Raw genomic sequence first — 111,952 nt, 5'->3', positions numbered from 1 at the left:
CCTTGCTACCGGCGCCCGCAGCGGGCCGCGAGCGGCTGACGACGTTGAGATAGGTGGCCTCATCAATGTCGAAGTACACGTGCAACGGGTCGATGGATACGATCGTGGTCAGCAGCGTGGCCGCGCCGGCGCCGCCACCGCTGACCAAGTTGCCCTCGGTCACGAGCACGCGGTCGACGCGCCCGGCGATGGGCGCAGTGACGCGGGCGTAGGACAGGTCCAGCTGAGCCGCAGCAACGGCGGCCTTAGCCGCCTGCACCTGAGCCTGGCGCGCGTTGCGTGCGGAGGCGGCATCGTCATAGGTCTTGCGCGCGACGGCGCCGGTCGCCACCAGGCGCTCGGCGCGGTCAAAGTCGGCCTGGGCCTGGCTGGCCAGCACCTCGGCCTGACGCAGTTGCGCCACGGCCGTGTCGAGCGCAACCTGGAACGGCCTCGGGTCGATCTGGAACAGCAGTTGGCCCTTGCGCACGAGGCTACCTTCGGGAACGCTCACCGCATCGACGGCGCCGCCGACCCGCGAGCGCAGCTCGACGGTCTTGGGCGCGGCCAGGAAGCCGGTGTACTCGGCCGATGGCGCGACCGTGCGGGTAATGACCTCGGCCACGGGCACCTGCGGCGCCATCGGCGCGCCCGCCGGGGGCGCCGCGGCCTTGCCCTCGTCCTTGGCGTCGCGGGCAGCGATCGCTATCCCCCCGACGGCTGCGATGACGCCTGCCACCACAATGATTCTGATTTTTTTACGCATGGAAGTGACCCTTTCTTGGATGCAGGACTCCGGCCCTTCCGAAGCGCTCTGCAGACATTTGTGTGGAGGCTAGGCGTTACAACGACGGCAAGGTCAAGCCCTCTTGTTGCCTCAGCGGGCAGACGGCACGGGCAAGGTGGTGGGACGCCCGGCGTCGTCGCCGTGGTTGGCCTCCGGCGCGCCCTTGAAGCGCAGCAGGCGCAGTGCGTTCAGCGTGACCAGGGCCGTGGCGCCGGTGTCGGCCAGCACGGCAACCCACAAGCCGGTGATACCCAACACGGTGGTGACCAGGAACAAGCCCTTGAGGCCAATGGCGAATACGACGTTTTGGTGGATGTTGGCCATCGTCGCCCGCGACAGGGCCACCAGGTGGGCCACGTCCGTGACGCGGCTCTTGAGCAGCGCGGCATCGGCGGTTTCCAGCGCCACGTCCGTGCCGCCGCCCATGGCGATACCCACGTCGGCGGTCGCCAAGGCCGGCGCGTCGTTGATGCCGTCGCCGACCATCGCCACCTTGGCATCACGCTTCATCTCGTTGACCAAGCGCAGCTTGTCCTGCGGCAGCAGCTCGGCCTCCCACTCGATGCCCAGCTTGCCGGCGATCGCCTGCGCGGTGCGGCGGTTGTCGCCGGTCAGCATGACCGAGCGCACGCCCATGGCGTTGAGCTGGGCCACGCCTTCGCGCGCGTCGCGGCGGGGCTCGTCGCGCAGGGCCAGCAGGCCCAGAACGTTCTTGCTGGCTTCGTCGAACAGGACCACCACGGTCTTGCCGCCATCCTCCAGCTTGTCGATTTCCCTGCGGTGCGCGGCTGTCAGCGTGGCCGTCTGTTCCGCATGGGCGGGCGATCCGACAGCGAGCGCACTGCCGTTCACGGTGGCGCGCACCGCCTTGCCGGCAATGGCCGATGCGCCCGTGGCCTGGGGAATCGCCACGTCCAGGCTCTTGGCATGGGCGACAATGGCCTTCGCCAAGGGATGGTTTGAGCCGGACTCGACAGCGGCGGCAAGCGCAAGGACCTGTTGATGCTTGAACAGCCCGAAGGGCAGGACCTCGGTGATGCGCGGCTTGCCCTCGGTCAGCGTGCCAGTCTTGTCGAAGGCAATTGCGCGCACGCGGCCGATGGTTTCCAACGCGTTGCCACCCTTGATCAGCAGGCCCCGTCGTGTGGCCACCGCAAGGCCCGAGGCGATGGCCGCCGGTGTGGAGAGCACCAGCGCACATGGGCAGGCAATCAACAGCAGTGCGAGGCCGCGGTACAGCCAGGTACCCCAGTCGCCACCCATGGCAAGTGGCGGAACCACCACGATCAACGCCGCGATGGCCATGACGGCAGGGGTGTAGTAGCGGCTGAACTTTTCGATGAAGCGAGCCGTGGGCGCCTTGGAGGACTGCGCCTGCTCCACCAGTTGGATGATGCGAGAAATGGTGTTGTCCGATGCCGTCTTCTCGACTTGTACTTCGAGCACGCCATCGACGTTGATGGAGCCGGCGAACACGTCGGCACCGATAGCCTTTTGACGCGGTACGGACTCGCCGGTGATAGGCGACTCGTCCAGGCTGCTTTCACCGCGGAGGATCTTGCCGTCCGCAGGCACCCGGTCACCAGGGCGCACCAGCACGCGGTCGCTCACGCGCAGGGAAGCGGCGGGCACTTCGCGCTGCCCGCCCGCGGCATCGAGCAGTACCGCCGTCTTAGGCACCAGGGAGGCCAGCGCCTTGATGCCGGCGCGCGCGCGGCCGGCGGCCACGCTTTCCAGCAGCTCGCCGATCGCGAACAGGAACACCACGGCAGCAGCTTCCTCGGCCTCGCCTATCACGAGCGCGCCCAGCGAGGCGACGACCATCAGCGTTTCGATAGAGAACGGCGAGCCTGACACAGCCAGCGCGAAGGCTTTGCGAGCGAACGGCAGCACGCCCGCGATCACCGCAGCGGCGAAGATCCATTCAGCGTAGCCAGGAACGAACTGCGCGATCGCGTAGGCCGAGCCCATCAGGCCGCCCAGGCCCAGCACGTGCCTGCCTTTCTTCGTCTGCCACCAGCGCTGATGGCGCGCCGTCGATGCTGCTGCTGGGGCCGCGGGTGCTGAGCCATCATGGCGGCGCACGTCGGAGACGCCGAAGCCCAGGCTCTTGATGGTCTTCTCGATGTGGCCGAGCTGCGTGGGGCCGCCAGACGCGAGCGTCAATTCCAGCGTTTCTGCGGTGAAGTTGATGCGGGCATCGGACACGCCATCCATGCGAGCGAGGGCCGTTTCGATCTTGCCGACGCAACTGGCGCAGTCCATGCCCTCGACGCGCATGGACACGTTGGGGGGCGTGCTGGGTGCTCCACGGGAGGCAGAGGCCGGCGCATGGTCATGCCCACTGCAGGCCCCGTGATCGTGACCGTGGTCATGGGCATGGCCGTGACCATGGGCATGCCCATGGTCATCACCGCACGCTTTGCCGTGCGAATGATCGTGCCCGTGGTCGTGGGCATGCCCATGGTCATGGTGGCCGCCGCAGCCGGCGTGGTCATGCGCGTGGGCCGCATGGCGCGGTGCAGGTGCTGCGGACATTTCGGACGCGGGCAGTGCCTGCACGTCGAAGCCCAGGGACCGGATTTTCTTGGCAATGTCGCGTGCAGTATTTCGGCTACTTGTGCTGCGCGTCAACGTCAGCGTCTCATTTGTAAAATTAACCTGTACATTTGATACGCCATCAATTCGACCAAGCGCTGTTTCAATCTTGCCGACGCAACTGGCGCAATCCATACCTTCGACCCGAAAGCCCAGTTGTTCGTCCTGCGCTCCTGTGCCGTCCTTTGTTTCCAAAGACATATCAATCTCCTGGTTCTCTGAGTAATCGCCGTGGCAGGACGCACAAATCAGCGATCGGAATGTTATACAAACAAATGAACACTTGTTTGTATGTTTATTCAAAAAAAAGAAAGAATCTCTTTCTGGCTGAACCATCCGACCGCTGCTTTATGCTGCTGCCATTAAGTCATTTTTTGTTGCGCAGCATCTGGTAGGTTTCAAATGCGGTGCGGTAGGCATCACTATAGGTATCAGGCGTCTGCTCACCAGCCCAGAATCCAGCCATTCCCGCAACCTGCCAATCTGCCAAATCACTCTTTACTTGAGCACGAGTCAATGCCACCGGAGCCTTGTAAGCCGCACCCAGCTTGAGCTGGAGGTAGCTCTCGTAGGCTTGTTGGTAGGCTTGGGTGTGCGAAGCGGTGGTGATTCCGCGCGAGGTGAGCGCGTGCATGCCGGAGATTTTCCACAGTTCCAAATCAGCCATCACTTCAGCACGAGTCTTTCCTGCTGAGGGCGCCTGATACATATCACCTTGGGTCAATTGCAAGTAGCGCTGAAAGGCAGCCTGGTATTGAGGGCTGGACGTATCCGGGCCGCTTTCGCCGCGAGACAACGCTTCCAGCCCAGATTGCCTCCAAGCAGTCAGATTTTCTTGGACCTGTTGCCGTGTCATATCTGCGGCGAACGGTTGAGCGTTTGCTCCAGCAGCAAAAAGTGCGGAAAGCAGAACAGCAAAGCGAATTTTCTTGGACATGGTCAATACTCCTTGACGTTAAAAATAATGGCGTGGTCCTTACGCCTTTCGGATACCCCGTAGACAAATAATAACACACATGAAGATATGTTCAAGTGTTTATTTTTAGAGTGCTTTTTGCTTGTGGGGTCTTCTAGGCATTCAGCAAGGCGCGCCGGTGTCTCTCTAGATTGATAGCCAAAAAAAGCCTACCCCTTGAAGGAGTAGGCCGGCGCGCACTCACATGTTCAGTCAATCGTCGTGTCTGTCCTCCGAAATGTGAACCGCCATGTCCTGGAGTACCTGGCTGACGTGCTGGTCGGCAATGCCGTAGAAGATGTGCTTGGCTTGGCGCTCGCCGCGCACGAGGCGCGCGCCGCGCAACAGGCGCAGGTGATGGCTGACCAAGGACTGCGACAGGTCTAGCGAGCCAGCAATGTCGCCCACTGCGACCGATCCGCGCATGCACAGCAACAGGATTTTCAATCGCGATTGGTCGCCCAGCAGGCGGAAGGTCTCTGCCAGAACAGCGACGTCACTTTGCGATAGTGCGAGGACATCAGTGGTCGTGCCGTGGTTAGAGGTCGAACATTGCACAATAGCGGCGCTGGTGGTTTTGCGGGATGTCATGGATTCAAACCCTCAAGTGAACTGCGAACCGTCTAGCACGGCCTCAATGCTTGTGACCGGGAGCGGAGTGGTCATGGTCATGGTCATGATTGTGCTCACTGTGGTCGTGGCCGCTGTGGTCCTGACGGCCTGTCGTGGGTTGCAGGCTGCAGATGTTCTCGTCAGCCTCCGAGTTCCAGTCGATTCCGACTGTGGCGTGTTCGATGCTGAACTGCTCTCGCAGCACCGCCTCGACGCGCTTGACCACAGCTCGCGCCTCCTCGTCCACGTTGGGTCGAACGTGTAGCGTGGCCATCGTGCGACCGGAAGTGAGTTGCCACACGTGAACATGGCTGACAGCCGCCAGGCCGGGCACAGTGCTCATCAGGCCTTGTTCCACCTTTTCCGGCGAAGCGTCCTCTGGCGCACCCTCCAACAGGATATGGATCGACTTGGCCAGGAGCTTCCAGGCGCTGCGCAGAATCAACGCCGCTACTAGAACCGACAGGATGGGGTCGATCGGAGTCCAGCCGGTGAAGTAGATGACGATCGCTGCAACGATGGCGCCGACAGAGCCGAGCAGGTCACCCATCACGTGGAGGATGGCACCTTTCACATTGACGTGATCGGTTTCGCCGCGGGTCATGATCCACAGCACGAGGACGTTGATCAGTAAGCCGAGCACGGCGACGATCATCATCGGGCCGGCGAGGATGACGGGCGGCGCCTGCAGCCGCTCCCACGCCTCGTAGGCGATCCATGCGACGATCGCGAACAGGGTCACGGCGTTCAGGAAGCCGGCGATGACCTCGAAGCGCAGGTAACCGAATGTGCGTTTGCTGTCGGCTGCGCGGCGACCGAATCGGAAGGCAGCGTAAGCCAGGGCAAGTGCCACGGCGTCGGTCAGCATGTGGCCAGCATCGGCAAGTAGGGCTAGCGAGCCCGACAGCACGCCGCCGACAGCTTCCACGAGCATGAAGCCGAAGATCAGGAAGAAGGAAACCAGAACCTTGCGCTCGTTGGCGCTGGTCACTGTGGGGGTGTGGTCGTGATCATGGTCGTGACCATGATCATGTGCATTGGATTGGGACATGGGCGCCTCTGCTGGTTGAGTGTTTGACTATGGTGAAATATAACACATGAATATGTGTTCATTTGATATATTTTGGCTCACCCTTCTCAGCCTCCGAAGCCATGCGTTGTGATGCCGCAACGAGAAAATGTGCCTATCCTTTCGGCCAGATACGGTGCAGGTCATCCAGAATCAGCTGGTGATGGTGCCTGCCTTGGTCTGCGTGTGTGCGTAAATGAGGGTGATCCGGCGGCAAGCTGGGGTGGTCATGCGCCACGTCAGAAGGGTCGCTGGCCGGCCACAGCCAGAGCGTCAGCGCCACGCCGGCCAAGCCGACCAGGGACATGACAATGAAGGTCGATGGCAAGCCCATGACCGCGCCGAAGCGGCCGGCAAGTGGGTAGCAGATGAGCCAACAGGCGTGCGACAGCGCGAAGTGTGCCGCGAAGATCGCAGGACGGTCCTCGGCATGGGCCGAGCGGCGCAGAAGACGGCCGGATGGCGTTTGCGCCACGCTGTAGCCAAAGCCGATGATCAACCACAGCGGCAGCAACAATGCATAGCTCGGCAGCAGTGCGCCGATCCCCGTGCCCACGACCAGTACGGTAGCGCCGGTGAGCATCGCGGTTCGGTCGGCCACCTTTTCCAGTAAGGATGGCAGAACGAAGGCTGCCACCATCGAACCGCCTCCGAATGCCGCCAGTGCCGACGCCACTTCGACCTCGCCTAGGCCAAAGCGCGCCTTCACGAGAACCACCGTGTTCACGATCACCATGGCGCCCGCCGCCGAGACGGCCAAGCTGATCGCCAGCAGGCCCCGCAGGCGTGGCGTAGCGAGATAGATGCGTGTGCCGCGGGTCGTGCGATCCCAAATGCCGCGGCGCGGTCCGGGAATAGTTGTGGGCAACCGCACGCTGACCACGAGCGCGGCTGAAACGAGGAAACCGAGCACTGTTCCCGCGAACAGGTTGTGAAAGCTGATGACGGTCAGCAGCGCAGCAGCCAGCATCGGGGAAATCAGGCTTTCCAGGTCATAGGCCAGCCGGGACAGCGACAGCGCCTTCGTGTAGTCCTCTTCATCGGGAAGGATGTCCGGGATAGTGGCTTGGAAAGTCGGCGTGAAGCCGGCGGATGCCGCTTGCAGGACAAAGATCAGCAGATAGATCTGCCAGACCTCGGTGACAAATGGCAAACAGATCGCGACAACCGCTCGTACCAGGTCCAGCGCTACGAGTAATGACCGTCGCGGGAACTGGTCGGCGAAGGCCTGTGCCGACGAGTGCGATCACCTGCGCGGTGAACAGGTGGCGGTAGGTGCGGTTCTTTAGGACGGAGAGCATCGAGAGACCTCAGAGCAGTTTGGTTAGTGCCTTCATTTCGGCCAGAACGGAGTCCTCATCATGAGACAGGCAGTGGTCGATGTGGTCATGGATCAGGACGCGCTTGGCCGCTGTGACGGCGCTCTCCACCGCAGCGAGCTGGCGAGCGATGTCCAGGCAGGTTTCTTCTCCTTCGATCATCCCGATGACGTGTCGCAGATGACCCTCGGCGCGCTTGAGCCGTTTCACGAGATCTGGGTGGCTGGTGTGCTTGTGCATCTCTTTCATGCAGCAATCATATCCCCCCCTGGGGGATATGCTCAAGGAGTCTGCATAGCTGTTTGCGCAGTGGATTAGCCCCACCTCGCCTCTCGATGTCTTGCGCCCGACGCCCTCTCTAAGGCGATTGGTGCTCAAAGGAGGTAAGGTTTTCTTTCCCATTCATATGAATAAATATACAATTGTTCATATCTAAGCCAGTAGACAGTGGCTTTTCAACGACAAGCACTTGCTCGGAAAGAGAACACCCAGCCGGGGGTAAGTACTGATGCAACACCGATGGAGAATTGAATGCTTCGCAAAGACATACGCAAGGGATGGATATGGGCGGTATCCACGCTTTGGGCCGGCACCGTGCTAGCCCAGCCAGTAGCCGCCCCTCACGTCCCATCCAGACCAGACAGCCACATGGTCGCCCAATTGTGGGAGTCAGCTTGGCAGCGGCAGCCAGAAGCCGCTGGAGAAGGCGCCTGGCAGCAGGCCGCCCAAGCACGCCAAGAGACGGCCGGTAGTTGGGTGGCAGGTCCGATGGCGCTGGAAGCCTCCACCAAAACTGATCGGTTCAACAACCGCAACGGAAAGCGCGAATATGAAGTCGGGGTGGCTATTCCCCTTTGGATGCCTGGTGAGCGCGCCTCGTCGGCACGCTGGGCGGACGCGGAAAGCCTCGCTCTATCCAGCCGGATGCTGGCCGCCAAGCTACGCACGGCCGGACAGGTTCGCCAGGCATGGTGGGCATGGCAGCGTGCCCAGGCCGAATTGATGGCGGCGCAGGATCGCACCCGCAGCGCGGACGAGTTGGCGCAAGATGTGGCTCGCCGGGTTCGCGCGGGCGACCTGGCGCAAGCCGACAGAAACCAGGCCGATGGCGCCTTGGCGTCGGCTCGTAGTGCCCTGGCCATTGCTCAGGCCGAAGAAGTCACGCAGCGCGAGGCGTTGTTGGCACTGACCGGCATCGAGAGTATCCCGTCGCAGGCCGATTCCGCGCAGCCGGAGCAGTCAGGTGTCCGAGTTCAACCGGCATCGGCACAGCCGTCCGGCGCGTTGTTGGGTAACCACCCTGCGCTGCTGGAACTGCAGCACAAGGCGCTGGCGGCCCGCCGCTCTGCGGAACTGGTGTCCCATCAGAAGTACGCCAACCCCGAACTGACCCTGGCGACCACGCGGGATCGGGGCGGCTACGGCGAACGCTACAACCAGACGATCACGGTGGGTGTGCGCATTCCCTTCGGTACGGGTAGCCGTCATACCGAGCAATTGTCCAGCGCCAATGCGCAGGCACTGGAGGCTGAGTCGGCACTCGCGGCCCAGCGCACCCGGCTACTCTCGGAAATTCGAACTGCCCAATCGCGCGAACTGGCAACCAGCACCCAGATGCAGGCCGCTTCGGAGCGCCAGCGACTAGCCCAACAAACGCGCACCTTCTACCAAAAGTCGTTCGCGATGGGCGAGACGGACATGCCGACACGCCTTCGCATCGAGCAGGAGGCCACCGAGGCCGAGCGCGCGGCGCTGCTCGCCAAGGTGGAGCATGCCGCGGCCATCTCGTCCCTGTTGCAGGCTCAAGGCACGCTGCCGCAGCCGACCGAGACTTTCACTGACATCTCCGGCACGCGCTGATCAGCGCGCGCTCAACCATCCTGGAACCTTAGAAATGTCGCAATCCTCTTTCTGGCGTGCTGCTGCCTTGTCCAGCCTCCTGCTTGGCACCAGCGCAACGTGGGCCGGCGACGGCCATGACCATGGCGAAGCCGCTCCTGCCCCCGCAGCGGCCGCGCTTCCGCGCTTTGCCGCAGTTTCCGATGACTTCGAACTGGTGGGTGTGCTGAACGGCCAGCGTCTCACACTCTACCTCGACCATGCTGCCGACAACCGGCCGGTGACCAATGGCGAGCTGACCCTCGAGCTGGGTGGTCGACAGGTAAAGGTCAGCCCACACGGGGTTGGAGAGTTCGAGGCCGATCTGACTGAGCCGCTATCCGATGGCGAGACCTCAATCATGGCCACTGTTACTGCGCAGAGCCAATCGGACCTGTTGACTGGCGTTCTCGATGTTCATAGCGAAGACGCCGAACACGAGCATGCCGTCGCATCCGGCCGTGTGCTCGTACTAGGTGGCGGTGCCGCAGTCCTCGGCGTCGGTGTCCTAGCGTGGGCGCTGCGCAGACGTACACGCACCAACGGTGCACTGCGAGGTGCAGCATGAAGCGCAACTTCCGTTTCCTAATGACGACGGCCATGGCGGCTGCATTGGCTCTGGCTGCTCCCGCGTTCGCTCACGACGGTCACGACCACGGCGACGAAGCGCCGGCTGCGTCTTCCAATGGCCCCCAGCGCCAGCCTGATGGCAGCGTGTTTCTTCCGAAACCGTCACAACGTCAGATCGGTGTACGCACCCAGCTGATCAAGCAGGAGCCCTTGGCCCGCAGCCATGAACTGGCTGGCAAAGTAATCATGGACCCGACGACAGGCGGCAAGGTCCAGGCAATGGTAATGGGCCGGCTGGTGCCCGGGCCGGATGGTCTGCCGCAGATCGGCCAATCCGTGCGCAAGGGCCAGGTGCTGGCTTACATCGAACCGGCCAGCGGTGTGCTGGAGCGCTCAGGCCAGATGGCCCAGGTTGCCGAGCTGCGTGCGGGCCAAGCGCTCGCGCAGAAGCGCCTGGCCCGGCTGCGCGAGCTGTCGGAGACCGTGCCCCGCAAGGAGATCGAAGCAGCCGAAAGCGAAGTAAACAGCCTGACCGAACGCGCCCGCGCCTTGAGCGGGGGCCTCGCCGGCAGGGACGTACTAAAGGCCCCAGTCAGCGGCGTCATCGCATCCAGCCCCGCAGTTGCCGGGCAGGTCGTGGATGCGCGCGAACTGGTGTTTGAGGTGGTCGATCCGACCCAACTGCGCATCGAGGCGCTTGCCTACGATCCGGCAATGGCACAGAACCTGGCCGGTGCTGCACTCGCAGTAGGCGGTCAGAAGGTGCCGCTGAGCTTCGTCGGGGCCGCCAGCAGCCTGCGCGAGCAGGCCCTGCCCATGCTGTTCAAGGGCACCAGCGAAAGCCTCTCGCGCTTGGCGGTCGGTATGCCGGTGGTGGTCTTCGTGCAAGAGGCGACGACGGTACCTGGCTACCGCGTGCCTTCCGGTGCGCTGATGAAGAACCCTGCCAACCAGAACATCGTCTGGGTCAAAGACCAGGCCGAGCGCTTCGAGCCACGTGTCGTGAACATCACTCCTTTGGATGGTGCATCCATCGCTGTCACTTCGGGCCTGGCGGACGGCGACCGCGTGGTTGTCGAGGGCGCGTCCCTGATCAATCAAGTTCGTTGAGGGGCACCATTCCATGTTCAAGTGGCTTCTCGAAAATAGCTTACGAAACCGGCTCCTGGTCATCATCGGGGCGCTGGTGCTGATGGCGTATGGCGCGTTCACCCTGACGCGCACGCCGGTAGATGTCTTTCCCGATCTCAACAAGCCGACCGTCACTCTCATGACGGAGGCTGGCGGCATGGCTGCCGAAGAAGTCGAGCAGCTCATCACGTTCCCGCTCGAAACGGCCATGAACGGCCTGCCCAGCGTCGAAAGCGTGCGCTCGGTCTCCAGCGCCGGGCTTTCCTTCATCTACGTGACATTTGACTGGAAGACAGACATCTTCCGGGCGCGCCAGATGGTCTCCGAACGCCTGACGTCCATGGAGGAAGGGCTAGCCCCGGGCGTGACGCCCACGATGGGGCCAATCAGCTCAGTGATGGGCGAGATCATGCAGATTGCAATCCCCATCGGTGCCAAGCCCTCAGGGCAGAAGAACGCAGCCCCGCCGCTGTCGGCCATGGACACGCGCGAGTACGCGGACTGGGTGTTACGCCCCCGGCTGATGGCCATACCTGGCGTTGCCCAAGTCATCCCGATCGGAGGCGAGGTCCGTCAGTTCCAGGTCCAGCCCAACACCACGCGAATGTCAGAGCTGGGCGTGACTGCGTCCGATCTGGATGCGGCTCTCAAGGGCTTCTCCGCGAACACTTCCGGCGGCTTCCTGGAGATCAATGGCCGCGAGTACCTGATCCGCAACCTGGGCCGCACGTCCCGACTCGACGACCTGCGTAACCTGCCTCTCGCGGTGCGTGCGGGCCAACCCATCCTGATCCACCAGGTCGCCGATGTTCAGTTTGCGCCAGCCATCAAGCGCGGCGATGCGGGCTTCGAGGGCCTGCCAGCCGTGATCCTGGGCATCCAAAAGCAGCCCACGGCCGATACGATTGCACTGACCCGCTCGATCGAGTCAGCGTTAGCGGACATGAAGGGCTCACTGCCGGCTGGCATGGCCGAGCCGCAAGTGACCTTCCGACAAGCCAACTTCATCGAGGCGTCCATCAGCACGCTGCAAGGCAAGCTCATCGGCGCATCGGTCTTCGTGGCGGTGATCCTGTTCTTCTTCCTGGGCACTTTGCGCCCCCTGGTGATCGCGTTGACCGCGATTCCTGCCTCGATCTTCGTGACCGGGCTGGTGTTCCACTATTTCGGCCTGTCAATCAACACCATGACGCTCGGTGGGCTGGCGATCGCCATCGGCGGTCTCGTGGACGATGCTGTGGTCGATGTGGAGAACATCATGCGGCGGCTCAAGGAGAACCGCGCCCGCCACCCTGAGAACCGGCTGACGCCCCTGGTCATCGTTGCCAGGGCCTCGATGGAGGTTCGCTCGGCGATTCTCTACGCCACGATGATCATTGTGCTGGTGTTCCTGCCCCTGTTCGCGCTGCCGGGGATGGAAGGGCGCTTGTTCGTGCCGCTGGGCATCGCTTTCATCGTCTCCACGCTAGCCTCGCTGCTGGTCTCTGTGACGGTCACTCCGGTGCTGTCGTACTACCTGCTGCCCAAGATGAGGACGCTGGACCATGGCGACACTCGGATTCTAGCCTGGCTTAAGGCGCGTTATCAGGGCGGCCTGCAGCGGGTCTTGCAGCGGCCGCGTGCCGCCCTTGGCATGGCCGCTGTGGCTGTCACACTGGCTGTCGCCGCGGTGCCATTCTTCCCGACCACGTTCCTGCCCCCGTTCAATGAAGGAACGTTGCTGGTGGGCCTGCGCCTGAATCCCGGTGTGACGCTGGCCGAATCTTCGGCGCTTGCCCAGCAAGCCGAGCTGCTGGTCGCGCAGGTGCCGGAGGTGCAGCACGTGGGCCGGCGCAGCGGACGGGCCGAGCTGGACGAGCATGCCGAAGGTGTGCATGTCAGTGAACTGGACGTGGGTCTGCTGCCTGCCTCAGAGCTAAAGCGCTCCATGGAGGAGATCACCGCCGACATCCGTTCGCGTCTGGCTCACTTGCCCGGCTCCATCGGCATTGGCCAGCCGATCTCGCACCGCATCGACCACATGTTGTCGGGGGTGCGCTCGCAGATCGCCATCAAGGTGTTCGGCGAGGACCTGGACGTCCTGCGCGGGCAGGCGGATCTGCTGCGCGCCAAGCTGGCCGGAATTCCGGGGCTTGCTGACCTGGAGATCGAAAAGCAGGTCCTTGCGCCGCAGATCAAAATCCGCGTGGATTATGCGGCGGCGGGACGCTACGGCGTGGCCGCACCGCAAATTCTGTCCACGCTACAAAGCCTGGTCGAAGGCGAAAAGATCACCGAGGTCATCGAGGGCAACCGCCGCTTCGCGCTGGTGGTTCGCCTGCCCGAGCAGGCGCGGTCGATTGAGGGCTTGAGCCGCATCCTCATCGACACGCCCATGGGTCGGGTCCCGTTGTCGCGCCTTGCCACCATCGAAGACAGCGACGGCCCCAACCAGGTCAGCCGCGACGATGGCCGTCGGCGCATAGTTTTGTCGGCCAACGCTCAGAGACGGCCGCTGTCCGAAGTAGTGGCCGACATACGCAGCGTCGTCCAAGAAGTGCGCTTGCCCGAAGGCTACTTCATCACGCTGGGCGGCCAGTTCCAGGCACAAGAGGAAGCCTCGCGACTGGTGGGCCTGCTGTCCATCGTCTCCCTGACGCTCATGTTCGTGGTGTTGTACACGCGCTACAAGTCGGTCGCCCTATCGGCGCTCATCATGGTGAACATTCCATTGGCCCTGGTCGGCGCCGTGCTGGGGCTGTGGCTGTCTGGCCAGCCGTTGTCCGTGGCCGCTCTGGTCGGCTTCATCACGCTCGCGGGTATTTCTGTGCGCAACGGCATCCTGAAGGTGAGCCACTACCTCAACCTCATGCGCATGGAGGGCGAGGACTTCGACCAGAAGATGATCGTGCGTGGCTCGCTCGAACGGCTTTCCCCGGTTCTGATGACCGCGCTGGTCACGGCCTTCGCACTGGCCCCGCTGTTGTTCGAGGCGTCACGACCCGGTACTGAGATCCTGCACCCCGTCGCGGTGGTGATCTTCTCGGGGCTGGTCAGCTCCACGCTGCTGGACACCTTCCTTACACCCGCCATGTTCTGGCTGTTCGGCCGCAAGCCTGCCGAACGCCTGCTGGACGACCGCGACGCGGGGGCATTCTGATGCAACGCCTTCTGTCACCCGATTTCAACCACCGTAACCCTATAGGAGCTTTCATGTCTGTTCGATTTCGTTCCCTCACGGCTGGCACCGCCCTCGCCCTGGCATCCGTCACCGCCTTCGCCGCAGGCGACCATGACCACGCGCATGACCACAAGCCGCTGCATGGTGGCGTCGTGACCGAAGTCCGGGACGTGGACTACGAGTTGGTCGTTCAGCCCGCAGCAGCGCAACTCTACCTGCGCGACCACGGCAAGCAGGTCAACGTAAGCAACACCAAAGCCAAGCTCACGCTGTTGACCGGCTCACAAAAGCAGGAGGTGCAACTCACGCCTGCCGCGGACGGAAGCCGCCTCGAAGGCAGCGGGACCTTCGCCGCAGCCAAGGGCACGAAGGCCGTTGTCCAAGTCGAACGTGGGGGCAATACCGCGAGCGCCCGGTTCGTTCTTCCGTAGTGTTCAACGTGATCGTCAGGGAACGAGCTGTAATCTGGCGACCACCTGACAAAAGGCGCGACATAGGCGCTCACTATTTCCTCAAAAACTTTGGAGATGTAAATCATGGACATGCATTTCGACGTCATTGTTATCGGTGCCGGCCCTGGCGGATACATCGCGGCCATTCGCGCTGCCCAATTAGGCATGAAGGTCGCTTGTGTAGATGCCTGGAAGAACAAGGACGGAAAGCCAGCACCTGGCGGTACCTGCAACAACATCGGTTGTATCCCTTCGAAAGCGCTACTGCAGTCGTCAGAGAACTTTGAACAAGCCAAGCACCACTTTGGCACGCACGGCATCTCCACGGGTGATCTGCGCATGGATGTGACCACGATGCTGGAACGTAAGAATCAGGTGGTGAAGTCCAGCAACGAAGGCATCCTTTATCTGTTCCGCAAAAACAAGGTCCAGTTCTTCAACGGCCTGGCGTCTTTCACCAGGACTGTCGATGGTGGCTTCGAGGTGAGCGTCGCCGCCGATGAGGCTGTTACCTTGGTGGGCAAGCAGATCATCGTTGCCACAGGCTCCAACGTGCGGCCGCTCCCCAACCTACCGTTCGATGAGCGGGTCGTGCTCTCCAACGACGGCGCGCTGAACATCGCGGCCGTGCCCAATCGGTTGACCGTCATCGGTGCCGGCGTGATCGGCCTGGAGCTGGGCTCCGTTTGGCGCCGCCTGGGGGCGGATGTCACGATCCTCGAAGGCTTGCCCAGCTTCCTGCCAATCGTCGACCAAGCCATCGCCAAGGAGGCGAAGAAGGCGTTCGACAAGCAAGCCCTGAAGATCGAACTAGGTGCGAAGGTTCGCGAAGTCAATGCAACCGAGGCCGGCGTGACTATTCACTACACCGACAGCCAGGGCCAGACGCAGTCCTTGCAGGCAGACAAAGTGATCGTGGCTATCGGCCGTGTGCCCAACACCGAAGGCCTGAATCCGGCCGCCGTGGGACTCCAACTGGATGAGCGCGGCGCCGTGGTGGTGGACGATGCATGCCGCACCAGTGTGCCCGGCATCTGGGCCATCGGTGACGTGGTGCGTGGCCCGATGTTGGCGCACAAGGCGGAAGAGGAAGGTGTCGCAGTGGCCGAGCGCATTGCCGGCCAGCACGGTCACGTCGATTTCAACACGATCCCCAACGTCATCTACACCAGCCCGGAGATTGCCTGGGTAGGCCGCACCGAGCAGCAGCTCAAAGAGCAGGGCACCGCCTATCGAATCGGTTCCTTCCCGTTCATGGCCAATGGCCGCGCGCGTGCACTGGGCGACACGACGGGCCTCGTCAAGGTGATCGCCGATTCTGCCACGGACGAGATACTCGGCGTGCATGTAGTCGGCCCGCAGGCCAGCGAACTGGTGGCCGAGGCCGTGATCGCCATGGCGTTCAAGGCCAGCAGCGAAGACATCGCCCGCATCTGCTTTGCCCATCCGACCCTCTCCGAGACGTTCAAAGAGGCCTCGCTGGCAGTGGACAAGCGCGCGCTCAACTTCTGATTGATCGGAAGCGGCATCCAAACCGCCTCACCGAACGCAGCTGCGGGCGGTGGGGCGCATATCGCCATGGAACGTAGGCCACGCTGCAACGGCATGCTATGCCCAACAGTTACTCGTCGTTGTGGTCTTCCGCGATGTGGGTGGCCATATCCAGCAGCACCTGGTTCACGTGCTTGTCCGCCACCTCATAGAAGATCTGTTTGGCCTGGCGCACGCCCTTGACCAGGCGAGCACCGCGCAGCAGCCGCAGGTGGTGGCTCACCAGCGACTGCGAGAGTTCGAGGGTTTCAGCGATATCCCCGACCGAGGATGAGCCCTTCATGCAGCACAGCATGATTCTCAGCCGGGACGGGTCACCCAGGAGGCGGAATGTCTCAGCCAAGATGGTCACGTCATTCTGTGACAGCGATTCCAAATTGGCGCTGGGATCCTTCGGTGGGGTACTGAATGGCTTACTTGTATTCATTTTTAAAATATTTCCTAACCTCGAATGGCTGTTTTCGCCCTTCAGAATTAACAAGGCAGCAGCCGCTTAGGCGCGCGCAGCAAAGAACCAGTGCGAGCCTGGCAGGCAAGGCCTCCGCTCCCCGTGCACCGGGTCATTTCTGAAACCTGACAGCATCCGAAAAAGCGCTTGACCTTCCCACGATGGTAAACCCTAAGCTCCCTCCATGTCGAATTTCAACTATGGGAAGCACACCATGAGCATGGCAACAACGAGTAGTGCTGGCGGCCAAGCAGCGGCAATCAGCCTGCCCATCGAGGGCATGACCTGCGCAAGCTGCGTCGGCCGAGTCGAGGCCGCCCTTGCCAAGGTCGAGGGCGTGGCAAGCGTGTCTGTCAATCTCGCCACCGAGCGAGCGGACATTCGCCTGAACCGTGCTGTCGATCGCATGGCGCTGATCCAGGCGATCGAGAAGGTAGGGTACGACGTGCCTCAGGGCACCATCGAGCTGGCGATCGGAGGCATGACCTGCGCTTCGTGCGTGGGCCGCGTCGAGAAGGCGCTCAAGGCGGTGCCGGGCGTCACTGAGGCTGTGGTCAATCTGGCGACCGAGCGTGCCACCGTGCGCGGCGTGGCCGCCGTGGCGGACCTGATCGCGGCCATCGAGAAGGTCGGCTACGAGGCCAACCCGGTGGATACCGGCGCGCAGGCCGACGAGGAAGCCGCCGAGAAGAAGGACGCCGAGCGCGCCGAACTCAAGCGCGACCTGACCCTGGCCGCCGTGCTGGCGCTGCCTGTGTTCGTGCTCGAAATGGGCTCGCACATGATTCCCGGCATGCATGAGTGGGTGGCTTCCACCATCGGCATCCAGCAGAGTTGGTATCTGCAGTTCGTGCTGACCCTGCTGGTGCTCGCCATTCCGGGCTGGCGCTTCTACGAGAAGGGCTTCCCGGCGCTGTTCCGCCTGGGTCCCGACATGAACTCGCTGGTCGCGGTCGGCACGGCCGCAGCCTTCGGCTATTCGATGGTCGCCACATTCGCGCCCAGTCTGCTGCCGGCCGGCACGGTGAACGTGTACTACGAGGCGGCCGCCGTCATCGTGGCGCTGATCCTGCTGGGCCGCTTTCTTGAGGCACGGGCCAAGGGCCGCACCTCCGAGGCCATCAAGCGCCTGGTCGGCCTGCAGGCCAAGGAGGCGCACGTGCTGCGCGACGGCCGCATCGTGGACATCCCGATCAACGACGTGGCGCAGGGCGACATCGTGGAAGTGCGCCCCGGCGAGCGCGTGCCGGTCGATGGTGAAGTGACCGAGGGCCGCAGCTTCGTGGACGAGTCGATGATCACCGGCGAGCCGATTCCCGTCGAAAAGGCGGAAGGCAGCACCGTGGTCGGCGGCACCGTCAACCAGAAGGGTGCGCTGACGCTGCGTGCCACCGCCGTGGGCGGTCAGACCATGCTGGCGCAGATCATCCGCATGGTCGAGCAGGCGCAAGGTTCCAAGCTGCCGATCCAGGCCGTGGTGGACAAGGTGACACTGTGGTTCGTGCCCGCCGTCATGCTGGCCGCCGTGCTGACCTTCCTGGTCTGGCTGGTGTTCGGCCCGTCGCCCGCGCTGTCCTTCGCGCTGGTCAATGCCGTGGCGGTGCTGATCATTGCCTGCCCGTGCGCCATGGGTCTGGCGACGCCGACCTCCATCATGGTCGGCACGGGCCGGGGCGCCGAGATGGGCGTACTGTTCCGCAAGGGTGAAGCCCTGCAACTGCTCAAGGACGCCAAGGTGGTGGCCGTGGACAAGACCGGCACGCTGACCGAGGGCCGCCCGGTCCTGACCGACCTGGAGATTGCCGACGGCTTTGACCGCAACCAGGTGCTGGCGAAGGTCGCCTCTGTCGAATCGCGCTCGGAGCATCCGATCGCACGCGCCATCGTCGAGTCGGCCGTGGAAGGTGGCATCGCGCTGCCGACGATGACAGACTTCGATTCGGTCACGGGCATGGGCGTGCGCGCCACCGTGGACGGCGCGCGTGTCGAGGTCGGTGCCGATCGCTTCATGCGTGAGCTGGGGTTGGACGTGAGCGGCTTCGCTCGCACGGCCGAGCGCCTAGGCAACGAGGGCAAGTCGCCGCTGTACGCCTCGATCGACGGCCGACTGGCCGCCATCATCGCGGTGGCCGATCCGATCAAGTCCAGCACGCCCGCGGCCATTGCCGCGCTGCACCAGCTCGGCCTGAAGGTGGCGATGATCACCGGCGACAACGCGCGTACCGCGCAGGCCATCGCCAAGCAACTGGGCATCGACGAGGTGGTGGCCGAAGTGCTGCCCGAGGGCAAGGTCGAAGCCGTGCGCCGGCTGAAAGCCAGCCACGGCCAGATCGCCTACGTGGGCGACGGCATCAACGACGCCCCGGCGCTGGCCGAGGCCGACGTGGGCCTGGCCATCGGCACCGGCACCGACGTGGCGGTGGAGTCGGCCGACGTAGTGCTGATGTCGGGCAACCTGCAGGGCGTGCCCAACGCCATCGCGCTGTCCAAGGCGACCATCGGCAACATCCGCCAGAACCTGTTCTGGGCGTTTGGCTACAACACGGCCCTGATCCCGGTGGCCGCTGGCGTCCTGTACCCCGCATACGGTGTGCTGTTGTCGCCGATCTTCGCGGCTGGCGCGATGGCGCTGTCCAGCGTGTTCGTGCTCGGAAACGCGCTGCGCCTGCGCCGCTTCCAGCCGCCGCTGGCGGCGGATACCGCTCATTGAGAAAGGAGGAACACCATGAACATCGGTGAAGCATCCAAGGCCTCGAAGGTCTCGGCCAAGATGATCCGCTACTACGAGCAGATCGGCTTGATTCCCCCGGCCGACCGGAACGATTCGGGCTACCGCGCCTATAGCCAGGACGACGTACACCGGCTGCACTTCATCCGGCGTGCGCGCGACCTCGGCTTCTCGGTGGCCGAGATCACGGACCTGCTGGGACTGTGGAACGACAAGTCGCGCCGGAGTGCCGACGTCAAGCGCCTGGCGCAGCAGCACATCTCCGAGCTGGACCGGCGCATCGCGAGCATGTTGGAGATGGCCGAGACGCTCAAGGCGCTGATCCGGTGCTGCGCCGGCGACGAATGGCCCGACTGCCCGATCCTGCACACGCTGGAGCAACTCGATACCAGCGACGACGAGCCCGAAGCGCGCACCGGCGCCGTGCCACGGCGTGCAAGTGGCAACGCAGCGGCAAAGAAGCCGCGTGCGCACTGAGCAGCCGGGAGAGACCATGCCCAAGATCACCGTCTTGCCCCATCCTGAACTGGCGCCCGAGGGCGCCGAGCTGAACGTGCCGGTCGGCACCTCGATCTGCGAGGCGCTGCTAGACAACGGCATCGAGATCGAACATGCCTGCGACATGAGCTGTGCCTGCACGACCTGCCACTGCATCGTGCGCAAGGGATTCGATTCCCTCAACGAGGTCGAGGAGTGCGAGGACGACCTGCTTGACCGGGCCTGGGGGCTAGAGGCGCAATCGCGCCTGAGCTGCCAGGCCATCGTGGCGAACGAGGACCTGACCGTCGAGATCCCGAAGTACACGATCAACCATGCCAAGGAGAACCACTAGGACCCAGCGTGCCGCCGCGGGCGCGCCGGCCTGCGGCGGGGTTGCTCTGGCAGACGGAGGACTGACGGCGTTGCAGCCTGACGACCGCCCCGGGAGCCAGATGCCTACACCCCCTTGCACCACCGCCGGTTAGGCTGGAAATGTCGTCAAAGTCCTTCAATCCGTGATAGTCGGCGCTGCGGCCGGCCCATGAAAAGTCCCACAGGAGAAGTCCAGCATGTCTGCGCCCAAACAAGCCACGCTCTACCGGATGGTCATGCCCGGCCATACCTGCCCCTACGGGCTGAAGTCGCTCGATCTGCTCAACCGCAAGGGCTACGAGGTCGAGGACAAACACTTGGCGAGCCGCGAGCAGACGGATGCGTTCAAGAAGGAGCATGGCGTCGAGACCACGCCCCAGGTCTTCATAAACGGGCGGCGCGTGGGCGGCTACGACGACCTGCGCAAATTCTTCGGCATGTCCGTGAAGGACAAGAACGCCGTGACCTACACCCCTGTGATCGCGCTGTTCGCCATGGCGGCCGCGATGGCGCTGGCGGCGAGCTGGGCGGCCTTCGGCCAGCTCTGGAGCATTCAGGCGGCAGAGTGGTTCGTGGCCTTTGCCATGTGTCTCCTGGCGCTGCAGAAGCTCAAGGACGTGGACGGCTTCGCGACGATGTTCCTCAACTACGACCTGCTGGCCAAGCGCTGGGTTCGGTATGCCTATTTCTACCCGTTCGCGGAGGCCATCGCAGGCGTCCTGATGGTCGCGGGCGTGGGGATGTGGGTGTCGATTCCGTTGGCGCTGTTCATCGGGACCGTCGGGGCCGTGTCGGTTTTCAAGGCGGTCTATGTCGATCGCCGGGAACTCAAGTGCGCCTGTGTGGGCGGGGACAGCAACGTGCCGCTGGGCTTCGTGTCCCTGACCGAGAACCTGATGATGGTGGCGATGGCCCTGTGGATGTGGGCCAAGGTCGCCTACCTTGGGATGCACTGAGCGCCGCGCCAGGTACGGCGCAGCGCACGTGCTCGCATCGGCCGTCCTGTGTGCAGGCCGGCCACGACGCGGTGTTACTGCGCGCGCGGCGGGAAGCCAGCTTCGCTCAGGGCCGCGGCGATCTGCTCTTGCGAGGCCGAGGTCTGGACCTCGACACGGCGGGTCGGCGGGTCCGTGACGATCTTGGCGTTGGGGTCGATCGTTTGGATCGTTTTCGTAACGGTGCGGGCGCAGCCGCCGCAGGTCATGTCTTCGAGATGGAATTGCATGGAAAACTCCTTTCGGGTTGGGGTGTTTGAAGTCTGGTCCTTGCCACGGTTGGAAGGTCAAGCGCTATTTGCATCCCCGCTACACCAATCGGCCGAATGCTCATAGGGCAAGGCCGTGGTGCTCTTTACCCGATCCAGCACGAAGCTTGTCTTGCAGTCCTGCACGCTGGGGTGCTTGAGCAGCGTGTCGAGCACGAAGCGAGAGTAGTGAGCCATGTTCCTGACGACCACCCGCAGCAGATAGTCCATGTCGCCGGTCAGCGCATGGCATTCCACGACCTCCGGCCATTTCTGGACCGACGCGCGGAACACGTCCATGGGATTGCGCTTGTGCGAGTCGGAGTGCTTTTCGAGACGCACGTTCAGGTAGGCCGTGAGCGTGAGGCCGATCTTCTCCGAGCCGCTGCTCGGCCCGGTGTTCTTCGAGTTCATCGAGCGCAAGGGCAACTACCGCGAGGGCTTCGGCGAAGGTAACTTCGGTGCCTTGTTCGAGTCGATGGAGCGCGACCAGATCAACCGCGGCGCGCTGGAAATCAACCCAGCCTGATTCGGGCTTTCCCCCTGAAGGCATAGCACCTTCCGCATCTCGCGAGCCCCGGTGGGGCTCGCACTATTTTGGCAAGCGGCCTCCACGATGCCCATTGGCCCTCGTGCAGCTTGCACCATTCATCTCCTCACAATCGAACATCACCACGGCACGGTGCAGGCTTCTTTGACTAATATATGAACACATGTATAATTGTTTATTCAATATTTGGCCTCAGCTCGACTGGTGCTACAGCAGGCGTGCATCTCGTCCCCCGAATCAACATGGATCATGGAAGGACAAGACTATGGAACTTCGTCACTTGCGCTGCTTCATTGCGGTTGCTGAGGAACTCCATTTCGCCCGCGCTGCCGAGCGGCTGCACATCGAGCAGTCTCCACTGTCACGGGCCATCAAGGAACTGGAAGAAGAACTGGGCGTGATGCTGTTTGCCCGCACCACGCGCAGCACTCGGCTGACCCGTGCGGGCGAGCTGTTTCTGGAGCACGTGCGCCGCGTGCTCTCCGCCTTGGAGCAGGCACGCGATAGCGTGAAAGCGGCAGCAAACGGTTTTCATGGCCAGTTGCGCGTGGCATTGTCCGACGGCATCACGCCGTCGCGCCTTTCTGCGTTGCTCGTACTTTGCCGCCAGGAAGAACCCGAGGTCGAAATCCGGTTCTTCGAGGTGCCCCTATCGCAACAGATCAAGGGGCTGCATAGCGATCTGTATGACGTAGGGTTTGCTCAATCCGACGAAGTGGGCGACGGTATCGTCGCCACGCCCGCATGGAGCGATGCGCTGATGGTGGCCGTGCCAGCTCGGCATCCGCTTCTGGCCCACAAGCGCATCCCCTTGGATGAGTTGCTTCGCTATCCACTGGTTCTGTGCGATCCACAGGCATGTGAGGGCCATGCCAAGCAAGTTGAACGGGTGTTGCGCCGTGCGGATGTGGAGCCACTGATTGCAGAGAGGGTTTCGTCCACCGACCTGATGATGGCCCTAGTCTCGGCCGGTTTTGCGCTCGGCCTAGCAGGCAGTGCACACATTGCCGCCAGCCGTGAGCCGGGTGTAGTGGCCCGGCCGCTAGCTTCGCGCGTGTCGCCCCTCACGACCTATCTGTTGCGGCTGGACGGAGATCCGTCCGACGAGTTGGCGCGGTTTATTGAGCGCGCACAGGCCATCGAACAGCCGGAAACCCCCAGGCCCATACGAGGCCGTAATCCCGATCACCCGGAGGAACTGACGCCATGAAGAAGATCATCCCATTCTTGCTGGTTGCCGTGTTGACTGCCTGCGGCCAGTCCGATGGGCCACAGAAGTCCGCCGGTTCCGCAGCCAACATCCCGACAGTGGAAGAGCTGGCGGCCAACCCCGAACGGCTCAAGGAACTGCGCCAGCAGTGCAAGACCGACCGCCCCAAGCTGGGCGACGTGTTGTGCAACCGGGTGGCCGAGGCCACGCGCAAGCGGTTCTATGGCGACGGGGAAACGCCCTACACACCGCCGAAGGAGCCGCCTAAGTTTTGATCGTGGCCGCTTCGCCACGAATATTGGATTTCCTGACCGACACGCCGCAACGCGCCTGCGCTTGCGACGTTTTTCGTTGGCTCGCCACCGCGCTAATTCTTTCTTTTTGCTCGATCTTTCTGCTTAAAACGGTCTTTGACCGGCACTGACGCGGCACCGATCCTGACGCCTCCGGCACGTCCTTGTGCCGCTTTTTCCATGAGGAATCGGCGCAGGAGAAATCGGAGGCCAGGTCATGCAAGGGACGAACGTGCTGTTCGGTCAGATCGCCGTGGTATTCGGCATCGTGATCGCCGGAGTGTGGGGTGCCACACAATGGACAGCAGCAGCCCTTGGCTATCAAGTACGCCTTGGCTCGCCCTGGTTCGATCTTCTTGGCACGCCGATCTATCACCCGTGGAAGCTGTTTGAGTGGTGGTTTTCTTACGGCGCCTATACCCCGGAAATCTTCGACACCGGCGGAGCCATCGCTGGCAGCAGTGGCATGGTCGCCGTGGCCGTCGCCATTGCCATGTCGGTCTGGCGCTCGCGGCAGGCACGCCTTGTCACGACCTACGGATCGGCCCGCTGGGCGAACGCGCATGACATTCGCAAGGCGGGCCTCACGCAGCCAGAGGGCGTGTTCCTCGGCCAGCACGACCGCCAGTACCTGCGCCATGAGGGGCCAGAGCATGTCCTGACGTTCGCACCCACGCGCTCGGGCAAGGGCGTCGGCCTGGTGGTGCCGACGCTGCTTTCTTGGCCCGCGTCCGCCGTCATCCACGACATCAAGGGCGAGAACTGGCAGATCACCGCAGGCTGGCGCTCGCGCTTCTCGCATTGCCTGCTGTTCAACCCCACGGATGCGAAGTCGGCGGCCTACAACCCGCTGCTGGAGGTGCGGCGCGGCGCGCATGAAGTGCGCGACGTGCAGAACATCGCGGACATTCTGGTCGATCCCGAAGGCGCGCTGGAGAAGCGCAACCATTGGGAAAAGACCAGCCACGCGCTGCTGGTCGGCGCGATCCTGCATGTGCTCTACGCGGGCGAAGACAAGACGCTGCGCGGCGTCGCCAACTTCCTCAGCGACCCGGCCAGCCCGTTCGAGCTGACCTTGCATCGAATGATGACCACGCCCCACTTGGGCGAGGGGCCGCATCCGGTAGTCGCGTCGGCGGCGCGTGAAGTGCTCAACAAGTCGGACAACGAGCGTTCCGGCGTGTTAAGCACCGCCATGTCGTTCCTCGGCCTGTACCGCGATCCCACGGTGGCCGAAGTCACCTCGCGCTGTGACTGGCGCATCGCCGACCTGATCGCGGCCGAGCATCCGGTGTCGCTGTACCTGGTGGTGCCGCCTTCGGACATATCGCGCACCAAACCGCTCATCCGCCTGATCCTCAACCAGATCGGGCGACGCCTCACCGAATCGCTGGACGGCAGCGACGGCATCGAACGCCGCCACAAGCTGCTGCTGATGCTCGACGAGTTCCCGGCCCTGGGGCGGCTCGACTTCTTCGAGACAGCCTTGGCCTTCATGGCGGGCTACGGCATCCGCAGCTTCCTCATCGCGCAGTCACTCAACCAGATCGACAAGGCGTATGGACAGAACCATTCCATTCTCGACAACTGCCACGTCAGGGTGACGTTCGCCACCAACGACGAACGCACCGCCAAGCGCATTTCCGAGACGCTGGGCACTGCGACCGAGCTGCGCGCGCAACGCAACTACGCGGGCCACCGGCTCGCGCCGTGGCTGGGCCACCTCATGGTGTCGCGCCAGGAGACGGCCCGCCCGCTGCTGACGCCGGGCGAGGTGATGCAGCTTCCGCCGGACGATGCCGTAGTGATGGTGTCCAGCATGGCGCCGATCAAGGCCCGGAAGCTGCGCTACTACGCCGACGCCAATTTCAAGCAGCGCGTGCTGCCGCCGCCCGAGCTGGCGGACGGCCGGTACGCCGACGCGCCGCCACTGCGCCCCGACGACTGGAGTGGCCTGGCGATTCCTGCCGTGCCTGCCGCGCCTGCGGCCGATGCCGCCGAAGGCTTCCGGGCGTCGGCCGACGACGGCGGCCCGCGCCGTCAGCCCGAGCTAACTGAGGCCGTCGCCTACGACCCCGAGCTGGCCGCGCCCGCGGCCGACCTCGGCCTGCTCGATGACGACGACGACCTGCCGCTTCCCCTTCCTCGCCAGCTTGATCCGGCCATGCAGCGCACGGCCCGGCTGGCGTCCCTCGACCCCAACGACGGAATCGAGCTATGAGCCACTATCGCCTGAACCTCTTTATCCAGCCCGAGCACGCCCAGCGGCTCGATGAACTGGCCGCCAAGAAAGGCGTGTCCAAGTCCAGCATCGTCGCCGCTGCCTTGGCGTCCTGGCTGTCGCCGGACGCGGCCGACCAGCGCGAGGCGGCCATCGCCAAGCGCCTTGATCGCCTCTCGCGCCAGGCCGAGCGAATGGAGCGCGACCAGAGCATCGCCATCGAGACGCTGGCGCTGTTCATCCGCTACTACCTGACCGTCAGCACGCCGGTTCCCGAGGCGCACCAAGAGGCGGCCCGCGCCTTGGGCAAGGCGCGTTTCGAGCAGTTCACCGAGCAGCTTGGCCGCCACCTGATGCGTGGGCGCAGCCTGGTGCGCGACGTGGTGGAGGAATTGCATCCCGATTCGGTGCGGATGGAGGACGCGGCGGCAGCCGCCGATGCGCAGGAGCGTGCGTCATGAGCGCCGTTTCCCAATCCATGAGTGCCACGTCGCTCGACCGGCGCATCCAGATGCTGCGCACGGCAATGGGGCCGCTGATCGCCACCGCGCTCGAAGACCCCGACGTGGTGGAAATCATGCTCAACCCTGACCGCACCCTTTGGGTGGATCGCCTGTCGTCGGGCCGCGCGCCTATGGGCGTGGAGCTGCCCGAAGCCGATGGCGAGCGAATCATCCGCCTGGTCGCGGCCCACGTCGGCGCGGAGGTGCATCGCGGCCAGCCGCTGCTGTCCGCCGAACTGCCCGAAACCGGTGAACGCTTCGAGGGCATCCTGCCGCCAGCCGCGCCGGGGCCGGCCTTCGCGCTGCGCAAGCGCGCCATCGGCGTGATCCCGCTGGAGCGGTACGTCGTGGACGGAATGATGACCGCCGCCCAGGCGGGCTTTTTGGTGCGCGCCGTGCGCGAGCGCCAGAACGTCCTGATCGCGGGGGCCACCAGCAGCGGCAAGACGACCTTGGCGAACGCGCTGCTGGCCGAGATAGCTGCCACGGGCGACCGCGTGCTGGTGCTCGAAGACACGGTGGAGCTGCAATGCGCGGCCCGCGACCACGTTCCGCTGCGCACGCGCTCCGGCGTGGTGTCCATGACCGAGCTGGTGCGCTCGTCCATGCGCCTGCGACCTGATCGCGTCGTCGTCGGCGAGGTACGCGGTGCCGAGGCGCTGGATCTCATCAAGGTGTGGGGCACCGGCCACCCCGGCGGCGTCGCCACGATCCACGCCGGCTCCGCGCTGGGCGCGTTGCTGCGCCTGGAGCAACTGATTCTCGAAGTGGCGGTGAATCCGCCGCGTGCGCTGATCGCCGAGGCGGTCAACGTGGTGATCCAGATCGCCGGGCGCGGACGCAAGCGCCGCATCGAGAACATCGCCCGCATCGTCGGCTTCGACGGCGTGGGCTACCAACTGGTGGACGCGCTGGAAACGCCGTTTCCCGAGCTGCCGCCGATCCCTGATGCCGCACCCGCTGCGGCGACTTCCTCGTCCCCTGACCAACCTGGAGAACTGCTATGACGCAGATGACCATTCCTGCTTTCCGTGTTTCCGTAAATCCGGCTTTGCGCCTTGCACGGCTGCGCTGCCTGGCCCGCCCTGCGGGGCGAGGGCTGCTGCTGGCCGCGCTGCTGCTGTTCCTGGCCGGCACCGCGCAGGCCGCTGGTTCCTCGATGCCCTGGGAAGGCCCGTTGCAGTCGATCTTGGAGTCGATTCAGGGGCCGGTGGCGCGCATCGTCGCGGTCATCATCATCATTGCCACGGGCCTCGCGCTCGCCTTCGGCGACACGTCGGGCGGCTTTCGCAAGCTGATCCAGATCGTGTTCGGCCTGTCCATCGCGTTCGCGGCTTCGAGCTTCTTCCTGTCGTTCTTTTCGTTCTCGGGCGGGGCTGTCGTATGAGCGGCCCGGATAGCTTCGCGGCCGGGTTCGAGGTGCCTTTGCATCGCTCGCTCACCGAGCCGATCTTGCTGGGCGGCGCACCGCGCACCGTGGCGATTGCCAACGGCACGCTGGCCGCCGCCGTCGGGCTGGGCCTGCAACTGTGGATTCCTGGCGTGGTGCTCTGGATCGTCGGCCATTCGCTGGCGGTATGGGGTGCGCGCGTCGATCCGCAGTTCATGGCCGTGTTCGCCCGGCACATCAAGCACCGCCCGCTGCTGGACGTGTGAGGGGACGCCGCCATGCTGAACCTCGCCGAATACCGCCAGCGCCCGGCCTTGCTCGCCGATTGGCTGCCGTGGGCCGGGCTCGTCGCGCCGGGTGTCGTCTTGAACAAGGACGGCAGTTTCCAGCGCACGGCCCGGTTTCGCGGGCCTGACCTCGACAGTGCCACGCAAGGCGAGCTGATCGCCACGTCGGCGCGCTTGAACAATGCGCTGCGCCGGCTGGGATCGGGCTGGGCGCTGTTCATCGAAGCCGAGCGCCGGCTTGCCGCCGACTATCCGCACTCGGAGTTCCCAGAAGCCTTGTCATGGCTGGTGGACGAGGAACGCCGCGCCACCTTTGAGGACTCGGGCAACCACTTCGAGAGCGGCTATCACCTGACGCTGGTGTACCTACCGCCCGAGGAGTCGCGCGCCCGAGCGGCGGGGATGCTGTACGAGAACCGGCCCACCGAAGGCGTGGATTGGCGCGGCCGGCTCGATGCCTTCGTGGCGGAGACCGATCGCGTCTTCGACCTGCTCGATGGCGTGATGCCGGAAATCGCCTGGCTCGATGACAGCCAGACGCTGACCTACCTGCACGCCACCATCTCGACGCGGCGCTATTCGCTGGCGGTGCCCGAAGTGCCGTTCCATATCGACGCGCTGCTGACCGACTGCGCGCTGGTCGGTGGACTGGCACCCATGCTGGGCGATCAGCACCTGCGCGTGGTGTCGGTGCGGGGCTTCCCGACTTCCACTTGGCCGGGGATTCTGGACGACCTCAACCGCCTCGGATTTGCGTATCGCTGGAGTACGCGCTTCCTCTGCATGGACAAATCCGAGACGGAAAAAGACCTCGCCCGCCTGCGCCGCCAGTGGTTCGCCAAGCGCAAGAACGTCATCGCGCTGCTGCGCGAAACGATCTTCCAACAGGAGTCGCCGCTGGTGGACACGGATGCCTCGAACAAGGCGACCGATGCCGATGCCGCGTTGCAGGAGCTGGGCAGTGATCAAGTCGCCTTCGGCTACCTCACCGCCACGGTGACGGTGCTCGATGCCGACCCGGCCGCAGCCGACGAGAAGCTGCGCATGGTGGAGCGCGTCATCCAGGGCCGGGGCTTCGTGACCATCTCCGAAACGCTCAATGCCGTGGATGCGTGGCTGTCCTCGCTCCCCGGCAACGCCTATGCCAACGTGCGCCAGCCGATCGTCTCGACGCTGAACCTGGCGCACATGATGCCGGTGTCGGCCGTGTGGGCCGGCCCCGAGCGCAACGCGCATCTGGACGGCCCGCCTCTCATCGTGACGCGCACCGATGGCGCCACACCGTTTCGCTTGGTCACGCACGATGGCGACGTGGGCCACATGCTGGTGGCCGGCCCGACGGGCATGGGCAAGTCAGTGCTGCTCGCCACGCTGGCGATGCAGTTCCGCCGCTACCTCGGCTCGCGCATCTTCGCGTTCGATATGGGGCGTTCGATGCGCGCCACGATCCTCGGGCTTGGCGGCGAGCACTACGACTTGGGCACGGACGGCGAAATCGCCTTCCAGCCGCTCGCCCGCATTGACCGCGAAGGCTACCGCACCTGGGCCGCCGAATGGATCGAAGGCCGTTTGCTGCATGAAGGCGTAGCAGTCGGCCCGGACGAGAAAGCCGCCATCTGGTCGGCGCTGGGCAGCTTGGCCGGTGCGCCCGTCGAGCAGCGCACGATGACCGGCCTGTCGGTGCTGCTGCAATCGAACGCGCTGCGCCAGGCGCTCGCGCCCTATGTGCTGGGCGGCGCGCACGGCAAGCTGCTGGATGCCGACCACGACCGGCTGGGCATGGCGGACGTGCAGGGTTTCGAGATGGAGGAGCTGATGCACAGCAAGGCCGCCGTCATGGCCGTGCTGCATTACCTCTTTGCGCGCTTTGACGAACGCTTTGATGGCGCTCCCACGCTGCTGATCCTCGATGAAGCGTGGCTGTTCCTGGATGACCCAGTGTTTGCCGCGCGCATCCGCCAGTGGCTCAAGACGCTGCGCAAGAAGAACGTGTCGGTGATCTTCGCCACGCAGTCGCTCGCGGACATTAAGGATTCGAGCATCGCGCCCGCAATCATCGAGAGCTGCGCAAGCCGCATCTTCCTGCCGAACCCGCAGGCGACCGAGCCGCAGATTCGCACGATCTACGAGGGCTTCGGGTTGAACTCGCGCCAGATCGAGATCGTCGCCACCGCGCAACCCAAGCGCGACTACTACTACCAATCCCGCCTCGGCAACCGCCTGTTCGACCTCGACCTGGGGGCGGCGACGCTGGCCTTCGCGGGCGCTTCCACGCCGCAAGACCAGCGCGACATAGACCGCGTGCTGCTGGACGCCGGCACGCCCGGCTTCGCGGGTGCCTGGCTGCGCCATCGCGGCCTCGATTGGGCGGCTGACCTGCTGCCCTCGTTCCCCGGCCTCGCGCCGGATTCCCTCGCTGACCAACCACAGGAGATCCTGCCATGAAGAAGCGCCTTGTCGCCGCTGCCATCGCGGCCATGCTTTGCACCGCCACTGCCCATGCGCAATGGGTCGTGATCGACCCCACCAACCTCGTGCAGAACACGATGACCGCGATCCGCACGCTGGAGCAGATCAACAACCAGATTCGCCAGCTCCAGAACGAAGCGCAAATGCTGATGAACCAGGCGCGCAACCTCGCCAGCCTTCCATCCAGCGTGGTCGGCCAGTTGCGCGCCAACCTGGCGACGACCGAGCGGCTGATCGCCCAGGCCCGAGGCTTGGCCTACGACGTGACGAATCTGGATCGGGAGTTTGCCCGCCTGTACCCGGAGCAGTACGCCGCCACCGTCAGCGGCGACCAGATGTACCGCGACGCCCAGGAGCGGTGGAAGAACACGCTGGGCGGCTTGCAGACCACCATGCAGATGCAGGCGCAGGTGTCGCAGAACCTGGGCGAAGACGAAAGCGTGCTGGCCGATCTGGTCGGCAAGAGCCAGTCGGCGCAAGGCGCGTTGCAGGCGATGCAGGCCATGAACCAGTTGCTCGCCTTGCAGGCCAAGCAGTCGATCCAGTCGCAGCGGCTCCAGATCACGCAAGACCGGGCCGCCTCGCTGGAACTGGCGCGGCAGGCGGCGGCCACCGAGCGCGCCCGCGAAGTGCGGCGGCGCTTCCTCGGGGAAGGCACGCCGTACACGCCGCAGTCCGTCAACTTCTACCGCGACTGACAGGAGGCCGCCATGCGATGCGTCCTCGTCCTTGGTGCCGTGCTGCTGGCCGCTTGCGGCGAGCAGCCGGCCGACAACCTCGCCGATGCCCTGGCCGCCGATCGCGTGCGGCTCAAGGCATTGCGCGCGCAATGCGCGGCCGACCGGCAGGCCACGGGCGAGGACGCTTGCCGCGCCGCCGCCGAAGCCTTCCGGCGGCGCTTCTTTTCCGGCGAGGCCGGGCCGGATGAATACCAGACGCTGGCCGACCTGCCGCCGATCCCGCCCAGCTTCGAGGAACCGGAGGGCACGCCATGAATGACGTGACCATCATCGACCAGTTCCTCAACACCTTCGCCACCTACATCGACTCGGGTTTCGGGCTGCTGCGCGGCGAAGTGGCGTTCCTCACGGCCACGCTGATCGTCATCGACATGACGATCGCCGGGCTGTATTGGGCCATGAGCCACGCCACCGGCCAAGGCGATGACGTGATCGCCAAGCTGCTGCGCAAGGTGCTCTACGTCGGTGCCTTCGCCTACATCCTCAACAACTTCAACTGGCTGGCCAGCATCGTGTTCCGCTCGTTCGCGGGGCTGGGCATCACCGCCACCGGCTCGGCCATCACGATGGAGAACTTCTTGCAGCCGGGCCGGCTCGCCAAGACCGGCATCGACGCCGGGGCGCCGATTCTGGAGCAGATCGGCGAGATGGCGGGCTTCCCCGAGGTGTTCGCCAATCTCGATCCCATCGTGGTGATGTTCCTCGCGTGGCTGGTCGTGGTGCTGTGCTTCTTCGTGCTGGCGATCCAGCTTTTCATCACGCTGATCGAGTTCAAGCTGACCACGCTCGCCGGGTTCGTGCTGGTGCCGTTCGCGCTGTGGAACAAGACCAGCTTTCTCGCCGAGAAGGTGCTGGGCAACGTCGTGGCCGCTGGCATCAAAGTGCTGGTGCTGGCTGTGATCGTCGGCATCGGCTCGGGCCTGTTCGCGCAGTTCCAAGTCCACCCCGCCGAGCCGAACATCGACCACGCGCTGGTCATCATGCTGGCCTCGCTCACCTTGCTCGCGCTCGGGATCTTCGGCCCCGGCATCGCCACGGGCCTTGTGTCCGGCGCGCCCCAGCTCGGCGCGGGCGCGATGGCCGGTGCCGCCGTCGGCGCGGCCGGAACGGCAGTGGCTGTCGGTGCTGCCGCGACGGGCGTGGGCGGCGCGGTGGCCGCTGGCGCGCGCATGGCCCCGGCTGCCGCCAAGCTGGCCGGCAGCGGCGCGCGTGCCGCCACGTCGGCGGCTGGCAGCGCGAAGTCGGCGTTCCAGGCGGGTTCCGCTGCCGCCGGCGGCGGTGCCAAAGGCGCGATGGCGGGCTTGGGCAACGTCGCCAAGACCGGCGCGCAGTCTGCCGGACGCGCTGCCGCATCCCGCGCTTCCGCTGCCGGGCAGCGCATGGCCGCACCGTTCCGCGCGGGCTGGAACGGCGACGCTGGCGCGTCAGCCGGCCAGGCCGCCACCAGCGAAGCGCCGGCAGGCGCTGCCGCTGCACAGGCGCCCGAGCAGCCCGCTTGGGCCAAGCGGCTGCATCGCCGCCAGCAGCTCACCCACGCCGCGACCACCGCTGCCCACGCGCTGCGCGGTGGCGACGGCGGCGGCTCCGGGCAAGGCCCGAGCCTGCGCGGCTCCGACGACTGACGCGATTCACAAGGAGAACTGACCATGCGATTCAAGAAACCGCAGGTGCGCTACGCCGACACGCCGCAGCCTGCCACGCCGTACCAAACCGCCGGCCAGGTGTGGGACGACCGTATCGGCTCGGCCCGCGTCCAGGCCAAGAACTGGCGATTCATGGCCTTCGGCTGCCTCACGCTCGCGCTGCTGATGGCCGGCGGACTGGTGTGGCGCTCGGCGCAATCCATCGTCACGCCCTACGTCGTGGAGGTGGACAACGCGGGCCAGGTGCGCGCCGTGGGCGAAGCCGCCACGCCGTACCGGCCCAACGATGCGCAGACGGCGCACCACATCGCGCGCTTCGTGACGCTGGTGCGCTCGCTGTCCATCGACCCCATCGTCGTCCGCCAGAACTGGCTGGACGCCTACGACTACACGACCGACAAAGGCGCGGCCGTGCTCAACGACTACGCGCGGGTCAACGACCCGTTCGCGCGCATCGGAAAGGAGTCGGTGACGGTGCAGATCACCAGCGTCGTGCGTGCCAGCGACACGTCTTTCAACGTGCGCTGGACGGAACGCCGCTACGTCAACGGCGCTGCGGCGGGCCTGGAACGGTGGACGGCCGTGGTGTCCATCGTGCTCCAGCCGCCGCGCACCGAAGAACGCCTGCGCAAGAACCCGCTGGGCATCTACGTCAACGGCCTTTCCTGGAGCCGCGAGCTGGATTCTTCCGAAGGAGCAAAACCATGAACCTGTCTTTCCGCTTTTACGCTTTGCCGTTGATGCTTGTTGCCCTGGCGGGCTGCGCCACGCAAGGCAAGCCGCCGCCGACCATCTCGCTCGATGAGCCGGTGCCGGTGCAGGCCCAGCCGATGCCGGAGCCGCCCGCGCCCGTGGAGGTTGTGGCCGTGCCCGAGGTGCTGCCGATGCCGGCGCAGTTGATGCCGGCACCCGAGGCCGAGGACGCCAAGCCCACGCCCGAGCCGGCCGACGAGAAGGTGCGCGTTTCACGCGCCAATGCCGAGGCGCGTGTCGCGCCCACGCGCGAGGGCTACGTCAACGCGATTCAGGTGTGGCCCTTCACCGATGGCGCGCTGTATCAGGTCTATGCGGCCGTGGGCCGGGTGACGATGGTTGCCTTGCAGCCGGGCGAGGAGCTGGTGACGGTGGCCGCCGGCGATACCGTGCGCTGGATCGTGGGCGACACGTCCAGCGGCAGCGGTGCCGACTTGCGCGTCAACGTGCTGGTCAAGCCGATCCGCTCGGGCCTCAAGACCAATCTGGTCATCATCACCAGCCGGAGGACGTACCTGCTGGAACTGACTTCCACGGAAAAGACGTGGATGGCGTCGGTGTCCTGGGAGTACCCGCGCGACCGGATGCTGGCCTTGCAGCGCCAGGCGCAAGCGGCCAGCGCCGCCGCGCCGGTGGATAGCGGCCTGTCGCTGGAGAACCTGCGCTTTCGCTACGCGATCGGCGGCAGCAATCCGTCGTGGAAGCCGCTGCGCGCTTTCGACGACGGGCAGAAGGTCTATATCCAGTTCCCCGCCGGCATCGCGCAAGGCGAACTGCCGCCGCTGTTCGTGATCGGGCCGGAAGGCGACGGGCAACTGGTGAACTACCGCTTCCGTTCGCCGTACTACATCGTGGATCGCCTGTTTGGCGCGGCAGAGTTGCGCCTGGGCGGTGACAAGGGCGACGTGGTGCGGATCGAGCGCACGGATGGCGTGGCACGGAGGAACTGACCATGAGCCAGGACGATACCCCCGACCTCGCCACGCGGCAGGCAGGCAAGGTCGCGCCCGAGGCGGTGGCGCTTCGCGCCCAGCCGCGTGCCGTGACCCGGTTGAACCGGCGCACGCTGGCCGTCCTCGTCGGCGGCCTGTCGGTCGCCGTGCTCGGGGCCACGATCTGGTCATTGCAACCGCACCGGCGCGGCGCGGGCGAGCAGACCGAGCTTTACAACGTCGATCGCGTCTCGAAGTCCGAAGGGCTGGACGGCCTGCCGTCCGACTACTCGAAGCTGCCGCCGAAGGTGCCCGAGCTGGGGCCGCCACTGCCGGGCGATCTTGGCCCGGCCATCGTGAACTCGCAGCAGTCCGCCGTGGCCGCTTACGCGGCCCCCGGCCACGATCCCAACGACGCCTTGCGCAAGGAGGCGGAAGCCGCAGCGGCTTCGTCGGTGTTTTTCCGCTCGGGCGGCCAGGGCCAGGCCGCCGCCACGGCCACGGTGGCGCCGCCGGGTGTGCCTGGTGCTGCCAACACGCTCGCGGCCTTCGACCCGCTCGCGGCTGGGCCGGCCTCGGCGGCGCCCCAGCCTGCCGATCCGACAGCTGTGCAAAACCGGCAAGACCAGAAAGAGGCGTTCCTGAAAGGCGGCTCTATGGAAACCCGCAATTCCGGAAACCTGAAAATGCCGGCCTCGCCGTATCAGGTCATGGCCGGAACGGTGATTGCGGGCGCGCTGGTGACGGGCATCAAGTCGGACTTGCCAGGCGACGTGATCGCCACGGTGACGGAGCCGGTCTATGACTCGGCCACGGGCAAGTTCCTGTTGATCCCGCAGGGGTCGCGCATCCTGGGTAAATACAACAGCCAGGTCAGCTACGGGCAGAGCCGCGTGCAGGTGGTGTGGAACCGGGTCATCCTGCCCGATACGTCCTCGCTGACGCTCGACAACCTTGTCGGCACCGATCCAGCCGGCTACGCCGGCCTGGAAGACGACGTGGACTGGCATTGGAATCGCATCGTCGCGGGCGCCGTGCTGACGACGCTGCTGGGCGTAGGCGCCGAGTTGGCCGCGCCAGAGAACCGCCAGGACGGCAACCGCATCGTCATCGCGGGGCGCGACAGCGCCCAGGACAGCATCAATCAGGTGGGTCAGGAGATCACCCGGCGCAACATGGACATCCAGCCGACGCTGACCATTAGGCCGGGCCTGCCGGTTCGCGTCATCGTGAACCGGGATCTGGTGCTGCGGCCGTGCCAGCCGCTGTTCTTCAACCGGGGAGCTTCCCAATGAACACGAAGAAACTGCGGCTAGGGCCGCTGCCCAAGACCGAGAGCGTCAAGCTGACCTTTGCCTGCCCGGCCAGCTTGAAAGCCGACCTCGACCGCTACGCCGCGCTGCACGCGCAGGCGTATGGCGAGGCCGTCGATGCCGAGAAGTTGATCCCGCACATGCTGGAGGCGTTCATGGCGGGGGATCGGGGATTCAGGAAGGGCACCACGACGCGGAGCGTGCCGTCCAAGCCGACGTGATGGCCCTCGAAGCCTGCCCAGCAACATCCATCGAACGCGCAGCCCAAGGCTGCGCGTTCTTCATTCTGGATGCCGCCAAGAGCCGCCTGGGCTATGATGACAAGACAAGCCCGCCGTCCCTCGGCAATCCAGCACGACACAGTGCGATGTGGCTTTCTCTCCCAACGCTCCTATGTGGCTCCTAGCCCACGAAGCCACACCGCGCCAAAGTGGCCGAGAAAAGAGCTAACCTACTGTCCCATATACGGTTTCAAGTCCTGCGTGATTTGCACAAAGGACTTGACACCAGAACTTTTTTGTGCCTGCTCGAAATGAAGAGTTTCAACTGCATGGGTTCGCGGCCTCACTGCCCAGTGGGCTGATGGACAATTGCGCGCATTGGCCTTTATCCACATTGCAAAAGCGCCAGGTGCGGGGCGGCGTTGGTGGTTGCGCAAGCGCTTGCAACAGCTGCTGTTCCATCAGGCGACAGGCATCCGGGCCAGAAAACATGAAGGTGACGGGCTCGCCTGGCAACCCCTCTTGCGGCATGGCAGCGAGGGCCTCATTGCTGGGAGGGCGCGCGCTGTCCGCTGCTGCCTTATTGGGTAATGGGCTGTAGAACGACTTGTAGTTGAAGTTGAGTGTCAGGAAAAACAGCGCGGTCAGGAAGAACGGAAAGCCCACCAGGAACCAGGTATAGAGCTTCTGGCTGGACTCGCTGAGAAAGGGCAGTGTGGCCAGGGCGGAGGCTTCGATGATCCCGGCGAAGATGGCAATGATCGTCAGCGGGGCGACAGGTTGTGCTTGGGTCATGGTGGCTGCCTCCAGCGGTTTTGCCCATCTTTGCCTTACTGCGCCGGGCAACTAAAGACTGGACTGCTTCCCGGTGCGCGACAACGGGCAAAGTCCCTGATCCACGCTTCACCCCGAAGTCGGGAAGGGGTGTTTCAGCCCCTGACAGTCTGTGCTCAAAGTGCAACTGGCCACCGGGTACACGCCTGTAATCGGTAATAAGGAATTTGTTTGTTACAACCATAGTCGCGATGTGTAGGAAGTTTCCGCAACTATTGTAGGTTTTGTCTGCACATGAGTTTCGTCGGCAAATCGCCGCGCCATCGGTCGTTCTGTCAGTTATCTTGGCGTGCCAAAGCCACAACAGTGAATGAATGGATGTCGCATGAATAAAGTGCTTATCGTTGATGATCATCCGGTCATACGTCTTGCCGTGCGCATGCTGATGGAGCGGCATGGGTATGACGTCGTGGGGGAGACCGACAATGGGGTGGCTGCATTGCAGCTGACGCGGCAACACCTGCCGGACATCGTGGTGCTGGATATCGGTATACCGAAGCTGGATGGCCTGGAGGTGATTGCCCGCATGGCCAGCTTCAGCCCAGGCAGCAAGGTGCTGGTACTGACGTCGCAGGCACCCGGCAATTTTTCGATGCGCTGCATGCAGGCGGGGGCGGCGGGTTATGTATGCAAGCAACAGGAACTTACCGAGCTGTTGAGCGCAATCAAGGCAGTGCTCTCGGGCTACAGCTACTTCCCCAACCAGGCCCTGCATGCGGCCCGGGGCAGGGGCACGGGCAGCGAGGTGGACATGGTCAACCGCCTCTCGGCCCGGGAGATGACCGTGTTGCAACAGTTGGCGCGCGGGCGTTCGAACAAGGAAATTGCCGACAGCATGTACCTGAGCAACAAGACGGTCAGTACCTACAAGTCACGCCTGCTACTCAAGCTCAATGCACGGTCGCTGGTAGACCTGATCGAGTTGGCGCAACGGCAAGGCCTGAGCTGAGCACAGGCCATGAAGCCTCCGGGCAGGAGGCTTTGCCAAGGTGGGGCTACAGGTCGTAATCGAAATCGGCAAGTTGTTTCTGCAGGCGCCGTTCTTCGAGCAAGTTGTCGATGGTGCGGCGTTTGCTGAGGTTGGTTTTTGCAGATTCCACCGGGGGCTCCGCGTCATCTTCTACGGCAACAAAATCATCTTCGATCGACAGGTCGTCTTTATCGGTACTCATGAGTCGCTCCAAGCCAAGGGGCCGTTGGCCGACCTTATAACCAGAAAGCAGGCGCTGGTAAAAAAGATTTTTTCAATCGCCTGCAGTGGTTTTCAGCTATCCGCTCAATCGTCTGAAGTTTTGTGCTTGTACTCGCACAGGTCTTCGATCCTGCAGCTGCCGCACCTTGGCTTGCGTGCCTGGCAAACATAGCGGCCATGGAGAATCAGCCAGTGGTGGGCGTCCAGCAGGTAGTCCTTGGGTACGAACTTGACCAGTTTCTTTTCCACTTCCAGCACAGTCTTGCCCGGCGCTATGCCCGTGCGATTGCTGACCCTGAAAATATGCGTATCGACGGCCATGGTCGGCTGGCGGAACGCCGTGTTCAGCACCACGTTCGCCGTCTTGCGGCCGACACCTGGCAGTGCCTCCAGCGCTTCACGGGTCTGGGGTACCTGGCTACCGTGACGCTCGATCAGTAAGCGGCAGGCTTCGATGACGTTCTTGGCCTTGCTGTTGTACAGCCCGATGGTCTTTATGTATTCGCTGAGGCCTTCGACGCCCAGGGCATAGATGGCCTCGGGGGTGTTGGCGACGGGGAACAGGCGCGCCGTAGCCTTGTTGACGCCGACGTCGGTCGATTGCGCGGACAGTGTCACTGCCACCAGCAATTCAAATGGCGTGGTGTAGGCCAGTTCGGTTTTCGGGTCAGGGTTGTCTTCATGCAGCCTGCGAAAAATCTCCAGGCGTTTGGCGGCGTTCATGAATCAGAGCTTTCCTTGATGGCGCGCACAGGCCGGGATTGCCCCGGCCCGCCGCAGAAGCCAACGGGGCTGCCAGGCAGCCCCCACGGTCAATTACTTGATGCGCTGGCCTGGCTTGGCGCCGCTGTCCGGGCTCAGCAGGTAGATTTCTTCACCACCAGGGCCTGCCGCCATGACCATCCCCTCGGACACGCCAAAGCGCATTTTCCGCGGTTTCAGGTTGGCGACCATCATGGTCAGGCGGCCTTCGAGCTTGGATGGGTCCGGGTAAGCCGACTTGATGCCGGAGAACACATTGCGGCGTTCGTCCCCGATGTCCAGGGTCAGCTGCAGCAGCTTGTCCGCACCCGCCACGGCTTCGGCCTTGACGATCAGTGCCACACGCAGGTCCACGGCGGCAAAGGTGTCGAACTCGATTTCTGCCGACAGCGGGTCCTTGGCCAGCTCGCCGTTGCCTGCCGGGGCCTTGGGTTCGGCGGCCAGCAGGTCTTCCTTGCTGGCGGCGACCATGGCTTCGACCTTGGCCAGCTCGATACGGCTCATCAGCGCCTTGAACGGGTTCAGCGTGTGGTTTTCCAGGCGCGACAGGTGGTCGTTCCAGGTCAGCGGGGCCACATTGAGGAAGGCCTCGGCGTCGGCAGCCAGCAGCGGCAGTACCGGCTTGAGGAAAATCACCAACTGGCGGAACAGGTTGATGCCCTGGGCGCAGATCGCCTGCACTTCGTCCTGCTTGCCCTCCTGCTTGGCCAGGGACCACGGCGCCTTGTCGGCGATCCAGGCATTGGCACGGTCGGCCAGCGCCATGATTTCGCGCATGGCGCGGCCGAAATCGCGGCCTTCGTAGGCCTCGGCAATGGACGGGGCGGCAGCCAGGAAGGCTTCGGTCAGTTCAGGCGCGGCATCACCGCTAACCATCACGCCCTGGTTACCCTTGTGGATGAAGCCGGCACAGCGGCTGGCGATGTTGACTACCTTGCCAACCAGGTCAGAGTTGACCTTCTGCACGAAGTCTTCCAGGTTCAGGTCGAGGTCGTCGACGCCGCGGCCCAGCTTGGCGGCGTAGTAATAGCGCAGGTACTCTGGCTGCAGGTGGTCGAGGTAGGTACGGGCCTTGATGAACGTACCCCGCGACTTCGACATCTTGGCGCCGTTGACGGTCAGGTAACCGTGCACGTTGACGGCGGTCGGCTTGCGGAAGCCCGCGCCTTCGAGCATGGCTGGCCAGAACAGGGCGTGGAAGTTGACGATGTCCTTGCCGATGAAATGGTACAGCTCGGCCGTGGAGCCCTCGCGCCAGAACGCATCGAAGTCCAGTTCCGGGCGGCGCGCGCAAAGGTTCTTGAAGCTGGCCATGTAGCCGATAGGCGCATCGAGCCAGACATAGAAGTATTTGCCCGGCTCACCCGGAATTTCGAAACCGAAGTACGGCGCGTCACGGGAGATGTCCCATTCCTGCAGGCCGGAGTCCAGCCATTCGGCCAGCTTGTTGGCGACTGCGTCCTGCAGCGTGCCGCTGCGGGTCCACTGTTGCAGCATGGCCTGGAAGTCGGGCAGCTTGAAGAAAAAGTGCTGCGAATCGCGCAATACCGGGGTGGCCCCGGAAATGGCCGACTTGGGGTTCTTCAGTTCGGTCGGTGCGTAGGTGGCGCCGCATTTCTCGCAGTTGTCGCCGTACTGGTCTTCGGCCGCGCACTTCGGGCAGGTGCCCTTGATGAAACGGTCGGCCAGGAACATGCCCTTTTCCGGGTCGAAGTACTGGGTCACCGAACGGGTGGCAATGTGCCCGGCCTCACGCAGGCGCGTGTAGATGAGGCTCGACAGCTCACGGTTTTCTTCGCTGTGGGTGGAGTGGAAGTTGTCGAAGTCCACCAGGAAGTCGGCGAAGTCGCTGCTGTGTTCGGCCTGGACGTTGGCAATCAGCTGTTCCGGGGTGATGCCTTCCTTTTCCGCGCGCAGCATGATGGCCGAGCCGTGAGCGTCGTCGGCGCAGACGTAAATGCACTGGTTCCCGCGCAGCTTCTGGAAGCGTACCCACATATCCGTCTGGATGTACTCCAGCATATGGCCAAGGTGGATCGATCCATTGGCATAGGGCAGGGCGCTGGTGACGAGAATCTGGCGTGGCTCGGACATGGTGGCTCGGCTACTTATCTGGCTCGGGGTAAAAATGAGGGTGATCGGCCACTATAAAGGGCTGGCGAAGATATTTCACCCCGCAAGCGCATCTGCTGATGATTGACGGGTTAGGATAGGCGCCTGTTTTACATTCAGTTTGCCAATGGGAGTCTCCATGAGTGCCGTCACCCGTGCCGCCATCGAAGGCGTGCTTCGCCAGTACACCGACCCCTACCTGAACCAGGACCCGGTCAGCGCCGGCTGCGTGCGCGCCATCGATATCCAGGGCGGGCATGTCAGCGTGCAGTTGCAGTTGGGCTATGCCGCCGGGCTGTTCAAGAACGGCTGGGCCCAGGTGCTGCAGACCGCCATCGGCAACCTCGAGGGCGTCAGCGGCGCCCAGGTGTCGATCGACTGCGTGGTTGCCGCGCACAAGGCCCAGGCCCAGGTGCCGGCCATGGCCAACGTCAAGAACATCATCGCCGTGGCCTCGGGCAAGGGTGGCGTGGGCAAGTCGACCACCGCCGCCAACCTGGCCCTGGCGCTGGCCCGCGAGGGTGCCCGGGTGGGTATTCTGGATGCCGACATCTATGGCCCCAGCCAGGGCGTTATGTTCGGTATCGCCGAAGGCACCCGCCCGCAGATTCGCGAACAGAAGTGGTTTGTGCCGATCAAGGCGCATGGCGTGGAAGTGATGTCCATGGCGTTCCTGACCGACGACAACACGCCGATGGTCTGGCGTGGCCCGATGGTCTCGGGTGCGCTGCTGCAGTTGGTGACCCAGACCGCGTGGGACGACCTGGACTACCTGGTGATCGACATGCCCCCGGGCACCGGTGACATCCAGCTGACCCTGGCCCAGAAGGTGCCGGTGGCCGGGTCGGTGATCGTTACCACACCACAGGATCTGGCCTTGCTCGATGCCCGCAAGGGTGTGGAAATGTTCCGTAAGGTCAACATCCCGGTACTGGGCGTGGTCGAGAACATGGCCGTGCACATCTGTTCCAACTGCGGCCATGCCGAGCACCTGTTCGGCGAAGGCGGTGGCGAGAAACTGGCCAGCCAGTATGGCGTCGATCTGCTGGCCTCGCTGCCACTGTCGATGGTCATCCGCGAGCAGGCCGACAACGGCAAGCCGACCGCCATTGCCGAGCCGGAAAGCCAGATTGCCATGGTCTACCAGGAACTGGCGCGCCAGGTAGGGGCGCGGATCGTGCTGCAGGAAGCTGCAGCGCCGGCGATGCCGAGCATCACCATCAGCGAAGATTGACCTGAGAGCGAGCCGCCTGCTTTGCGGGCATGCCCGCTCCCACAAGGACTGCACAGCACTTGAAGCTGCGCGATCCCTGTGGGAGCGGGCGTGCCCGCGAAGAAGCCAGCGCCGAATTTCGACCAAGCATAAAAAACCCGCCAGAAGGCGGGTTTTTTGAAAGCTAGGAAGCTAGATCGGCTTAGGCGATCTGAACTTCTTCAGCCTGCATGCCTTTCTGGCCGCGGGTAGCGACGAAAGTAACAGCCTGGCCTTCTTTCAGGGTTTTGAAGCCGTCAGCTTGGATGGCTTTGAAGTGCACGAACAGGTCGTCGCCCGACTGAGGGGTGATGAAGCCGTAGCCTTTCTCATCGTTGAACCACTTAACAACACCGGATTGACGGTTGGACATTTTTCTGTCTCCTTGGACAATTTGATAACGGTCAGGAAACACCCTGACCGGGACTGAGCGCAAAGAGAGCAGAAAATTCAGCGATGGGCCGATCAGGATCGTGCATCAAACTAGAGATTCTCGGTGTCACGTGCAGCACAGTGGCGCCACCTTACCCCACTTTCCGCAACCTGCCAATGGTCTGAATGCGGTTTAGGCAAATTCGGATCGACGGCGGCTGCAAGCCGCGCCCGACGCGGGGTGAGGGATGGAACTTTAACCTGGGCGCCGGGACCGGTAAGATGCGCACCACGTTTTCCACCACGCAACTCTTCAGGACACCCCGCCATGAGCATCAAATCGGACAAGTGGATTCGCCGCATGGCGCAGGAACACGGCATGATCGAGCCGTTCGTCGAGCGCCAGGTGCGCGGCGAGCAGGACAGCCGGGTCATCTCTTTCGGTGTTTCCAGCTACGGCTACGACGTGCGCTGCGCCGACGAATTCAAGGTGTTCACCAACATCAACTCGGCGACCGTCGATCCGAAAAACTTCGACGCTGGCAGCTTCGTCGACATCAAGAGCGACGTGTGCATCATTCCGCCGAACTCGTTCGCCCTGGCGCGCACGGTCGAGTACTTCCGCATTCCGCGCGACGTGCTGACCATCTGCCTGGGCAAGAGCACCTACGCCCGTTGCGGCATCATCGTCAATGTCACCCCGCTGGAACCTGAGTGGGAAGGCCACGTTACCCTGGAATTCTCCAATACCACCACGCTGCCGGCCAAGATCTATGCCAACGAAGGCGTGGCGCAGATGCTGTTCCTGCAGTCTGACGAAGCGTGCGATGTGTCGTACAAGGACCGCGGCGGCAAGTACCAGGGCCAGCGCGGCGTGACCCTGCCGCGGACCTGAGCCGACGAGCGCGGGGAATTACCTGCGCTTTTGCCACTCCAACGAAGTACGCCGGTGTTCATGATGTGCATCGGTTTCGTCAGGAGCAGCCAATGAAACTCCATCCCGCAATCAGTGCCAAGCTGGCAGGTCTGCAGCCCAACCACATCGGGTTGTTGCCCTGGTCTTTGCTGGCGCATCCGTTGCCCATGCAGGCCGGGGGCGTGCCCCATCAGCCTGACCCCGATACGCCGCAGCCTGCGCAGCCAGGTGAATCCCCACCCATGGAGCCGGGCGAGCCGACCTTGCCTGACGAGCCTCCCCCAGCGCCTGTAGCGTGATGCGCTGCTAAAGCGGCCAGACCAGGCCGGCGCCAGCCAGGTAGACCTGGCTGGTGGGCAGCGGCGCTATTTCCCAGCCGCCGGTGAACTCACCGAATGCGGGCAGCAGGCTCACTTGTTCATCGATCAGAAAGCACGGCAGGCGCAGGCGTTGCCTGGCCCTGCCACGCAGGATGAAGACCGGGTGCACGTGGCCGGCCAGCACTGGCCGTTCCGGGTGAGCATGCGGTTCGTGCTGCAGGGCGAAGGGACCCAGCAGCCAGGGTTCATCCAGCACTGTGATGCCCAGCGTTTCGGGGGGATCGCCGGCGTTGTGATCGTGGTTGCCGCGTATCAGCACGATGTGCAGGCCAGGATGGCGGTCGCGCCATGCCTGCAGACGAGCCAGCGTGGCAGGAGCCCGCGCGCTGCGCGCGTGCAGGAAGTCGCCGAGTACGATCAGCTGTTCGCAAGCGTAGTGGGCGAGCAGGTCATCCAGCCGCGCCAGGGTCGCCTCGGTGGTGCCGCGCGGCACCGGTTGGTGCAATGCGCGATAACTGGCGGCTTTGCCGATATGCACGTCGGCAACCAGCAATGCACGCTGCGCCGGCCAGTAGATGGCCTTGTCCGGGAGCAGCCATAACTCCTGGCCGCAATGTTCGATGGCCTGATGCTGTTGAGTCATTCCTTGTTCGCCGCCTGTTCCAGTTCTGCCACCATTCGCGCAATACGGTCCGCCAGCTTCTCGGTGCTCAACGTCTCGCGCATGCCCTCCACCAGCAAGGCGAACGCCAGCGGCCCCGGCCGCTTCAATGCCCGCAGGTCCAGTTGCAAGCCGGCCATTTTCAACAGTTGGCGATGCAGGCGGTCAATTTCCAGTTCCTCGCTCAGCACCTCGTCACGGGCCTGGCCGAGGAGCAGGTTGCCTGCATCATGTTTGCGAAACACCTCGTAGAACAGGCCACTGGAGGCTTGAATCTGCCGCATGCTTTTCTGCGCCGCCGGATAGCCGCCAAACACCAGCCCGGCAATCTGGGCAATTTCCCTGAAACGGCGTAGCGCCATTTCACCCGCGTTGAGGCTGGCCAGCACATCCTCCAGCAGTTGCTCGGTGCCCAGCGCCTGCGGCAAGTGCGTCGCCCAGTCCACATGGCTAGGGCTGAGCAGCTCGAAGCCATAGTCATTTACGGCAATCGATACCGACAGGGGTTGCTGGCGGCTCACCCGCCAGGCAATCAGGTTGGCCAGGCCCAGGTTGGCCATGCGCCCGGCGAAGGGGTACAGGAACAGATGCCAGCCCTGGCGCGACTTGAAGGTCTCCGCCAGCAGCGTAGCCGTGGTGGGTAGAGCCGACCATTGGGCTTGCAGTGCCAGCAGCGGGCGCACGGCGCGCATTTCCGGGCCGGTAAAACGTTCGTGGGCGGCAGCGTCGAGCTGTTCGACCAGCGCATCGGCCAGCTCGCTCGACAAGGGCATGCGCCCGCCGTTCCAGCGTGCTATGGCAGCCTTGCGTGCGGTGCTGCGGCGTACGTAGGCGGTCATGTTTTCCACCCGCACCAGTTCCAGTACCCGCCCGGCGAACACCAGCGTATCGCCGGGCCGCAGGCGGGCGATGAAGGCCTCCTCGACACTGCCCAGCGTCTTGCCGCCGCCGCCCTTGCTCCAGTACTTGAGCTGCAGGCTGGCATCGCTGACGATGGTGCCGATGCCCATGCGATGGCGCCGCGCCAGGCGCTCGCTGGCCACTCGATAAACGCCGTCGGCATGGCGCTCGACGCGCTGGTAGTCGGGGTAGGCCGTCAGTGAACTGCCGCCGTGGCAGACAAAGTCCAGGGCCCACTGCCACTGGCTGTCGCGCAAGCCGGCGAACGCCCAGGTGCTGCGCACTTCGGCCAGCAACTGGTCGGCGCGAAAGCCACTGCCCAAGGCCATGCTGACCAGGTGCTGCACCAGTACGTCCATGCACAGCCGGGGGGAGAAACGCGCCTCGATGTGCCCGGCTTCCAATGCCTGGCGAGCGGCTGCTGCCTCGACCAGCTCCAAGCTGTGGGTAGGCACGAGGGTTATCCGGGAGCGCCGCCCGGGGGCATGGCCCGAGCGGCCGGCCCGTTGCATCAGGCGTGCGATGCCCTTGGCCGAGCCGATTTGCAGCACCCGCTCCACGGGCAGAAAGTCTACCCCCAGGTCCAGGCTGGAGGTGCAGATCACCGCCTTCAGGCTGCCCTGCTTGAGGCTGCGTTCGACCCAGTCGCGGGTTTCCCGGGCCAGTGAGGCATGGTGCAAGGCGATCAGGCCGGCCCAGTCGGGGCGGCTTTCCAGCAGGGCCTGGTACCAGAGCTCGGCTTGGGCCCGGGTATTGGTGAACACCAGGCAACTGGTGCTGGCGTCGACCTCGCGGCTGACTTGGTCGAGCATTTTCAGGCCCATGTGCCCGGCCCAGGGAAACCGTTCTATGGCCCCGGGCAGCAGGGTATCGACCTGCAGTGCTTTGTCTTGCCGGCCTTGCACCAGCAGGCCGCCCTCGGGCAGCAGCACGTCCCGTGCATGCTGCAGGTTGCCCAAGGTGGCAGACAAACCCCAGGTCGGCAGGCCTGGGTGCCAGCGGCGCAGGCGGGCCAAGGCCAGCTGCAGTTGTACGCCGCGTTTGTTACCCAACAACTCGTGCCATTCGTCGACCACTATCAAGCGCAGCGTGGCGAAATCGGCTTCGGCCTGGGCACGCGTCAGTAGCAGGGTCAGGCTTTCCGGGGTGGTGACCAGCACGCTGGGCAGGCGCCGCGCTTGTCGGGCCCGCTCGGCACTGCTGGTGTCGCCGCTGCGTACGCCGACACTCCACGGCAAACCCAGCTCATCAAGGGGCGCTTGCAGGGCGCGCGCAGTGTCGGCGGCCAGGGCGCGCATGGGCGTGATCCATATCACCTGCAAGGGTGCTGCCTGGCGCCCCTGCGCCTGGGCCTTGAATGCGCGCAGTGCCGCCAGCCACACCGCGTAGGTTTTGCCGGCACCGGTGCTGGCGTGCAGCAGGCCAGACTCGCCACGCTCTACCGCCGCCCAGACCCGGCGCTGGAACGCGAACGGTTTCCAGCCACGTTTGCTGAACCAGGCGTTGGCGAGGTCGGTGGTGGGCATGGGGCGCAGGGTCCTTCGAAGGTTGTGCTTCTACAGACCACCCGCCGGCGGCAATGGTTTTACCGGATCAATTGCCCAACAGGTAACCGCTTCGGCACACCTGCTCGCCGGCCACATGGGCGATGACCATGCCCGCGGTAGCCATGCGCCGTACGCTGCGGGCGTACAACAGACCGGCCTGGCTATTGCGCACGGCAGTGACCCGGTCGCTGAGGGGGTCGATGACTTCGGCGATCAGTTGGCCTGCCGCCAGTTGCTGGCCTGGTTTGGCGTGGTACACCAGCAATCCACCCAGGGGTGTCGCCACCGGTTCTACGGCGGCCAGCGGTGTAGCCGGGCGCAGCAGGGCGGGGAGTGCCGGCTTGGCACCCTCGATAATGCCGGCATGGGTGAGGAAGTCGAGAATCGCCCCGCAATCCTTGCTGGCCAGTGCGTGGCTGACGTCGGCCTGCCCGCGCAACTCGACCGTGACCGAGCAACAGCCCAACGGGATAGGGAAGCGTTTGCCGAAGCGCTGCTGCAACTGCCACCAGACCAGGCTGAAGCACTCGTCGAACGACTGCCCGCCCGAATCGGTGGCCAGCAGGCTGGCCTGTGCACCCAGGTACCGGGCCAGCGGTTCGATCTGCGGCCAGGCGTCGGGTGTGGTGTACAGGTGCTCCACCGCTTCGAAGTCGCAGTGCAGGTCCAGTATCAGGTCGGCATCGCAGGCCAGCCGTTGCAGGATCAGGCGCTGGGCCTGCAGCGGCGTACGCGCCGGGTGCGCGTCCAGCCCGCGGCGCAGATACTCGCGGATCAGCGCAACGTTGTGGGCAGGGTCCTGGCTGAGGTGCTCTTCGATCTGGTCGCCGATGGTGTCCGACAGGTCGACGAAATTACGGTTGAAATTCTCGCCACTCTGTAGCTCGAAGCGCCCCAGTGGCGCGTCCAGCAGCACCTGCTCCAGGCCAACCGGGTTGGCCACCGGCACCAGGATGATTTCACGCTGCAGACGGCCTTGTTCTTCCAGTTCTGCCAGGCGGCGCTTGAGGTGCCAGGCGACCAGCATGCCGGGTAGCTCGTCGGCGTGCAGCGATGCCTGGATATAGACTTTGCCACCACCGCGGGGGCCGAAGTGGAAGCTGTGCAGTTGGCGGGTGATGCCCGGAACGGGTGAGAGCAGGTCGTGTGTTGAATGGTGCATGGTGGTCCTGGCTGCGTGGCGAAAACGGTCTGCGACACGGGTCGGCACACAGATAGAAGCACAGTTTTCGGCGTTGTGCCTGCATAGGGTTTGCCGAAACTCGGTGAGGGTGGGCTGCGCGAGCGAGCCCGCCCACACCGCGGCCACCCAGCCAGCAACCTAGGCCAGCAAGGCCTGCAGCGTCGCCAGGTCGTCGGCCTCTTCCACCGGTTTGTCCAGGCGCCAGCGCAGCATGCGCGGGAAGCGCACGGCGATACCGCTCCTGTGCCGGCGGGACAGGGCGATGCCCTCGAAGCCTAGTTCGAACACCAGGGTGGGGGTCACGCTGCGCACCGGGCCGAAGGTTTCCACGGTGGTTTTGCGGATGATGCTGTCGACCTTGCGCATCTCCGCGTCGCTGAGCCCTGAATACGCCTTGGCAAACGGCACCAGTGCCCGCCCAGGCGTGCCGGCCGGCGCGTCCCACACGGCGAAGGTGTAGTCGCTGTACAGGCTGGCCCGGCGGCCATGGCCACGTTGGGCATAAATGAGCACGGCATCGACGCTGAAGGGGTCGATCTTCCACTTCCACCAGGTGCCCATGTCCTTGGTACGGCCCACGCCGTACAAGGCCTCACGCTGCTTGAGCATCAGGCCCTCGACGCCAAGGCTGCGGGATTGCTCACGCTGGCGGGCAAGGTCGGCCCAGTCCGGGCCTTCGAGCAGCGGCGACAGCAGGACCGGGGCAAGCGGGTGTTCTTCCACCAGGCGTTGCAGCTGGGTGCGGCGTTCGTGCTGCGGTCGGCTACGCCAGTCTTCGCCTTGCCACTCCAGCAAGTCGTAGGCTTGCAGCACGACAGGCGCGTCGGCCAGCAGCTTCTTGCCCAAGGTTTTGCGGCCAAGGCGCTGCTGCAGCAGCGCGAATGGCTGCACGGCCAGCTCCGTCGATGACTCGCCCGGCTTCCACACCAGGATCTCGCCATCCAGCACCACCCCATCAGGCAGTGTCTGCGCCAGGCCATGCAGTTCGGGGAAGCGCTCGGTGACCAGCTCTTCGCCGCGTGACCACACCCAAAGCTGGCCCTCGCGCTTGACCACCTGGGCACGGATGCCGTCCCACTTCCATTCGATCTGCCAGTCACTCGGCGGGCCGAGCAAGGCGTCGAACTGCTCGCTGGGCACCTGCAGTGGGTGGGCCAGGAAGAAGGGGTAGGGCTGGCCGCCGCGCTGACTGTGTTCATCGGCGGACTCCTCGGCGATCAGCTTGTGGTAGCTGGCGGCGCTGGGGCGGTGACTGATGTCGGTATACCCAACCAGCCGCTGGGCCACGCGTTTGGCGTCCAGCCCGGCCAGTTGCGCCAGCGCACGGGTGACCAGCAGCTTGGACACGCCCACGCGGAAGCTGCCGGTGATCAGCTTCAGGCACAGCATCAGGCTGGGGCGTTCCAGTTGCGCCCACAGCGCTGGCAAGCGTTCGCGGACCTGCTCGGGCGGCAGGCCCCGCAAAGGCAGCAGATGGTTTTCAACCCAGGCTGCCAAGCCTTCGTCGTTGCCTTCTGCATGCTGCGGCAGCAGCAATGAAATGGTTTCGGCCAGGTCACCGACTGCCTGGTAGCTTTCCTCGAACAGCCAGTCCGGCAGGCCGGCCATGGCCGTTGCCAGTTCGCGCAGCAGGCGCGTCGGCACCAACTGCCGAGGGCGCCCACCGGCCAGGAAATACACCGCCCAGGCAGCATCTTCGGCGGGCGCGGTGGCGAAGTAATCACGCAGCGCTTCGAGCTTGGCATTGCTGGAAGTGGTCGCGTCCAGGCGCAGGTACAACGCAGCGAACGCTTTCATGGCGCAGGCTCGGGCGTGGCTGCATCGTCTTCGTCGCCATACTCGGTCACGAAGGCACGGGCATCCAGGCCTTGTTCGTTGAGGTAACGCACCAATACATTGACCGAGCCATGGGTCACCATCACCCGTTCGGCACCGGTCTGGCTGATGGCCCAGAGCAGGCCTGGCCAGTCGGCATGGTCGGAAAGCACAAAGCCCCGATCCACACCCCGGCGCCTGCGGGTGCCGCGCAGCAGCATCCAGCCGCTGGCGAACGCGTCGCTGTAGTCACCGAAGCGGCGCATCCAGCTGCTGCCGCCGGCTGACGGAGGCGCCAGGACCAACGCCCGGCGCAGCATGGGGTCGTTGCGCGCGATATCGCCGGCATAGCGGGTATCGGGCAGATGCACACCGGCTTCACGGTACACCCGGTTGAGCGGTTCGACGGCGCCATGCACCAGGATCGGGCCGATGCTCGCGTCCAGGCCGTGCAGAATCCGCTGGGCCTTGCCGAAGGCGTAGCAGAACAGCACGCTGGCCTTGCCCAGTTCGCAATTGGCCCGCCACCAGGCATTGATGCCGGCGAAGATCTCGCTTTGGCTTGGCCAGCGATAGATCGGCAAGCCGAAGGTCGACTCGGTGATGAAGGTGTGGCAGGGCACCGGCTCGAAGGGGGTACAGGTGCCATCAGGCTCGACCTTGTAGTCGCCGGAGGCTACCCAGACCTCGCCCTGGTACTCCAGGCGCACCTGCGCCGAACCCAGCACATGCCCGGCCGGGTGCAGGCTCAGGGTCACGCCGTGGTGCTGCAGGCGCTCACCGTAGGGCAGGGTCTGCAAATCGATGTGCTGGCCCAGGCGGCTGCGCAGGATGCCGGCGCCCGGGCTGGCGGTCAGGTAGTGGCCGTTACCGGTGCGGGCATGGTCGCCGTGGCCATGGGTGATCACGGCGCGGTCCACGGGCCGCCACGGGTCGATGTAGAAATCACCGGGTGGGCAGTACAGGCCTTCGGGGCGAGCGATGACGAGGTCCATGGCGTAGGCGCTGGTTACCGAGAGTACTTGTTAGGAGCTCGGAACCAGCTTGGGAGTTCGAACCATTTCTTCGAGGGAAAGGGTCACAGGCTTCCATGCCCGGGTACGCTACTTGCCCGGCACCAGCGTCAAGCGCTGGTTGCCATACGCTCGCGCGAAGTTCTGCTGTTGCAGCGGCAAGCTCATGAAGCGGCCTTTGAACCAGGCATCCAGCCCATCGCTGTAATGGGCGCTGGCCGGGTTGCCGGACTGGCCACTGCTGGTCAGCACCTGCAGCGGTTCGGCCTGGCCGAAGTCGACGATCATGCGCGCGGAGGCGGGCAGGCGGGTGGTGAAGTCACTGCCCCAGGCGTACGGGGTGAGCGCGAGGGTAGTGAAGTCGCCACCTGCGGCTTGCGGCGCACGGCTGAGCGCATCGCCCAAGCCATGGTAGGCCGGCGCCGGCCAGTGGTACTGGTGCAGCTTGCCCCATTGCCAGGCGCGGCGGTCGGCGCCCAGCTGCGCAGTGCCGGCATCTACGGCTGCCGCCAGGCTGCGGGCCAGAATGGCTGGCTTGTCTTCTTTCTGCGGGGTGTTGCGGTCGTCCCAGAACGGGCTGTCGTCGCGCCCCAGCAGGTGATCGGCCTGTGCCGAGAACGACAACCGCGCGTTGCTTACGAAGGCCTGCCAGGCAGGGCTGGACGCAGGGCCGAGGTCATCGAGGAAGGTCTGCCTGGCGACTTCCTGCAGGAACAGTTCATACAGCGCGGCGTCTGCCGATACCGGGCTCAGGCGACCGTCGAATGCCTTGAGCCGCGCCAATGCCTCGCGGGCCTTGTCGCGTTGTGCGCCTGGCAGGGCGTCGATTGCCTGCTTCAGCGGCTGGGCCATGCCGGGGGCGTCGAACATCTGCTTGAGCTGATTGGCCAGTAGCGTGACCTGGTCGTTCTGCAGGGCCATCAGGCTGCGGCTGTCATGGCGGCCATTGCCAGCCAGCTGGGCCAGGCGCTCGGCACGCTCAGGGTAGTACCAGGTGCTGGACAGCTGCATGCCATAGCCGCGTGGCTGGCTGCGCTGGTTGGCATGGCCGATCCAGCCAGCAGTGGGGTCCTGGTCGTACGGGTGCAGCATCGGGTCGGCGTAGCCGTCCCAGTCATAGCGCCCGTCCCAACCAGGGGAGGGCAGCAGGCCCTGGCCTTCGCGGCGGTTGGGGTAGCGCCCGCTGACCTGCCAACCGATGTGCTCGGGCTCGGCGAACACGAAGTTGAGGGCGGCCGTAGTGACCTCGCGGGTGCTGTCGAAGGCGCGCTCGAGGTTGCCGGCGCGGGTCAGGTCGAAGAGCGCATCCAGGCTCCGGTCGCCCTTGAACTGCGGCAAGTTCAGGGCCAGGCCCAGGCTGGCGTTGTCGGGCTGGGCCAGCAGGGTGCCGTGCCGGGTGTCATACATCACTTCGCGCTGTGGCCGCTGGCCGCGCACGAAGAAGGTTTCGCTGCGCGCGCGGGCCGGCACCCACTTGCCATCTGCCAGGTAGCTCAGCTGGCTGCCCTGGCGGCGCAGTTGTTCCAGGAACAGGTCCTGGTTGTCGGCCATGACTGCGCTGCTGCTCCAGGCCAGTTTGCCGTTGTAGCCGGCCAACACGATCGGCAGGCCCGGCAGCGACAGGCCGGCAACCTGGTACTTGCTGGTGTGGATTTGCACCGGGCTGAGGGCCCAGGCGGCGCGGCTGTCACTGGCCAGCAGGCTTTTGCCGCTGCGGCTGCGTTGCGGGCCCAGGGCCAGGTTGGCCGAGCCTGGGCTACCGAGCAGGTCGAGGTCGGCCAGCTTCTGGCTGGCGGCCGCCAGCGCCGGCAGCCCTGGCAACTGGCTGGCCAGGTTGAGGCCCTTGAGCTTGTCGACTTCGCTTGTGGCCAAGGGCTCGTCCGGTGCACCGGGCAGCAGCCAGGCCAGTTTGTCGCTGCCGACTTTCTGCGCCAGGGTCAGGGCGCTGATTTCTTCCTGCAGGTTCACCGACTGGCTGAACGCATACAGGCAGAAAAGCAGCGCCGAATCTTCAGGCTTCCAATATTCGGGGCGATAGCCACTGTTGGCCAAATCCGCTGGCAGCTTATCGCGGTAGCGGAACAGGTAGGCATTGACCCCGCGTGCGTACACCTCGAAAAAGCGCTTGAGCCGTGGCGATGCGTCGGCGTATTGCTGGGCGGCGCTTTGCTTGAGGTTGGCGGCGCGCATCAGGCGGTCGATGTCGAGCGCGTCGCTGCCGGCCAGTTCCGCCAGGCGGCCTTGGGCCAGCAGGCGCATGGCGACCATCTGTTCGATGCGGTCGCCGGCATGCACATAGCCCAGGCTGAAAAGGGCGTCATGGAAACTGCTGCTTTCGATCAGCGGTGCGCCCATGGCATTGCGCCGCACCGAGACGTTCTGTGCCAGGCCCTTGAGCGGCTGCACGCCGCTGGCGGGTGGCACGCTGCCCTGGTAGCCGCCGGTCTGGCAGCCGGCCAGCCCAAGCAGGCCGAGCAGCGTGGCAGCGGTGGTGAACCGCGGGCGGAAATGAGGAAAGGCGGCGGCGGCCATGGCAAGGGCTCCTGCAGGGCGAGGCGAGTTTGCAAAGGCGCTAAGGTAGTGAGCGCGCAGGCGCCATGCAAGGTCCCAGGTCGGTTTATTTGCCGGTGGCGGGTCAAACCTCGAAGTGCCCTGCCAGGGCATCGGAAAAATGCGTGCAATTGATGCGGGCGTAACGCCGGTAATCACGGCTGACAGCGAACGCCGAGCCGGGCATCAGCAGGATCTTGTGTTGTTCCAGCTTGCGCATCAACGGCTGCAGGTCAGGCAGTTGCGGGTGGTAGACCCAGAGGAACATGCCACCCTGCGGCGCGATCTCGAACTGCCAGCCGCGCTCGAGCAGCAAACGCTGTGTCTGTACTTGCTGGCGGATCAGCCGCTGCTGCACATCTTTCATGTGCCGGGCGTAGGTGCCGTCCGACAGGATGGTGTTGACGAAACGCTCGCAAAACGCCGGCACCGCCACGCAGGTCAGCAGCTTGAGGCGGGTCAGCGGCTCGATCAGGTCTTGCGAGCAGGCGATGAAACCTACCCGTAACGACGCCGACAGGCATTTGGAAAAGCTGCCGATGTAGATGACCCGGTCCAGGTTGTCCAGCTCGGCAAACGTCTGGCGCACGGCCGGGCTGAAGTCGCCATACACGTCATCCTCCACCACGTAGAACTCGTGTTCCACGGCCAGACGCAGCACGCTGAAGGCGTTGTGCGGGCTGATGTTGCTGCCAGTGGGGTTGTGGAAAGTGCTGTTGCAGAAAAACGCCTTGACCTTGTGCCTGGCCAGGTAGCTGCGCATTTCTTCTACGTCTGGCCCGTCCTGGGTTCGGCGGATGCCGACCACCTGGCCGCCGGCCAGTTGTATCAGCTTGATCAGGTTGCCGTTGCCCGGCTCGTCGACGAACACATGGTCACCCGGCTTGATCAGCAACCGGGCGACCAGGTCCAGGCCCTGGGTGGCGCCAAGCGTGGTCAGCAACTGGTTGGGGCGCACTTCAACCCGGGTCAGGCGTTTCATGTGCACGCACAGCTGTTTGCGCATGGGCAGGTAGCCCTGGATATCGCCGTACTCGGCCAGGGAGCTTTGCTCCAGCCGCGCCGTGCGCCGAATCGCCTTGGCCAGCAGCTCGGTGTCGCGCCACGCCGGGGGCAGCCAGCCGCTGCCAAGTTTGGTGTAGTGCTGGCCGCCCTGCAGCAGCCGGAACAGCGGGTCGCCGGCCATGCACTCGGGTTCGTGGATCACGTTCGCCTGCCGGCTGCGGTTGGCGACGAAGTAGCCGCGCCCTGGCGAGGCGGTCAGTACCCCTTCGCTGACCAGCTGGGCATAGGTCGAGACCACATCGTGGTAACTGAAATGGACCGCCGCCGTGAGCTTGCGAATGGAGGGCATGCGCTGCCCCGGCAACCATTCCCCTGCATCCAGGCGTTGCTTGAGCAATTGATGAAGGCTGCAGGTGCTCATGGCAGGTTCCCAACCGTTAGAAAAAAAAGCCTAACAGTTAACGGAAATGCTTGTCGACTGTTCGTTTGCACATGGCCATTACCTGCCACTATTCCCTCGTCGGAACTTTCGGCTGCCAGCCCTGGCAGCCCGTTTAACGTCTGTAAATACCAGACAACTGGATATCGAGCCGTGCACCCTATGGACATGCAATCAGCCGTCATTGCCAGGCTTCCTGTGCCTGAAGAACTGGAGTCATTCAACGTTGTAAAAAACCTTGTGACCTCGGCGTTACTGGAGTGCTGTTCAATTGAAGAATTCGAAGCGCTGAAACAAACCGATGTTATTGAACGGGTGGCGGAACAGGCCCATGACGACTTGTTGGCATTCGCCAGCAAAGACCCTGCCGCCGGCCGCGACCTGGTATTCATTGCCAGAACTTATACGTCCTATTCGGCGGTTTTGCATTATCGGCTTGCACACTGGGTGTACCGCCATGGCGCATCGGTATATGGCGCCGGTGGGCAGTGCCTCGCCGCCATGATCTCGCGCCGCGGCAAGATGCTGTCGGGCGCAGAGATCCACTTCCGCAGCCGTATTGGCGCGCGCTTCATCATCGACCACGGCATGGGCACCGTCATTGGTGAAACCGCGACCATCGGTGACGACTGCTACGTGCTCGGCGGCGTCACCCTGGGGGCCCGCGGCATCAGCGGCAACCCTTCCAGCCCCCGCCACCCGACACTGGGCGACCGGGTTCAGGTCGGCGCGTTCGCCAGCGTGCTCGGGGCTATCCACATTGGTGACGGCGCCTTCATCGGGCCGGGCTGCATCGTTACCAAAGACATCCCTGCCGCCGCCCGGGTGCAGGTCAAAACATCATTGCAGGTGGTACTCGAGTCATGAATGCTCTGAATTACGAAGTTCTGCGCAATACAGAAAAACTGTATTACAAGGATCAATACCTGGCCGCTGCCAATACGCAAGTAACGCGCGTGCACAGCGACGGTATCGAGTTGCAAAGTACCGTGGCTTATCCAGAAGGCGGTGGCCAGGAAGCTGATTATGGAATCATTGAACTTCCGATCGGCAAGGTGCGTTTTGTCTGGGTCAAGAAACTCTATGGCAGCCCTATTCGCCTGGAAGGTTTCAAAGGCGGGAAACTGGGCGGCATCATCATTCACACCGTGCACCCGGACGACTTGCACTTGCTCGATGAAGTGACTGTCGATATGCCTGCCCGTGTGAGCATCGATATTCAACGGCGCGAGCGGCTAACACTCTCTCACAGTGCCAGCCACTTCCTGTATGCCGCTGCCATCGGCCTGCGTGAGGAACTGAAGCAGTGGACCATCGGCTGCCACATCAAGGAGGACACGGCTCGGTTCGACTTTCTGGTCGAGGACGCCTTCACCGCTGAGGAGGTGATCGAGATAGAACGGCGCGCCAACGAACTGATCGGTGGCGACGCGCCCATCGAGCATTACGCCGTCGAGGGGCTGGAAGACGCACGCTTGTGGACCTACAACGGCATCGAGATTCCGTGTGGTGGCACCCACCTCGATTCGCCAAGGCGCATAGGGCGCCTGAGCGTGAAGCGCAAACGGCTGGGCAAAGGCAAGGAACGCCTGATCTGCGTGTTCCCGGATGCCGAAATCGACCTTGGCGCCTACCACGAGCATGCCTTATGAACACTACCCTGCCGCGGCGCACCTACCTGTACTTCACCGCCCAGTCGATCAACCTGACCACCGCCGTGATGTCGGTGACCATGGCGGCCATCGTTGGCGCCGCACTGGCCCCCGACGCCGCATGGTCGACGGTGCCGTATGGGTTCCAGTTCCTGTGCCTGATGCTGGCAACCTACCCGGTTTCCAGGTTGATGAGCCGTATCGGCCGCAAGAAGGCCTTCATGCTGGGGGCCATTCCGCTGGCGGTGTCTGGTGTCAGCGGCTTTCTGGCGGTGGAGCACCAGCATTTTGCCACGCTGGTACTCAGCCACTCGGCGCTGGGTGTTTACATCGCCTTCGCCAACTTCAACCGTTTTGCCGCCACCGACAACCTTTCCCAGGCCCTCAAGCCAAAAGCCCTGTCGCTGGTCGTGGCCGGGGGCGTGATTGCCGCCGTGGTGGGCCCGACGCTCACCGAGTGGCTGCGCGACGTGGGTGGCTACCCACTGTTCTCGCTGTGTTATGCCGCGTTCATCGGCCTGGCGCTGTTGTCTTTGTTGATTGCAGTGTGCCTGCCCAACGACACCGGCCTGGCCGCTGCAACCGGCAGCGCTGCCACGTCGGCCAGCAGCCGCAGCGAGCCTTTGAGCCCCAGCGTGTTGGTGGCAATGGCGGTCGCGGCGCTGGGCTACGGCATCATGAACCTGCTGATGATCCAGGCCTCGATGCACATGAAGCATATGCACGAAGACTTTACCGACGTGCGCCTGGCCATCCAGTGGCACGTGATCGCCATGTTCGCCCCGTCATTCTTCACCGGGGCGATCATCCAGCGCCTGGGCATCCGGACTACCATCAGCGCGGGCCTGGCCCTGTTGATCGGCTGCTCGGCGCTGAATATCTGGTCGCACAGCTACAGCATGATGACCGTGGCGCTGATCGCCCTGGGGCTGGGCTGGAACCTGACCTACGTCGGCGGCGGAGCCTTGTTGGCGCAGTCGCTGCAAAACAGCCCGGCAGCGATGCAGATGCAGGGCAAGAACGATCTGGGCATTGCCATCTGCGCCACCATCGGTGCGTTCAGCCCCGCGCTGCTGTTGAGCACAGTGGGCTGGGACGGCACCAACGCCATCTGCATGGCCCTGTGCATCGGTCTGCTGATCGCCACCGTTGGCCTGTTGCAGAACAAGGCCTGCCTGCAGACTTCCATGGAAGGGAGCCGAAAATGAGCGAACTCATCAACGTCAGCGAGCGCATCTACACCAAGCTGGAAATGAACAACCCCGGTGGCAGCCACAAGTACCGCGCCGCCCGGCGCATCGTTGAGCACGCCGTGCGCAATGGCGACATCATCCCTGGGGTGACCACGGTCATCGAAAAAACCGGCGGCAGTTTTGGCTTCGGCTTGCTGGCGGCATGCCACGCGTATCAGGTGGCCGTCGAGCTGGCGGTTGGGCTGAGTTTCAGCCAGACCAAGCGGGACTTGCTGGAATGCTTCGGCGCCCGGCTGATTGGCAAGGAAATGCTGATGGCCGGTGCCACGCCCAGGGACGTGGTGATGCACCACCTGGAAAACCAGGCCGCGCTGGGCAAGTCATACTTCTATACCGACCAGTTCAACAACCCGGTGGGTATCGAGGCGCACCGCTACCAGACAGCCAGTGAACTGGCGCTGCAACTGACCAACGCGGGCGCCGGCAAGGACATCCTGTTCGTTGGCTGCGCGGGCACGGGCGCCAGTTTCACGGGCATTACCCTGGGGCTGAAGGATCACGGTTTCGAGGTGTCGACAGTGCTAGTTGACCCCAACGGCTGTGACTCCAAGGCTGGCGTATTCACCGATCACCGCTTCGAAGGCATGGCGGTAGGCGTCAGCCCGCCATTTCTGGACTGGTCGCTGGTGGACGAACGGGCGCAGGTGCAGCATGCCGAAATGTTGGCAGCGCAACGTTGGTTCTACATGCAAAGCGGGGTATTCGTCGGTAACACGGCCGCCGCCTGCCTGGCGGTTGCCCAGCGCATGGCCCAACAGCCGCGCTATGCGGGGACCACCTTGGTGACCATCGCCTATGACGCCGGCCTGTGGTACCAGGACTTGCTAGGGGCGAACCGGCGCAAGGCCGCGTAGCGCCAGGCACGGCGGGCAGTGCTGGACCGGGGGCATGGTGCGCGAAGCAGGCGCGGCGGGCCATACCCCCACAGACGCGCTAGATCAGGCGCCGTGGCACTTCTTGAATTTTTTCTCGCTGCCGCACGGGCACGGGTCGTTACGGCCAACGTCCTTCAGGGCGTTGCGTACCGGCTCCTGATGGCCGTGGTTGCAGTGTGGGCCGTGGACATGGCCGTGGTCGTGGTGATGGTCATGGTCGTGGTTGCAGTCAGGGCCATGAACGTGGGGTTGTTGGGACATTGCAGGGTTACTCCGGGATGTGATCGCCGGGGATTATCTCACCACTGCGCGATAAGTGCAGGTCCCGGTGAATCAGCAGGCCAGTGGCCAGGTCGCCCTGCAGGGTGTAATGCAGCGGCTGCCCACTTTTCAGCAGCTTGGCCAGTGGCTTGAGTTGCCGCCAGAGGTTGGTGCGTGCGGTGATCTTGAAGGTTCGCCGGTCGTGGCCGCCTACGCTGCGCCACAGGCTGGTTTCATCCTGCACCAGCAGCAGGTCATTGAGCCGCACGGCATAGGCCAGGCTGCGAATGAACAGACGGCTGTCGTTGGGGTTGATGACCTCCAGGTGCAGTACGAATTCCTGCTGCAGCAACCTGGCCTTGACCGTTTCGACCTCGACCAGGTGCACTTCAGGCGGGCGCCAGTCGTCTGCGCTCCAACTGGCGCAGCCCGTCAGCAATGCCAGCAGCGAACCGAGCAGCAGCAGACGGGCGCGTTCGATCATGCTCGGTTCCCCATGTAACTGGCGCAGCATTTCTTGAACTTCTGCCCGCTGGCGCATGGGCAGGGGTCATTGCGCCCGGCCTTCAACGCGACCGTGGGGTCTATGAAGTACCAGCGCCCGGCGTGCTGGACGAATGCCGAGCACTCGCGGTGCTGGTGGTCGCCGTCCGGGTCGTGCCAGCGTGCGGTGAACGTGACAAAGGCATGCTCGGGCTGGCCGCCCAGCACTTGGGCGCTTTCCACTTCCAGCCCCAGCCAGGTGCTCTGGGCGCTCCAGGCGGCCATGCCGGCGCGGTCCAGCTGGGCCTGTTGGGCTGGCAGGGTGGTGGCGACCAGGTAGTCGACCAGGCCCAGCACGTAGGCACTGTAGCGTGAGCGCATCAGCGTCTGGGCGTCGGGTGCGGGGGTACCGGCATGGTAATGCCCACAGCAGGCATCAAGCAGGTTGCCACTGCCACAAGGGCAGACCGAGACACTCATCATCACCACCAGTACTTGCCAAAGTTTTCCGGGTTGGCCCAGAACTGAGTGGGGTATGGCGGCAGGCCAAGCGTAGCGGGCTTCATAGAGGACCTCAAGGAGTTTGGTGACAAAGCTGGTGACAGTGTTGGTGACAGACAGCAAGACCGCAAGGGTGAATTAACCGGGGTCCTTAACGCGCCCACCGGCACCCATGCGAGGGCCTACGGGGGAGCCAGCGCGGGAAGTCTTGTAATGGTGACCTTTCAGATTTTTCTGTCAGATTCTCAAAGGGCCTTAGGGTGGTCTATGCGACCACAACCAGAACCCCAGTTGCACGGCCAGACAGACCCAGTAGAGGGCCTGTAGGTGGTCCATGGGGTTCTCCTTGAGGGATTAGAGTGACTTGTGAAAGCGAACGTCTGTGAGTTCGTGTTGCAGGGCTACCTCAAGGAGGCGCTCATATGAATGCGGCCAGCTCCCTTGGGATTGGTCGTCAGAGGCGCCTGATTGAAGCAAGGCATAGCATAGCGCCGCATGTGGAGTCAGAGACTCGACAGGCACTTTGGTTACTACCCGTTTACCCTTGTAGGTGTAACACAGCGTGACACTCATGGAGGCGTCTCGTCAGGACAAGTTAGTCATTCAGCATAGCCCGTCACGCTTCGTTTGAGGAAGTGTCATTCAACTCTCAGCAGGCCTTGAGACGCCTTGCAGCGGTCCTGATGTCCCTCATTGCGATTCGATAGTTGTCCTTCTCACGCTCGATCAGGTGGACCACAGCGGCCTGTACCGACACACGTTCAAAGCCTGAGCCTTCCAGTTCAAGCCAGCGCTTGACGATCATATTGGACAGCTTGAAGGAATACCGGGAGAGCAGCGTAAAGGTCAGCTCCTTGTCGAGGATGGTCAGCGGCTGGAAACGACCATAGCCATCTGGTGCCTTGGTCTCGACATACTGACATTGGTCCAAATCTGGGCCGATCTCGTTGAGCATCTTTCGGATGTCCCGAAGGACGTGCTTGTGGTTCTTCCCGGTGATCTCCGCGATCTCCAAGGACGACATACCGGGTAAGCCGTTGAGGGTCGTTGGGGAGACCGCTCCAGTCTTGGAGATTTTCTCGAAGATGGTTGCGGTGCTGTTGATCATGTTCATAGTGTCGATTTCCTTTTGGTAGTGCCCTTCAGGTCGCACCCACAGCCGAGCATCCAGACCCCGACAAAGGGACCCGGCGTGGCATGAAAGGCACTATCAGAAAGACTGGATTGGGTGATGCCCAGCGACGGGCGAATAGGTCTCCCCAGATTTGGGGCGTCCTCTTTAAGGAGAAGCTTCACGAAATTTCGGGAAGGTGGAGCGATATGCAAATCTGCACATCGTCTGATAGTGCCCCTGCCGGTCCCTCTTGGATCGGCCTTACGGGGCTCACAGAGGTGCCCTCAGATCTGAGGAGTCCTCCTTAGGTCAGCTTGATGTTGGTGATCATCGGGAACGCCACCATCTCGGTCTGGAGACCATCGGCGGTCAGCTTCACCTTGACCTTGCCGTTAGCCACGATGTCCACGACTGTCATGATCTCAATGTCCCATGCCTGATGGGCGCCATTGCGGGTCGCTTGGATCTTCCAGACGTTACCGTCGCGGCCTTCGCGGTAGCTCAGCGAGGTAAACATCTTGGGCAACAGGAACAGGCCGAAGTCAGTACCGCTGTAAGGCTGCACAGAGGCGCCGATGAGGTCCTCAATGTCACCCACGCCAGCACGCTGAGCAGCACGCTCAAGCACCGCCACCAGAGACACAGGCAGCAGGACCACAAAGTCAGACAGCGAGGTGCCTACGGTCTGGTTGATGTGGGTCGTCAAGAGGTCAATGAGGTCCTCAGCGATCTCTACAGGCTTGCCGGTTGGCTTAGCCTCAGAGAACACTTCGGTGCTTGGGGCAGTCGAGAGGATGCCAGCGATCTTGCCCGCAGCACTCAGTTCGATATCGCGCAGGATCTTGTCAGCGGTCTGCGCAAGGGAGCCCTCAGTGAAGCCCGCCATGATGTTGTGATCGAGGATGGTTGCACGATGGCTGATTACCAGAGCGGTATCGGTCGCCTCAGTGAAGATGATCGACCCGGCCAGCACTTCGCCTTTCTCGACGGTCTGGTTGTCCCAGTTCTTACGTGGGTCGAACTTAACGGTACGGTCTGCCATGGTGATGATCTGTTGACCAGTGGCCTCAGAGCCAGCCGGGCGGAACTCACAAGGAGTCGCCTCCATGGCAGCTTCACGCCACTCATCGCCGTTCAAATGGTCCTCAGCGGCCTCCACAAGGGCCTGCACATAGACAGAAGGATCAGTAGCCACTTCGGTCTCGCTACGGACATCGGCAGTATTGAAACGGATAGACCCAGCCTCATGACCCGGAGTGTCGTTGAAAACGGCAGTGGTGTAGGTGGACGGCTTGACATATTGATTAGGTTTCATGGGGATTGGTCTCCTGAATTAGATTGAATGAAGGTGGCAAGTTATCAGCCGTTGTTGCGAGAGCGGGCCGCTAAGATCTTCTGAGCGTGCGCACGATGGGCAGCAGCTCGTTCTTCCTTGTCGGCTTTCGCTTGGGCCAGTTCGCGAGGGGTTGGCTCACGGAGTCGCTCAGCGCGCTCATCGGCCTCACGCTGGAGCTTTTCACGCTCAGCCTTTTGGGCCCGCTTGGTCTCGAAGTAAGTCAGAGCGTCCTCTTGGATGGCCTTGAGGGACAGACCGGCTTCGTCGAAAGCCTTGATCACTCCGAACTTAGCGCCGTTGTTCCGGCCACATTGGGCCATCAGCAAGGGCAGCATTACGTTCTCGACGTACTCACGGCTGAGGGTCTGGCCCGACACAGTTACTTCGTTCTTCAGGACTTTGGTGATGGTGATGTTCATGGGTTTGGATCTCCTATAGGCGACCCTTTGATTCGACCTTGGCGCCATAGACGCGCACGACCAGACGGCCAAGGAGGGAGCCTCATGGGCATCTTCCAAGGTCGATCAAAAGGTTCTGGGGTTTGGGTATTGGTGATGCTGGATCACAGGACATGGCAAGCCTGAGAGGGCATCTTTAAGGACAACCGTGGCGACGGTCGTTTGTAGCTGGGAGGGAATCTTTTGCAGGTGATTCGGTGTGGTCCCAATAGTGAGGGGTTTTAACGTCACCTTGACGATGGAGCTAAAGCCTGATCGAAATTGGTTCTTTTCCGGCCATTGGGATGCTCAAAGGCGTCTTGGCGAGAGCTTGAAGGCTGACCCCAAGCGAGACCAGTTCGGAGACCCTTGAGGCCGTCCTTGGGGAGCCTCGAAAGGACACCTCTTTGATCAAAGCGTCAACGTCAAAGCAGACCATTCCATTCTCATAGGTTCTGTAGGTGGCGTGTCGATCATTGAGCAGGTTCTTAACGATGACCAACTGGGGACGTGAAGGCGTGGGGAAGACACGAGACAGGGCAATCAGGTCGTCTTCAGTGAGCGTATCGGTGGCTTGATAGCAGGTCATGTAGGTTCTCCTTAATGATGTCTATGAGATGGATGAAAGGGAGGGGTGATTATTATCACTACCCCTCTCACTCTGAGGCTGGTCGATCAGGTGTCGATAAGCTGAAAGGGTCGTTAAGATTTATCTTTATATTATCCGGCGTTAAGTCGAAGAAGCCCGGAATAGGGCCTCCAAGCCAATCTCAGCACCAATCTCTGCCTTGATCCCAGGATGTCTATCCACATACAAAGCGATCCCATGGGCAGCATGTCGGGCAGCCTTGGCAATGCGCTGGGCGGTCCTCAAGCTGATCTCACTGGTCTTACAGGCTTCCGCTGTGATCTCCGAAAGGAACAGCGCACCGATGACCGCTCGGGCCTTGACGTTTATCTTCCCGTTGGTGACTCCGGCACTGGTGATGATCGACCCAGTAACGATGTCGTCTATCCATGGCAGAGGATCGGGAATCGCAAGGAGGTGCATGTAGGCAGCGACCGGATTCACATAGCTGGTCTTGGGACGCCCACGGCCTCGCTTGGGGGCTTCGATAGGGGGATCGCTGGGCTTGGCTCGGGCTGCCTTTTCGGCTGCCGTTTGGTGGTCCTTAGAGAGGGACTCATCGGCTCGGCGTTCGGCTGCCCATGCTTGATACTGCGCTTCAGGATTTTGGAGTCGGACCATCTCTTTGCGAGTAACGGCCTCGCCAGTGATTGGGTCGATATGAAGGATGTGGCCCGTCTCGTGATCGACGTGGCGGTGCAGCGGTCCCGGTTGGGTAAGTAGGGTCATTGGATCGGTCCTCATGTTGTTGGTCGCAACAGTGAGGGGTTTTAACGACACCGATCCAATGACCAGCAAACACAGCGCTTTATAGCAGCCTTCAGGTTGCCTCAATAGGCTCGCCAGACCTTCGCCACAACATAAAGGATGAACCCTAAGGCCATGAATAGATTCCTGAACGTGTAATTAGACACAGTACGGTTCGCATACTTTTCCGCAAGCTGCTTGCCTCCGAGGTAGGAGACTGGATCACCATCATTACGTCCTTGTAGAAACGTGGTATTGAATTTCAGGACTTGGATCGTATTTTCAATGCGCTTATGAGCGAAAAACGCAGCCAAGCCAAGCACGATAAGGTCGATTAGGAAAAGGGTTTCTGGATTGAGACCGATCTTTCCATATGGGTTGCTTTGCGCGAGATACGCGCATGCTGCTGCTATTGCACCCAATAAGAAATGGTCCGATTTGGATGACGCATCGAGATATGCCTTGTGTAGCTCCGTGACTTGTCCCATTTCTAATCCCTTACAGAGTTTGTGGATGTGGTGATACCGATCATTTTGTTCATATTATCCAGCCACTAAACGCCTTAACGAGCGCCTCATGGAGTGTCCCCACAGGAAGCCTCTGAGACCCCGCATACAGGTCATATGTGATGTTCCCTGCACTGTGTCCAGTGATGCCCTGCGCGATTACCTCAGGGGTCGCAGCGGCCTTCAGAAGACCCGACAACGAGTGTCTCAGGGAGTGAAACGATTGGTCGCCCCCAGAGGCCAGCCCCAGAGGTTCCCTTAGAGCCTCATTGAGCGGCTTGTTGAAATAATGTTCCTTTGCCTTGAACAGACGGCCTTCGTTGGCATTGACCCACTCAAGGAAGGTCTGAAGGGAGAACCCATAGGCCCCATCAACCAGAGGGACTTGTCTCACAGAGAAGCTATTCTTCAGGGTCTTGCCACCGTTCTCATCTTTGTTGATGTCGATAACGGTGATTCCGTCCACCTGCTTGATGTCCTCTTTGTTCAACTGGTAGATCTCGCCAATACGGGCACCTGTAAGAACCCCAAGGGACAACGCCCAGCGCTTCCAGTCGTCAATAGCCAGACCATTCGCGTGATCCATGATTGTGATCACCTGATCCTGAGTCAGAGGCTTGCGAGTGCTCTCAGCGCCTCGCTCAATCTTCAAGCCCTTATCAAAGGAGCGCTCAAGGAAACCGTTATTTACCGCCCAGCTCATCACCGTTGATAGCTGAGTTAGTAGCTTGTTAGATGTCAGAGGTTTGCGACCATCAATGATTTTCTCCTTGAGCGCCACCATATCGGCCCGAGTGTGGGTCTTGAGGTTCAAGTCTCCAAGGAGCCCGCTGAGGGTTCGGCAAGCTGACGTAACTGATTTGTGAGTGGTGGCGGTGACGTTGCCTTTGCGCTCAGCCAGATAGAGCCCTGAGAGGGTCTCAAAGGTTGTCGGCTCGCCAGACGGTAATACAGATAGGGACACAGAAGGGGCTACAGACGTGCCACAAGATAGCTCCCCAATGATCTCCGTGAGGTCCTGCGGGCGACCATCAAGGCGGTCTTGAGCAGCCCTGAGCATACGTTGACCGGTGCCTATGGCTCGTTGTTGACTCGCATTGAACCGACCGGTTGAGGCTGCCTCTGCGAGGTGGTTGCTCATCTGGTCATAGATTTCCATGTAGAGGCCCCGTGAGTCCTCGCTATGGCCCTGTAGCGCGTCCTCAGCGATCTCCTTGAGACGTTCCTTGAGGTCCTCCCACGAAGCCTCAGGGCGGTCGAGGTGGAAGACAGCCAGTGTCTTGAGGATGTCCTTGGAGAACTGCATAGCGGTCGGCCTATCGGTAGATCTGAGAGAGATGGTGAGACTACGGGCGGAACAGCCCCGTGGACGGACCCTCAGGTAGTAGATCCCTGAGCGCCTGTAATGCCAGACAGATAGGTGCTGATCTGGTCTTTGGTGACAAGGCTGGTGACAGGCTGGTGACACTTGGCCCTGCTCGGGCATAGCAATGCTGGTGGTCATGGTGAGGTAAGCCCTTGATATTCATGGGTTTACCACCAGTACTTCCCGAACATTTCCGGGTTGGCCCAGAACCTGGCGTTGAGCCAGTCCGGGACCTGCTTGTAATCATGCAGATCATAGGTGAACAGGCTCAACACCTGCTCATCGCGGCAGAATTTCTCGCTGGCTGACAAGGCCAGGGCGAAGAAGTCGGTGTCCTGCCAGCTGCACGCCGCCAGGTCGGCCAGCACGGCAACCCGGCTGGCATTGAGGTTGCGAATGCCGCCCAGCAACTCCAGGCCGGTTCGCTTGGGCAGGTGTTCCAGGCAGTCCACCAGCAACGCCAGGTCGAAACGCTGGGCTGCCAGTTCGGCAGGCAGTGGCCCTGGCGCAGCAGTGGCGATGGTCACCTGCGGGTGCGCTTGGGCAAAGGCGTCCAGCGCCGGGAAGCGGGTGCCCACCAACAGCAGGCGTTGCGGGGTGAAGCGTTCGAGCAGGGCCGCCAGGGCCTGCTGCGGGGTACGTTGGGAAAAACCTGCGGTCATTGCCAATCCTCGTTCAAGTCGTCCAAGACTAGCGGGCTGCAGCGTGCGGGCATAGAGGCATGTGACCGCGTCGTGGCTAATTGCTGGCAGCATTGGAATGCGCGGTCTTTACTCCCAGAGATCGGCCTTATGCCGATTCCCCCTAGGAGAAGCAATGAAATGAGCATAGTACGCACAGCGTTACCCCTGGTACTGCTCACCAGTGTGTTGACTGGTTGTGCAGGTTTGCAAAAAACCGACTGGCCTAAATGTGCCGCCGTCGGGGGTGTCGGTGGCGCCGCGCTGGGCGCTATCGAAAGTTCCAGCTGGGCTGGCTGGGGCGCGTTGCTGGGCGGCGGCCTGGCGGCAGGTTATTGCTGGGCCCATGGTGATGGCGACGAAGATGGCGATGGCGTGCCGGACAGCCGCGACAAGTGCCCGGGCACCCCACGGGGTGTGCAGGTCGATGCCAACGGTTGCCCGCCAGCTGCGCCGGCGGTGGTCGAGGAAGTGGTGGTGGTGGAGAAGGAAGAAGTCATCGTCATTCGTGATGTGCACTTCGAATTCGACTCTGCACGCCTGACTGCCACTGACAAGGAGCGCCTCAACACGATTGCCACGCGGCTGAAACAGGAAGCGCCCTCTGCCCGCCTGAGTGTCAGCGGCCATACCGACAGCGTCGGCTCCGACAGCTACAACCAGAAACTGTCCGAGCGCCGTGCCCACTCGGTGACCGACTACCTGGTGCAGAGCGGTGTACCGCGCAGCAGCTTCGTGTCGGTGGTGGGGGCCGGTGAAACCCAGCCGGTGGCCGACAATGCCACGGCCGAAGGGCGTGCCATGAACCGCCGTACCGAGATCAAGATCCAGCGCTAGCTCGGCGTGCGCCCGTGCCTTGCGCAGTGGCACGGGCGCTTTCTCAGCGCCGCCGACAATGAAACCGAGGAAAGGCGCGCGCAACCGACGGGTGGAACTGCACCTCAGCTGACGGGTGCTGGCGCCTGCCTTGGCATTGCAGTTAATGTGGAGCGCACGGCCGGCGCGAACGGGCCGGCACGCCATAACAATAATCAATGGGGGCGGGGTTATGAAGTTCATCCTGGGCCTGGGCAAGGTCCTGACAGTCGCATTCTGGGGCGTGGTGTTGTTCAACCAGTTGCTGCCCCAGCCGTTGCCTTTCAATCTGCTGATCAATGCCCTAGGCATCGTTGTGCTCAGCCTGCATCTGCTGGAAATTCTGTTCTTCAATGGCAGCTTGCGCGGGCGCAGCCACCGTTGGTTCGATCGCCTGCAAATTCTGTTGACGGGGATATTCCACGTCATGTCCATTCCCCGTGCGCAGGAGGCGCTGCGAAATGCGTAATCTGATACTGCTTGCCCTGTTGGCTGCCCCCTTTGCCCACGCCGAAAGCCTGGAGGTTGCTGCCAATTCCATGCTGCGCCTGCCGAGCAAGTCGGCCAGCGTACACCTTGAGCATTTGCGTGTTGCCGATGCTGCCACCCTGATGCTGCCTGCGTCGCTGGCGCAATTGAAGGTCGACCAGTTGGAGCTGGGGCGTGATGCGCGGATTGTCGTGGCCCCTGGCGAGCAGCCGTTGCTGATCGACGTGCGTAGCGCGCGCCTGGGCGAGGGCAGCGAGTTGAGTGCCACCGGCGCTGCGGGCAGCTACCAGCGGGCAGCCCGCCCCGGGCGTAGCCTGGACCTGGTACTGGCGGAGCTGGATGCCCAGCAGCTGGTCATCGACGCCCGGGGCGGCGCCGGTGCACCGGGCTACGCTGGGCTCGACGGCGGCAATGGCCAGGCCGGCGGCTGCACCTGGGGCCAGGCCAGCCGCGGGGCCAATGGCGATGATGGCGGCAACGGCCATGATGGTGCAGCAGGTGGGCGCATACGCCTGAGCTTGCCGCAAGGCTTTGCCCAGGAGCACATCGTGGTGCGCCTCGATGGCGGGGCGCCGGGCAAACCCGGTGAGCCTGGCAAGGCCGGCAAAGGTGGGGCGAGCAAGGGTTGCCTGGTGTACCGCACCGATGCCGGTGCCAATGGCCGACCGGGGCAGCCTGGCCAGCCGGGCTTGGCGGGGGCGGCGGGCGAGCTGATCCTGCAGCGCCTCTGAACCGTGTGCAGGGGCCTGGGTGCGGCGTTGTCGCCATGGGCCCCACCCACCGGCCGCGCAGGCAGCCCGCCAGGCGAAGGGCTGCCTGCGATCAGATCACCAGCCGCGAACTGGCCACCGCGACCACGGCCAGCCCCAGCAACAGGTGGATGCCCACCATTCGCCGAATGCGGGCCAGCACCGCCGCACCCGTGGGCCAGTCCTGCGCCTGTACCGCCGCTTTCAACTCTGGCAACAGCAAGGCCTGGATGCGCATGAACAAGGCGAACATGGCGATCCCGCCGCCGATCATCACGTGAACGTACTTCGGCGCAGTCTCGAACCCGCTGAAGCGCAGGTGCAACATGCCGATACCACTAATCGCCAAGATCGCCACCGCCAGCCAGACCCAGACGAAGAAGCGTCGGAAAACTTCCACCCACAAGCGCAGGCGCGCAGGCCCCTCAAGGGCTGTAACCGTGGCGGGGCGCAGCACCAGCCAGGCGAAGAACATGCCGCCAACCCATACCAGGGCGGCCAGAACATGCAGTGTGTAGGGCAGGGTAAAGGCGAGCATCCGGATCTCCATGCGGCACAATAGGCAATAGCGGGGTATGATAGCCGCCCCATGCGAAACACTGAAAATATATCCAGCCCTACGGGCGCCTGCAGACCATGATCAGCAACGAACTCAAAGCCACCATCCAGGGCGCCTATACGCGTTTTCTCGAAGCCAAGAGCCTCAAGCCGCGCTATGGCCAACGCCTGATGATCGCCGAAGTGGCCAAGGTGCTTGGCGACATTCCCTGCGACGATGAAGGCCGCCGTGCCGGCGAGCCTGCCGTGGTGGCGGTGGAGGCGGGCACCGGTACCGGTAAGACGGTCGCCTATGCGTTGGCCGCGATCCCGGCCGCCAAGGCCGCCGGCAAACGCCTGGTGATCGCCACCGCGACCGTGGCCCTGCAGGAGCAGATCGTCATCAAGGACCTGCCCGACCTGATGCGCAGCAGCGGGCTGAACTTCAGCTTCGCCCTGGCCAAGGGCCGTGGCCGCTATCTGTGCCTGTCGAAACTCGACATCCTGCTGCAGGAAGGCCATGCCCAGTCGGCCACTGCCCAGCTGTTCGAAGAAGAAGGCTTCCACATCGAAGTCGATGAGCGCAGCCAGAAGCTGTTCAACAGCATGATCGAAAAGCTTGCCGGCAACCGCTGGGACGGTGACCGTGACAGCTGGCCCGAGGCCCTGGAGGACCAGGACTGGGCCCGGCTGACCACCGACCACAGCCAGTGCACCGGTCGCCACTGCCCGAACTTCCAGCAGTGCGTGTTCTACAAGGCCCGTGAGGGGATGGGCAAGGTCGACGTGATCGTCACCAACCACGACATGGTACTGGCCGACCTGGCCCTGGGCGGCGGCGCGGTATTGCCCGATCCGCGCGATACCCTGTATGTATTCGACGAAGGCCACCACCTGCCAGACAAGGCCATCGGCCATTTCGCCCATTACTCGCGGCTTCGCTCCACCGCCGATTGGCTGGAGCAGACCGCCAAGAACCTGACCAAACTGCTGGCCCAGCACCCGCTGCCGGGGGACCTGGGCAAATACATCGAGCAGGTGCCGGAGCTGGCGCGGGAAGTCCGCACCCAACAGCAGTTCATGTTCACCCTGTGCGAACAGGTAGCGGACTTCCGCCCGAGCGAGGACACCGAAGGCCGCGAACGGCCGCGTTACCGCTTCGAGGGTGGCGTGGTACCGGAGCAGATCCGTGAGGTCGGCATCGAGCTGAAAAAGGGCTTTGCCCGGCTCAACGATCTCTTCACGCGGCTGGCCGACCTGCTCAAGGAGGGCATGGACGGCGAGGTCAGCATTGGTATCGCCAGCCACCAGGCCGAAGAGTGGTACCCACTGTTCGGCAGCCTCGTCACCCGTGCCCAGGGCAACTGGGAGCTGTGGACGGCCTTTACCGCCGAAGACCCGGAAGACAGCCCGCCGATGGCGCGCTGGCTCACCCTGGCTGAAAGCGGGGCCTTGTTCGACATCGAAGTCAACGCCAGCCCCATCCTCGCTGCCGAAATGTTGCGCCGCAGCCTGTGGAGCGTGGCCCATGGCGCGCTGCTGACCTCGGCCACACTGACCGCGCTGGGCAAGTTCGACCGCTTCCGCATGCGCTCGGGGTTACCGCGCGATGCCGTCACCTGCGTGGTGCCCAGCCCGTTCGTGCATGGCGATGCCGGCCTGCTGCGGGTGCCCGACCTGCAAGCCGACCCGCGCGACGCTACCGCGCATACGGCAGCGATCATCCGTGAGCTGCCGGGTATCGTCGAAGGGGCCCGGGGTGCGCTGGTGCTGTTCTCGTCACGCAAGCAAATGCAGGATGTGTTCGACGGCCTGGACCGGGACTGGCGCAAACTGGTGCTGATCCAGGGCAACCTGTCCAAGCAGGAAACCCTCAACAAGCACAAGGCCCGGGTCGACGATGGCCAGCACAGCGTGCTGTTCGGCCTGGCCAGCTTTGCCGAAGGGGTCGATTTGCCGGGGGCCTATTGCGAGCACGTGGTCATCGCCAAGATTCCGTTCTCGGTGCCCGACGACCCGGTCGAAGCTGCCCTGGCCGAATGGATTGAGGCCCGCGGCGGCAACCCGTTCATGGAAATCGCCGTGCCCGACGCCTCGCTCAAGCTGATCCAGGCCTGCGGTCGGTTGCTGCGTACCGAACAGGACCGCGGCATCATCACCTTGCTTGACCGGCGCCTGGTCACCCAGCGCTATGGCAAGGCTATTCTCAATGCGCTGCCGCCGTTCCGGCGGGAGATTTCCTGATCGCCGGAGCACTTGCTTCGGCGCGCTGTCCATTACTCAGTCCTGGGCCATGATGGCCCTGAAGGAGAGCCCCAGCCTTATGGTCCGCCGTACCCTGCCCGCTGTTTTCGCCCTGTTGTTCAGCTCGTCCGTATGGGCCGGGCAGCAGACGCTGTTCAGCTTCGTGCGCCCGGCCTCGGTGGTCAACGTGGCGACCGAGGATGCCGGTATGCCGCAGTACAACGCAGAGCAGACGGCCGAAGGCGAGGTGCTGCGGCGTGTGGTGTTCAACCCGGCGCAGCGGCCGACCTTGCGCCTGAGCCCGCAAAGTGGTGTGTGGGACTGGTCCAGCGGCAAGTTCCTTACCTTGCGCCTGCAAAGTGCCATGGACTGGGCGCTGACCGTGGATGTCACGGTGCAAGGCAGCGATGGGCGCACCCTGACCAGCCGTATCGATTTGCCGGCCGGCCCGGCGCAAACCGTGATGGTGCCGTTGACCGCCAGTTCGCCGTTGAGCCAGGGCATGCGCGCAGGCCCCCCCATGCCCTGGCTGCACGGCGGCCAGCGGCTGCTGCTGACCAACAGCGCCGGCGCTGTAGACCTCAAGCAGGTGGCTTCGGTCAGCTTGAGCATTCCCGGCCCCAAGGTCGCCCAGAACCTGTTGATCGAACGGGTGGGCATTCAGGATGACGACCAGGCCTACCAGGCGGCGTACCGTGAACTGATCGATGCCTATGGGCAGTCCACGCGTGGCAGTTGGCCGGAAAAGGTGGCCAACGACGAACAGCTCAAGGCAGCCGCCAACCGTGAACAGCAGCAACTCAAGGCTTGGCTGGCCGAGCGCGGCAAGCAGCAGTTGGATGCCTATGGCGGCCTGCTGGCGGGGCCGGCCTTTGCTGCCGAGGGTTTTTTCCGTACCGAAAAGCGTGATGGCCGCTGGTACCTGATTACCCCTGATGGCCACCCCTTCTATTCGCTGGGTGTCAATGCCGTGGCAGCCGACGGCGGGCGTACCTACACCGCCGGGCGTGAGGCCATGTTCAAGGCACTGCCGGGAGAGGGCGACGCCCTGGCAGCGTTCTACGGTGAAGGCAACAACGACGACGGCAATGCGTCCTCGCAGGGGCGCAATTTCAAGAAAGGGCGCTGGTTCGACTTCTATGCAGCCAACCTGCAGCGGGCCTATGGCAAGCTCTGCCTGCCGGCGGCGGCAGGGCAGCCGGCCGCTTGCCCACCACTGGTAGTGGACACTGGCCGTTGGCAGGCGCATGCGCTCGACCGTTTGCAGGCCTGGGGTTTCAACACGCTGGGCAACTGGAGCGAGCCTGCCCTCGGCCAGGCCGGGCGCATGCCCTATACCCTGCCGCTGTCGATCGTTGGCGATTACGCCAGCATCAGCACCGGCATGGACTGGTGGGGGCGCATGCCCGACCCGTTCGACCCGCGCTTTGCCATGGCCACCGAACGCGCCGTGGCCATTGCTGCCCGTGATCACCGTGACGATCCCTGGCTGATCGGCTACTTTGCCGATAACGAGCTGGCCTGGGCCGCACCGGGTAGCGAGCCCAGGGCCCGTTATGGCCTGGCCTACGGCACATTGCGCCTGACCACCGACGTGCCTGCCAAGCGCGCCTTCCTCAAGCAGTTGCGTGACAAGTACCGCAACCAGGAGGGGTTGTCCAAGGCCTGGGGCATCGAGCTGAACGCCTGGGAACTGATGGAGGATCCAGGCTTCGAGGCACCGTTGCCCAGCCCGGAGCACCCGGAAATCGAGCGGGACTACCAGCACTTCCAGCAGGTTTTCGCCGAAACCTACTTCAAGACCATTTCCGATGCCTTGAAATGGCATGCACCCAACCACCTGTTGCTGGGGGGCCGTTATGCCGTGAGTACGCCAGAGGCGGTCAACGCCTGCGCCGAGTTCTGCGATGTACTCAGTTTCAACTTTTATACGCTCAAGCCGCAGGACGGCTACGATTTCGCCCGCCTGGCCGAGCTGGACAAGCCGGTGCTGGTGTCTGAATTCCAGTTCGGTTCGCGTGATCGCGGCCCGTTCTGGCCGGGGCCACTGGAGCTGGCGCGAGAAGAAGACCGCGGCCCGGCCTATGCCAATTTCCTCACTGCCGCCTTGCAACAACCCATGATCGTGGGCGCGCACTGGTTCCAGTACCTCGACCAGCCGGCCAGCGGTCGCCTGCTCGATGGCGAGAACGGCCACTTGGGGCTGGTGGCGATCACCGATGTACCGTACCCCGGTTTTATCGATGCCGTGCGCAAGGCCAACGCCCAGGCCATGGCGCAACTGCGCACCGGCCTGGAGAAGAAACCGGCGCCATGATTACAGGTGGGTGCGGTGCGCTGGGCATCGCGACCGCCGGGCTCAAGCCAGTTTGCAAAACGCCCAACTACTGAAACAATGCAGACCTTTTTGACTATCGTCACACGGAGAGCAGCGGGTGCAGATCCAGGGTCACTATGAGCTGAAGTTCGAAGCCGTGCGCGAGGCTTTTGCCGCGCTGTTCGATGATCCCCAGGAGCGTGGCGCCGCGCTGTGCATCCAGGTGGGAGGCGAAACCGTGGTCGACCTGTGGGCCGGCAGTGCAGACAAGGACGGCCAGCAGGCGTGGCACAGCGACACCATCGCCAACCTGTTTTCCTGTACCAAGACCTTCACCGCGGTGACCGCACTGCAGCTGGTCGGCGAGGGCAAGCTGGCACTCGATGCACCGGTGGCCAACTACTGGCCCGAATTTGCCCAGGCCGGTAAGCAAGCGATCACCCTGCGCCAACTGCTCAGCCACCGTGCGGGTTTGCCCGCCCTACGCGCATTGCTGCCGGCCGAAGCCTTGTATGACTGGCAGGTCATGGTCGATGCCCTGGCGGCCGAAACGCCGTGGTGGGCGCCTGGCACGGAACACGGGTATGCCGCCATCACCTACGGCTGGCTGATCGGCGAACTGATTCGCCGGGCCGACGGCCGGGCCCCGGGTGACTCGATCGTGGCGCGTACCGCTCGCCCGCTAGGGCTGGATTTTCATGTTGGCCTGGCCGACGAAGCGTTTCACCGCGTGGCGCATATTGCCCGCGGCAAAGGCAACCCCGGCGACGCCGCGGCGCAGCGCTTGCTGCAGGTGACCCTGCGCGAGCCCGAGGCCTTGTCCACCCGTGCCTTTACCAACCCCCCGGCGATCCTGACCAGCACCAACAAGCCGGAATGGCGGCGCATGCAGCAGCCGGCGGCCAACGGCCACGGCAACGCACGCAGCCTGGCGGGGTTTTATGCCGGTTTGCTGGACGGCAGCCTGCTCGAGTCCGAATTGCTCGACGAACTGACCCGAGAACACAGCCTTGGCCAGGACCGCACCTTGCTCACCCAGACCCGCTTCGGCCTGGGCTGCATGCTCGATCAGCCGGAGGTGGCCAACGCCACCTTCGGCCTGGGGCCCCGCGCCTTTGGCCACCCTGGGGCCGGTGGTTCTGTGGGGTTCGCCGACCCGGAGCATGATGTGGCGTTCGGCTTCGTGGTCAATACCCTCGGGCCTTATGTGCTCATGGACCCGCGGGCGCAAAAACTGGTCCGTGTGCTTGCCGGTTGCCTTTGATCGGGTAATGCGGGTATTGCTTCAGCCCTTTGACTATCCTCAATGCCAACGCCTGAAGTGCCTAGGCAAAATATCTTTCTATTTCATGGTGTATCGCTGATGTCTTCACATAAAACCTTAGCACTCGCCCTGTGTCTGACCGCCGTTACCGGTTGCGCCAGCCACGCCCCGGAGGGCTCCAAGGAAGGTGGTTCCAGCTGGTGGCCTTTCGGTTCGGACAAGGTCGCCGAGCAGGAAGTGAAGGCAGCCGTCACAGACAATGTGGCCAAGGCCGATGCCAAGTCGGAAAGCACCAGCCGCTGGTGGTGGCCGTTCGGCGGTGACGACCAGCAAGCCAAGGGCCCTGTGGTGCCTAAAATCGACCAGCAGGCGACCCAGGCCTGGCTGGACGAGTACGAGCCGAAGCTGCGCGAAGCCATCAAGGACAGCAAGCTGGAACTGGAGCGCCGCGACAACGTGTTGGCCGTGACCCTGCCGGTGGACAGCTCGTACAACCCAGACCGCCCGAACATGCTGCTGCCCATGTCGCTTGGCCCGATCACCCGGGTTGCCAAAACGGTTGAAGGCGACCCCAAGACTGCCGTACTGGTACTGGGCCATGCCGACACCAGCGGTGCCGCTGCTGCCAACCAGAAGCTCAGCCTGGAACGCGCCGCGTCGGTTTCGGCCATTTTCCGCCTCAGCGGCCTGCAGCGTGACCGCCTGACCCTCAAGGGTATGGGTTCGGTAATGCCGCGTGCTGCCAATGACAGCCCCGAGGGCCGTGCCCTCAACCGCCGCGTGGAAATGCTGCTGACCCCGCAAAACACCATGGTCGCGCTGCTGGCCAAGTACCAACAGGCTGCTCCGGCACCGGCGCCGGCTGCAATGGTGGCCGTGCAGGATGCCAAGGCGCCTGCCGCCAAGCCGGCCACCAGCAAGCCGGCTGCCAAGCCCGCAGCGAAAAAGCCCGTGGCCAAGGCCAAGGCGCCTGCCAAAACCACGGCCAAGAAAAAAGCCGCGCCAGCCAAGCCTGTCGCCAAGAAAGCTACCACCGACAAGAAAGTAGCTGCCAATAGCCCTGCGAAGACCAACTGATCGTCAAGGAACGCAGCAATGACCCAATCCCTGGCCGATATGCGCCGCGACTACACCCGTGATGGCCTGGCAGAAGCCCAGGCGCCGGGCGAGCCGTTCGCCCTGTTTCACCAGTGGTTCGCCGACGCGGTCAAAACCGAGCAGGCGCCGGTGGAAGCCAACGCCATGACCTTGGCCACGGTGGACGGCGAGGGCCGTCCGCATTGCCGGGTACTGTTGCTCAAGGGGCTCGATGAGCAGGGTTTCACCTTTTTCACCAATTACGACAGTGCCAAAGGCCAGCACCTGCAAGCTAACCCGTTTGCAGCCATGACCTTTTTCTGGCCGACGCTGGAGCGCCAGGTGCGTATCGAGGGGCGGGTGGTGAAGGTGTCGGCCAAGGAGTCGGACGACTATTACCAGGTGCGCCCACTGGGCAGCCGCCTGGGGGCCTGGGCCTCACCGCAGAGCCGGGTGATTGCCGGGCGTGAAGAGCTGGAAGGGCTAGTGAAGGCCACCGAAGCGCGGTTTTCCGATACGCAGCCACATTGCCCGGAACATTGGGGTGGCTATCGCTTGCTGCCTGAGCGGGTCGAGTTCTGGCAGGGGCGGGCGAGCCGTTTGCATGACCGCCTCAACTACCGACGGGTCGATGGGCAGTGGCTGCGGGAGCGGTTGGCGCCCTGAGATTTTCCGGGGCTTGCCATGCCCTGTCGCGACACCGCGACAGGGCATGGCCTTGCGGCCCATCGCCGGCAAGCCGGGCCCCCACAGGTGGGATCAGGGCATGGTCGGTCTTTCAACGTGACCTTGAATACTCCACCGCCTCCCGTTGCAGCCAGCCTGCCAGTTCCCTGCGCTTCACCTTCGCCAGCCGCGCCTGCTCCAGCCTCTGCAGCATGAACGCGCGTTTGTGCGGATCAGCCCCTGCCAGCGACAACGCCAGGTCGCGGTCCATCCAGCGGCGCATGCGCACGTACAGCCACCCGTGGAAATAAAGCCCCGCAACGGTGGCCACCACGACGATGAAGTAATCCATGGCTATCCTTGGTCTCAATTGAAGCGCCATGGCACAGCCGCGCTGGCTGTACCCCGGCTGAATGAAAACAACTTTATTGCGTTTGTACCGTGACAGCCGTCAATGTGCAGCGTCTAATAAGCACCTGACTTATGGAGATTTTACCCATGCGTAAATCCGCTTTGCTGGTGGCAACCTTTACCACCATGTCGCTGCTGCTAGGGGGTTGTGCCTCGAGCCTGACCGGCGATAGCTACTCCCGTGATGAGGCCCGCCGCGTGCAAACCGTACGGATGGGCACTATCGAATCCCTGCGCCCGGTCAAGATCGAGGGTACCAAGACCCCGATCGGTGGTGGTGCGGGCGCCATTGTCGGTGGTGTGGCGGGCAGCGCCGTCGGCGGTGGCCGTGGCAGCATCGTTGCCGCAGTCATCGGTGCCGTTGCCGGTGGCCTGGCGGGTTCCGCTGCCGAAGAAGGCCTGACCCGTACCCAGGGTGTCGAGATCACTGTGCGTGAAGACGACGGCAGCATGCGTGCCTATGTCCAGGCCGTGCAGGAAAACGAAATCTTCCGTGTGGGCGACCGTGTGCGCATCATGACTGTTGACGGCACCAGCCGCGTTTCGCACTGAGCGTAGCGCAGCCAAACAAAACCCCGACTGGCGACTGCCAGCCGGGGTTTTTTTATGCTTCAGGCTGATGGCAGAGCCGGGGTACGCGAACCACGGCTCGGCTGACCCCCGTCAAAGGCCCAGCATGTCCCGCGCTACCGCTTCGGCAATGCGAATGCCGTCGACCCCTGCCGACAGGATGCCACCGGCATAACCTGCGCCTTCTCCGGCCGGGAACAGCCCCTTGAGGTTCAGGCTCTGATAGTCCTCGCCGCGGGTGATGCGCAGCGGCGACGAGGTCCGTGTTTCGATCCCGGTCAACACCGCATCAGGCAGGTTGTAGCCCTTGATCTGCCGGTCGAATGCCGGCAGTGCCTCGCGGATCGCCTCGATGGCGAACGCCGGTAGGCTTGGTGCCAGATCGCCCAGGGTCACGCCCGGCTTGTAGGATGGCTCGACACTGCCCAGCGCGGTCGACGGCCGCCCCGCAACGAAGTCACCCACCAGCTGTGCCGGCGCCTGGTAATTGCTGCCCCCCATCACGTAGGCATGGGCCTCCAGGCGTTCCTGCAGTTCGATACCGGCCAGCGGGCTGCCTGGGTAGTCGCGTTCGGGGTCGATGCCGACGACGATACCGGAGTTGGCGTTGCGCTCGTTACGCGAGTACTGGCTCATGCCGTTGGTAACTACCCGGCCCGGTTCGCTGGTTGCGGCGACCACGGTGCCGCCCGGGCACATGCAGAAGCTGTATACCGAACGGCCGTTACTGGCGTGGTACACCAGTTTGTAGTCGGCAGCCCCCAGTTTCGGGTGACCGGCGTATTTGCCCAGGCGCGCCTTGTCGATGAGCGTTTGCGGGTGCTCGATGCGAAAGCCCACCGAGAATGGCTTGGCTTCCATGTACACGCCTTTGGCATGCAGCATGCGGAAGGTGTCGCGGGCACTGTGGCCCAGGGCCAGAACCACATGGCGCGAGTGCAGTTGCTCGCCGCTTTCCAGCACCACGCCGGTCAACTGGCCATCTTCGATCAGCAGGTCTGTGACCTTTTCCTGGAAGCGCACTTCGGCCCCGAGGGCGATCATGTCCTGACGCATCTGCTCGACCATGCCGGTCAGGCGGAAGGTGCCGATGTGCGGCTTGTTGATGTACAGGATCTCGTCGGGCGCACCGGCCTTGACGAACTCTTCCAGCACTTTGCGGCCGTGGTGCTGCGGGTCCTTGATCTGGCTGTACAGCTTGCCGTCCGAGAAGGTGCCGGCGCCGCCTTCGCCGAACTGCACATTGGACTCGGGGTTGAGCACGCTCTTGCGCCACAGGCCCCAAGTGTCCTTGGTGCGCTGGCGCACTTCCTTGCCGCGTTCGAGGATGATCGGCTTGAAGCCCATCTGCGCCAGCAGCAGGCCGGCAAAAATGCCGCACGGGCCAAAGCCGACCACGATCGGGCGTTCCTGCAGGCCGGCCGGGGCCTGGCCAACGAACTTGTAGGTCACGTCGGGGGCAGGGCCGATGTTGCGATCATCGGCGAACTTGGCAAGCAGCTCGGCTTCGTTGCTGGCTTGCAGGTCGATGGTGTAGATGAACAGCAGCTCGCTGTTCTTCTTGCGCGCATCGTAGCTGCGCTTGAACAGGTTGAAGCTGAGCAGTTGCTCGTCGCGGATGCCCAGGCGCTGGACGATGGCGTCACGCAGCGCTTCGTCGGGGTGGTCCAGGGGCAGCTTCAGTTCGGTGATTCGTAGCATGGCAGGGTCCAGTATCCCGGCCATGGGCGGCCGGCGGCTTTACACAAACCGCCAAGTATAAGCTGTTAGCCGCCTTGACTGGCAGGATAAAAGCGCCCGGTGATCAGTTGTCGCGTGCGCCGCCGTAGTAGCCGCAGCCTTGCAAGGTCTTGCCGTCGATGCGCAATTCGGCACGCAGGTGGTCAACGGCCCCAGTGGCGCTGTCTACGCAGCGTTGTGGTGCGACCCACAGTTCCACATGCTGACCGTTGGCTTCGCTGGTCAGGGTCAGGCCGCCACCGGGGACTTCTTCTTCAAGGAATGGCAGGGGCAGGGGCGCTTGACCCACGCGGTTGAGCACCATGCCCTTGCCACTGGCCTTGACGTCCCAGCCCGGCTCGTGGCCGCTGGCGCGCAGGGTCAGTTGCCTGAAATTGGGGTCCTCGCAGGCGCGGGCGGACGGTTCCAGGCGGTACAGGCGACGCACTTCCAGCTGGCCGTCGCTATTGGCCTGCTTGCTGCCGGTGAGGCGGCCGCGCACATCGGCGAACAGCTTGTCATTGGCACCCTTGGCCAGGTTGGCGGCTTCTTGCAGGATGCCGGTGGCGCCAACGTCATTGATCACGAAGGTACGGTTTTCGCTGCAAGGCTTGAACAGCAGCTGGCCACCGGCAGCGCGCAGTTCGCCCTGCATGCGCGTGGTGCCGATGTTCGGGTCGCTGGGGGCGTCAGCCATCAGTTGGCAGCCGGCGAACAGGGGCAGCAGGGCGGTGAGCAGCAGGGTGGGGGTCAGGCGCATGGGGCGGGCTCCGGGATCTTTGCCGTGAAAGCTGGCCACGTTACGCAGGCTGGCGGTGGATCTCAAGTCAAGGGTTGCTCGCACAGGCGCCCACTGCCCTGAGGATTGCGGGGGACTTGCAGGCGCTGGCTTGCCGGCGACGGGGGGCGATGCAGACAACACGTTCCTTGCAGGCAGAAAAAAGGGCCTGTGAAGGCCCTTTCCCCAATCAACCACCCAGATACGCGTCGCGCACCTTCGGGTCGGTCAACAAGGCTTCCCCGGTACCTTGCATCACCACCCGGCCGTTTTCCAGCACGTATGCCCGGTCGGCAATCTTCAGCGCCTGGTTGGCGTTCTGTTCCACCAGGAACACCGTTACGCCGTCACGGCGCAACTGTTCGATGATGTCGAAGATCTGCTGGATGATGATTGGCGCCAGGCCCAGCGAGGGTTCGTCGAGCAGCAGGAGCTTGGGCTTGCTCATCAGCGCACGGCCAATGGCGAGCATCTGCTGCTCGCCACCCGACATGGTGCCGCCACGCTGGGCGTAGCGCTCCTTCAGGCGCGGGAACAACTGCAGGACTTTGTCCAGTTGCGCCTGGTAGTCGCCTTTGTCGGTGAAGAAACCACCCATCGCCAGGTTCTCCTCGACGGTCAGGCGGGCGAACACGCGGCGGCCTTCCGGTACCACCGCAATGCTCTTGCGCATGATGTGCGAGGACGGCTGGCCGACCAGTTCTTCACCCAGGTACTTGATGCTGCCGCTGTGCGCCTGGGGTGAGCCGCACAGGGTCATCAGCAGGGTCGACTTGCCGGCCCCGTTGGCACCGATCAGGGTGACGATCTCGCCTTGGTTGATCTCCACGTTGACGCTGTGCAGTGCCTGGATCTTGCCGTAGAAGGTGGAAACGTTCTCGAACTTCAGCATTTACGCTTCCCCCAGGTAGGCTTTGATCACATCAGGGTTGTCGCGGATCTCCTCCGGCGTGCCGTGGGCCAGGGGGGTGCCCTGGTTGATCACCACGATATGGTCGGAAATGCTCATCACCAGCTTCATGTCGTGCTCGATCAGCAGCACGGTGACGTTGTGCGACTCACGCAGGTAGCCGATCAGGGCCTTGAGGTCTTCGGTTTCCTTGGGGTTCAGGCCAGCTGCCGGCTCGTCGAGCATGATGATGCGCGGCTGGGTCATCATGCAGCGGGCGATTTCCAGGCGGCGCTGCTGGCCGTAGGCGAGGGTGCCGGCGGTACGGTTGGCGAACTCGGTCAGGTTGACCTTTTCCAGCCAGTACTGCGCGCGCTCCATGGCCTCCTTTTCGCTGCGGCGGAAGCCCGGGGTCTTGAACAGGCCAGCGAAGAAGTTGGTGTTGAGGTGACGGTGCTGGGCGATCAGCAGGTTTTCCAGCGCGGTCATTTCCTTGAACAAGCGCACGTTCTGGAAGGTGCGCACCACGCCTTTGCGGGCGATCTGGTGCCCGGCCAGGCCCTGGATGGGCTGGCCATCGAGCAGGATGGTGCCGCCGCTGGGCTTGTAGAAGCCGGTCAGGCAGTTGAACACCGTGGTCTTGCCGGCGCCGTTCGGCCCGATCAGTGCCACGACCTGTTTTTCCTTGACGGTCAGGCCCACGCCGTTGACCGCCAACAAGCCGCCGAAGCGCATGCTCAGGCCGCTGACTTGCAGAATTTCGCGGCTCATCGACGCAGCTCCATGTGTGGACGTTGCATAGGCAGCAGGCCTTGCGGACGCCAGATCATCATCAACACCATCAGCGCACCGAACATCAGCATCCGGTATTCGCTGAACTCCCGCATCAGCTCTGGCAGCAGGATCATCACGATGGCCGCGAGGATCACGCCCAGTTGTGAGCCCATGCCGCCGAGCACGACGATGGCGAGGATGATCGCCGACTCGATGAAGGTGAACGACTCGGGCGTCACCAGGCCTTGGCGTGCAGCGAAGAAGCTGCCGGCGAAACCGGCGAAGCAGGCACCCAGGGTGAACGCCGAAAGCTTGATCACCGTCGGGTTGAGGCCCAGTGCACGGCAGGCGATCTCGTCTTCGCGCAGGGCTTCCCAGGCGCGGCCGATCGGCATGCGCAGCAGGCGGTTGATGACGAACAGTGCCAGCAGGGCCAGCAGCAGGGCCACCAGGTAGAGGAAGATAACCTTGTTGATCGAGTTGTACGGCAAGCCGAAGAACTCATGGAAGGTCTGCATGCCCTCGGCGGCACGGCGTTCGAAGGTCAGGCCGAAGAACTCCGGCTTGGGAATGTTGCTGATGCCGTTGGGGCCGCCGGTCCAGTCGGTGAGGTTACGCAGGAACAGGCGGATGATCTCGCCGAAGCCGAGCGTCACGATCGCCAGGTAGTCGCCGCGCAGGCGCAGCACCGGGAAGCCGAGCAGGAAGCCGAAGGTGGCGGCCATCAGGCCGGCGATCGGCAGGCATACCCAGAAGCTCCACCCCAGGTAATGCGACAGCATGGCGTAGCTGTAGGCGCCGACGGCGTAGAAACCCACGTAACCCAGGTCGAGCAGGCCCGCCAGGCCAACCACGATGTTCAGGCCCAGGCCCAGCAACACGTAGATCAGGATCAGCGTGGCAATGTCGACCGCGCCGCGTGAACCGAAGAACGGCCACACCAATGCGGCGACGATCAGGCCCATGATCACGTAGCGCTGGGTTTTCGGCAGGGTCAGGTAGTTGCTGACTGCCGGTGGGATCAGTTTGCGGTCCGAGCGGCGGCCCATCACCGCACTCCACTGCCGGTCGAACAGTACCCGCAGGAACATCAGTAGCGAACACACGGCAATGATGCTGATGGTGAACGTGCCTTGGCTGTGCACCACCAGGCTGATGCCGTCGATGCTCAGTTTCAGGCCCAGCACCGGGAAGGCCACGGCCCAGACCAGCAAGGCGCTGAAGAACGCCTGTTTGAGATTTCTGTTCATACTTTTTCAACCTCCGGGCGGCCCAGGATGCCGGTCGGCCGGAATAGCAGGACAAGAACCAACAAGCCGAATGCCACGACGTCCTTGTACTGGTCACCGAAGATATCGGCGCCGAACGCTTCGGCCACGCCCAGCACCAGCCCGCCGAGCATGGCGCCCGGGATGCTGCCGATGCCACCCAGTACCGCCGCCGTGAAGGCCTTCAGGCCCACCAGGAAGCCGGCGTTGGGGTTGATCACCCCGTACTGCATGCTCAGCAGCACGGCCGCCACGGCTGCCAGGGCGGCACCGATGACGAAGGTGAGGGCGATGATGTTGTTGGTGTTGATGCCCAGCAGGTTGGCCATCTTGATGTCCTCGGCGCAGGCGCGGCAGGCGCGACCCAGGCGGGAACGGGAGATGAACAGTGTGAGCAGGGTCATGGCCACCAGGGTGACCACGAACACCAAGATCTGCATGTAGCTGATCAGGACCTCCTCCGCGCCACCTGGCCCGAACGAGAAGCTGCCGGGGATCAGGTTGGGGATGGACTTGTCCTTGGAGTCTTGCGACAGCAAGACCGTGTTCTGCAGGAAGATCGACATACCGATGGCGGAAATCAGCGGGATCAGGCGGTTGCTGTTGCGCAGGGGGCGGTAGGCAACCCGTTCGATGCTGTAACCGTAGGCACTGGTGACGAAGATCGTCGCGACGAAGGCAACGGTCATCAGGATGGGCAGCGAGTGGATGCCCATCATAGCCAGGCCCGCCAGGGCGATGAAGGCCACATACGAACCGATCATGTACACCTCGCCGTGGGCGAAGTTGATCATGCCGATGATGCCGTACACCATCGTGTAACCGATGGCGATCAAGGCATAGGTGCTGCCGATGGTCAATCCATTAACCAGTTGTTGGAAGAAATGGTAGATCTCAGGCATTACAGCGCTCCTAAAAACCTGATTTGCATTTCGCTGGCGAGGGTAAGGCCAGGAAACCGCGGGTGACGGTTTTAAGATTTTCAGGTGAGCCCGCCCCCGGATCGCGGGGGCCAGGCCCATGAACCTCGTAAAACAAAGCCCACTGCTCGCACAGTGGGCTTCTAGGTCAGCTATTAGTCACGCAGTTACTGAGGGGAGACTTCGGTCTTCGGCTTGCCGAAGTGCCATTCGTAGACCACGAACTTGAAGTCTTTCAGGTCGCCTTTGGCGTCGTAGGACAGCTCGCCGGTCGGGGTTTTGAAGGTGCCGGCGTGGATGGCCTCGGCCACCTTGTCGGTGTCTTCGGACTTGGCGGCCTTGATGCCTTGGGCGATCAGTTCCACAGCCGAGTAGGCAGGGAATACGAACGGGCCGCTTGGGTCTTTGCCGTCAGCCTTGATGGCGTCGACGATCTTCTTGTTCGCAGGGTCGGCGTCGAACGACTTCGGCAGGGTGACCAGCAGGCCTTCGGAGGCGTTCTGGGCGATCTGCGAGATGGAGTCGTTGCCCACGCCTTCCGGGCCCATGAACTTGGCTTTCAGGCCTTTTTCCTGAGCCTGGCGCAGGATCAGGCCCAGCTCTGGGTGGTAGCCACCGTAGTAGACGAAGTCAACGTTGTTCTGCTTGAGCTTCTGGATGATCGAGGAGAAGTCCTTGTCACCCGCGTTGAGGCCCTCGAACACGGCGACCTTGGTGCCTTTTTTCTCCAGGGTCTGCTTGACCGCGGTGGCGATGCCTTCACCGTACTGTTGCTTGTCGTGCAGTACCGCCACCACTTTCGGTTTGACGAAGTCGGCGATGTAGTTGCCGGCCGCCGGGCCCTGAGCGCTGTCCAGGCCGATGGTGCGGAAGATCAGCTTGTAGCCACGGGCAGTGATTTCCGGCGAAGTCGCGGCCGGGGTGATCATGATCACGCCTTCGTCTTCGTAGATGTCCGATGCCGGCTGGGTGGAGCTGGAGCACAGGTGGCCGATGACGAACTTGACGCCGTCGTTGACCACCTTGTTGGCGACTGCCACGGCCTGTTTGGGGTCGCAAGCGTCGTCGTATTCCTTGGCTTCAAGCATTTTGCCATCGACGCCACCAGCGGCGTTGATATCCTTGATGGCTTGCTTGGCGCCGATGAACTGCATGTCGCCGTACTGGGTTACAGGGCCGGTCTTGGGGCCGGCGATGCCGATCTTGATGGTATCGGCGGCAAACGAATGGCTGGCTACCCCGGCCAGTACCATCGCGGCGAACAGCTTGGAAATCTTGATCATAGTGCTCCACTCATTCTGTTGTAATTCTTATAGTCCTGGCGGCCAGGGCTACAGACCGGGCGGGATTTGCGGCGTGGCCATGCCAACGCGCAAGCCCACCTTTCCCCCGGAACATGTCCCGGAACTGTACCGGTACAGTGTAGAGCGCTGTCGGATCGCTTGAAAAGCGGTCAAAAAGTGCCTGCTTCCTGGGTTGTCGCTTGATCGAAAGAAAGATACAGAAAGGCGCCATCAAACTGCCTGTATCTGCGCTTTCAGCCCACAAGTTCGGGGCTAATCGACCAAATTACATATTTGAAACCGGGTTTTTCTGCAAAAATGCCGGCCTTTTTATTGGCGATTTTTGCGGATACCACCCATGACCGATCAAACAAGCACCCTCTATGCCAAATTGCTTGGCGAGACTGCAATCATCGAGTGGAAAGCGCTGGAGCGTTTCTGGGCAAAGGGTGACCTGATTTGGGTCGACCCCAGCCTGGATCTGATCGCTGTGGCTGAGGCGATGGCCGAGAACCGCAGTGAAATCTTCGCCAAATGGCGTAGTGATGGCACTGTGGGGCCTGTCTCGGCAGAGCAGGCCCTGGACCTGCAAACCCGCGATCCAGAGATATGGGCGGTGGTGGTGTCACCGTTCATCGTGATCCAGGCGAAGCGTGCTGACCAGGCGTGATCTTTTTTGGTGCGTAAAAATGCGCACCGGCCTCGTTTTGGTGCTCGGTGCTGCTCAGGGCGGGTAGAGGTAAGTAACAATTCGGCGTGGCGGTAACAGTTTACGGGATGCGTAATGAGGTTGCCCCGCACACCAGCTCGATATCGAATCTGACGGGAGTCATTGATGAACACTGCACTACCTTCGCTTGGTTTTGCCGGCATTGGCCTGATGGGCTTGCCCATGTGCCGCCGGTTGCTGGCTGCGGGCTATCCGCTGACGGTCTGGAACCGTAGCCCGGACAAGTGCGCCGCGCTGGTCGCCGCCGGTGCCCGTCTGGCTGGCAGCCCGGCCGAACTGTGCCGCGACAGCGACATGGTGTTGTTGTGCCTGGCCGACACGGCGGTGGTGCGTGAGGTGGTGTTTGGCGAGCAAGGCGTTGCCGAGGGTGGCTGCGGCGGCCAGTTGCTGATCGACTTCTCGAGCCTGGAGCCTACCGCCACCCGAGAAATGGCGGCCGAGCTGGCAGCGCTGTGCGGCATGGCCTGGCTCGATGCGCCGGTGTCAGGCGGCACCGCCGGTGCCGAAACTGGCACGCTGGCGATCATGGTCGGTGGCGAAGCGGCGGACCTGCAGCGCGCTCAGCCGGTACTTGAGGTGCTGGGCCAGCGTGTCACGCACATGGGGGCGGTGGGCGCAGGCCAGGTGACCAAGGCGTGCAACCAGATGATCGTCGCCTGCAATGCGCTGGTGATTGCCGAAGTGGTGGCCCTGGCCGAGCAGGCCGGGGTGGACGCCACGCTGCTGGCCGAGGCGCTGGCCGGTGGTTTTGCCGATTCCAGGCCGTTGCAGATCCTGGCACCGCAAATGGCCGAGAGCCGCTTCGAGCCGGTCAAATGGCACGTGCGCACTTTGCTCAAGGACCTGGACGGCGCGGTCAAGTTCTCGCGCGAGCAAGGTTCGGCAACACCGCTCAGTGGCCTCGCCGCGCAACTGATGCGCCTGCACGGTAGCCAGGGGTACCTGCATAAAGATCCGGCGACCCTGGTAACGCTGTATCGCAGCAAGGGGTAAACACCACGAGGGTGCGCTGCAGCCGGTCCAGCATGGGTTGCAGCTCGGCCCAGGGCATTGGCCGCCCGAGCAGAAAGCCTTGCAGGTAGTCGCAGGCGTGGTCTGCGAGAAACGCTCGCTGTTCCTCGGTTTCCACGCCTTCGCTGACCACTTGCAAGTGCAGGGTATGCGCCATGACGATGATTGCCTGGACAATTTCACGGTCTTTCTGGCTGGCCGGCACGCCTTGCAGGAAGGTGCGGTCGATCTTCAGCACATCCAGGGGCAGGTGCTTGAGGTAGGCCAAGGACGAGTAGCCGGTGCCGAAGTCGTCGATCGACAGGGCGACGCCCAGGGCGCGGACCCGTTTCAGCAGGTTGACCGTGCGCTGGATATCCCCCATCAAGGCGTTTTCGGTCACTTCCAGCTCCAGCTGGTGCGCTGAGACCCCGGCGTGGAACAAGGCCTTCTCCACCTCGTTTGGCAGTTCGTCATGGCTGAGGGTCACCGCCGAGCAGTTGACCGTTACCTTGAGGTCGCCGTGGCCGCCGCGCTGCAGCAGTGCCAGGTCGGCGCAGGCGTGCCGCAACACCCACAAGTCGAGGTCGACGATCAGGCCGTTGGTTTCGGCTATGCCGATGAACCGGTCGGGCCCAAGCAGCCCATGCTGGGGGTGCTGCCAGCGTACCAGGGCCTCCAGCTTGGCCACCCCCCCAGTGCGCTGGTCGAAGATCGGCTGGTAATGCACGCACAGGCCGCGCTCTTCCAGCAGCGCCAGTCGCAACTCTTCTTCCAGTTGCAGGGCAATCGAGGCACGTGCCTTGATACTGTCATTGAAAAAATTCAGGCTGTTGCGGCCGTTGTCCTTGGACTGGTAAAGGGCCAGGTCCGCATGCTTGAGCAGCTCTTCGGCGCTGCTGCCATCATCCGGAAAGATACTGACCCCGATACTGGTGGTCATCACCATGCGCCTGCCGCAAAGCTCGATGGGGTCTTTCATGCGTTGCATGATGCGCTGGGCCAGGTGGCGGGCTTCGTCGCGGCTGTTGAGGCTGGTGACCACGCAGAACTCATCGCCACCAAAGCGTGCCACCAGGTCCTGGCTGCGGGTCGCGGCCTTGATGTGGTTGGCAATGACCTTGAGCAATTCATCGCCAGCGTGGTGGCCAAGGCTGTCATTGATGCGTTTGAAATGGTCGATATCCAGGAACATCACCGCCAGGCGGCTTTCGCTGGCCAGGTGCTCGGCCAGGCGTTCGGCGAACAGTTGGTTGAAACCACGGCGGTTGACCAGGTTGGTCAGTGCATCGTAGTGCGCTGCCTGCTGCAGTGACGCGCGGGCCTGGTCCAGTTCGCTGAGCAGCACGCTGACCCGGCGCAGGTCATGCTCCTTGCTTTGCAGCTTCTTGTCGGCCAGGGCCGCACTGATGCTGGCACCGCTGATCAGCAAGGTGATGAAACCGATGCCCAGCGCCAGTTGCAGGCTGTTATCCCCAGACGGCAAGCGCAGTGCGGTATCGCTGGGGATGACCAGGGTCATTGCCGACATCGCCGTGAAATGGGAAGCCACCATGCCCGCGGCGATCAGCAGGCTGGCGCCGTACTTCGCGGCCTGGTACAGGGTGCCGCTGCCATTGCGAAAGTTGCGCGCCAGGTACAATGCCAGCAGGCTGGTGAGCGGGGCGATGATGGCAGCACCCAGCAGCGGGCCGGTCTGGTAGTACTGCCGGGCGCCGGTTTGCATCGCGGCCATGCCGACAAAGTGCATGAGGACGATACCCATGCCGATCAGTACCGCGCTTTGTACGATGTGTGGCGTGCGCATGTCCTTGCGATCGAGGCTGCGCATGGCCAGCCAGGCAACCGCCAGGGCAATGAGCAGGGAAAGGATGGTCAGCGGCAGGTCGTAGTGCACTTCGACGGATGCCTGAAAGGCCAGCATGCTGATGAAATGCATGGCCCAGATGCCGCCGGCCAGGCAGCAGGCGCCAAGTACGTTCCATTGCCGGTGGGCGGTAGGGTCTTCGCTGTGGGACTGGCGCTCGGCCATGTCGAGGGTGGCGAAACAGGCTGCGCAGGCTACTACGTAGGCGAGTAGAACCAGCAGCGGCTCATGCCGACAATCGAGCAGGATACGTCCGGTTGCCGGCAAGTCGGCGAACAGTTGCAGGCCCAGCCACTCCATGGAATGCCTCTCGATCGAGTTTTCACTCGTCTGCGCTACAACCCTGTGCAGACTGCCCAGAGGCAGTATAGGAACAAGTGTTTAAGCCTTCCTGGATAATGGCACATTGATTTCTACGATTTGGTTATCAACCTAATCGCTGTCGGAAATATGGCACCCGCCCAAGGGCAGCGTGCCCGCGATGTGCCTGGCACGATGCCAGGCACCGGCTTCGCCGGTTTTCGCGGGCACCTGCGCTGCCCAGGGGGAAGGGTGCTGGTATGGCGTCAGCCGGCGACTAGTACACGAATGGCTTCCAGGCGCAGGGCAGCTTTTTCCAGCATTGCCAGGCCCTCTTCGCGCTGCTTGCGCAGGGCGTCGATTTCGCTGTCACGTACGCTTGGGTTCACCGCTTGCAGGGCGAGCAGGCGCGCCAGTTCTTCGTCGGCCTCCGCTGCCAGGCGGCGTTGGGCTTCGGCCACACGCTCGACGTGGGTCGGCAGGATCTTCTCTTCGCCACCGCTGATGCGCTTGGCCAACACGTCGCGCTGCGCCTGGACAAACTTGTTGGCGCTGGCCCGTGGCACGCTTTCAAGCTGGTCGTTGAGCGTTTCGAAGGCCACGCGCGAGGCCAGGTCGTTGCCGTTGGCATCGAGCAGGCAGCGCAGTGCCGCAGGGGGCAGGTAACGCCCCAGTTGCAAGCTTCGCGGTGCCACCACCTCGCTGACGAACAGCAGTTCGAGCAGCACGGTACCGGGCTTGAGCGCCTTGTTCTTGATCAGGGCGACGGCCGTATTGCCCATGGAGCCGGACAGCACCAGGTCCATGCCGCCTTGCACCATCGGGTGTTCCCAGGTCAGGAACTGCATGTCTTCGCGCGACAGCGCCTGGGCGCGGTCGTAGGTAATGGTCACACCTTCGTCGTCGCCCAGCGGGAAGCTGGCGTCGAGCATTTTTTCGCTCGGCTTGAGGATGAGGGCGTTCTCGGAGTGGTCTTCGCTGTCGATGCCAAAGGCGTCGAACAGCGTTTCCATGTAGATCGGCAGGGCGAACTGGTCGTCCTGCTCGAGGATAGCTTCTACCAGCGCCTCGCCTTCACCCGCGCCGCCCGAGTTCAGCTCCAGCAAGCGATCGCGGCCGGTGTGCAGTTCGGCTTCCAGGCGCTCGCGTTCGTGACGGGCGTCGGCCACCAGGCTGTCCCAGGCCTTGCTGTCGCCGCCTTCGAGCAGCGGCAGCAGGCGTGGGCCGAACTGGTGTTGCAGGGCGTTGCCGGTCGGGCAGGTGTTGAGGAACGCGTTGAGCGCTTCGTGGTACCACTGGAACAGGCGTTCCTGCGGGCTGCCCTGCAGGTAGGGGACATGCAACTGGATGGTGTGCTTCTGGCCGATACGGTCCAGACGGCCGATACGTTGTTCCAGCAGGTCCGGGTGGGCCGGCAGGTCGAACATCACCAGGTGGTGCGAAAACTGGAAGTTGCGGCCTTCGCTGCCGATCTCGGAGCAGATCAGCACCTGGGCGCCGAACTCTTCATCGGCAAAGTAGGCGGCTGCCCGGTCGCGCTCCAGAATGCTCATGCCCTCATGGAACACCGAGGCCGGAATGCCGGAGCGCACGCGCAGGGCGTCTTCCAGGTCCATGGCGGTTTCGGCGTGGGCACAGATGACCAGCACCTTGGTGCGCTTGAGCATTTTCAGGGTGTCGATCAACCAGTCGACCCTTGGGTCGAAACGCCACCAGCGCTCGTTGTCGGTGCTGTCACCCTGTGCCTGGAAGGCGACCTCCGGGTACAGCTCGGCTTTCTCGCCTGGCGGCAGCTCGCGGTATTGCTCGGGCATGGCCACCGGGTAAGGGTGCAGTTGGCGCTCCGGGAAGCCCTGGACCGCCGCGCGGGTATTACGGAACAGCACTCGGCCGGTGCCGTGGCGGTCGAGCAGCTCACGGATCAGCCGCGCGCTGGCCTGGGTATCGCCATCGCTGACCGCGGCCAGCAGCGCTTCGCCCTCAGCCCCCAGGAAGCCCTGGATGGTGGCGTGTGCCTTCGGCGACAGGCGGCCTTCGTCGAGCAGCTCTTGCACGGCTTCGGCGACCGGGCGGTAGTGATCGCTTTCGGCGCGGAAGGCGGCCAGGTCGTGGAAACGGTTGGGGTCGAGCAGGCGCAGGCGAGCGAAGTGGCTGTCCTGGCCAAGCTGTTCAGGGGTAGCGGTAAGCAGCAGTACGCCAGGAATCACCTGGGCCAGTTGCTCGACCAGGGCGTATTCGGCGCTGACCTGGTCCTCGTGCCAGACCAGGTGGTGAGCCTCATCGACAACCATCAGGTCCCAGCCGGCGGCAAACAGCGCATCCTGGGCCTTCTCGTCCTCTACCAGCCACTCCAGGGCCACCAGTGCCAACTGGGCGTCATCGAACGGGTTGCTGGCGTCGCTTTCGATGAAGCGTTCGGCGTCGAACAGCGCCACCTGCAAGTTGAAGCGCCGGCGCATTTCTACCAGCCACTGGTGTTGAAGGTTCTCCGGCACCAGGATCAGTACTCGGCTGGCCCGGCCCGTCAGCAACTGGCGGTGAATGACCAGGCCAGCCTCGATGGTCTTGCCCAGGCCCACTTCGTCGGCCAGCAGTACCCGCGGCGCGCTGCGGTCGGCGACTTCGCGGGCAATGTGCAACTGGTGAGCGATTGGCTGAGCGCGGCAACCGCCCAGCCCCCACAGCGCCGACTGCATCTGCTTGCTGGTGTGCTGCAGTGTGTTGTAGCGCAGGCTGAACCACGCCAAAGGGTCGATCTGCCCGGCAAACAGGCGGTCGCTGGCCAGGCGGAACTGAATGAAGTTCGACAGCTGGGTTTCCGGCAAGGTGCGCGGCTGGTTCTGCCCGTCGAGGCCGTGGTAGACCATCAGCCCGTCGATGTCCTCGACCTCGCGTACGGTCAGCTTCCAGCCTTCGAAGTGGGTGATCTGGTCACCTGGCGCGAAGCGCACGCGAGTCAGCGGCGCATTGCGCAGGGAATACTGGCGCGTGTCGCCAGTGGCCGGGTAGAGCACGGTCAACAGGCGACCATCCTGCGCCAGGATGGTACCCAGGCCGAGCTCTGCTTCGCTGTCGCTGATCCAGCGTTGCCCCGGTTGATACTGCTGCGCCATACTGCCTAAACTCCCGCGATGAAAAAGCCGATTATGTTAACGGATCGGCCGGTGAGACCAAAGTGCCGAGCGCACCTAGTGGTGCCGAAAGCCATCAGTCTAGCCGTTTCACCGCTCTGTACCGCACCGCCGACGAGGGCCACGCACCAACATGTCTGCCAAGCACAGCTGGATCAGCGCTTCCATGGCCGTGGGCAGCCTGTTGCTGCTCAGTGCCTGCGAGCAGAAAACCTTCGAGCCTTTGGCCCCCATTCCCACCGATCAGCTTGAAGTGCTGGGCGTGCAGGCGCCGATCAAGAGCGTGCATTTTCGCGACCGCGATGGCGAAGGGCTGCTGGTATTGAGCCGCAGCGATGGCCAGGCCAGCGACCCGGAAAGCGAGCAGGAGGTCGACAAGGTGGTGCTCAAGGCCGCCTTGTACGGGCGCACGGCGCAAAGCGATGCGTTCAAGGCCCGCTGGCAGATCGAGCAGGAAACCACGTGCCCCGGCCTGGACCTGGATGTCGACTTCTATACGGATGTCAGTGACGTCAGCGACCTGAACAAAGATGGCGTGGCCGAAGTGACAGTTGCCAGTCACGCCTTTTGCGGCGGGGGTATCGACCCCCACGACATCGCCATCGAAATGCGTGAAGGGCAGGCCAGCTACACCATTACCGGGCAGTCGCTGATCAGCCCCGCAGGCGAGGACCCGGTGGGGGGCGAGCGCACCGACAGCGCTTCGCTCAAGAACGCCCCGCAAGTGTTGCGTGACCACATGGATGCGGTCTGGCAGCAGGTCTACAAGCGCCCCTGGAGCGAAGCCAGCCCGCCCAGTGACGACGAGCCTGACGATGATGTGGAGTAAAGGCTGGGCCTGAGATCAAGGTAATGCCGCGCCTGCCGATACAGCGGGCATAGGAGAACGCCCATGCTGCCGCCGATCATACCGCTCAGTGCCGCCCCGGTGACCTCGCAACAGGACCCGGTCAAACCTACCCCCGACATCAAGCCGGTGGTACCGGCGCAGCCTGCGTCCGGCGAAACTGCCATCGACCTCAAGCAGCAGCGCGATCCGCAGGAGCAGGCACTGCTGTTGCGTGATGAGCAGCGCCGCCAGCAGCAACGGCGCCAGCAGCGTGGGGCAGGGCGCTACAACCCCGAGCCTGGCGACGAGGTCAACGCCGACAATACTGTCCCGGTCGTGCCATTGATGGACGAGCCCAACCGCCAAGGGCTGCTGGTGGACATCGAAGTCTGACACGGGGCTGGTCAGCGCCTGCGTCGGGCTTCATCATGCAAGTCTCCGTTGATCGTCGAGCCCACCCATGAGCCAAGACAACCTTATCGATTTCGATGCTGAACGCGCCAAGCGCGTGCATGACCTCAAGGAAAAGCGTCTGAACGAGATGCGCAATGCATTCGAACAGGCCCTGCCGTTGAACACCGGCAAGAAAAAGAAGCCCAAGGGCAAGCCGAAGAAGCGCTGAAACTTGACGCAGGTCAACCCTGCACCTGCCTCGTGTGCCCGGGCCCGGGCACCATTGACCCTGATCAATTTTCCCTCGCCCGACATTGGTTAACGTTCTCCCATCGGACAACGGCAAACGAATGGGGAGGCCAGCATGTTCTTCGACAATGTGGTTATCGCCGGTGTGGTAACGGTCGGGCTGATGGTTGCTTTCTTTGCCGGTCTGGGCATTTTCATCTGGAAGGACTCGAACAAGCGCAAGCCGCGCTGACCTTCCGGGTACACGAGCACGCAAGGCATTTAGGGCGACTTCGGTCGCCCATTTTTTTTGCCTGGCATTTGCGTGTTGCCTACTGGGCCGCAGGGCTCAAGCCAGCTATCGCGCAGCGTGGCGTGCGCTGACGCAGCAGTTGGATTGCAATGAAGATGAGTAGCTAGCTAATTATTCATTTTCACTTTATTCTCTGCGCCATTGTCTATCTTTTCACTACTACCCTCCCCGCAAGGTTCGCCCAGTGCCCATCACGCTTCAGGCCCTGTTCGCCCCCACCCCCCTCGCCATCAAGTTCGCCATCAAAACCCTGCTCGGTGGTGGCCTGGCGTTGTGGCTGGCAATGCGTTGGGGCCTGGAGCAGCCGTCCTGGGCATTGATGACGGCGTTTATCGTTGCCCAGCCCCTGTCTGGCATGGTGGTGCAGAAAGGCCTGGCGCGGTTGGCCGGGACCTTTGTCGGTACGGTCATGGCGGTGGTGCTGCTGGGCCTGTTCGCCCAGACCCCGGGGCTGTTTCTGATTGCCCTGGCCTTGTGGCTGGCCTTGTGCACCGCCGCCTCTACCCAGTTGCGCAGTGCCTGGGCCTATGCCTTCGTGCTGGCCGGCTACACGGCAGCGATCATCACCTTGCCGGCCATCGACCACCCGCTGCAGGTGTTCGACCAGGCGGTGGCCCGCTGCACCGAGATCAGCCTGGGTATTTTCTGCGCCACGGCCAGCAGTGCCTTGCTCTGGCCGATGCGGGTCGAGCAGCAGCTTGGCGGCCAGGCGCGTCAGGCCTGGCAGAACGGTCTGCAGGCCGCCAGTGCGATGCTGGGTGGCGAGGACGATGCACGCAGGGGCTTGCTGGAGAGCCTGGGGCGCATCGTTGCCATCGACAGCCAGCGCGAGCATGCCTGGTTCGAAGGCAACCGCGGGCGTCAGCGTGCCCGTGCCATTCGGGGGCTAAGCCAGAAGCTGATGGTGCTGTTGCGTATTTCCCGGTCGGTGCGCCGACAGTGGCGGCAACTGGATGAGCAGCAGGCGGAACACCTGGCCCCCTGGTTGTCTGAAGTTCGGGCGCTGCTGGACAAGCCCGACCAGCCCAGCCTGTTGGTGCTGCGCCAGCGCGTCTGGGATGCCGCGCACGATGAGCATATAAGTTCGGTTGAGCATTACTGCCTGGCGCGCATGGCCCTGCTGCTGGATTACGCAATGGCCGCCGGCCAGGCGCTGGAGGCTGTGGAAGCGGGCACGGCGCCGAAGGATGTCGGCCAAGGCCTGGCCGTGCACCGCGATTGGTCGCTGGCCTTGCTGTTCGGTTCGCGTAGCGCACTGGCGTTTCTGGTGATGAGCGCTTTCTGGCTGGCCACCGCCTGGCCTTCGGCGCCGGGCGGCCTGGTGCTGACCTGTGTGGTCTGCAGCCTGTTCGCCAGCCGCGAGAATGGCGCCCAGATTGGCTTGAGTTTCCTGCGCGGGATCTGCCTGGCCATACCGGCAGCGTTCCTGGTCGGGCAGATTCTGCTGCCGCAATGGAGCAGCTTCGCGCTGCTTTGCCTGGGCATGGGCGTGCCGCTGTTGTTCGGCGCGCTGGGTATGGCCCACCCGCGTACCGGCGCCACTGCCACCTCTTATTGCCTGCACTTCATCGTACTGGTGTCGCCGGTGAATGCCATGCAGTTCAGCGTGGCGACCATGCTCAACAGTGCCCTGGCCATGCTGGTAGGGGTGTCGGCAGCGGTCATGGCGTTTCGCTTGTTGGTGTTCCGTCACCCGGCCTGGCTTGGGCGGCGCCTGCGTGCTGCAACCCAGAGTGACCTGGTGCGCCTGACCCGGCGTGACCTGCGCGGGGCCGATACCTGGTTCGGCGGGCGCATGGCCGACCGCCTGATGCAGTTGGCGCGGCATGCCAGCGAGTTGCCCGAGGGCGAGCGCAAGCGCTGGGACGATGGCCTGCACGGGCTGGATATCGGTGATGAACTGGTGCACCTGCGCATGTGCCTGGCGGTCGCGCAGGCGCCGTTGGGCGGCGCCGAGCGGGAGTACCTGCAGCAAGTGGAGGCGGTACTGGCCAAAGGGCCTGCCGCCGGGCGCGGGCAACAGCTGGACAGTGCCAGCGAACGGTTCATTGCTGCGTTGCACCGCCAGCCTGCGAGCGACCCGCTGCGGTTGGCCGAGGGCGCGGTGCTGCAATTGCAGAAAAGCTGGGGCAAGTGGTGCCGCTGGCAGGAGGAAGCCCATGGGGTTGCGTGAATGGGAAGTGGGGGGCGTGCTGCTCAGCCCGTTTCTGCTTTATGTGTTGCTGGCGCTGGTGCTTACCGGCCTGCTGCGCCTGCTGGTGCAGGCCACACCGTTGGCGCGCTGGATCTGGCATGAAGCGCTGTTCGATGCGGCGGTTTTCGTTTGTGTGCTGTTCCTGGTGGTACGCCTGCTGGGAGCTTTTTAAAGGAGTGTTTTGATGCGTGCGGCCATACGTACTCTTGTAACCCTGTGTGTGGTGGCCCTGGCCGTGTTGGCCGGTTACCAACTGTGGCAGTACTACATGCTTACCCCCTGGACCCGGGATGCCCGTGTGCGCGCCGATGTGGTGGTGATTGCACCTGACGTTTCCGGCTGGGTGCGCCAGCTCAAGGTGCATGACAACCAGCAGGTCAAGGCGGGTGAGCTGTTGATGAGCATCGACCGCGAGCGTTTCCAGGCCGCGTTCGACCAGGCCAGTGCGGTGACGCAAACCCGCGCCCAGCAGTTGCGCCTGCGCGAGAGTGAAGCAGCCCGGCGTACCGCCCTGGGGCCCGAGGCGATCAGTGCCGAGCTGCGGGAGAACGCGCAGATCAATGCTGCCATCGCCCGTGGCGAGTTGCAGGAAGCCCAGGCGCAGCTGCAGGTGGCGAAAATCAACCTGGCGCGCAGTGAAGTGCGTGCGCCGCGCAGCGGGCATATCACCAACCTGCGCCTGGCCGAAGGCAACTACGTGAACACCGGCCAGTCGGTGATGGCCTTGGTGGACGATTCGACGTTCTATATCCAGGCCTACTTCGAGGAAACCAAGCTGCCGCGCATTCGCGTGGGTGACCCGGTAAAGGTCTGGCTGATGGGCGCGGGTGAACCCATGCAGGGGCATGTAGAAAGCATCAGCCGCGGCATCACCGACAGCAACAGCAACCCGGACAGCCAGCTGCTGCCGGAGGTTGAGCCGACCTTCAACTGGGTGCGGCTGGCCCAGCGGATACCGGTGAGAATCCGCCTGGACCAGGTGCCCGACGGCGTGACCCTGAGTGCGGGGATGACTGCGAGTGTGCAAGTGCATGAGCCGTGAGCCGGGGCCCAGGCACCCGCCACTACAGGAACATGCCGCCCGAAACCTCCAGGCGCTGCCCGGTGATCCAGCCATTACCGTCTTCCAGCAACAAGGCGATCGCCGCGCCGATGTCATCCGGCAAACCCACCCGTCCCAGCGCGGTGTTGCCAGCAATGTAATCATTCACCTGCGGGTTGTCCCGCACTACGCCCCCGCCAAAATCGGTCTCGATGGCCCCCGGCGCCAGGATGTTCACGCGAATGCCCCGGGCGCCCAGTTCCTTGGCCTGGTAGCGGGTCAGCACTTCCATCGCGCCTTTCATGGCGGCATAGGCGGCGTACCCTGGTAGGGCAAACCGTGCCAGCCCGGTCGAAATGTTGATGATCCGGCCGTTATCGACAAGCAGTGGCAAGAGGCGTTGGGTGAGGAAGAACGGGCCTTTGAGCTGAATGTTCAGCAGTTGGTCGAACTGCGCCTCGCTGGTTTCGGTATACGGCACGTTCAACCCGATGCCGGCATTGTTCACCAGAAAGTCGAAACGCTGGCGACCGTGGTGCTGCTGCAAGGCACCCGCCAGCCGTTCGGCAAAGCCGGCAAAGCTGCTGGCGTCACCCACATCCAGTTGCAGCATGGTCGCCTTCACACCTGCCTGCTCCAGCGTGGCCGCCACGGCCTGTGCTTCTTGCGCTTTGCTGTTGTAGGTGCCGATGATGTCGATGCCACGGGCGGCCAGATGCTCGGCGGTGTTACGGCCAAGGCCGCGGCTTGCGCCGGTGATCAGGGCAATCTTGCGGGTCATGGTAAGAACCTCTTGATGGGTGGGTGCTCACAGGTTATTGGTCGGCTGGAAGGTGTTAAATCCTGCAAAAATGGAAATACTGTTCGCCTCAACCGGATAGTCGAGGGCGGGCGTGAATAAGTTGGAGTTGCTGCGGACCTTTGTTCGGGTCAGTGAAGTGAACAGCTTTACCCTGGCCGCCGAGAGCCTGGGCTTGCCACGTTCGACGGTGTCGGAACAGGTCAGGGCGCTGGAGCGCCTGCTGGGTACGCAACTGTTCAACCGCACCACCCGCCGGGTGCAGGCCACGCAGGATGGTGCCTTGCTGTACACACGCAGCAAGGACCTGCTGTCAGGTATGGACGAGATCGAGAGCCTGTTCAGCGCCGATGATGCCGAACTGGCCGGGCGCCTGCGTGTCGACCTGCCGACGATGATGGCGCGGCGGGTCATCATTCCCGCGTTACCCCGGTTCCTGCAGCGTTTTCCACGTTTGCAGGTAGAGCTCAGTTGCACCGATCGGCAGGTCGATTTGCTGCGTGAGGGCTTCGACTGCGTGATGCGCATCGGCGCCTTGCATGACCTGGATGTCGTGGCCAGGCCGGTCGGGCAATTGAGCATGCGCAACTGTGCCAGCCCGGCTTACTTGGCACGCCATGGGGTGCCCCGTACCCTGCAGGACCTGGCAGGGCATCAATTGGTGCACTACGTGCGCAACCTGGGGGGGCGCTGCGCCGGCTTCGAATACGTGCAAGGTGGGCAGGTGCAGTACCAGCCCATGGCTGGGGCGGTAACGGTCAATAATGCCGAGGCCTACTCGGCAGCCTGCCTGGCCGGGCTGGGGCTGATACAGGTACCGGCGGTGGGGGTGGCCGAACACCTGCAGCGCGGCGAACTGGTCGCACTGCTGCCGGCCTGGCAGGCGCCGGCCATGCCCGTGTCACTGCTGTATGCGCGGCAACGGCATGTACCCCGCCGGGTGCAAGCGTTCATGCAATGGCTGGGAGAGGTGCTTCGCAGCGAGGTCGATGCTACGGCGTGAAGTTGAGCTTGGTCATGGCGCACGCACGGCTGCTTGCATTAGGCTTGGACTGGCGAGGCGCCCGGCAGAGGCGACCCTGTGCTGCCCAGCGTGCGTATCTTCCGATTTCATCACGAGGTTACGCCATGGCCATTACTTCCCAGGACATCTGCAACGCAGCTGACCAGCTCAAAGGCTTCGTCGGCTTTCATGACAAGCGCGGCGTTCATATCGTGCGTTTTTCCGAAGACGCGTTCGGTATGGATGTCGCTGACGCCAGCATCACCCCCTGCAGCGAGTTTGTCTGGCGCCCCGAGCAGGGGCAGCGTATGGCCCTGTGCCGGGAGCGCCTGGCACTGTTGCTGGACCAGCACGTGGATGACCGCTTGAACATCGCCGAGCCGCTGCGCATCTACCTGCGCCGCGGCGACTTGCCGGAAATCATCGCCGAGCGGCGTGTGCAGCCTACTGGCTGAGGCCCGCTCGCGCCCGTTGGGTTGATCGAGGCGTTGCCGCGCAACCGTGCAGGGGCGGCTCGACCCGCGCCTACCGGGGGCGCTGCAACAACGCCCGCATGGCCGCGGTATCCAGTGGCCGGCTCAGGTAATAGCCCTGTACTTCATGGCAGCGGTCCATTTGCAGCATGGCTAGTTGCTGTTCGGTTTCCACGCCCTCGGCCGTAACGGTCAGCCCCAGTGCCTTGCCCAGGTTGATGATGGCCTGGACCACCGCACGGTCGCTGCCGCCGTTGGTGCTCAGGCCACTGATGAAGCGCTTGTCGATCTTGAGGCTGTCGAAAGGATACGTTCGCAGGTAACCCAGCGATGAATAGCCGGTACCGAAGTCGTCCATGTTCAGGCGCATGCCCAGTTCTTTGAGCGACAGCATGGTCCCCAGCGCGCCCTCGATGTCGTTGAGCATCACATTCTCGGTGATCTCCAGTTCCAGGCGTTGCGCCGGGAATGCCGTGCCCAGCAGGATTTCCCGCACGTCTTGCACCACATCGCTGCGCAGGAACTGCGCCGGTGACAGGTTGACCGACACCAGGATGTCTGCAGGCCAGTCAAGGGCGGTGCGGCAGGCCTCGTGCAGCACCCAGCGGCCCAGCGCGACAATGATATCGCTCTGTTCGGCCAGCGGGATGAAGGTATCCGGCCCCAGCAGCCCTTCCTGGGGGTGCTGCCAGCGTATCAGCGCCTCGACCGCGACCACGCGCAGGTCGCTGAGGCGGTAGCGCGGCTGATAGTGCAACTCGAACTCCTGGTTCCGCAGGGCGCGGCGCAGGTCGTTCTCCAGTTGCCGCCGGTACTGGATCTGCTGGTTCATTTCGCTGGCGAAGTAGCGCCAGGTGCTCTTGCCGTCTGCCTTGGCCTGGTACAGGGCGATGTCGGCACAGCGAATCAGCTCGCCGGCGTCGAAGCCCTGGGTGCGGGTCTGGGCGATGCCGATGCTGGCGCCAATGTGCAGGGGTTGGCTGTCGAACATGACCGGTTGTTGCAGCAAGCCGATCAGGCGCGCGCAGAAGCGGTCGATCTCCTGGCGGTTGTCCATGCCGCCAAGTACCACGATGAACTCGTCCCCGCCCAACCGCGCCACCAGGTCACCGTCGCGGGTGGTGTCGCGCAGGCGGGCTGCCACTTCCTGCAGTACCGCATCGCCAGCCGCATAGCCGAGTGAGTCGTTGATTGGCTTGAAGTTGTCCAGGTCAAGCAGCAACAGGGTCAACGGCGGTGAGTCTGTGCCGCGCAGCAGGGCCTGTTCCAGGTGCCGGGCCAGTTTGTTGCGGTTGGCCAGGCCGGTCAGCGGGTCGTGCAAGGACAGGTGCTGAATACGCGCATGGGCGTCGACTTCGTCGGTGATATCGCTGGCAGTGCCGCGCAAACCCACGGCCGTGTCCTGGTGCCAGATGGCGCGGGCGGAAATCCGACAATAGCGGTTCTGGCCATTCTGGTCGCGGTAGGTGCAGCGCAGGTTGGCCAGCTGCTGTGGGTCAGCGGTGGCCAGGGCATCCAGCCAGGGCGACAAGGGCGTGGTGTCGCAGGCCAGCAACTGGTTGAGCGGTTGGCCGAGCCAGTCTTCGACCGGGTAGCCCGTCACGCTGGCAAAGCGTTGCGACAAGTAGGTCAGGCGGTGGTGCCGATCGGTCTCCCAGATCCAGTCCGATGCCGACTCGGCCACCGCGCGAAAACGTTGCTCGCTGGCCTCCAGCGCCAGGTTGCTATGCTGCAGGTGGGCAAGCGTTAAGCCGATGGCCCGGGAGCTGCGCCACGCATGGCGGCACAGGTAGAGCATGACCAGCCCAAGGATCAGCAGGGCGCTGAGCAGGGCAGGCAATACCGCCCCTAGCAGCTGGCGCCCAGGCAACACGCTGTTCCACGACAGATGGTAGCCGGTGTCGCCCAGGTTGATGCGCAGGTGGTGGTGGGCTTGTGCGTCTTCCTTCTCAACGCGCATGCCGGCCAGGCCTGCACGCTTACCCAGCTGCGCCAGTTTGGCCTCGGTCAGCTGGTCGACGAACAGCAAGACCGGCGCCTGGCTCACTTCGCCTTCAGTGACATCGCGATCTGGCCGTATGGCCGCGGCGGTGAGCACGGCCGGCCAGCCATTGAATAGCTCGAAGCGGGTGATCTGCTCGCGGGCAATGGCTGCCGCTCGGGCCTGGTCGATGATCGGCTGGATAGGGGCATCTATGTACGTGCCTACGCCTGCGGGGCTGGGCTGGCCTTTGAACAGGGCATAGGTGGTGCGGCCGTTTTCCACGACGAACACGCCTTCATAGCCGCTGGCGCTGTACAGCGATTCACCTATGTTCTTTTCATCATAGGCCCACTGCCAGTCGGCTTCGCCAGACAAGTGCTGCAAGGCGTCCTCCCATACGGCATAACTGGACAGGAATTGGCGCGACGCCAGTAACCGTTGCTCCAGCGCCTGATTGGCATGGAAGGCGCTGCGTTCGCGCTCTTGCTGGTCGAGGGTTGCGGCGATGTTGAACAGCGCGCCGAGAATGACCAGGCAAGCCAGACCGTAAACGGTGCTGAAGCCGGCGATCAGGTTACGCACTTGGAAACGTGGGGTAGGGCTGGCGGGTGGGAGGTTGGCAGTCCTGGCCATGCGCGAGCGGCTCCTTCAGGAAACCTCCTGCCAGGCAGTGAGGCAGCAGGTTCAATCAGGATAGGCCAGCTTCAGTGCGGTAGCTGCGCCACCGGCAAAATTCACCCGGTCGCGGCCAGCGTGCTTGGCAGTGTATAGCGCCTTGTCTGCCTCTTGCAGCCAATGTTCCGGTGACTCCAGGCTGGCATTGAAAGGCGACAGGCCAATACTCAGGCTGATGCGCAGGTGGACTGCCCCCAATAAGTTGGACAGTTTCAGCTAGCAGCCCCTGCAGCATGAGCCCTGTATTTCACAGGGCTCATGCCATTGAGCTTTAGCTTGATGCGGTCATGGTTGTAGTAGTGGATGTACTCATCCAGACCGGCTTTCAGTTCTTCAACGCTCTTGAAGCGCTGCGGGTAGAAAAATTCGGACTTAAGCGTACCAAAAAAGCTCTCCATAGCCGCATTATCCAAGCAGTTTCCTTTACGTGACATGCTCTGCTTCACCCCTTGCTCGGCCAGCTTGTGGCGGTACTGCGAGTGTTGGTAGTGCCAGCCTTGATCCGAGTGGAGTACCAGTTTCGGCTTGTTTCCCAGGCGCTTGAAGGCCTTGCCCAGCATGTTGGTGACCAGCCCAAGGCATGGCCTGCTGGCCACTTCGTAGGCCACAATTTCGGCGTTGTACAAGTCCATCACGGGGGAGAGGTAGACTTTTTCCTGAGCCACTTTGAACTCGGTCACATCGGTCACCCACTTCTGATTCGGGCGCTGCGCGATAAAGTTTCGCTCCAGCAGGTTGGGCGCGATGGTGCCGACGACACCCTTGTACGACCGATATTTTTTCGGCCGCACGAGTGAGCGAAGATCAAGCTCGATCATCAAACGCTCCACCACTTTTTTGTTAACCAAGGTCCCGCCATTGCGGATCACGATCGCAACGCGCCGGTAACCGTAAAGCCCTTTTTCCTCGTGATAGACACGCTGAATCATCTGCTTCAGAGCAGCATGCTTATCAGGTTTGGCCTGCGCTTGAAGCTGGTAATAGAACGTACTGCGCGGCAGATCCGCCAACTCCAGAACAGCGGCCAAGGGAAACCTGTCCTTGAGCGCAGACACGATCAGGGTTTTTTGAGCTGCCTTCGCTCCTGCTTCTTCAACTCTTCCAGCTTTTTTAGGTAAGCGTTCTCCATGCGCAGCCATTCAAGCTCAGCCAGCAACTGGTCGCGGCTTTTATCGGTGTCATCAGAGGTTGTGGGTTTGATGGGGTAAGGCTTTTTCGACATGGCAGCAGGTTTTCTTCTCTTGGGAGCAGGCGAAGCCGGACTTCCACTGTAGTACTGCCGCGCCCAAATGCCTATCTGCGAAGACTGACCAAGACCGAAATGGGCGGCGGTCTGGCGCAAGGAAAGCTGATGCTTGTGCATGTACTCAAGGACTGAGCGCTTATAGGTCGCACTGTACCGCTGGCCTGGTTTACGCAGACTGAACTGGCCATGTTTCTGGAAGCTGGAGACCCAGCGCCGCAGCAGGCTGAAGTCCACTGCAAGTCGCTGGGCTACTTTTCGGAAACCTTCACCACCCTCCAGGTAGGCATGAACGGCGGTAAGCTTGAATTGGTCTGAGTACTTGCTCATATGGACACCCCAAGAAATTGGATTGGTGTCCAACTTCTTGGGGGCAGTCCACAGGTGAGGGAGCTGCGCGTTGCGATACCCGGAAACCTGCTCACGCAGGCGTTCCATGATCTGGCAGGCCTGAGCTTCGCTGGTACCCGGCAGGATCACGCAGAATTCGTCGCCACCGTAGCGCCCGGCCTGGTCGCACTCGCGCAGGTTGCGGCGCAGCTCGGCGCTGAGCTGGCGCAGTACGCAGTCGCCAACCACGTGGCCAAAGGTGTCGTTGATGGTCTTGAAATGATCGATGTCGATCAAGGCGATCACCGCGTGTGCCTTTTGCTGTTTGCATTTTTGGTATTTAACGAGCAACAGGTCTTTCCAGGCGCCGTGGTTGAGCAATCCGGTGAGGCTATCCGTGAGGCTCAGGGCGCTGAGCCGGCGTTTATGGTCGCCCAGCTGGATTGCCAGCCGGTAGCACACCCAGCCCAGGGCCAGGGGGTACAGCGTCAGCATGGGCAGGCAGGCGTATATCTGCAGTGCAGTGGCATTCAATTGCAGGCCTGGGGCGAGCAGGAGGGTGCCGACCAGAATCCCGGCCAGTTGCGCAACAGCCCCTTTGAGCACCAATTGCCGGCCCCCGGCGGCCACGTTGTTCATGGTCATCATCGACAGCACGGTCACGGTCGGCAGCGGGTTGAAGTGCATGGCGGCGGCCCAGAAACCGCCCAGCAGCGAGTCCAGCAACAGGTTGCGTTGCTCGGCCCGGTACGGGGTTGCCGACCGGCTCGCCCACAAGTAGGCGACGTGGGGCCACAACAGGCCATTGAACAGCATCAGGCCCCACACCCAGGTGGGCGGGGATTGCGGGGCCACGCCAGCCATGACGCTGAACAGGCCGATGCCCATGCCCACCACACGTGGCGGGTAGATGCGCTTGACGAACGAAAGGCCTTTGCCGCTGCGGTTGTGCATCATGGTCATGTTCTTCTACCGGGGTACCGTTTATCGCATAAATCGCATGAATATTGTCGAACAGTGTCGCCCCACTGAAAAATGACCTTACAAGCCAATTCACGGTTGATGCGATCACTGTGGGGTAACATGCGGACTTTCCTGTTGCTAGGAGTGTTGCTGATGGTTCCTTTGGCCAATGCTGCCGGTGACCCGGCGCCCCAGCGTGACGGGCGTTTTCACAATCAGGCGCAGCTACCGAAAGATGGCGTGCTGAAGAAGCTGCGCATCGGTCTGAAGTACCTGTTCCTGCGCAAACCGCCGAATACCCGGCCAACCACGCCGGTCAGCCTGCAACCGATGACCCGCCAGCAGGTGCTCGATGCGCCAGACCGCAGTTTGTGGCGGCTGGGCCATTCCACGGTATTGCTGAAGTTGCGAGGGCGCTTCTTCATTACCGACCCGGTATTCGCCGAACGCGCCTCACCGGTGCAGTGGGCCGGCCCGCAGCGGTTCCATGCGCCCCCGCTGGGGCTTGACCAGCTGCCGCCACTGGCGGCGGTGGTGTTGTCGCACGACCATTTCGATCACCTCGACGAGCAGGCAATCCGCCAGCTGGCCTCGCGAACCGGGGTTTTCCTGGCCCCGCTTGGCGTGGGTGAGCTGCTGATCAGTTGGGGCGTTGCGCCAGCGAAGGTGCGTCAGCTGGACTGGTGGCAGGAAAGCGAAGTGCAGGGTGTGCGTTTTATTGCTACCCCGGCCCAGCACTTTTCCGGGCGTGGGCTGTTGGACAGCAATCGCACCTTGTGGGCGTCGTGGGTGATCATCGACCAAGGCGTACGGGTGTTCTTCAGTGGCGATACGGGCTATTTCAACGGGTTCAAGCTGATTGGCGAGCGCTTTGGGCCGTTTGATCTGACCCTGGTCGAGACCGGCGCCTACAATCTCGCCTGGCCTGATGTGCACATGCAGCCAGAGCAGAGTCTGCAGGCCCACCTGGATTTACGCGGGCGCTGGATGCTGCCGATCCATAATGGCACGTTCGACTTATCCACCCACGGCTGGCAGGAACCCTTCGAGCGCATCCTGGCATTGGCAAACCAGGCCCAGGTACGGCTCAGTACGCCGCTGATGGGCGAGCGGGTGAGCTTGGACTCGCCGCATGCCGGGCAGAACTGGTGGCAGCCCCGCCCGGTGCGTCAGCGCAGCCTGAAGAGTGAGCGAAGCGTTGCGGCGCGCTAGTGTCACTTGGTGTCGTCTTTGCCACGCTGGCGTTGCGCCCGCTCGTGCTCCAACAGCCGCGAGGGTGCCTTGCCACTGTCACTGCGCACCTGAGCGTGGCTGATGAGCGCGAAAATGAAACTACCGCCGATGATGTTGCCGGCCAGTGTCGGCAAGGCGAACTCCAGCCAGAAGCTGCGCCAGGTTTCTTCGCCGGCCCACACCAGGTAGGACACCTCGACCGAGCCCACTACTATATGGGTGAAGTCGCCAATGGCCATCAGGTAGGTGATCATCAGGATGATCCAGATCTTGGCGTTCTCCATCGAGGGGATCATCCATACCATGGTGGCGATCATCCAGCCCGAGACGATGCCCTTGGCGAACATCTGGCTGATGTCGTTGCTCATGACCTTGCGGCCGATCTCCAGAAACGCCATGTCGGTCTTGCTGTCGAAGATCGGCAGCTCGAGCATCACCCAGGCCACCAGCAGGGTACCCGCCAGGTTGCCCAGCAGCACTACGCCCCAAAGCCGCAGAAGGCGGCCGAAGTTGGCAAGGGTAGGGCTGGTCATGACCGGCAGCACCGCAGTCAGGGTGTTCTCGGTAAACAGTTGCTGGCGGGCCAGGATCACGGCAAGGAAGCCGGCGCTGTAGCCGATGCTGGCGACTACCTGGGCGCTTTCACCTTCTGGCAGGCGGGCATAGAACAGTCCCATGGCCATCAGGGACAAGCCCATCGACAAGCCGGCGGCGACAGCCGACCACCACAAGGCGGCGAGGGTCCGTTCCAGTTCCTGATCGCCCTGGTAGCGAATGGTCTCGTGCAGCACTGCCGCTCGTGGCGGCTGGTTGTGGCTGACTTCCTGCTCTTCATCTGCCGAAAGCCCTGGGGTTTTCTCGCTTTGCTCGACACTCATGGCCGCTTCGCTCCGTGGTGGGGTTCTCTACAGATTCGTGGCGATTTCATTAGTTGCCGGGGGGCAGGCGAAACGGCTGAGAAAAGTTTTTGGAACAAGGTGTTGACTCTGAATTCAAAGCGCGTATTATTCGCCTCCTCGCAGCGATCAACGCTTCGAGGCAAGCGGTAAGTTGTTGAAGTTGTTGGCTTTCGAAAGAAAGCAGCGGTAAAAAACTTCAAAATAAACGCTTGACAGCAAATGAGGAAAGCGTAGAATGCGCGCCTCGGTTGAGACGAAACACTCTTAGCCAACCGCTCTTTAACAAATCGAATCAAGCAATTCGTGTGGGTGCTTGTGAGTACGGACTGATAGTCAAAAAGATTATCAGCATCACAAGTGGCCATGCGAGAAATCACATAGTCATTTGAGATTGCTGAGCCAAGTTTAGGGTTTCTTAAAAATCCAAGCAGTATTGAACTGAAGAGTTTGATCATGGCTCAGATTGAACGCTGGCGGCAGGCCTAACACATGCAAGTCGAGCGGATGACGGGAGCTTGCTCCTTGATTCAGCGGCGGACGGGTGAGTAATGCCTAGGAATCTGCCTGGTAGTGGGGGACAACGTTTCGAAAGGAACGCTAATACCGCATACGTCCTACGGGAGAAAGCAGGGGACCTTCGGGCCTTGCGCTATCAGATGAGCCTAGGTCGGATTAGCTTGTTGGTGAGGTAATGGCTCACCAAGGCGACGATCCGTAACTGGTCTGAGAGGATGATCAGTCACACTGGAACTGAGACACGGTCCAGACTCCTACGGGAGGCAGCAGTGGGGAATATTGGACAATGGGCGAAAGCCTGATCCAGCCATGCCGCGTGTGTGAAGAAGGTCTTCGGATTGTAAAGCACTTTAAGTTGGGAGGAAGGGCAGTAAGCTAATACCTTGCTGTTTTGACGTTACCGACAGAATAAGCACCGGCTAACTCTGTGCCAGCAGCCGCGGTAATACAGAGGGTGCAAGCGTTAATCGGAATTACTGGGCGTAAAGCGCGCGTAGGTGGTTTGTTAAGTTGGATGTGAAAGCCCCGGGCTCAACCTGGGAACTGCATCCAAAACTGGCAAGCTAGAGTACGGTAGAGGGTGGTGGAATTTCCTGTGTAGCGGTGAAATGCGTAGATATAGGAAGGAACACCAGTGGCGAAGGCGACCACCTGGACTGATACTGACACTGAGGTGCGAAAGCGTGGGGAGCAAACAGGATTAGATACCCTGGTAGTCCACGCCGTAAACGATGTCAACTAGCCGTTGGAATCCTTGAGATTTTAGTGGCGCAGCTAACGCATTAAGTTGACCGCCTGGGGAGTACGGCCGCAAGGTTAAAACTCAAATGAATTGACGGGGGCCCGCACAAGCGGTGGAGCATGTGGTTTAATTCGAAGCAACGCGAAGAACCTTACCAGGCCTTGACATGCAGAGAACTTTCCAGAGATGGATTGGTGCCTTCGGGAACTCTGACACAGGTGCTGCATGGCTGTCGTCAGCTCGTGTCGTGAGATGTTGGGTTAAGTCCCGTAACGAGCGCAACCCTTGTCCTTAGTTACCAGCACGTTATGGTGGGCACTCTAAGGAGACTGCCGGTGACAAACCGGAGGAAGGTGGGGATGACGTCAAGTCATCATGGCCCTTACGGCCTGGGCTACACACGTGCTACAATGGTCGGTACAGAGGGTTGCCAAGCCGCGAGGTGGAGCTAATCTCACAAAACCGATCGTAGTCCGGATCGCAGTCTGCAACTCGACTGCGTGAAGTCGGAATCGCTAGTAATCGCGAATCAGAATGTCGCGGTGAATACGTTCCCGGGCCTTGTACACACCGCCCGTCACACCATGGGAGTGGGTTGCACCAGAAGTAGCTAGTCTAACCTTCGGGAGGACGGTTACCACGGTGTGATTCATGACTGGGGTGAAGTCGTAACAAGGTAGCCGTAGGGGAACCTGCGGCTGGATCACCTCCTTAATCGACGACATCAGCCTGCTGATGAGCTCCCACACGAATTGCTTGATTCATTGTAAAAGACGATCAAGACCCAAAGTTATACCATTAGGTCTGTAGCTCAGTTGGTTAGAGCGCACCCCTGATAAGGGTGAGGTCGGCAGTTCAAATCTGCCCAGACCTACCATTTTTGGTTGGAATGTTGAGCACCCCATGCCTCTGGATAAAGAGTGGTGAGGACGGCTCTTCTGCAGTTCAAATCTGCCCAGACCTACCATTACATGGTTCAGCCGTAGAATACGGGGCCATAGCTCAGCTGGGAGAGCGCCTGCCTTGCACGCAGGAGGTCAGCGGTTCGATCCCGCTTGGCTCCACCACTTTCTGCGGTAGATGTTGCTCCTGCTCAGAAATTAGAAATGAACATTCGTCGATGAATGTTGATTTCTGACTTTTGTCAGATCGTTCTTTAAAAATTCGGATATGTGATAGATATAGACTGATATGCACTTTCACTGGTGTGTGATCAGGCTAAGGTAAAATTTGTGAGTTCTGCTCTTAACTGAGCGAAATGCGAATTTTCGGCGAATGTCGTCTTCACAGTATAACCAGATTGCTTGGGGTTATATGGTCAAGTGAAGAAGCGCATACGGTGGATGCCTTGGCAGTCAGAGGCGATGAAAGACGTGGTAGCCTGCGATAAGCTTTGGGGAGTCGGCAAACAGACTGTGATCCAGAGATCTCTGAATGGGGGAACCCACTCAGCATAAGCTGAGTATCTTGTACTGAATACATAGGTGCAAGAGGCGAACCAGGGGAACTGAAACATCTAAGTACCCTGAGGAAAAGAAATCAACCGAGATTCCCTTAGTAGTGGCGAGCGAACGGGGACCAGCCCTTAAGTTGGTTTGAGATTAGTGGAACGCTCTGGAAAGTGCGGCCATAGTGGGTGATAGCCCCGTACACGAAAATCTCTTATCAATGAAATCGAGTAGGACGGAGCACGAGAAACTTTGTCTGAATATGGGGGGACCATCCTCCAAGGCTAAATACTACTGACTGACCGATAGTGAACCAGTACCGTGAGGGAAAGGCGAAAAGAACCCCGGAGAGGGGAGTGAAATAGAACCTGAAACCGTATGCGTACAAGCAGTGGGAGCCTACTTTGTTAGGTGACTGCGTACCTTTTGTATAATGGGTCAGCGACTTATATTCAGTGGCGAGCTTAACCGAATAGGGGAGGCGTAGCGAAAGCGAGTCTTAATAGGGCGTTTAGTCGCTGGGTATAGACCCGAAACCGGGCGATCTATCCATGGGCAGGTTGAAGGTTAGGTAACACTGACTGGAGGACCGAACCGACTACCGTTGAAAAGTTAGCGGATGACCTGTGGATCGGAGTGAAAGGCTAATCAAGCTCGGAGATAGCTGGTTCTCCTCGAAAGCTATTTAGGTAGCGCCTCATGTATCACTGTAGGGGGTAGAGCACTGTTTCGGCTAGGGGGTCATCCCGACTTACCAAACCGATGCAAACTCCGAATACCTACAAGTGCCGAGCATGGGAGACACACGGCGGGTGCTAACGTCCGTCGTGAAAAGGGAAACAACCCAGACCGTCAGCTAAGGTCCCAAAGTCATGGTTAAGTGGGAAACGATGTGGGAAGGCTTAGACAGCTAGGAGGTTGGCTTAGAAGCAGCCACCCTTTAAAGAAAGCGTAATAGCTCACTAGTCGAGTCGGCCTGCGCGGAAGATGTAACGGGGCTCAAACCATGCACCGAAGCTACGGGTATCACCTTTTGGTGATGCGGTAGAGGAGCGTTCTGTAAGCCTGTGAAGGTGAGTTGAGAAGCTTGCTGGAGGTATCAGAAGTGCGAATGCTGACATGAGTAACGACAATGCGAGTGAAAAACTCGCACGCCGAAAGACCAAGGTTTCCTGCGCAACGTTAATCGACGCAGGGTTAGTCGGTCCCTAAGGCGAGGCTGAAAAGCGTAGTCGATGGAAAACAGGTTAATATTCCTGTACTTCCAGTTATTGCGATGGAGGGACGGAGAAGGTTAGGCCAGCCTGGCGTTGGTTGTCCAGGTTTAAGGTGGTAGGCTGAAATCTTAGGCAAATCCGGGATTTCAAGGCCGAGAGCTGATGACGAGTTGCCATTAGGCGACGAAGTGGTTGATACCATGCTTCCAAGAAAAGCTCCTAAGCTTCAGATAACTGGGAACCGTACCCCAAACCGACACAGGTGGTTAGGTAGAGAATACCAAGGCGCTTGAGAGAACTCGGGTGAAGGAACTAGGCAAAATGGCACCGTAACTTCGGGAGAAGGTGCGCCGGCGAGGGTGAAGGACTTGCTCCGTAAGCTCATGCCGGTCGAAGATACCAGGCCGCTGCGACTGTTTATTAAAAACACAGCACTCTGCAAACACGAAAGTGGACGTATAGGGTGTGACGCCTGCCCGGTGCCGGAAGGTTAATTGATGGGGTTAGCGCAAGCGAAGCTCTTGATCGAAGCCCCGGTAAACGGCGGCCGTAACTATAACGGTCCTAAGGTAGCGAAATTCCTTGTCGGGTAAGTTCCGACCTGCACGAATGGCGTAACGATGGCGGCGCTGTCTCCACCCGAGACTCAGTGAAATTGAAATCGCTGTGAAGATGCAGTGTATCCGCGGCTAGACGGAAAGACCCCGTGAACCTTTACTATAGCTTTGCACTGGACTTTGAATTTGCTTGTGTAGGATAGGTGGGAGGCTTTGAAGTGGGGACGCCAGTTCTCATGGAGCCATCCTTGAAATACCACCCTGGCAACTTTGAGGTTCTAACTCAGGTCCGTTATCCGGATCGAGGACAGTGTATGGTGGGTAGTTTGACTGGGGCGGTCTCCTCCCAAAGAGTAACGGAGGAGTACGAAGGTGCGCTCAGACCGGTCGGAAATCGGTCGTAGAGTATAAAGGCAAAAGCGCGCTTGACTGCGAGACAAACACGTCGAGCAGGTACGAAAGTAGGTCTTAGTG

The 111,952-nt window shown here is 62.7% G+C and carries 102 protein-coding genes, 2 tRNA genes, 2 rRNA genes and 4 pseudogenes (2 of these 110 cut by a window edge); 59 read left to right on the top strand and 51 right to left on the bottom strand.

The window, feature by feature from the left end:
• The 7 genes and pseudogenes from FPB55_RS19985 to FPB55_RS19955 form a co-directional block, all read right to left on the bottom strand.
• Nucleotides 1-745 carry the 5' portion of an efflux RND transporter periplasmic adaptor subunit gene (locus FPB55_RS19985; protein WP_039016767.1) on the bottom strand. 563 nt of this gene lie to the left of the window's left edge, so 745 of the gene's 1,308 nt are visible here — the first part of the coding sequence; the start codon lies at nt 743-745; its stop codon lies beyond the left edge, outside the window.
• A 111-nt stretch (nt 746-856) separates the two neighbouring features.
• Entirely contained in the window at nt 857-3,565 is a 2,709-nt protein-coding gene (locus FPB55_RS19980; protein ID WP_071556409.1) for a heavy metal translocating P-type ATPase, read from the bottom strand.
• A gap of 166 nt (nt 3,566-3,731) precedes the next feature.
• Nucleotides 3,732-4,301, bottom strand: coding sequence for a DUF4148 domain-containing protein (locus FPB55_RS19975; RefSeq protein WP_021204993.1), 570 nt, complete (start codon nt 4,299-4,301; stop codon nt 3,732-3,734).
• Between the two features lie 231 nt (nt 4,302-4,532).
• Nucleotides 4,533-4,910 (bottom strand): metalloregulator ArsR/SmtB family transcription factor, encoded by a 378-nt coding sequence (locus FPB55_RS19970; protein WP_023110690.1) that lies wholly within the window; start codon nt 4,908-4,910, stop codon nt 4,533-4,535.
• 43 nt (nt 4,911-4,953) lie between these two features.
• On the bottom strand, nt 4,954-5,982 hold the full coding sequence (locus FPB55_RS19965) for a cation diffusion facilitator family transporter (RefSeq protein WP_021205762.1): 1,029 nt from the start codon (nt 5,980-5,982) through the stop codon (nt 4,954-4,956).
• 133 nt (nt 5,983-6,115) lie between these two features.
• A pseudogene (locus FPB55_RS19960) lies at nt 6,116-7,301 on the bottom strand (MFS transporter).
• Nucleotides 7,302-7,310: 9 nt separating this feature from the next.
• Nucleotides 7,311-7,568, bottom strand: coding sequence for a metal-sensing transcriptional repressor (locus tag FPB55_RS19955; RefSeq protein WP_039016764.1), 258 nt, complete (start codon nt 7,566-7,568; stop codon nt 7,311-7,313).
• A gap of 282 nt (nt 7,569-7,850) precedes the next feature.
• Between FPB55_RS19955 and FPB55_RS19950 the strand changes: the two genes are divergently transcribed.
• From FPB55_RS19950 to lpdA, 6 genes are all read left to right on the top strand, one after another.
• Nucleotides 7,851-9,179 carry a TolC family protein gene (locus FPB55_RS19950; RefSeq protein WP_058201276.1) on the top strand — a complete coding sequence of 443 codons (1,329 nt, stop codon included), beginning with the start codon at nt 7,851-7,853 and terminating at the stop codon, nt 9,177-9,179.
• Between the two features lie 34 nt (nt 9,180-9,213).
• A complete protein-coding gene (locus FPB55_RS19945) occupies nt 9,214-9,765 on the top strand; it encodes a hypothetical protein (protein WP_039016763.1) in 552 nt (183 codons plus the stop codon).
• A complete protein-coding gene (locus tag FPB55_RS19940; protein WP_003821159.1) occupies nt 9,762-10,877 on the top strand; it encodes an HlyD family efflux transporter periplasmic adaptor subunit in 1,116 nt (371 codons plus the stop codon). The genes FPB55_RS19945 and FPB55_RS19940 overlap by 4 nt, the downstream gene beginning before the upstream one ends.
• A gap of 13 nt (nt 10,878-10,890) precedes the next feature.
• Nucleotides 10,891-14,037, top strand: coding sequence for an efflux RND transporter permease subunit (locus tag FPB55_RS19935; protein WP_039016762.1), 3,147 nt, complete (start codon nt 10,891-10,893; stop codon nt 14,035-14,037).
• A 53-nt stretch (nt 14,038-14,090) separates the two neighbouring features.
• Nucleotides 14,091-14,489, top strand: a complete 399-nt coding sequence (locus FPB55_RS19930) for a hypothetical protein (RefSeq protein WP_015912828.1) — start codon at nt 14,091-14,093, stop codon at nt 14,487-14,489.
• Between the two features lie 105 nt (nt 14,490-14,594).
• The gene (lpdA, locus tag FPB55_RS19925) at nt 14,595-16,022 is read left to right on the top strand and encodes a dihydrolipoyl dehydrogenase (RefSeq protein WP_003821161.1); all 1,428 of its coding nucleotides are present in this window, start codon (nt 14,595-14,597) and stop codon (nt 16,020-16,022) included.
• Between the two features lie 109 nt (nt 16,023-16,131).
• Here lpdA and FPB55_RS19920 read toward each other — a convergent pair whose 3' ends face one another.
• A complete protein-coding gene (locus tag FPB55_RS19920) occupies nt 16,132-16,488 on the bottom strand; it encodes a metalloregulator ArsR/SmtB family transcription factor (RefSeq protein WP_003821162.1) in 357 nt (118 codons plus the stop codon).
• A gap of 235 nt (nt 16,489-16,723) precedes the next feature.
• Here FPB55_RS19920 and FPB55_RS19915 point away from each other — a divergent pair, with 235 nt between their 5' ends.
• The 4 genes from FPB55_RS19915 to FPB55_RS19900 all read left to right on the top strand — a co-directional run bounded on the left by FPB55_RS19915 (nt 16,724) and on the right by FPB55_RS19900 (nt 21,045).
• Nucleotides 16,724-19,219 (top strand): heavy metal translocating P-type ATPase, encoded by a 2,496-nt coding sequence (locus FPB55_RS19915; RefSeq protein ID WP_144189672.1) that lies wholly within the window; start codon nt 16,724-16,726, stop codon nt 19,217-19,219.
• A gap of 15 nt (nt 19,220-19,234) precedes the next feature.
• A complete protein-coding gene (cueR, locus tag FPB55_RS19910) occupies nt 19,235-19,714 on the top strand; it encodes a Cu(I)-responsive transcriptional regulator (protein WP_021162749.1) in 480 nt (159 codons plus the stop codon).
• Nucleotides 19,715-19,730: 16 nt separating this feature from the next.
• Nucleotides 19,731-20,069: an ISC system 2Fe-2S type ferredoxin gene (fdx, locus tag FPB55_RS19905; protein ID WP_008786744.1), complete on the top strand. Its 339-nt coding sequence runs from the start codon at nt 19,731-19,733 to the stop codon at nt 20,067-20,069.
• A 217-nt stretch (nt 20,070-20,286) separates the two neighbouring features.
• Nucleotides 20,287-21,045, top strand: coding sequence for a glutaredoxin (locus tag FPB55_RS19900; RefSeq protein ID WP_008786745.1), 759 nt, complete (start codon nt 20,287-20,289; stop codon nt 21,043-21,045).
• 74 nt (nt 21,046-21,119) lie between these two features.
• On the opposite strand, the gene FPB55_RS19895 is transcribed toward FPB55_RS19900, so the two are convergent.
• A complete protein-coding gene (locus FPB55_RS19895) occupies nt 21,120-21,314 on the bottom strand; it encodes a heavy-metal-associated domain-containing protein (protein WP_003821167.1) in 195 nt (64 codons plus the stop codon).
• A 57-nt stretch (nt 21,315-21,371) separates the two neighbouring features.
• Nucleotides 21,372-21,746, bottom strand: coding sequence for an Lrp/AsnC ligand binding domain-containing protein (locus tag FPB55_RS19890; protein ID WP_008786746.1), 375 nt, complete (start codon nt 21,744-21,746; stop codon nt 21,372-21,374).
• On the opposite strand from FPB55_RS19890, the pseudogene FPB55_RS19885 reads away from it, so the two are divergent.
• The 3 genes and pseudogenes from FPB55_RS19885 to FPB55_RS19875 form a co-directional block, all read left to right on the top strand.
• A pseudogene (locus FPB55_RS19885) lies at nt 21,703-21,861 on the top strand (4-hydroxyphenylpyruvate dioxygenase); the annotation flags it as partial. The gene FPB55_RS19890 and the pseudogene FPB55_RS19885 overlap by 44 nt on opposite strands.
• Nucleotides 21,862-22,147: 286 nt before the next feature.
• Nucleotides 22,148-23,092 (top strand): LysR substrate-binding domain-containing protein, encoded by a 945-nt coding sequence (locus FPB55_RS19880; protein WP_008786747.1) that lies wholly within the window; start codon nt 22,148-22,150, stop codon nt 23,090-23,092.
• Nucleotides 23,089-23,367 carry an EexN family lipoprotein gene (locus FPB55_RS19875; protein WP_008786748.1) on the top strand — a complete coding sequence of 93 codons (279 nt, stop codon included), beginning with the start codon at nt 23,089-23,091 and terminating at the stop codon, nt 23,365-23,367. The genes FPB55_RS19880 and FPB55_RS19875 overlap by 4 nt, the downstream gene beginning before the upstream one ends.
• On the opposite strand, the gene FPB55_RS19870 is transcribed toward FPB55_RS19875, so the two are convergent.
• Nucleotides 23,357-23,608: a hypothetical protein gene (locus FPB55_RS19870; RefSeq protein ID WP_124014400.1), complete on the bottom strand. Its 252-nt coding sequence runs from the start codon at nt 23,606-23,608 to the stop codon at nt 23,357-23,359. The two genes, FPB55_RS19875 and FPB55_RS19870, sit on opposite strands and share 11 nt — an antisense overlap.
• On the opposite strand from FPB55_RS19870, the gene FPB55_RS19865 reads away from it, so the two are divergent.
• The 13 genes from FPB55_RS19865 to FPB55_RS19805 are packed head-to-tail and all read left to right on the top strand — an operon-like array spanning nt 23,603 to nt 35,857.
• Complete coding sequence (locus FPB55_RS19865) at nt 23,603-25,606, top strand: conjugal transfer protein TraG (protein ID WP_019396555.1); 2,004 nt, start codon at nt 23,603-23,605, stop codon at nt 25,604-25,606. The genes FPB55_RS19870 and FPB55_RS19865 overlap by 6 nt on opposite strands.
• Nucleotides 25,603-26,067 (top strand): CopG family transcriptional regulator, encoded by a 465-nt coding sequence (locus tag FPB55_RS19860; RefSeq protein ID WP_008786751.1) that lies wholly within the window; start codon nt 25,603-25,605, stop codon nt 26,065-26,067. Before FPB55_RS19865 ends, FPB55_RS19860 begins: the two co-directional genes overlap by 4 nt.
• Nucleotides 26,064-27,116, top strand: coding sequence for a P-type conjugative transfer ATPase TrbB (gene trbB, locus FPB55_RS19855; protein WP_019396556.1), 1,053 nt, complete (start codon nt 26,064-26,066; stop codon nt 27,114-27,116). Before FPB55_RS19860 ends, trbB begins: the two co-directional genes overlap by 4 nt.
• Nucleotides 27,113-27,496, top strand: a complete 384-nt coding sequence (locus FPB55_RS19850) for a TrbC/VirB2 family protein (protein ID WP_008786753.1) — start codon at nt 27,113-27,115, stop codon at nt 27,494-27,496. Before trbB ends, FPB55_RS19850 begins: the two co-directional genes overlap by 4 nt.
• Nucleotides 27,493-27,765 carry a VirB3 family type IV secretion system protein gene (locus tag FPB55_RS19845; RefSeq protein WP_008786754.1) on the top strand — a complete coding sequence of 91 codons (273 nt, stop codon included), beginning with the start codon at nt 27,493-27,495 and terminating at the stop codon, nt 27,763-27,765. The genes FPB55_RS19850 and FPB55_RS19845 overlap by 4 nt, the downstream gene beginning before the upstream one ends.
• A 12-nt stretch (nt 27,766-27,777) precedes the next feature.
• Complete coding sequence (trbE, locus tag FPB55_RS19840) at nt 27,778-30,231, top strand: conjugal transfer protein TrbE (RefSeq protein ID WP_144189141.1); 2,454 nt, start codon at nt 27,778-27,780, stop codon at nt 30,229-30,231.
• Nucleotides 30,228-30,953 carry a P-type conjugative transfer protein TrbJ gene (trbJ, locus tag FPB55_RS19835; RefSeq protein ID WP_008786756.1) on the top strand — a complete coding sequence of 242 codons (726 nt, stop codon included), beginning with the start codon at nt 30,228-30,230 and terminating at the stop codon, nt 30,951-30,953. The genes trbE and trbJ overlap by 4 nt, the downstream gene beginning before the upstream one ends.
• 12 nt (nt 30,954-30,965) lie before the next feature.
• Nucleotides 30,966-31,250 (top strand): hypothetical protein, encoded by a 285-nt coding sequence (locus FPB55_RS19830; RefSeq protein ID WP_008786757.1) that lies wholly within the window; start codon nt 30,966-30,968, stop codon nt 31,248-31,250.
• Nucleotides 31,247-32,617: a P-type conjugative transfer protein TrbL gene (gene trbL / locus FPB55_RS19825; RefSeq protein ID WP_021221531.1), complete on the top strand. Its 1,371-nt coding sequence runs from the start codon at nt 31,247-31,249 to the stop codon at nt 32,615-32,617. The genes FPB55_RS19830 and trbL overlap by 4 nt, the downstream gene beginning before the upstream one ends.
• A 24-nt stretch (nt 32,618-32,641) precedes the next feature.
• Entirely contained in the window at nt 32,642-33,346 is a 705-nt protein-coding gene (trbF, locus tag FPB55_RS19820; protein ID WP_008786883.1) for a conjugal transfer protein TrbF, read from the top strand.
• Nucleotides 33,343-34,341 (top strand): P-type conjugative transfer protein TrbG, encoded by a 999-nt coding sequence (trbG, locus tag FPB55_RS19815; protein WP_008786882.1) that lies wholly within the window; start codon nt 33,343-33,345, stop codon nt 34,339-34,341. Before trbF ends, trbG begins: the two co-directional genes overlap by 4 nt.
• A 2-nt stretch (nt 34,342-34,343) precedes the next feature.
• Nucleotides 34,344-35,618, top strand: a complete 1,275-nt coding sequence (locus tag FPB55_RS19810; RefSeq protein ID WP_008786881.1) for a TrbI/VirB10 family protein — start codon at nt 34,344-34,346, stop codon at nt 35,616-35,618.
• Nucleotides 35,615-35,857, top strand: a complete 243-nt coding sequence (locus FPB55_RS19805; protein WP_008786880.1) for a DUF2274 domain-containing protein — start codon at nt 35,615-35,617, stop codon at nt 35,855-35,857. The genes FPB55_RS19810 and FPB55_RS19805 overlap by 4 nt, the downstream gene beginning before the upstream one ends.
• 321 nt (nt 35,858-36,178) lie before the next feature.
• Here FPB55_RS19805 and FPB55_RS19800 read toward each other — a convergent pair whose 3' ends face one another.
• Complete coding sequence (locus FPB55_RS19800; protein ID WP_009684565.1) at nt 36,179-36,652, bottom strand: hypothetical protein; 474 nt, start codon at nt 36,650-36,652, stop codon at nt 36,179-36,181.
• Between the two features lie 364 nt (nt 36,653-37,016).
• Between FPB55_RS19800 and FPB55_RS19795 the strand changes: the two genes are divergently transcribed.
• Entirely contained in the window at nt 37,017-37,640 is a 624-nt protein-coding gene (locus tag FPB55_RS19795) for a response regulator transcription factor (protein WP_009684566.1), read from the top strand.
• 46 nt (nt 37,641-37,686) lie between these two features.
• Here FPB55_RS19795 and FPB55_RS26420 read toward each other — a convergent pair whose 3' ends face one another.
• From FPB55_RS26420 to metG, 3 genes are all read right to left on the bottom strand, one after another.
• Nucleotides 37,687-37,863: a hypothetical protein gene (locus FPB55_RS26420; RefSeq protein ID WP_009684567.1), complete on the bottom strand. Its 177-nt coding sequence runs from the start codon at nt 37,861-37,863 to the stop codon at nt 37,687-37,689.
• A gap of 104 nt (nt 37,864-37,967) precedes the next feature.
• Complete coding sequence (gene nth, locus FPB55_RS19790; RefSeq protein WP_009684568.1) at nt 37,968-38,606, bottom strand: endonuclease III; 639 nt, start codon at nt 38,604-38,606, stop codon at nt 37,968-37,970.
• Nucleotides 38,607-38,699: 93 nt separating this feature from the next.
• Complete coding sequence (metG, locus tag FPB55_RS19785) at nt 38,700-40,739, bottom strand: methionine--tRNA ligase (RefSeq protein ID WP_144189139.1); 2,040 nt, start codon at nt 40,737-40,739, stop codon at nt 38,700-38,702.
• Nucleotides 40,740-40,896: 157 nt separating this feature from the next.
• Between metG and apbC the strand changes: the two genes are divergently transcribed.
• Complete coding sequence (apbC, locus tag FPB55_RS19780) at nt 40,897-41,991, top strand: iron-sulfur cluster carrier protein ApbC (protein WP_009684570.1); 1,095 nt, start codon at nt 40,897-40,899, stop codon at nt 41,989-41,991.
• 181 nt (nt 41,992-42,172) lie between these two features.
• Here apbC and FPB55_RS19775 read toward each other — a convergent pair whose 3' ends face one another.
• Nucleotides 42,173-42,382, bottom strand: coding sequence for a cold-shock protein (locus tag FPB55_RS19775; RefSeq protein ID WP_003254922.1), 210 nt, complete (start codon nt 42,380-42,382; stop codon nt 42,173-42,175).
• A gap of 327 nt (nt 42,383-42,709) precedes the next feature.
• Between FPB55_RS19775 and dcd the strand changes: the two genes are divergently transcribed.
• Both dcd and FPB55_RS19765 read left to right on the top strand, forming a co-directional pair.
• On the top strand, nt 42,710-43,276 hold the full coding sequence (gene dcd, locus FPB55_RS19770) for a dCTP deaminase (protein ID WP_009684571.1): 567 nt from the start codon (nt 42,710-42,712) through the stop codon (nt 43,274-43,276).
• Nucleotides 43,277-43,368: 92 nt separating this feature from the next.
• The gene (locus tag FPB55_RS19765) at nt 43,369-43,596 is read left to right on the top strand and encodes a hypothetical protein (RefSeq protein WP_054914202.1); all 228 of its coding nucleotides are present in this window, start codon (nt 43,369-43,371) and stop codon (nt 43,594-43,596) included.
• Nucleotides 43,597-43,603: 7 nt separating this feature from the next.
• On the opposite strand, the gene pdeM is transcribed toward FPB55_RS19765, so the two are convergent.
• The 7 genes from pdeM to FPB55_RS19730 all read right to left on the bottom strand — a co-directional run bounded on the left by pdeM (nt 43,604) and on the right by FPB55_RS19730 (nt 54,712).
• Nucleotides 43,604-44,260, bottom strand: a complete 657-nt coding sequence (pdeM, locus tag FPB55_RS19760; RefSeq protein WP_144189137.1) for a ligase-associated DNA damage response endonuclease PdeM — start codon at nt 44,258-44,260, stop codon at nt 43,604-43,606.
• Nucleotides 44,257-46,704: a ligase-associated DNA damage response DEXH box helicase gene (locus FPB55_RS19755; protein WP_144189135.1), complete on the bottom strand. Its 2,448-nt coding sequence runs from the start codon at nt 46,702-46,704 to the stop codon at nt 44,257-44,259. Before FPB55_RS19755 ends, pdeM begins: the two co-directional genes overlap by 4 nt.
• Nucleotides 46,705-46,771: 67 nt before the next feature.
• Entirely contained in the window at nt 46,772-47,887 is a 1,116-nt protein-coding gene (locus FPB55_RS19750; RefSeq protein ID WP_144189133.1) for a succinylglutamate desuccinylase/aspartoacylase family protein, read from the bottom strand.
• Nucleotides 47,888-48,046: 159 nt separating this feature from the next.
• Nucleotides 48,047-49,705 carry an ATP-dependent DNA ligase gene (locus tag FPB55_RS19745; RefSeq protein ID WP_144189131.1) on the bottom strand — a complete coding sequence of 553 codons (1,659 nt, stop codon included), beginning with the start codon at nt 49,703-49,705 and terminating at the stop codon, nt 48,047-48,049.
• The gene (locus tag FPB55_RS19740; protein WP_009684579.1) at nt 49,702-50,718 is read right to left on the bottom strand and encodes a ligase-associated DNA damage response exonuclease; all 1,017 of its coding nucleotides are present in this window, start codon (nt 50,716-50,718) and stop codon (nt 49,702-49,704) included. Before FPB55_RS19740 ends, FPB55_RS19745 begins: the two co-directional genes overlap by 4 nt.
• Before the next feature lie 108 nt (nt 50,719-50,826).
• Complete coding sequence (locus FPB55_RS19735) at nt 50,827-53,268, bottom strand: penicillin acylase family protein (RefSeq protein ID WP_125854510.1); 2,442 nt, start codon at nt 53,266-53,268, stop codon at nt 50,827-50,829.
• Between the two features lie 103 nt (nt 53,269-53,371).
• Nucleotides 53,372-54,712 (bottom strand): PLP-dependent aminotransferase family protein, encoded by a 1,341-nt coding sequence (locus tag FPB55_RS19730; protein ID WP_144189129.1) that lies wholly within the window; start codon nt 54,710-54,712, stop codon nt 53,372-53,374.
• 180 nt (nt 54,713-54,892) lie between these two features.
• Between FPB55_RS19730 and FPB55_RS19725 the strand changes: the two genes are divergently transcribed.
• Genes FPB55_RS19725 through FPB55_RS19710 form a run of 4 tightly spaced genes read left to right on the top strand, consistent with a single transcriptional unit; the run spans nt 54,893 to nt 58,489 of the window.
• Complete coding sequence (locus FPB55_RS19725) at nt 54,893-55,597, top strand: serine O-acetyltransferase (protein WP_009684584.1); 705 nt, start codon at nt 54,893-54,895, stop codon at nt 55,595-55,597.
• The gene (locus FPB55_RS19720) at nt 55,594-56,382 is read left to right on the top strand and encodes an alanyl-tRNA editing protein (RefSeq protein ID WP_029886592.1); all 789 of its coding nucleotides are present in this window, start codon (nt 55,594-55,596) and stop codon (nt 56,380-56,382) included. The genes FPB55_RS19725 and FPB55_RS19720 overlap by 4 nt, the downstream gene beginning before the upstream one ends.
• Nucleotides 56,379-57,590 carry an MFS transporter gene (locus tag FPB55_RS19715; RefSeq protein WP_144189127.1) on the top strand — a complete coding sequence of 404 codons (1,212 nt, stop codon included), beginning with the start codon at nt 56,379-56,381 and terminating at the stop codon, nt 57,588-57,590. The genes FPB55_RS19720 and FPB55_RS19715 overlap by 4 nt, the downstream gene beginning before the upstream one ends.
• A complete protein-coding gene (locus FPB55_RS19710) occupies nt 57,587-58,489 on the top strand; it encodes a pyridoxal-phosphate dependent enzyme (protein WP_144189125.1) in 903 nt (300 codons plus the stop codon). The genes FPB55_RS19715 and FPB55_RS19710 overlap by 4 nt, the downstream gene beginning before the upstream one ends.
• 84 nt (nt 58,490-58,573) lie before the next feature.
• On the opposite strand, the gene FPB55_RS19705 is transcribed toward FPB55_RS19710, so the two are convergent.
• The 11 genes from FPB55_RS19705 to FPB55_RS19655 all read right to left on the bottom strand — a co-directional run bounded on the left by FPB55_RS19705 (nt 58,574) and on the right by FPB55_RS19655 (nt 66,551).
• Complete coding sequence (locus tag FPB55_RS19705) at nt 58,574-58,771, bottom strand: SEC-C metal-binding domain-containing protein (RefSeq protein ID WP_009684590.1); 198 nt, start codon at nt 58,769-58,771, stop codon at nt 58,574-58,576.
• A 7-nt stretch (nt 58,772-58,778) separates the two neighbouring features.
• Nucleotides 58,779-59,255 carry an LEA type 2 family protein gene (locus FPB55_RS19700; protein ID WP_009684591.1) on the bottom strand — a complete coding sequence of 159 codons (477 nt, stop codon included), beginning with the start codon at nt 59,253-59,255 and terminating at the stop codon, nt 58,779-58,781.
• The gene (locus FPB55_RS19695; protein WP_009684592.1) at nt 59,252-59,734 is read right to left on the bottom strand and encodes a YchJ family protein; all 483 of its coding nucleotides are present in this window, start codon (nt 59,732-59,734) and stop codon (nt 59,252-59,254) included. The genes FPB55_RS19700 and FPB55_RS19695 overlap by 4 nt, the downstream gene beginning before the upstream one ends.
• 670 nt (nt 59,735-60,404) lie before the next feature.
• On the bottom strand, nt 60,405-60,869 hold the full coding sequence (locus FPB55_RS19690; RefSeq protein ID WP_054881156.1) for a Rha family transcriptional regulator: 465 nt from the start codon (nt 60,867-60,869) through the stop codon (nt 60,405-60,407).
• 304 nt (nt 60,870-61,173) lie between these two features.
• Nucleotides 61,174-62,184 (bottom strand): hypothetical protein, encoded by a 1,011-nt coding sequence (locus FPB55_RS19685; RefSeq protein WP_041478056.1) that lies wholly within the window; start codon nt 62,182-62,184, stop codon nt 61,174-61,176.
• A gap of 44 nt (nt 62,185-62,228) precedes the next feature.
• Entirely contained in the window at nt 62,229-62,624 is a 396-nt protein-coding gene (locus tag FPB55_RS19680) for a hypothetical protein (protein WP_041478055.1), read from the bottom strand.
• 283 nt (nt 62,625-62,907) lie between these two features.
• Nucleotides 62,908-63,231: a hypothetical protein gene (locus FPB55_RS19675; protein WP_041478054.1), complete on the bottom strand. Its 324-nt coding sequence runs from the start codon at nt 63,229-63,231 to the stop codon at nt 62,908-62,910.
• 141 nt (nt 63,232-63,372) lie between these two features.
• Nucleotides 63,373-63,999 carry a hypothetical protein gene (locus tag FPB55_RS19670; protein ID WP_054881155.1) on the bottom strand — a complete coding sequence of 209 codons (627 nt, stop codon included), beginning with the start codon at nt 63,997-63,999 and terminating at the stop codon, nt 63,373-63,375.
• A gap of 101 nt (nt 64,000-64,100) precedes the next feature.
• Entirely contained in the window at nt 64,101-64,505 is a 405-nt protein-coding gene (locus tag FPB55_RS19665; protein WP_041478052.1) for a hypothetical protein, read from the bottom strand.
• A gap of 49 nt (nt 64,506-64,554) precedes the next feature.
• Nucleotides 64,555-65,829, bottom strand: a complete 1,275-nt coding sequence (locus tag FPB55_RS19660) for a site-specific integrase (RefSeq protein WP_041478051.1) — start codon at nt 65,827-65,829, stop codon at nt 64,555-64,557.
• A 227-nt stretch (nt 65,830-66,056) separates the two neighbouring features.
• Complete coding sequence (locus tag FPB55_RS19655; protein WP_009684600.1) at nt 66,057-66,551, bottom strand: DUF6231 family protein; 495 nt, start codon at nt 66,549-66,551, stop codon at nt 66,057-66,059.
• 159 nt (nt 66,552-66,710) lie between these two features.
• Here FPB55_RS19655 and FPB55_RS19650 point away from each other — a divergent pair, with 159 nt between their 5' ends.
• The 3 genes from FPB55_RS19650 (at nt 66,711) to FPB55_RS19640 (ending at nt 68,644) form a co-directional block, all read left to right on the top strand.
• The gene (locus FPB55_RS19650) at nt 66,711-67,406 is read left to right on the top strand and encodes an OmpA family protein (protein WP_009684601.1); all 696 of its coding nucleotides are present in this window, start codon (nt 66,711-66,713) and stop codon (nt 67,404-67,406) included.
• A gap of 211 nt (nt 67,407-67,617) precedes the next feature.
• Nucleotides 67,618-67,893 carry a DUF1145 domain-containing protein gene (locus FPB55_RS19645; RefSeq protein ID WP_009684602.1) on the top strand — a complete coding sequence of 92 codons (276 nt, stop codon included), beginning with the start codon at nt 67,618-67,620 and terminating at the stop codon, nt 67,891-67,893.
• Nucleotides 67,886-68,644, top strand: coding sequence for a collagen-like protein (locus tag FPB55_RS19640; protein WP_009684603.1), 759 nt, complete (start codon nt 67,886-67,888; stop codon nt 68,642-68,644). Before FPB55_RS19645 ends, FPB55_RS19640 begins: the two co-directional genes overlap by 8 nt.
• Nucleotides 68,645-68,735: 91 nt before the next feature.
• Here FPB55_RS19640 and FPB55_RS19635 read toward each other — a convergent pair whose 3' ends face one another.
• Nucleotides 68,736-69,200 (bottom strand): CopD family protein, encoded by a 465-nt coding sequence (locus tag FPB55_RS19635; RefSeq protein ID WP_144189123.1) that lies wholly within the window; start codon nt 69,198-69,200, stop codon nt 68,736-68,738.
• A 98-nt stretch (nt 69,201-69,298) separates the two neighbouring features.
• On the opposite strand from FPB55_RS19635, the gene dinG reads away from it, so the two are divergent.
• The 5 genes from dinG to pdxH all read left to right on the top strand — a co-directional run bounded on the left by dinG (nt 69,299) and on the right by pdxH (nt 76,767).
• Complete coding sequence (gene dinG / locus FPB55_RS19630) at nt 69,299-71,443, top strand: ATP-dependent DNA helicase DinG (RefSeq protein ID WP_144189121.1); 2,145 nt, start codon at nt 69,299-69,301, stop codon at nt 71,441-71,443.
• Nucleotides 71,444-71,522: 79 nt separating this feature from the next.
• Entirely contained in the window at nt 71,523-73,760 is a 2,238-nt protein-coding gene (locus FPB55_RS19625) for a beta-galactosidase (protein WP_144189119.1), read from the top strand.
• Between the two features lie 118 nt (nt 73,761-73,878).
• A complete protein-coding gene (locus tag FPB55_RS19620) occupies nt 73,879-75,024 on the top strand; it encodes an EstA family serine hydrolase (RefSeq protein ID WP_029887506.1) in 1,146 nt (381 codons plus the stop codon).
• A 99-nt stretch (nt 75,025-75,123) separates the two neighbouring features.
• A complete protein-coding gene (locus FPB55_RS19615; protein ID WP_029887507.1) occupies nt 75,124-76,101 on the top strand; it encodes an OmpA family protein in 978 nt (325 codons plus the stop codon).
• A gap of 18 nt (nt 76,102-76,119) precedes the next feature.
• On the top strand, nt 76,120-76,767 hold the full coding sequence (pdxH, locus tag FPB55_RS19610) for a pyridoxamine 5'-phosphate oxidase (RefSeq protein WP_144189117.1): 648 nt from the start codon (nt 76,120-76,122) through the stop codon (nt 76,765-76,767).
• A gap of 112 nt (nt 76,768-76,879) precedes the next feature.
• Here the strand turns inward: pdxH and FPB55_RS19605 are convergent, their stop codons facing one another.
• The gene (locus tag FPB55_RS19605) at nt 76,880-77,119 is read right to left on the bottom strand and encodes a hypothetical protein (RefSeq protein ID WP_029887509.1); all 240 of its coding nucleotides are present in this window, start codon (nt 77,117-77,119) and stop codon (nt 76,880-76,882) included.
• A gap of 146 nt (nt 77,120-77,265) precedes the next feature.
• Here FPB55_RS19605 and FPB55_RS19600 point away from each other — a divergent pair, with 146 nt between their 5' ends.
• Nucleotides 77,266-77,730, top strand: coding sequence for a glycine zipper 2TM domain-containing protein (locus FPB55_RS19600; protein WP_009684613.1), 465 nt, complete (start codon nt 77,266-77,268; stop codon nt 77,728-77,730).
• 111 nt (nt 77,731-77,841) lie between these two features.
• On the opposite strand, the gene FPB55_RS19595 is transcribed toward FPB55_RS19600, so the two are convergent.
• The 7 genes from FPB55_RS19595 to FPB55_RS19565 all read right to left on the bottom strand — a co-directional run bounded on the left by FPB55_RS19595 (nt 77,842) and on the right by FPB55_RS19565 (nt 85,379).
• Nucleotides 77,842-79,449, bottom strand: a complete 1,608-nt coding sequence (locus FPB55_RS19595; RefSeq protein ID WP_009684614.1) for an NAD(P)/FAD-dependent oxidoreductase — start codon at nt 79,447-79,449, stop codon at nt 77,842-77,844.
• 103 nt (nt 79,450-79,552) lie between these two features.
• Nucleotides 79,553-80,227: a hypothetical protein gene (locus FPB55_RS19590; RefSeq protein ID WP_115294631.1), complete on the bottom strand. Its 675-nt coding sequence runs from the start codon at nt 80,225-80,227 to the stop codon at nt 79,553-79,555.
• A gap of 208 nt (nt 80,228-80,435) precedes the next feature.
• Nucleotides 80,436-81,137 (bottom strand): ABC transporter ATP-binding protein, encoded by a 702-nt coding sequence (locus tag FPB55_RS19585; RefSeq protein ID WP_029887511.1) that lies wholly within the window; start codon nt 81,135-81,137, stop codon nt 80,436-80,438.
• Nucleotides 81,138-81,905 carry a high-affinity branched-chain amino acid ABC transporter ATP-binding protein LivG gene (livG, locus tag FPB55_RS19580; RefSeq protein WP_009684617.1) on the bottom strand — a complete coding sequence of 256 codons (768 nt, stop codon included), beginning with the start codon at nt 81,903-81,905 and terminating at the stop codon, nt 81,138-81,140.
• Entirely contained in the window at nt 81,902-83,158 is a 1,257-nt protein-coding gene (locus FPB55_RS19575) for a high-affinity branched-chain amino acid ABC transporter permease LivM (protein WP_009684618.1), read from the bottom strand. Before FPB55_RS19575 ends, livG begins: the two co-directional genes overlap by 4 nt.
• Nucleotides 83,155-84,078: a high-affinity branched-chain amino acid ABC transporter permease LivH gene (gene livH, locus FPB55_RS19570; protein ID WP_008097482.1), complete on the bottom strand. Its 924-nt coding sequence runs from the start codon at nt 84,076-84,078 to the stop codon at nt 83,155-83,157. The genes FPB55_RS19575 and livH overlap by 4 nt, the downstream gene beginning before the upstream one ends.
• Nucleotides 84,079-84,263: 185 nt before the next feature.
• The gene (locus FPB55_RS19565; protein WP_009684619.1) at nt 84,264-85,379 is read right to left on the bottom strand and encodes a branched-chain amino acid ABC transporter substrate-binding protein; all 1,116 of its coding nucleotides are present in this window, start codon (nt 85,377-85,379) and stop codon (nt 84,264-84,266) included.
• Nucleotides 85,380-85,737: 358 nt separating this feature from the next.
• On the opposite strand from FPB55_RS19565, the gene FPB55_RS19555 reads away from it, so the two are divergent.
• Together FPB55_RS19555 and FPB55_RS19550 are read left to right on the top strand one after the other, a co-directional pair.
• Nucleotides 85,738-86,049 (top strand): DUF2288 domain-containing protein, encoded by a 312-nt coding sequence (locus tag FPB55_RS19555; RefSeq protein ID WP_009684620.1) that lies wholly within the window; start codon nt 85,738-85,740, stop codon nt 86,047-86,049.
• Between the two features lie 165 nt (nt 86,050-86,214).
• On the top strand, nt 86,215-87,102 hold the full coding sequence (locus FPB55_RS19550; protein ID WP_125854518.1) for an NAD(P)-dependent oxidoreductase: 888 nt from the start codon (nt 86,215-86,217) through the stop codon (nt 87,100-87,102).
• Here the strand turns inward: FPB55_RS19550 and FPB55_RS19545 are convergent.
• Nucleotides 87,002-89,266, bottom strand: coding sequence for an EAL domain-containing protein (locus tag FPB55_RS19545; RefSeq protein WP_144189115.1), 2,265 nt, complete (start codon nt 89,264-89,266; stop codon nt 87,002-87,004). The two genes, FPB55_RS19550 and FPB55_RS19545, sit on opposite strands and share 101 nt — an antisense overlap.
• 266 nt (nt 89,267-89,532) lie before the next feature.
• Complete coding sequence (rapA, locus tag FPB55_RS19540) at nt 89,533-92,379, bottom strand: RNA polymerase-associated protein RapA (RefSeq protein ID WP_125854520.1); 2,847 nt, start codon at nt 92,377-92,379, stop codon at nt 89,533-89,535.
• 151 nt (nt 92,380-92,530) lie between these two features.
• Here rapA and FPB55_RS19535 point away from each other — a divergent pair, with 151 nt between their 5' ends.
• The 7 genes from FPB55_RS19535 to FPB55_RS19515 all read left to right on the top strand — a co-directional run bounded on the left by FPB55_RS19535 (nt 92,531) and on the right by FPB55_RS19515 (nt 97,396).
• Nucleotides 92,531-93,226, top strand: coding sequence for a hypothetical protein (locus FPB55_RS19535; protein WP_144189113.1), 696 nt, complete (start codon nt 92,531-92,533; stop codon nt 93,224-93,226).
• Between the two features lie 63 nt (nt 93,227-93,289).
• Nucleotides 93,290-93,619 (top strand): hypothetical protein, encoded by a 330-nt coding sequence (locus FPB55_RS19530; protein ID WP_009684625.1) that lies wholly within the window; start codon nt 93,290-93,292, stop codon nt 93,617-93,619.
• Nucleotides 93,620-93,686: 67 nt separating this feature from the next.
• On the top strand, nt 93,687-93,848 hold the full coding sequence (locus tag FPB55_RS26415; RefSeq protein ID WP_009684626.1) for a hypothetical protein: 162 nt from the start codon (nt 93,687-93,689) through the stop codon (nt 93,846-93,848).
• Nucleotides 93,849-93,983: 135 nt separating this feature from the next.
• Nucleotides 93,984-94,100, top strand: coding sequence for a cytochrome c oxidase subunit CcoM (ccoM, locus tag FPB55_RS26930; protein WP_003254862.1), 117 nt, complete (start codon nt 93,984-93,986; stop codon nt 94,098-94,100).
• A 244-nt stretch (nt 94,101-94,344) separates the two neighbouring features.
• Complete coding sequence (locus FPB55_RS19525) at nt 94,345-96,333, top strand: FUSC family protein (protein ID WP_054890183.1); 1,989 nt, start codon at nt 94,345-94,347, stop codon at nt 96,331-96,333.
• Nucleotides 96,320-96,526 carry a DUF1656 domain-containing protein gene (locus FPB55_RS19520; protein ID WP_009684629.1) on the top strand — a complete coding sequence of 69 codons (207 nt, stop codon included), beginning with the start codon at nt 96,320-96,322 and terminating at the stop codon, nt 96,524-96,526. Before FPB55_RS19525 ends, FPB55_RS19520 begins: the two co-directional genes overlap by 14 nt.
• Nucleotides 96,527-96,538: 12 nt before the next feature.
• Nucleotides 96,539-97,396, top strand: a complete 858-nt coding sequence (locus FPB55_RS19515) for an HlyD family secretion protein (RefSeq protein ID WP_144189111.1) — start codon at nt 96,539-96,541, stop codon at nt 97,394-97,396.
• A 22-nt stretch (nt 97,397-97,418) separates the two neighbouring features.
• Here the strand turns inward: FPB55_RS19515 and FPB55_RS19510 are convergent, their stop codons facing one another.
• On the bottom strand, nt 97,419-98,177 hold the full coding sequence (locus FPB55_RS19510) for an SDR family oxidoreductase (RefSeq protein ID WP_115294625.1): 759 nt from the start codon (nt 98,175-98,177) through the stop codon (nt 97,419-97,421).
• 112 nt (nt 98,178-98,289) lie between these two features.
• Between FPB55_RS19510 and FPB55_RS19505 the strand changes: the two genes are divergently transcribed.
• Both FPB55_RS19505 and FPB55_RS19500 read left to right on the top strand, forming a co-directional pair.
• Nucleotides 98,290-99,198, top strand: a complete 909-nt coding sequence (locus FPB55_RS19505) for a LysR family transcriptional regulator (RefSeq protein ID WP_115294624.1) — start codon at nt 98,290-98,292, stop codon at nt 99,196-99,198.
• A gap of 125 nt (nt 99,199-99,323) precedes the next feature.
• Nucleotides 99,324-99,653 (top strand): DUF2025 family protein, encoded by a 330-nt coding sequence (locus tag FPB55_RS19500; RefSeq protein ID WP_029885164.1) that lies wholly within the window; start codon nt 99,324-99,326, stop codon nt 99,651-99,653.
• Between the two features lie 70 nt (nt 99,654-99,723).
• Here the strand turns inward: FPB55_RS19500 and FPB55_RS19495 are convergent, their stop codons facing one another.
• From FPB55_RS19495 to FPB55_RS19480, 4 genes and pseudogenes are all read right to left on the bottom strand, one after another.
• Nucleotides 99,724-102,288, bottom strand: coding sequence for an EAL domain-containing protein (locus FPB55_RS19495; RefSeq protein WP_125854521.1), 2,565 nt, complete (start codon nt 102,286-102,288; stop codon nt 99,724-99,726).
• A 51-nt stretch (nt 102,289-102,339) separates the two neighbouring features.
• Nucleotides 102,340-102,516: pseudogene (locus tag FPB55_RS19490) on the bottom strand (diguanylate cyclase); the annotation flags it as partial.
• A gap of 26 nt (nt 102,517-102,542) precedes the next feature.
• Nucleotides 102,543-103,903, bottom strand: a protein-coding gene (locus FPB55_RS19485) for an IS3 family transposase (RefSeq protein ID WP_225786126.1) whose coding sequence is annotated in 2 segments (ribosomal slippage) — nt 102,543-103,435 and nt 103,435-103,903 — 1,362 coding nt in all. Because the reading frame shifts where the segments join, the coding sequence is not laid out codon by codon here.
• 51 nt (nt 103,904-103,954) lie between these two features.
• Nucleotides 103,955-104,857, bottom strand: a pseudogene (locus tag FPB55_RS19480) (diguanylate cyclase); the annotation flags it as partial.
• 129 nt (nt 104,858-104,986) lie between these two features.
• Between FPB55_RS19480 and FPB55_RS19475 the strand changes: the two are divergent.
• Nucleotides 104,987-106,078 carry an MBL fold metallo-hydrolase gene (locus FPB55_RS19475; protein WP_144189109.1) on the top strand — a complete coding sequence of 364 codons (1,092 nt, stop codon included), beginning with the start codon at nt 104,987-104,989 and terminating at the stop codon, nt 106,076-106,078.
• 2 nt (nt 106,079-106,080) lie between these two features.
• On the opposite strand, the gene FPB55_RS19470 is transcribed toward FPB55_RS19475, so the two are convergent.
• Entirely contained in the window at nt 106,081-106,977 is an 897-nt protein-coding gene (locus FPB55_RS19470; RefSeq protein ID WP_009684638.1) for a formate/nitrite transporter family protein, read from the bottom strand.
• A gap of 456 nt (nt 106,978-107,433) precedes the next feature.
• On the opposite strand from FPB55_RS19470, the gene FPB55_RS19460 reads away from it, so the two are divergent.
• The 4 genes from FPB55_RS19460 to FPB55_RS19445 all read left to right on the top strand — a co-directional run.
• Nucleotides 107,434-108,970: ribosomal RNA gene (locus tag FPB55_RS19460) — 16S ribosomal RNA — on the top strand.
• A gap of 86 nt (nt 108,971-109,056) precedes the next feature.
• Nucleotides 109,057-109,133 (top strand) — tRNA-Ile (locus FPB55_RS19455).
• Nucleotides 109,134-109,247: 114 nt separating this feature from the next.
• Nucleotides 109,248-109,323 (top strand) — tRNA-Ala (locus tag FPB55_RS19450).
• Between the two features lie 249 nt (nt 109,324-109,572).
• Nucleotides 109,573-111,952: ribosomal RNA gene (locus FPB55_RS19445) — 23S ribosomal RNA — on the top strand; it runs 513 nt beyond the window's last position.
• Together the 16S and 23S rRNA genes with 2 tRNA genes alongside form the textbook arrangement of a ribosomal RNA operon.

Origin of the sequence: Pseudomonas sp. BJP69, assembly GCF_007633355.1 — a bacterium.
GTDB classification, from domain to species: Bacteria; Pseudomonadota; Gammaproteobacteria; order Pseudomonadales; family Pseudomonadaceae; genus Aquipseudomonas; species Aquipseudomonas juntendi.
Note: the sequence above shows the minus strand (reverse complement) of the source record. Positions and strands in the feature narration are given on the sequence as shown.

What these genes read in the sequence shown, in the direction of transcription:
- FPB55_RS19735 (WP_125854510.1), bottom strand. Translation starts at nt 53,268, where the DNA reads ATGGCCGCCGCCGCCTTTCCTCATTTCCGCCCGCGGTTCACCACCGCT.
- FPB55_RS19940 (WP_003821159.1), top strand. Translation starts at nt 9,762, where the DNA reads ATGAAGCGCAACTTCCGTTTCCTAATGACGACGGCCATGGCGGCTGCA.
- metG (WP_144189139.1), bottom strand. Translation starts at nt 40,739, where the DNA reads ATGTCCGAGCCACGCCAGATTCTCGTCACCAGCGCCCTGCCCTATGCC.
- FPB55_RS19950 (WP_058201276.1), top strand. Translation starts at nt 7,851, where the DNA reads ATGCTTCGCAAAGACATACGCAAGGGATGGATATGGGCGGTATCCACG.
- FPB55_RS19625 (WP_144189119.1), top strand. Translation starts at nt 71,523, where the DNA reads ATGGTCCGCCGTACCCTGCCCGCTGTTTTCGCCCTGTTGTTCAGCTCG.
- FPB55_RS19555 (WP_009684620.1), top strand. Translation starts at nt 85,738, where the DNA reads ATGACCGATCAAACAAGCACCCTCTATGCCAAATTGCTTGGCGAGACT.
- FPB55_RS19730 (WP_144189129.1), bottom strand. Translation starts at nt 54,712, where the DNA reads ATGAGCACCTGCAGCCTTCATCAATTGCTCAAGCAACGCCTGGATGCA.
- FPB55_RS19725 (WP_009684584.1), top strand. Translation starts at nt 54,893, where the DNA reads ATGGACATGCAATCAGCCGTCATTGCCAGGCTTCCTGTGCCTGAAGAA.
- FPB55_RS19810 (WP_008786881.1), top strand. Translation starts at nt 34,344, where the DNA reads ATGAGCCAGGACGATACCCCCGACCTCGCCACGCGGCAGGCAGGCAAG.
- FPB55_RS19530 (WP_009684625.1), top strand. Translation starts at nt 93,290, where the DNA reads ATGCTGCCGCCGATCATACCGCTCAGTGCCGCCCCGGTGACCTCGCAA.
- FPB55_RS19590 (WP_115294631.1), bottom strand. Translation starts at nt 80,227, where the DNA reads ATGCGCCTGACCCCCACCCTGCTGCTCACCGCCCTGCTGCCCCTGTTC.
- FPB55_RS19980 (WP_071556409.1), bottom strand. Translation starts at nt 3,565, where the DNA reads ATGTCTTTGGAAACAAAGGACGGCACAGGAGCGCAGGACGAACAACTG.
- FPB55_RS19690 (WP_054881156.1), bottom strand. Translation starts at nt 60,869, where the DNA reads ATGAACATGATCAACAGCACCGCAACCATCTTCGAGAAAATCTCCAAG.
- trbE (WP_144189141.1), top strand. Translation starts at nt 27,778, where the DNA reads ATGCTGAACCTCGCCGAATACCGCCAGCGCCCGGCCTTGCTCGCCGAT.
- FPB55_RS19685 (WP_041478056.1), bottom strand. Translation starts at nt 62,184, where the DNA reads ATGAAACCTAATCAATATGTCAAGCCGTCCACCTACACCACTGCCGTT.
- FPB55_RS19750 (WP_144189133.1), bottom strand. Translation starts at nt 47,887, where the DNA reads ATGCACCATTCAACACACGACCTGCTCTCACCCGTTCCGGGCATCACC.
- FPB55_RS19700 (WP_009684591.1), bottom strand. Translation starts at nt 59,255, where the DNA reads ATGATCGAACGCGCCCGTCTGCTGCTGCTCGGTTCGCTGCTGGCATTG.
- FPB55_RS19920 (WP_003821162.1), bottom strand. Translation starts at nt 16,488, where the DNA reads ATGAATACAAGTAAGCCATTCAGTACCCCACCGAAGGATCCCAGCGCC.
- trbL (WP_021221531.1), top strand. Translation starts at nt 31,247, where the DNA reads ATGAATGACGTGACCATCATCGACCAGTTCCTCAACACCTTCGCCACC.
- FPB55_RS19715 (WP_144189127.1), top strand. Translation starts at nt 56,379, where the DNA reads ATGAACACTACCCTGCCGCGGCGCACCTACCTGTACTTCACCGCCCAG.
- FPB55_RS19585 (WP_029887511.1), bottom strand. Translation starts at nt 81,137, where the DNA reads ATGCTGAAGTTCGAGAACGTTTCCACCTTCTACGGCAAGATCCAGGCA.
- FPB55_RS19875 (WP_008786748.1), top strand. Translation starts at nt 23,089, where the DNA reads ATGAAGAAGATCATCCCATTCTTGCTGGTTGCCGTGTTGACTGCCTGC.
- dinG (WP_144189121.1), top strand. Translation starts at nt 69,299, where the DNA reads ATGATCAGCAACGAACTCAAAGCCACCATCCAGGGCGCCTATACGCGT.
- FPB55_RS19775 (WP_003254922.1), bottom strand. Translation starts at nt 42,382, where the DNA reads ATGTCCAACCGTCAATCCGGTGTTGTTAAGTGGTTCAACGATGAGAAA.
- trbB (WP_019396556.1), top strand. Translation starts at nt 26,064, where the DNA reads ATGAGCGCCGTTTCCCAATCCATGAGTGCCACGTCGCTCGACCGGCGC.
- FPB55_RS19650 (WP_009684601.1), top strand. Translation starts at nt 66,711, where the DNA reads ATGAGCATAGTACGCACAGCGTTACCCCTGGTACTGCTCACCAGTGTG.
- FPB55_RS19865 (WP_019396555.1), top strand. Translation starts at nt 23,603, where the DNA reads ATGCAAGGGACGAACGTGCTGTTCGGTCAGATCGCCGTGGTATTCGGC.
- FPB55_RS26420 (WP_009684567.1), bottom strand. Translation starts at nt 37,863, where the DNA reads ATGAGTACCGATAAAGACGACCTGTCGATCGAAGATGATTTTGTTGCC.
- FPB55_RS26415 (WP_009684626.1), top strand. Translation starts at nt 93,687, where the DNA reads ATGAGCCAAGACAACCTTATCGATTTCGATGCTGAACGCGCCAAGCGC.
- FPB55_RS19600 (WP_009684613.1), top strand. Translation starts at nt 77,266, where the DNA reads ATGCGTAAATCCGCTTTGCTGGTGGCAACCTTTACCACCATGTCGCTG.
- FPB55_RS19710 (WP_144189125.1), top strand. Translation starts at nt 57,587, where the DNA reads ATGAGCGAACTCATCAACGTCAGCGAGCGCATCTACACCAAGCTGGAA.
- FPB55_RS19635 (WP_144189123.1), bottom strand. Translation starts at nt 69,200, where the DNA reads ATGCTCGCCTTTACCCTGCCCTACACACTGCATGTTCTGGCCGCCCTG.
- FPB55_RS19645 (WP_009684602.1), top strand. Translation starts at nt 67,618, where the DNA reads ATGAAGTTCATCCTGGGCCTGGGCAAGGTCCTGACAGTCGCATTCTGG.
- FPB55_RS19475 (WP_144189109.1), top strand. Translation starts at nt 104,987, where the DNA reads ATGCGGACTTTCCTGTTGCTAGGAGTGTTGCTGATGGTTCCTTTGGCC.
- FPB55_RS19970 (WP_023110690.1), bottom strand. Translation starts at nt 4,910, where the DNA reads ATGACATCCCGCAAAACCACCAGCGCCGCTATTGTGCAATGTTCGACC.
- FPB55_RS19520 (WP_009684629.1), top strand. Translation starts at nt 96,320, where the DNA reads ATGGGGTTGCGTGAATGGGAAGTGGGGGGCGTGCTGCTCAGCCCGTTT.
- FPB55_RS19605 (WP_029887509.1), bottom strand. Translation starts at nt 77,119, where the DNA reads ATGGATTACTTCATCGTCGTGGTGGCCACCGTTGCGGGGCTTTATTTC.
- FPB55_RS19945 (WP_039016763.1), top strand. Translation starts at nt 9,214, where the DNA reads ATGTCGCAATCCTCTTTCTGGCGTGCTGCTGCCTTGTCCAGCCTCCTG.
- FPB55_RS19575 (WP_009684618.1), bottom strand. Translation starts at nt 83,158, where the DNA reads ATGAACAGAAATCTCAAACAGGCGTTCTTCAGCGCCTTGCTGGTCTGG.
- FPB55_RS19930 (WP_015912828.1), top strand. Translation starts at nt 14,091, where the DNA reads ATGTCTGTTCGATTTCGTTCCCTCACGGCTGGCACCGCCCTCGCCCTG.
- FPB55_RS19660 (WP_041478051.1), bottom strand. Translation starts at nt 65,829, where the DNA reads ATGCAGTTCTCCAAGGACATCCTCAAGACACTGGCTGTCTTCCACCTC.
- FPB55_RS19935 (WP_039016762.1), top strand. Translation starts at nt 10,891, where the DNA reads ATGTTCAAGTGGCTTCTCGAAAATAGCTTACGAAACCGGCTCCTGGTC.
- FPB55_RS19830 (WP_008786757.1), top strand. Translation starts at nt 30,966, where the DNA reads ATGCGATGCGTCCTCGTCCTTGGTGCCGTGCTGCTGGCCGCTTGCGGC.
- FPB55_RS19655 (WP_009684600.1), bottom strand. Translation starts at nt 66,551, where the DNA reads ATGACCGCAGGTTTTTCCCAACGTACCCCGCAGCAGGCCCTGGCGGCC.
- FPB55_RS19890 (WP_008786746.1), bottom strand. Translation starts at nt 21,746, where the DNA reads ATGAACTCGAAGAACACCGGGCCGAGCAGCGGCTCGGAGAAGATCGGC.
- rapA (WP_125854520.1), bottom strand. Translation starts at nt 92,379, where the DNA reads ATGGCGCAGCAGTATCAACCGGGGCAACGCTGGATCAGCGACAGCGAA.
- FPB55_RS19765 (WP_054914202.1), top strand. Translation starts at nt 43,369, where the DNA reads ATGAAACTCCATCCCGCAATCAGTGCCAAGCTGGCAGGTCTGCAGCCC.
- FPB55_RS19975 (WP_021204993.1), bottom strand. Translation starts at nt 4,301, where the DNA reads ATGTCCAAGAAAATTCGCTTTGCTGTTCTGCTTTCCGCACTTTTTGCT.
- FPB55_RS19795 (WP_009684566.1), top strand. Translation starts at nt 37,017, where the DNA reads ATGAATAAAGTGCTTATCGTTGATGATCATCCGGTCATACGTCTTGCC.
- pdeM (WP_144189137.1), bottom strand. Translation starts at nt 44,260, where the DNA reads ATGACTCAACAGCATCAGGCCATCGAACATTGCGGCCAGGAGTTATGG.
- FPB55_RS19745 (WP_144189131.1), bottom strand. Translation starts at nt 49,705, where the DNA reads ATGAAAGCGTTCGCTGCGTTGTACCTGCGCCTGGACGCGACCACTTCC.
- FPB55_RS19805 (WP_008786880.1), top strand. Translation starts at nt 35,615, where the DNA reads ATGAACACGAAGAAACTGCGGCTAGGGCCGCTGCCCAAGACCGAGAGC.
- livG (WP_009684617.1), bottom strand. Translation starts at nt 81,905, where the DNA reads ATGAGCCGCGAAATTCTGCAAGTCAGCGGCCTGAGCATGCGCTTCGGC.
- FPB55_RS19755 (WP_144189135.1), bottom strand. Translation starts at nt 46,704, where the DNA reads ATGCCCACCACCGACCTCGCCAACGCCTGGTTCAGCAAACGTGGCTGG.
- FPB55_RS19955 (WP_039016764.1), bottom strand. Translation starts at nt 7,568, where the DNA reads ATGAAAGAGATGCACAAGCACACCAGCCACCCAGATCTCGTGAAACGG.
- FPB55_RS19470 (WP_009684638.1), bottom strand. Translation starts at nt 106,977, where the DNA reads ATGAGTGTCGAGCAAAGCGAGAAAACCCCAGGGCTTTCGGCAGATGAA.
- FPB55_RS19550 (WP_125854518.1), top strand. Translation starts at nt 86,215, where the DNA reads ATGAACACTGCACTACCTTCGCTTGGTTTTGCCGGCATTGGCCTGATG.
- fdx (WP_008786744.1), top strand. Translation starts at nt 19,731, where the DNA reads ATGCCCAAGATCACCGTCTTGCCCCATCCTGAACTGGCGCCCGAGGGC.
- FPB55_RS19565 (WP_009684619.1), bottom strand. Translation starts at nt 85,379, where the DNA reads ATGATCAAGATTTCCAAGCTGTTCGCCGCGATGGTACTGGCCGGGGTA.
- FPB55_RS19545 (WP_144189115.1), bottom strand. Translation starts at nt 89,266, where the DNA reads ATGGAGTGGCTGGGCCTGCAACTGTTCGCCGACTTGCCGGCAACCGGA.
- nth (WP_009684568.1), bottom strand. Translation starts at nt 38,606, where the DNA reads ATGAACGCCGCCAAACGCCTGGAGATTTTTCGCAGGCTGCATGAAGAC.
- FPB55_RS19665 (WP_041478052.1), bottom strand. Translation starts at nt 64,505, where the DNA reads ATGGGACAAGTCACGGAGCTACACAAGGCATATCTCGATGCGTCATCC.
- FPB55_RS19850 (WP_008786753.1), top strand. Translation starts at nt 27,113, where the DNA reads ATGACGCAGATGACCATTCCTGCTTTCCGTGTTTCCGTAAATCCGGCT.
- dcd (WP_009684571.1), top strand. Translation starts at nt 42,710, where the DNA reads ATGAGCATCAAATCGGACAAGTGGATTCGCCGCATGGCGCAGGAACAC.
- trbF (WP_008786883.1), top strand. Translation starts at nt 32,642, where the DNA reads ATGCGATTCAAGAAACCGCAGGTGCGCTACGCCGACACGCCGCAGCCT.
- FPB55_RS19965 (WP_021205762.1), bottom strand. Translation starts at nt 5,982, where the DNA reads ATGTCCCAATCCAATGCACATGATCATGGTCACGACCATGATCACGAC.
- FPB55_RS19680 (WP_041478055.1), bottom strand. Translation starts at nt 62,624, where the DNA reads ATGAACATCACCATCACCAAAGTCCTGAAGAACGAAGTAACTGTGTCG.
- FPB55_RS19675 (WP_041478054.1), bottom strand. Translation starts at nt 63,231, where the DNA reads ATGACCTGCTATCAAGCCACCGATACGCTCACTGAAGACGACCTGATT.
- ccoM (WP_003254862.1), top strand. Translation starts at nt 93,984, where the DNA reads ATGTTCTTCGACAATGTGGTTATCGCCGGTGTGGTAACGGTCGGGCTG.
- FPB55_RS19800 (WP_009684565.1), bottom strand. Translation starts at nt 36,652, where the DNA reads ATGACCCAAGCACAACCTGTCGCCCCGCTGACGATCATTGCCATCTTC.
- FPB55_RS19640 (WP_009684603.1), top strand. Translation starts at nt 67,886, where the DNA reads ATGCGTAATCTGATACTGCTTGCCCTGTTGGCTGCCCCCTTTGCCCAC.
- FPB55_RS19900 (WP_008786745.1), top strand. Translation starts at nt 20,287, where the DNA reads ATGTCTGCGCCCAAACAAGCCACGCTCTACCGGATGGTCATGCCCGGC.
- FPB55_RS19510 (WP_115294625.1), bottom strand. Translation starts at nt 98,177, where the DNA reads ATGACCCGCAAGATTGCCCTGATCACCGGCGCAAGCCGCGGCCTTGGC.
- FPB55_RS19670 (WP_054881155.1), bottom strand. Translation starts at nt 63,999, where the DNA reads ATGACCCTACTTACCCAACCGGGACCGCTGCACCGCCACGTCGATCAC.
- lpdA (WP_003821161.1), top strand. Translation starts at nt 14,595, where the DNA reads ATGGACATGCATTTCGACGTCATTGTTATCGGTGCCGGCCCTGGCGGA.
- FPB55_RS19860 (WP_008786751.1), top strand. Translation starts at nt 25,603, where the DNA reads ATGAGCCACTATCGCCTGAACCTCTTTATCCAGCCCGAGCACGCCCAG.
- trbG (WP_008786882.1), top strand. Translation starts at nt 33,343, where the DNA reads ATGAACCTGTCTTTCCGCTTTTACGCTTTGCCGTTGATGCTTGTTGCC.
- pdxH (WP_144189117.1), top strand. Translation starts at nt 76,120, where the DNA reads ATGACCCAATCCCTGGCCGATATGCGCCGCGACTACACCCGTGATGGC.
- FPB55_RS19915 (WP_144189672.1), top strand. Translation starts at nt 16,724, where the DNA reads ATGAGCATGGCAACAACGAGTAGTGCTGGCGGCCAAGCAGCGGCAATC.
- livH (WP_008097482.1), bottom strand. Translation starts at nt 84,078, where the DNA reads ATGCCTGAGATCTACCATTTCTTCCAACAACTGGTTAATGGATTGACC.
- FPB55_RS19880 (WP_008786747.1), top strand. Translation starts at nt 22,148, where the DNA reads ATGGAACTTCGTCACTTGCGCTGCTTCATTGCGGTTGCTGAGGAACTC.
- trbJ (WP_008786756.1), top strand. Translation starts at nt 30,228, where the DNA reads ATGAAGAAGCGCCTTGTCGCCGCTGCCATCGCGGCCATGCTTTGCACC.
- FPB55_RS19535 (WP_144189113.1), top strand. Translation starts at nt 92,531, where the DNA reads ATGTCTGCCAAGCACAGCTGGATCAGCGCTTCCATGGCCGTGGGCAGC.
- FPB55_RS19895 (WP_003821167.1), bottom strand. Translation starts at nt 21,314, where the DNA reads ATGCAATTCCATCTCGAAGACATGACCTGCGGCGGCTGCGCCCGCACC.
- FPB55_RS19500 (WP_029885164.1), top strand. Translation starts at nt 99,324, where the DNA reads ATGGCCATTACTTCCCAGGACATCTGCAACGCAGCTGACCAGCTCAAA.
- FPB55_RS19595 (WP_009684614.1), bottom strand. Translation starts at nt 79,449, where the DNA reads ATGCTACGAATCACCGAACTGAAGCTGCCCCTGGACCACCCCGACGAA.
- FPB55_RS19740 (WP_009684579.1), bottom strand. Translation starts at nt 50,718, where the DNA reads ATGGACCTCGTCATCGCTCGCCCCGAAGGCCTGTACTGCCCACCCGGT.
- FPB55_RS19705 (WP_009684590.1), bottom strand. Translation starts at nt 58,771, where the DNA reads ATGTCCCAACAACCCCACGTTCATGGCCCTGACTGCAACCACGACCAT.
- FPB55_RS19495 (WP_125854521.1), bottom strand. Translation starts at nt 102,288, where the DNA reads ATGGCCAGGACTGCCAACCTCCCACCCGCCAGCCCTACCCCACGTTTC.
- cueR (WP_021162749.1), top strand. Translation starts at nt 19,235, where the DNA reads ATGAACATCGGTGAAGCATCCAAGGCCTCGAAGGTCTCGGCCAAGATG.
- FPB55_RS19845 (WP_008786754.1), top strand. Translation starts at nt 27,493, where the DNA reads ATGAGCGGCCCGGATAGCTTCGCGGCCGGGTTCGAGGTGCCTTTGCAT.
- FPB55_RS19615 (WP_029887507.1), top strand. Translation starts at nt 75,124, where the DNA reads ATGTCTTCACATAAAACCTTAGCACTCGCCCTGTGTCTGACCGCCGTT.
- apbC (WP_009684570.1), top strand. Translation starts at nt 40,897, where the DNA reads ATGAGTGCCGTCACCCGTGCCGCCATCGAAGGCGTGCTTCGCCAGTAC.
- FPB55_RS19720 (WP_029886592.1), top strand. Translation starts at nt 55,594, where the DNA reads ATGAATGCTCTGAATTACGAAGTTCTGCGCAATACAGAAAAACTGTAT.
- FPB55_RS19515 (WP_144189111.1), top strand. Translation starts at nt 96,539, where the DNA reads ATGCGTGCGGCCATACGTACTCTTGTAACCCTGTGTGTGGTGGCCCTG.
- FPB55_RS19695 (WP_009684592.1), bottom strand. Translation starts at nt 59,734, where the DNA reads ATGAGTGTCTCGGTCTGCCCTTGTGGCAGTGGCAACCTGCTTGATGCC.